Raw genomic sequence first — 113780 nt, forward strand, 5'->3', positions numbered from 1 at the left:
CCGCTGTAAGAGCGGAACCCTAAGTAGCCGTTACCTAAATAACGGATATACACTCAAAACAACAACCGCGAAAAATCACAACACTGCACCGCCAACTGCGCCACATTCTGGTTCAAGCCAAACTGCCGATCCCCGCGATGCAACGCCACATACCCAACCCTCGGTAGCGCCGGTTCCGTCACCAGCGCGCGCAGCTCCCCGCGCTCGATCAAATGCGACAAACACCCCTTGGGCAAATAACTCACCCCCACCCCCGACAGCGCCAGCCCGACCTGCACCAACAGGTTATGACTGGTCAACTTGCGCGGCATCTGCACAGCATGCGCTGCCAACCAGCGCTCATAAATCAGCCCCGTCCCCGAGTGCGAACCCTGGGTCAACACCGTATACCCGGCCAATGCCTCAAGCCCCACCGGATCAGCCTCGCTGACCAACCCCGGTGCGCACATCCAGGCGTTTTCCACACTGCCCAGCGGCGTACTCAGGAAGCGCGAATCACTGTAGGCATCAGGCACGATCACCAGGTCCAGCTCATCACTCTCCAGCTTGCGAAACAGCTCACTGCTCAACTCCACCGACGGCTCGATCTGCACCTTGGGATAGGCCTCGCGCAACGCCTCCACCAGCGCCGGCAACCAGGTGAAAGCCGTCAATTCCGTCACCCCCAGGCGAAACCTGCGCACCAGCACTTCACGGGTGCTGACCCGCTCCAGCATGTAGTCACGACGCTCCAGCAGGTCCTTGGCGTAGTCGAGCAACTCGGCGCCCTTTTCCGTCAACCGCGCATTGCGTTTGCTGCGGTCGAAAATCTCCACATCGAAGGTTTCTTCCAACTCCTGAATGCGCTTGGAAATCGCCGACTGCGACATGTTCAGCTTGTTCGCCGCCGCCTCGAAACTGCCCAGCTCGGCAATCCAGTACAACGCGTCGATTTGCTTGAACGTGATCATCGGCTATCTCCCATGAGAAAAAGCGATCCTATCAGATAATAAAATATCGCTAAAACTGTATGTTCATCACTTCTAAGATCTAGCCACAGACCCATAAGATCAATCGGAGTTACAGCCATGTCCTTGCCCGGTTCCCGCATCCTCCCCAACCCGCCGCTGGCTTCTGCCGAAGTGCTCGAAGCCTTCACTCACGTGGTCACCCCGCACATCAGCGACAACCTCGGCCGGCACATCGGCGCCCGTGGGCTGAACCGCTACAACCGCACCGGCAAGCTGGTGGGCACCGCGCTCACGGTGAAAACCCGCCCCGGCGACAACCTGCTGATCTACAAGGCCTTGAGCATGCTGGAGCCCGGCCACGTGCTGGTGGTGGACGCCCAGGGCGACACCAACAACGCGGTGATCGGCGAACTGGTCAAGCTCTACGCCCAGCAACGCGGCTGCGTGGGGTTTGTGATTGACGGGGCGATTCGCGATGTCGCGAGCTTCGAGGACACCCCTTGCTACGCCCGCAGCGTGGTGCATTGCGGCCCCTACAAGACCGGCCCGGGCGAGGTGAATGTGCCGGTGTCCATCGGCGGCATGCTGATCAACCCGGGGGATGTGCTGGTGGGTGACGAAGACGGCCTGGTCGCCTTCTCCCAGGCCGACGCCGCCGAAGTGCTGCGTAAGGCCGCGCAACACGCGGCCCACGAAGAGCAAGTCAAAGCCGAAATCGCCAGCGGTGCGGTGCGCCAGAGCTGGATCGACAAGGTGTTGCAACAGGCCGGCCTGGCAGGCTGAGGGGAGTCATCATGAGCACTGCCTTTCTGTCCGACCGGGTGCTGGGCATCGCGCCCTCCCCGAGCATCGCCGCCAACGCACTGGTCAGCGAACTGCGCGCCCAGGGCCGGGACATCGTCAACTTCACCGTGGGCGAGCCGGACTTCGATACACCCGCGCATATCCTCGAGGCGGCCAGCGCCGCGATGCACGGTGGCGACACCCACTACACCGCCACCAGCGGCACCCTCGCCCTGCGCCAGGCGATCTGCCTCAAGCTCAAGCGCGATAACCAGCTGGACTATGGGCTGGACGAAGTGATCGCCGGGTGCGGTGGCAAGCACATCATTTATCACGCCCTGGCGGCGACCCTGAATCGCGGCGACGAAGTCATCGTGCACACGCCGTATTGGGTGTCGTACCCGGACATCGCACGGCTGAATGACGCGACGCCGGTGATCATTCCCGGCGACGAGTCACTGGGGTTCAAGCTGTCGCCTCAGGCCCTGGAACAAGCGATCACCCCGCGCAGCAAATGGGTGATCCTCAACAGCCCGAACAACCCCAGCGGCGCGGTGTACAACGAGGCCGAACTGCTGGCCCTGGCCGCGGTGCTGCGGCGCCATCCCCATGTGCTGATCATGGCGGACGAGATCTACGAGCACTTCGTCTACGACGATGCCCGCCACGTTTCCCTGACCCGACTCGCACCGGACCTGAAGCCGCGCACGCTGATCGTCAACGGCGCCTCCAAGGGCTACGCCATGACCGGCTGGCGCCTGGGTTTCGGTGCCGGCCCGGCCTGGCTGATCGCGGCCATTGCCAAGCTGCTCTCGCAAACCACCACCTGCCCCAGTTCCCTCAGCCAGGCTGCCGCAGTTGCCGCCTTCGCCGGCGACCAGGCGCCCATCGCCGGGATGCGCGAGGTGTACCAGCAACGCCGCGAACGCATGCTGGGCCTGCTCGAAGACATTCCCGGCGTGAGCTTCACGCCACCGGATGGCGCGTTCTACGTGTTCGCCAACGTCGCCGGGCTGATGGGCAAGACCACCGCCCACGGCGAGCGGATCGACAGTGACACCCAACTGGCCGAGCACCTGCTGCGGGAACACGGCTTGGCCACCGTAAGCGGCGCGGCGTACGGCATGTCGCCGTATATCCGCCTGTCTTTCGCCAGCTCGCTTGACGTGATTGAAGAAGGTTGCCTTCGCCTGAATGAAGCGTGCCATCGATTGCGCTGACGGATTCCCGCCCCACCCGGCGGCCAGGGATGGCCGCTCATTGACTGCCTAGAACAACACTCATAATCATTGATATAAATGAGGCATTCCCATGCACAAGCCCCGCATCGCGCTGGTCTGGCAAATCCTGATCGGCTTGCTCGCCGGCATCGCCATCGGCGCCCTGCTGCACCGTTTTCCCGAATCCCGGCCGTGGCTGGTGGACAACCTGCTGCAACCGGCGGGCGATATCTTTATCAAGCTGATGAAGATGATCGTCGTGCCCATCGTGTTTGCCTGCATGGTGGTGGGCATTGCCGGGCACGGTGACGGTAAATCCCTGGGACGCATCGGGGCCAAGTCCCTGGGCTATTTCTTCTGCATCACCACCCTGGCGATCATCGTCGGGCTGGTGATGGGCAACCTGCTCAAGCCGGGTGCCGGTACCGAACTGGCCAGCCTGCAAGCGAGTGCCGTGACCTTGCCCACCAGCAGCGCCGGCGGCGGCCACAGCCTGGGGCAGATCATTGTCGGGATCATCCCGGACAACGTCATCAACGCCATGGCCCAGGGCAGCCTGCTGTCGGTGCTGTTCTTCGCGGTGATGTTTGGCCTCGGGGTTTCGCGCTTGCCGGCCGAGCGCAAGGACCCGGTGATTGCCCTGCTGCGCGGGGTGTCGGAGGCGATGTTCAAGGTCACGTCGATGATCATGGCCTACTCGCCCATCGGCGTGTTCGGGATGATCGCGGTGACCGTGGCCAACTTCGGTTTCAGCTCGCTGTTGCCGTTGGCCAAGCTGATCCTGGTCAGCTACGTGTCGATTGCATTCTTCGTGCTGGTGGTGCTCAACCTGGTGGCGCGGCTGTGCGGGATCAACCTGTTTGCGTTGATGCGACATATCAAGGACGAACTGATTCTGGCGTTCTCCACCGCCAGTTCGGCGGCGGTGATGCCGCAACTGATGAAGAAACTCGAAACCTACGGCGTGCCGCCTTCACTGGTGAGCTTTGTGGTGCCGGTGGGGTATTCGTTCAACCTGGACGGTGCGTCGCTGTTCCTGGGGATCGGCACGCTGTTTGTGGCGCAGCTGTATGGCATCGACCTGAGCCTTGGCGACCAGGCCCTGCTGGTGGTGACCATGGTGCTGACATCCAAGGGCGCGGCCGGGGTGCCGGGGTTCATGTTCGTGATTCTGTCGGCGACCCTGGCGAGTGCGGGCTTGCCGTTGGAGGGCATCGCCTTCATCGCCGGGGTGTATCGCCTGATGGAAATGCCGACCACCGCGTTGAACGTGCTGGGCAATGCCCTGGCACCGCTGGTGATTGCCAAGTGGGAACGCCGTGAAGACACCGCTGAAACCTGTGGCGAGGGAGCTTGCTCCCGCTGGGCCGCGAAGCGGCCCCAATAAGCAGCCCGCATTCTTTCAGGTAGAACGTGGGCGCAGGTTTTGGGGCTGCTGCGCAGCCCAGCGGGAGCAAGCTCCCTCGCCACAAGGGTGGGTGTGGTGGGTCAGTCGAGGTCCGACGCGTCATGCCGCTCGCGCAGTTGCTCTGACGGCTCGCCCGACACACGGTTGACCCGGCGCCCACGCTGCACCGCCGGCCGCGCTTCGATGGCATTGGCCCAGCGCACGACGTGCTTGTAATCCTGCACCGAGAGAAACTCCCCCGCCTCATACAAGCGGCCTTTCACCAGGCCGCCGTACCACGGCCAGATCGCCATGTCGGCGATGGTGTACTCATCCCCGGCAATGTATTCGTGCTCGGCCAATTGCTTGTCCAGTACGTCCAGTTGGCGCTTGGTTTCCATGGCGAAGCGGTCGATGGCGTATTCGATCTTGGTCGGCGCGTAGGCATAGAAATGCCCGAAGCCACCGCCCAGGTACGGCGCGCTGCCCATCTGCCAGAACAACCACGACAGGCATTCGGCACGGGCCGCCGGTTCGGTGGGCAGGAACGCGCCGAACTTCTCGGCCAGGTACTGCAGGATCGCACCCGACTCGAACACCCGAATCGGCTTGGGCCCGCTGCGGTCCAGCAGCGCGGGAATCTTCGAGTTCGGATTGACCCCGACGAAGCCACTGCCGAACTGGTCGCCGTCACCGATCTTGATCAACCACGCATCGTATTCCGCCCCCTTGTGACCCAGGGCCAACAGCTCTTCCAGCAGGATCGTGACCTTCTGGCCATTGGGCGTTGCCAACGAATACAGCTGCAACGGATGACGGCCTACCGGCAATTCCTTGTCGTGGGTCGCGCCGGCAATGGGCCGGTTGATGCTGGCGAAGGTGCCGCCGTTTTGGGTCTTCCAGGTCCAGACTTTTGGCGGTACGTAATCAGTCATGCCACTACTCCTTGGATTCAATGTTCACAACAACTAACGGCAGGAGCGAGCTTGCTCGCGAAAAACTCGAGGGCGCCGTGTTCTTTCAGGATGCTCGCGTTATCGTTGACGACCTTCGCGAGCAAGCTCGCTCCTACAGGTTCTTTTGGGCCAGTTGGGCCATATTCCAGCCGCCACCCAGTGCCTTGATCAGCCCTACGTTGGCGCTTAACTGTTGAGTCTGCAGATCCAGCACCGTGCGCTGTGCCTGCAACGACGCTACCTGCGCCGTCACCACGTCCAGGTACGCCGCGCCACCCTGGCGATAGCGGGCCAGGGACAAGTCCTCGGCGTACTGCGCGGCTGCCGCCGCATCGCGCTGGTCAACCAGGGCGGTGTCGAGCCCGGAGATGATCGACAGGTTGTTCTCCACCTGCTCGAACGCGGTCAACACTACACCACGATACTTGGCTGCGGCTTCATCGGTTGCCGCCTTGGCACTGTCCACCCCGGCCTGGCGCGCGCCGCCGTCAAAAATCGTCCCCACCAGCGACGGGCCAATTGCCCAGAAAATGTTGGGCGCGCTCAACAAGTGCGCGAACTCATCACTCTGGAAACCTCCCTGGGCACTCAGGGTAAGGGCCGGGAACCAGGCGGCTTTCGCCACCCCTATGCGCGCATTGGCCGAGGCAATCCGGCGCTCGGCAGCGGCGATGTCCGGCCGACGCTGCAACAGCGTAGACGGTACACCGGTGGGCACGCCGGGCAAGGCGATATCCGCGACGCTTGGGGCAATCGTGTAGGTCGATGCGGACTCACCCAGCATCGCCGCTATCGAGTGTTCAAGCACTGCACGCTGCACCCGGTTCTGGCTCAGCTGCGACTTGACCGTCGACAGTTGGGTACGCGCCCGCGCCACGTCCAGGCCGGAGACGATACCGCCGCCGTGCAAGCCTTCGGTCAGGCTCAAAGCCTTGGCATAGGCATCGCTGGTTTCCTGCAGCAACTGGTCTTGCCGGTCGATGCCCCGCAGGCGGATGTAGCTGTCGGCCAATTGCGCCTGCAAACTCAGACGCACTGAGGCCAGGTCGGCCTTGGCGGCCTGGGCGTCGCTGGTGCCGGCGGCAACGGTGTCGCGCACACGGCCCCAGAGGTCGACTTCATAGTCCAGCTCTACCCCCACTGTCCCGGAATCGTAAACATTCGGCGGGCTGGCCGAGCGCAGTGGGCGGGTGTCCGACTGGCGAATGCGCTGGGCATTGCTGGAACCGATCAGCTTTGGAAACAGCCCGGATTGCGCCTGGGCCAAAAACGCCTGGGCCTGGGAATAGTGAGCCAGTGCCGCGCTCAAGTCCGGGTTGCTTTGTAGCAACTGCTGCTCCATCGCGTCCAGTTGCGGGTCCTTGTAGATGTGCCACCAACCGTCGCGACTTGCTTGGTCGTTCGGCGTGCCGACGGTCCACGGTCCCTGGGTATGGAACTGCGCGGCAATGGGTACCTCCGGCACGTCCAGCGGCGGCGCAAGATGGCAGGCGCCCAGGCCCAGGGTCGCGACCAATACCAGGCAAGTGCGCTTAGCCATGGGGTTTGGCCTCCACGGGATTGGCGGCCAGTTGCACCGAATCGTCATCGGCCAGGCCGTCGGGCGGGGTGTCGATCACGCGGTCGGTGGCGACCAGGCCGCTGCCGATTTCCACGCTGTCACCGAAGTCCCGGGCGATGGTCACGGTCTTGAAGTGCACATGATTATTCGCGTCGAGGGTGGCCACGCGCATGCCCTTGTCATCGAACACCAGGGCGCTGGCAGGCAAGCGCAGCACGTCGGTCTGGACCGGCAAGGTGAACTGCACGCTGGTGTAGCCGCCCGGCAACAGGCGGCTGCCGGGGTTCTCCACCAACAGTTGCACCAAGGTGCTGCCGGACGCGGCGTTCACCGCATCGGCAGTGGCGATCACCTTGGCGTTGAAGGTTTCACCGCGATACTCCGGCACGCTCAGACGTGCCACGGTGCCCACCTGAATCTGCGGCGCCGACGACTGCGGCACCTGCACATACACCCGCAGGCGGCTGACGTCAGAGACCGCGAACAGCTCTTTGCCAGTGGCACCACCGGCACTGATCAACGCCCCCACATCGGTGGAACGTGCAGTGACCACGCCGGCGAACGGCGCAGTCAAACGCTGGAAGCCCTTGGTGGCAACCAACTGGTCGACGTTGGCCCTGGCCGCGACCACTTTGGCCTGCTTGGCAGTCAGGTCGCCGGTGCGCTCATCCACGTCCTGGCGCGACACCGAGTCCGACGAAAGCATTGCCTGCCAGCGCTTGGCGGTGGTCTGTGCCAGCGACTCGTCGGCCTGGGCCGAAGCCAGCACGGCCTTGGCTTGCAGCAGTTGCTGATCGAGCTCCGGCGTGTCGATTTCGGCCAGCAGTTGCCCGGCCTTCACGTGGTCGCCGATGTCGACGTTCCAGGTCTTGAGGTAGCCATTGACCCGGGCAAAGATCGACGCCCGCGAATACGCCTCAAGACGCCCCGGCAGGTTCAGGATCGGACCCTGGGGCTGCACGCTCGGGGTGATCAGGATCACGCTGGGCAACGCCTGGGCATCGGTCCAGGTTTTCAGGTCATGGGATTCGCTGGCGCGCACGCCGATGCCGAATACCACCACGGCAACCAGGACCACCAGCCCCAGCACCAGCCAGAGCAGACCACGGGATTTACGGCGGGGCGAACCCGGATTGGAAACGGAAGCAGACATGTCAAACCCCTTGAGTGGCGGTGGTCGCAAGCGTGGCGTGCTGACGCCGCCCGTGCACAAGACTGAAAATCAGCGGAACCAGGAACAACGTGGCAATGGTGGCGAAGGCCAGCCCGCCGATGACCGCGCGGCCCAGCGGGGCGTTCTGTTCGCCGCCCTCCCCCAGGCTCAGCGCCATCGGCGCCATGCCGATGATCATCGAAATCGCGGTCATCAATACCGGGCGCAGACGGGTAAAGCCGGCTTCAAGCGCCGCCTGCACCGCATCCCCGTGCACGGCCAGGCGTTCGCGGCAGAAGCTCACCACGAGGATGGCGTTGGCGGTGGCCACGCCCATGCACATGATCGCCCCGGTCAGCGCCGGTACCGACAGCGGCGTGTGGGTGATGAACAGCATCCACACGATGCCCGCGAGCGCCGCCGGCAAGGCGGTGATGATCACGAACGGGTCAGCCCAGGACTGGAAGTTGACCACGATCAGCAGGTAGATCAGCACCACCGCGCCAAGCAGGCCAAACAGCAAGCCACTGAAGGCCGCGTTCATGGTTTGCACCTGACCCTGCAACAGCACCTTGGAGCCGGTGGGCACTTCGCTGGCGTGGGCGGCGATGATCTTCTGGATGTCGGCGGCAACGGCACCGAGGTCGCGGCCCTGAATTGCGGTCAACACCTCGACCACCGGCTGGATGTCCGACTGGGTCACCACCGAGTTCGCGTGGCTGCGTTCGATGGACGCCAGGCCGCCGAGGGTCTGGTCTTGCGCCGAACCGGGGCTGCCGCTCAACGGCAGGTTATGCAGGGCGGCCAGGGTGTCGAGGCCGTACTGCGGGGTTTGCATCACAATCGGATAAGACACGCCGTTGGCCGGGTTGAGCCAGAACGTCGGCGCCACCTGGCTGGAACCCGCCAGGTTGACCACCAGGCTGTTGGTCACATCGCGCTCGTTCAGGCCCACCAGTTGGGCCTGGGTACGGTCCACATCGATCTTGAACGTGGGCAGTTGCCGCGACTGCTGGATACGCGCATCCACCACACCCGGCACCCGCCGGATTTCCCGCAGCAACGTGCTGGCGTAGGTGAAGTTGGCGGGCAGGTTATTGCCGCTGACTTGCACATCCACCGGCGCCGAAGAACCGAAGTTGAGAATCTGCCCGACGATGTCCGAAGCCGGGAACGAAAACACCGCATTCGGGAATTCACGGGGCAGCCGCTCCCGCAGTTCGCGCATGTATTCGGCGGTGGGACGATGGCCCTCTTTCAGGCTGATCTGGATGTCGCTGTCCTGTGAACCCACGGTGCCGGTGTTGTTGTAGGCCACGTTGATCCCGCTGATGGCCAGGCCGATATTGTCGACGATGGCCGCCAGCTCCCGGGGCTCGATCACGTTATGAATGGTGTTCTCGATCTGCGAGACCAGCCGCGCATTGCTCTCGACCCGCGTGCCGATCGGTGCACGCACATGCAACAGGATCTGCCCGGAGTCGACGTCGGGGAAGAAGTTGCGACCCAGGAATGGCACCAGCGCAAACGACACGGCGACGAACGCCAGCATCGCGATCACCGCGATACGGCGGTGGTGCAAGGCACTCTCCAGTGCCCCGTGGTAAACCCCGCGAAACGCCTCGAACTGGCGCTCGAACCCGCGCTGGAATTTCACCAGCGGGTTGCTCGACGGCGCCACCACCGGCGTACCGTCCGCATGATGTTCGTGAGGCTTGAGCAGGTAATTGGCGAGGGTCGGCACCAGGGTTCGCGAGAGGATGAACGAGGCGATCATCGCGAAGATCACCGCTTCGGCCATCGGCACAAACAGGAAGCGCGCCACGCCTTCCAGGAAAAACATCGGCACAAACACGATGCAGATACACAGCAGCGACACGAACGCCGGCGTGACGATCTGCGCCGCGCCGTCGAGGATCGCCGTCTCCACCGGCTTGCCCTGTTCCAGGTGCCAGTTGATGTTTTCGATGGTCACCGTAGCGTCATCCACCAGGATCCCCACGGCCAATGCCAGGCCGCCGAGGGTCATGATGTTGAGGGTTTCGCCGAGCGCCGACAGCGTGGCAATCGACGACAGGATGGCCAGCGGGATCGACGTGGCGATGATCACCGTGGAGCGCCAACTGCCGAGGAACAACAGGATCATCAGGCTGGTCAACGCGGCCGCTATGATCCCTTCCCGGGCGACGCCGCTGATGGCCGAGCGCACGAACAGCGACTGGTCGCCGATCAGGTCGATATTCAGGTTGGGCGGCAAGGCGCCTTTGTTGTCGGCCAGTTTGTCCTTGATCCCGGCGATCACCCCGAGGGTCGACGCCGAACCGGTCTTGAGCACCGGCAGCAGCACGGAGCGGTTGCCGTTGACGTGCACGATGTTGGTCTGCGGCGGGTTGCCGTCACGCACCGTGGCCACGTCACGAATCAACACGGTGGTGCCGTCGGCGGTCTTGATCGGCAGGTTTTCCAGGTCGTGGAAGTCCGTCGGCGAGTTGTTCAGTTGCAGGTTGAACTCGTAGCTGCCGATCTTTTGCGTGCCCACCGGGGTGATCAGGTTCTGCGTGGCCAGGGCAGTGGCCACGTCCTGCGCCGAGAGACCACGGGCCTGCATGCGTGCGGAGTCGAGGTCGATCTGCACCTGGCGAGTCTTGCCGCCGAACGGGTATGGCAGTGCGGCACCGGGCACCGTGGTCAGCATCAGGCGCACGGTGTTGAGGCCCAGGTCACCGAGTTTCTGTTCGCTGAGGCCTTTGCCGGACAACGCCAACTGCACGATCGGCACTGTCGAGGCGCTGTAGTTGAGGATCAGCGGCGGCGTGGTGCCCGGCGGCAGTTGACGCAGGATGGCCTGGGACACCGAAGTCATCTGCGCGTTGGCCGTACTGATGTTGACTCCCGGCTGGAAGAACACCTTGACGATTCCGTAGCCGTTCAGCGATTGCGCCTCGATATGGCGGATGTCGTTGACCGTGGTGGTCAGCACCCGCTCGAACGGCGAGGTGATGCGGCCGGCCATCTGGTCGGGCGGCAAGCCGGTGTACTGCCAGATCACGGCAATCACGGGGATGCGAATTTCGGGGAAGATGTCGGTCGGGGTACGCCAGGCCGCGAGCGGGCCCACAATCAGAATGAAAATAGCCAATACCAGGAAGGTATAGGGGCGCCGCAATGCGATGCGCACGAGGTTGAGCATAGATGTGATCCAGACAGGAAGTTGATGACTGAAGGAGGTACCGAACAGCGCTTCCCTCCTGCCCCGCCCGTCTGTGTTCCGGGCCAACTGCACTGACATCCGGTCAAAATAGAGGCATATGCCACGATATAGCGTTTAGTGGCATACGCAACTAATTTGTTGCAGCATGTGTCAATATTCATCTTGCCGGATTAACGTTCGGTTAACCCTTGATCTGTAGCGAGTGATCAGCCTGTGAAATGCGCACCGCCTGTCCTGAATAGCCCGAGCACCTGTTCCAACGGAGCCGTGCGGCGCGCGTCCCGTCGTATGGCGCAGATCTATGACGAGGCGTTTGCGCCGTTTGGTTTGAAGGCCACCCAGTATTCGCTGATGAACCACATCGCCAATGGGGACGCTCCGAAGATGCGCGACCTGGCGCAGTCGTTGGTGATGGATTTGTCGGCCCTGGGGCATACGCTCAAGCCGCTGGTGCGGGATGGGCTTGTGGTGTTGCGGGTGGATGAGTTGGACCGTCGCAGCCGGCGGGTGCTGTTGACCGACGCGGGGCAGCGTAAATACGAAGAGGCGCGGGTGGTGTCCAGGCAGATGGCGGTGCGGTTTGATGAGGTGTTTGGGGCTGAGGCGGCTTGCGAGTTGCGTAAGGCCATGGACTTTATTGCGTCTGATGAGTTTGCTCGGGCGTTGTTGGGTTAGGGGGTATATCGGTTATTTAGGTAATGGCTGATATTGGTTCCGCTCTTGCCGGCATTACTCCGCGGGCCGCCCAAGATCAAAATCAAGAGCGGGCACAGTCAAATGTGGGAGCGGGCTTGCTCGCGAAGGTCGTCAACGATGACGCTGGCATCCTGATTCAACGCGGCGTTCTCGGTTTTTTCGCGAGCAAGCCCGCTCCCACATAAAGCAGCTCTGCTGTTGACCTGCGGGCCCCGTTAACCATGATGGCCGCTGTAAAGATAGCCTGAACAGGTTCACAGGGTATCCCGACTAACGCGATACGCCAGACCGCCCCTGTGTTTTTCCCAACGTCGTGAAAGACACTTGCCTGAGACTCAGCATGAACGAAACACTCGAAGACATTCTGACCAAAGACCTGGCCGTGATTTTCTGCGGCATAAACCCGGGGCTGAAGGCCGCCACCACCGGGCATCACTTCATGGGCAGGAGCAATCGGTTCTGGCGCACGCTGCACCTGGCCGGGTTTACGCCCCATGAAGTGCAGCCGGAGAACGACCGCACGATCCTGCAATACCAATGCGGGCTGACCACGGTGGTGGAGCGGCCTACGGCCCGGGCGGATCAGTTGTCGGCGGATGAATTCAGGGCGGCGGCGGCGGGTTTTGAACGCAAGATCGCACGTTATGCGCCACGGTATGTGGCGTTTCTGGGAAAGGCCGCCTATAGCGCGTTGAGCGGGCAGAAGCAGATTGCCTGGGGACTTCAACCGCACACCCTGGGGTGTGCGGCGGTGTGGGTTCTGCCCAATCCCAGCGGCAGAAACCTTGGGTTTACGCTCGACCAATTGGTGCAGGTGTACCAGCAATTAAGGTTGGCAACACTCAGTCCCGATTAGAACTCAACTTCTCCCACAAAAAGCTGTAGACCAGCGCACTCATATGCGCAGCCTGTGCATTGTCCGCCGCCCCGCCGTGCCCACCTTCGATATTTTCGTAGTACGTCACGTCCTCGCCGGCCTCGATCATCTTCGCCGCCAGCTTGCGGGCGTGGGCTGGATGCACCCGGTCATCGCGGGTCGAGGTCAGGAAAAACACCGGTGGGTAGGCCTTCGCCGGATCGAACAGGTGGTATGGAGAAAACGTCTGGATGTACGCCCACTCTTCAGGTACGTCCGGGTTGCCGTATTCCCCCATCCACGACGCCCCGGCCAACAGGAGGTGATAGCGCTGCATGTCGAGCAAGGGCACCTGGGAGACGATTGCACCGAACAGTTCCGGGTATTGAGTAAGCATATTGCCGACCAACAGACCACCGTTGCTGCCACCCTCCGCGCCCAGATGTCGGGGCGAAGTGATCTCGCGGTCGATCAGGTCACGGGCCACTGCGGCAAAATCTTCGTAGGCACGCGGACGGTTCTGCTTGAGTGCGGCCTGGTGCCAGCGCGGGCCGTATTCACCGCCACCGCGAATGTTGGCAACCACGTACACCCCGCCCTTCGAAAGCCAGGCGCGGCCTGCCTTACCGGAGTAATACGGGGTCAGGGAGTATTCAAAGCCGCCGTAACCATAGAGCAAGGTCGGCGCCGTGCCGTTGCGCGGCAGGTCTTTGCCGAGCACCAGGAAATAGGGCACACGAGTGCCGTCCCTGGAGACCGCAAAGTGCTGCTCGATCACGTGCTGGCTGGAATCGAAAAAGGCCGGCAGGGTTTTCAGTACCTCGGGCGGATCACCGATCTCGGCCAGCGACAAGGTGGTCGGCGTCAGGTAGTCAGTGGTCACCAGCCAGACGGCATCACTGTCGTCGCTGTCCACTGCGCTGGCACCCACCGTCCCCATGCTCGGCGCCCCGGTGAACGGGCTGTGCTGCCAGCCGTTCGCGCCGGGAGTGAGGACGCTGAGGCGGTTCTTGACGTGATCCAGTACGTTCAGCACCAGGTGATTCAACGTCCAGAAAAACCCTGCCAGCGAGGTGCTGTCCGTAGGGGTGAACAGCACCTCGAAATCCCGCTGGCCTGCCATGAAGCGATCAAACCGGATCGCCAGCAACGAGCCGGCCACAAACACTTCATCAAGCGTCCAGTCCTCCCGCAGTTCCAGCAGCAGCCAGTCTTTGTACACCGACTTTTCCGCCGAGTTCGGCGCGTCGATTTTGCTTAACTGGTTGTCGCTGCACCGCAGGTACAGCTCGTTGTTGTAGAACGCCAGCGTGCGGCTGACGAAGTCACGCTCGTAGCCGGGCGTGTCGTCGTGCATCGCCGCGATGTACATATCATCCAGCGCGCCTTCATAGACAAGACTGGCGGCACTCAACGGCGTACCGCGCTGCCACTGCTTGACGATGCGCGGGTAACCGGAACGGGTCATCGACCCTTCACCAAAATCGGTATAGACATAGACGTTGTCACGGTCGATCCAGCCCAGGCCGCCCTTGGACTCGGGCAACTGGAAGCCGTCTTCGACCCAGGTCTTGCTGGCCAGATCAAACTCGCGGGTGACATTCGCATCGGCGCCGCCACGGGACAGCGCCAGCAGGCAGCGCTGGTAGTCCGGGCGCAAGAAATCAGCACCGTGCCACACCCAGTTTTCGCCTTCGGCGGCGTTCAGTGCGTCAAGGTCCAGCAACGTTTCCCAGGCAGGTTGAGGCTTGCGGTACTCCGCCAGCGTGGTGCGACGCCACAGGCCCCGCGGGTGGGCGGCGTCCATCCAGAAGTTGTAGTAATAGGCGCCGACCTTATCGACGTAGGGGATGTTGCTGTCCGAGTCCAGTATCTCCAGCACCTCGGCCTTGATCTGCTTGAAGCTGTCGGAGCGGGCGAGCCGGTCTTCGGTCTTGAGGTTCTGGGCGCGTACCCAGTCCAGTGAACGCGTGCCGTCGACGTCTTCAAGCCATTGGTAGGGATCGTTGGACGTTTCGGGAAGTTTTGACATGTTCGAATCCTGTCGAAAAGCAGAAATGGATAGCGTGCCCGACTTTGAGCCTTTTTGAGTGATAAAAAAAGCAAGAAACCGGGTGTGTTACCCGATCTGATCGGCGATACATGGCGGAGGTACCGCAGGCTGCTACGGCAGGAGGACAGGCGATGGCTGACAAAAACGTGTGGATGCTGATGGGCGCAGATGCAAAACCCTACCCAAGCCTCGAGCCGGGAACGCTGGGCGGCCACCGTCGCGGCAAGCGCTATGGAAAGCTCGACTGTCGTGCGGCGCTGCGAGCCATTGCGCGTGGCGGCTACGTGAAAAATCGCGTGTTTTTTCTCGATGAAGCGACGGCTGTCGCCGCGGGATTTCGTCCTTGTGCGGTGTGCATGCCTGCCGAATATCGTCTGTTTCGAGGGCACGCCTGAATCGAGTGTCCGGGACAAATTCCAGGCAAAAAAAAGCCTGCATCGCTGCAGGCTTTTTTACTATCTGGCTCCACGACCTGGACTCGAACCAGGGACCCAATGATTAACAGTCATTTGCTCTACCAACTGAGCTATCGCGGAATGCGCCGTATGTTACTGATTGAAAAGGAGAAGTCAAGCATTCAGTGAGATTTTTGCTTCACCCCAGGTGCGCCGCGCTGGAAAATCACCACGCCACTTCCTGTCACGACGCTGTCATACGTCAACGCCAACATCCGCAGATACCCCGCCCCTACCCTCTTCTTGAAGGACGACACATGCACACTCGCTCAGGCCCGCCAGCGGTAAAAACCCTGCTTGCCCGTTTTATCGTTATCGGATGCAGCCTGACGGTGAGCGCGTGTGACAGTGTGACCAGGAACGCGCCTGTCGCGCCTGCTTCGTTCAAAACCCTGGACGGCGCACCGCCGCTGGTTATCGGCCATCGCGGCCTGCCAGGACTGTACCCGGAAGAAACCCGGGCCTCCTACGAGCATGCAGCCGACGCTGGTGCGGATTCGCTGGAGCTGGACCTGCACATGACCAAGGACTGTGTATTGGTGGCCCGGCACAATCCCTGGTTGAGCGACAACACCAACATCAGCGACGTCGCGAAGACCAATCCCGAAGTTGCACGCCGCAAGCGCACGGTGCCGGGTGTACTGGTTAACGTCAGGTATCCGGCCACTGCAGAAAATGGCCCGGCCCAGTACCTGAGTGATCTGACTGACCCCAACGATCCAAAATCCGTGTTGAAGTCCTTGATCGTGGATGGCGAAGACCATACCAACGACTGGTCAATCAGCGATTTCACCCTGGCCGAACTCAAGCAATGGATCGGCGGCACGACGTATGATGCCCGCGACGAGCGCCCGACCGAACTCAACGGCAAGCTGCCGATCCTGAGTTTCCAGGAAGTGATCGACATCGCGAAAGCCAAAAGCGCCGCCACTGGCCGGGTGATTACCACCTACCCGGAAAGCAAGAACCCGATCTGGAACAATGCCCAGGCCATCGCCAACGGCTGCGGCGCGCCGGGCAGTCATCCGTTCGAAGCGGCGTTTCTCAAGACCCTTGAAGACAACAACCTCAATCGCAAAGACGCGCCGGTGTTCGTGCAGAGCTTCGACCCGAACAGCCTGAAATACCTGCGCTCCATCGGCCTGCAATCCAGGGCGGTTCAACTGGTGGATGGGAACGGGGTGAACTTCAAGACCGGCGAGACCATTTTCATCACCGACAAACCCAACACCTTCGTCAGCGGCCGCCCCTACAGCTGGACCGTCGCCGGCGACCCACGCGCCTTTGGTGCGATGCTGACCCCGGCCGGGCTGGCCGAGGTCAAGACCTATGCCGACGGCATCGGGCCGTGGAAGCCGCAAGCGATGTTGCTGACCACCGCTTCAGCGCAAAACCCCGGCTTGCCCGAGGTCGACACTGTCAAGCCCACCAGCCTGATCAGCGATGCGCACAAGGCCGGCCTGTTCGTGCATATTTTCACCTTCCGCAACGAAGCCAAATACCTGGCAGGTGCCTACAAGGGCAGCCCGGCGGCGGAATACATGGCCTTTTTCCGCGCCGGTGTTGACGGTGTGTTTACGGATTTCACGCCGACTGCCGTTGCGGCCCGAACTGCCTACCTTAAAGAAGTCGCGCGCTAAAAAGTCGTGCGCAAAGATGGCGGCCTTATGGGCCGCCATCCTTCAGTCAAGTTGCTCAATCACCCCTCCTGCCTTGAGCTGCCCCAACTGCTCTGCCGACAAGCCGAGGCGCTCGCCCAGTACCTCATCGGTATGCTGCCCCAACATCGGCGCCGGCCTTACATACTCTACCGGCGTGCCCGACATCTTGATCGGGCTGCCGACCATCTCGAACTGCGGATTCCTGGGATGCGGGATCTTCACCATCAACCCACGGGCAATCACCTGCGGCTCTTCCAGGGATTGCGCGATGTTGTTGATCGCCCCCACCGGTACTTTCGAGGCGTGAATACTCGCCACCCACTCGTCCGCCGTGCGCCCCAGGAAGTGCGCCGACAACAGTTCGACAATCTCCGCCCGATGCGCAACCCGATCGGCATTGCGCCGAAAGCGCGGGTCTTCCGGCAGGTGCGGCAAACCGATGCTGTGGCACAGCGCTACAAACTGGCTGTCGTTGCCGCAGGCAATAATGAAGTCGCGGTCGGCGGCGCGGAACACCTGGTACGGCACGATGTTGGCGTGGGCGTTGCCGAAACGCTGCGGCACCTTGCCCGAGGCCAGGTAGTTCATGCTCTGGTTGGCCAGGGTTGCCACTTGTACATCCAGCAGCGCCATGTCGATGTGTTGGCCAACGCCGGTGCGTTCGCGGCTGAGCAGTGCGGCCTGGATCGCGACGGTGGAATACAGGCCGGTCATCAGGTCGGAGAACGCCACGCCGACTTTTTGCGGGCCGCCGCCGGGCAGGTCGTCGCGTTCGCCGGTGATGCTCATCAGGCCGCCGATGCCCTGGATGATGAAGTCGTAGCCGGGTTCTTCGGCGCGCGGGCCGGTCTGGCCGAAGCCGGTGATGGAGCAGTACACCAACCGTGGATTGATCTCGGCCAGGGTCGCGTAATCCAGGCCATAACGCGCCAGGGAACCGGCCTTGTAGTTTTCGATCAGTACGTCGGAGCTGGCCGCCAGGGCCCGCACCAGTTCCTGGCCTTCGCTGGTGGCCAGGTCAATGGCCACGGATAGTTTGCCGCGGTTGGTGGACTGGTAATAAGACGCCTGCCCGGACGACTCGCCGGTGTCGGTCTTCATCCACGGCGGGCCCCAGCCGCGGGTATCGTCGCCACTCTGTGGCCGTTCGATCTTGATCACTTCCGCGCCCAGGTCGGCCAACACCTGGCCACACCAGGGCCCGGCCAATACCCGGCTTAAGTCCAGCACCCGCAAACCTGTCAATGCACCCATTATTCTTGTCCTGTGATGAATCGAAATCAGCCGACTGCCGGCTCTTCATGACGCAGGGAAATCCCCAGCGCCGCACGCCGCCGCAGCCAGGGGCTGGGGCGATAACGTGGGTCGTGGGTAAGTTCGCTCATGCGTTGCAAAATCGTGAGGATGCGCCGTGGCCCGAGGGCATCGCCCCAGGCGAGCGGGCCTTGTGGATAACCCAGGCCGAGTTGTACGGCCTGGTCAATATCGTCGACGCTGGCGATGCGTTGCTGGGCAATGTCGCAGGCCAGGTTGACCACCATCGCCAGGGTGCGCTGGGCAACGAAGCCGACGCTGTCGCTGATCACTGTCACACCTACACCGTCATTGGCGAGCAACGCGTGGGCGGCATCGCGGGTGGCGGTGGACGTCAGCGGGTTTTGCATCAGGGTGCGGTGGCGCGACAGGTCGGTCAGCAGGTCGATGCACAGGGTGCGTGCCGGGTCAGTGTGGAAGCGCTCGCTGGCCGAGGTGGCGTCGAGACCGTAGGGCGCCAGCAGGCACAACGCTTCAGGCGAAGGCTGCGCCGCGCTTTCAAGGTGTGCGCCCAACTCGATCACCAGGGCGCTGAGGCGCTCGTAGTCTTCGGCGTTTTCGGTGGCGATCCATACCGGCGGGAATTGCTTGATGGAAGGCACCGGCTGCGGCTGCGGGCCGTCCACCACCTGGCCATTTTCATAGCGGTAGAAGCCCTGCCCGCTCTTGCGCCCGAAGCGTCCGCCCACCAGCATCTGGCGGGTCAAGGGCGATGGTTTGTAGCGCGGGTCCTGATAGAACTGGTTGTAGATCGACTCCATCACCGGGTGGGAAACGTCGAGCCCGGTGAGGTCCAGCAGTTCCAGCGGCCCCATGCGAAAGCCTGCGCCTTCACGCAGGATACGGTCGATGTCGCCACGCTCGGCAATGCCTTCATCGAGCATCTTCAAGGCTTCGGTGCCGTACGCACGGCCGGCGTGGTTGACGATGAAACCCGGAGTGTCCTTGGCGCGCACGCCGCGATGGCCGGTACGGGCGACGAAGGCCAACAGGTCATCGCCGACCTTCGGTGCGGTGGCCAGGCCGTCGATTACTTCGACGACGCGCATCAACGGTACCGGGTTGAAAAAGTGCAGCCCGGCGACCCGCTCAGGGTGTTGGCAGCCGGTGGCGATGGCCGTGACCGACAGCGACGAGGTGTTGGTGGCGAGGATGCACGCCGCGCTGACCACACCTTCCAGCTGCTGCAACAGGCCGCGCTTGGCCTCGAGGTTTTCGACAATGGCTTCCACCACCAGGTCGCAGTCGTGCAGCGCCTCAATGGTGGCGGCAACTTGCAGGTTCGCAAGCGCAGCGTCCACCCCTGCCTGGGTGATCTTGCCCTTGGCGGCCAGCTTCGAGAGCGTGGCGCCGAGGTTATCCCGAGCGGTTTGCGCCGCACCGTCGCGGGCATCGAACAAGCGCACCAACACGCCCGCCTGAGCGGCAATCTGAGCAATCCCGGCGCCCATCACGCCGGTGCCTACCAGGCCCATGATCTTGATTGAATCAGCCATTGTCATTCCCCCAGGTAGTTCGCGGTGCGTTTTTCGAAGAACGCCGCGGCGCCCTCCTTCTGGTCTGCCGAATCGAACAGCAGTTGAAAGGCCTTGCGCTCCAACACCAGCGCGCTTTCCAGCGGCAGGTCGGCGCCGGCCAGCATCACTTCCTTGATCTGTTCCACCGCCAGTGGCGGCAAGGCGGCGATCTGCGCGGCCAGTTCCAGGGCGCGGGGGATGGTCTGGTCATCCGCCACCACTTCGCTGAGCATGCCCATGGCCAGGGCTTCCGGGGCCTTGACCATGCAGCCGGTCAACGCGATGCGCATGGCCTGGAACTTGCCCACGGCGCGCACCAGGCGCTGGGTGCCACCGGCGCCCGGCATCAGGCCCAGCTTGACCTCGGGCTGGGCGAAGCGCGCCGATTCCCCGGCGACGATCAGGTCGCAATGCATGGCCAGCTCACAACCGCCGCCCAGGGCAAACCCGTTCACCGCGGCGATCACCGGCTTGGGGCAGCGGCTGATGGCTTCCCACAGGTATTCGGTGTGGCGGCGATACATCTCGATCGGGCTGGCGCTGGCGAATTCCTTGATGTCGGCACCGGCCACGAAGAACTGGTCGCCGCCGGTAAGCACGATGGCGCGCACATCACGGCGCTTGGCCAGGGCACGAAAGTGCTCGGCCAGCTCTTCGCGAACCTGGGCGTTCAAGGCGTTTTTCACTTCGGGACGGTGGATGCGTACCACGGCGACGCCATTGTCCTGGACGTCGAGGTGCACTACGGGTTGGTCGAGGCTGGCCACAAATTCTCCTGCTGCAATGTTCTTGTTAGTTCGGATATCGCCAGTTTCGCTATGCGAAACAACATTCCGTATTTAGCGATAATCATAAGGACCGAGTTGCCGTGATGTAAACGTAAAAACCTGAACCTCCGATAAATCGGGCTATAACTCTTTGTTTAGACGAGTTTTATTAAACAAAAAGACAACACCACGCAAAGTTGATTGGTTTCGCTGTGCGGAATACAATTTTGTTTTGTTGATTTTCTAAAAAAAGGGGGACTAACATGCGCCGTCGAAACCTGGACCCGAACACACCCGAAACACCTGCCGGCAACCACGCCTTCGAGCACTTGCTGATCGATCCGATGAATGCCGACGAGGAAGAAGACAAGGACCGCCAGTTCGTCACCGCCCTGGCCCGTGGCCTGGAATTGCTGCGCTGCTTCACCCCCAGCGAAAGCGTGCTGGGTAACCAGGAGCTGGCGCGCAAGACCGGGCTGCCAAAGCCGACGATTACGCGGATGACCCATACGCTGACCCGCTTGGGCTATCTCAAGCACCTGCCGCAGTCAGGCCGGTATCAGCTGGATGTGGGCGTGATGGCATTCGGTTACGCAATGCTGTCGAACCTGTCGGTGCGGGCCGTGGCCCATCCGCTGATGGAGACGATGGCCAAGTACGCCCAGGCCGCGGTGGCGATGGCCACGCGGGACCGCCTGGACATGGTTTACCTGGACGTGGTCCAGGGTGAAGCCAACATGACCATGCGCCGCCAGGTCGGCACACGGTTGCCGTTGCACTTGAGTTCCGCAGGCCGCGCCTGCCTGGCAGCGATGCCGGAAAACGAGCGGGAATTTATCCTCGACCATATCCGCCAACGTCATCTGGAGGACTGGCCGGGCATCAGGAAGGGTCTGGAACGTGCCTTCCGGGATTACACCGATTTCGGCTACTGCATGTCGATCGGTGAGTGGCACCGCGATGTAAACGCCATCGCCGTACCGCTGCTGCATGCACAACATGGGCTGCTGACGTTCAACTGTGGCGGGCCGAGTTTTCACCTTTCCCGGGAGAAACTCGAGGACGACATCGGGCCCCGTCTCAAGCACATGGTGAACAACATCGAGGCCGCCACCCGCTAGACAGATCGGTGCAAGGCCTCGGCAGATTGACGACAACAGGCCCGCCGAACGGGCCGCTGAGGAATGCACATGATCCGAGACCCCGAAACGCTTCATCTGTTGCTGGAAACCCTGCAGCAGTTCGTCAACGAGGCGCTGATCCCCCGGGAAAACGAACTGGCCGAGACCGATGACGTCCCGGCGGATATCGTCAGCCAGTTCCGCGAGCTGGGCCTGTTTGGCCTGACCCTGCCCGAAGCCTACGGCGGCCTCGGGCTGACCATGGAAGAAGAGGTCAATGTGGCCTTTGAACTGGGCCGCACCTCGCCGGCATTCCGCTCCTACTTCGGCACCAACAACGGCATCGGCTCCATCGGCATCCTGCTGGACGGCACCGAGGCGCAGAAGCAGCACTACCTGCCGAAACTCGCCAGCGGTGAACTGCTCAGTTCGTTCTGCCTGACCGAGCCGGACTCCGGCTCCGACGCCGCCTCGCTGAAAACCACGGCGGTGCGCGACGGTGACCACTATGTCATCAACGGCACCAAGCGCTTTATCACCAACGCCCCCCACGCCGGGATCTACACGGTGATGGCCCGTACCAACCCGGACATCAAGGGCGCGGGCGGCATCAGTGCATTCATTGTCGAGCGCAACACCCCCGGCCTGTCCCTGGGCAAGCGCGACCACAAGATGGGCCAGAAAGGCGCCCACACGTGCGACGTGATATTCGACAACGTGCGCGTACCGGCCGACCAACTGATCGGTGGCGTCGAAGGCGTGGGGTTCAAGACCGCAATGAAGGTGCTCGACAAGGGCCGCCTGCACATTGCCGCCGTCAGCGTCGGGGCCGCCGAGCGCATGCTCAACGATGCCCTGAACTACGCCCTGGAGCGCAAGCAGTTCGGCCAGCCGATCGCCGAGTTCCAGCTGATCCAGGCGATGCTCGCCGACAGCAAGGCCGAGATCTACGCCGCCCGCTGCATGGTGGTGGACGCCGCGCGCAAGCGTGACGAAGGCCTGAACATCGGCACCGAAGCGTCCTGCTCGAAAATGTTCGCCACGGAGATGTGCGGCCGCGTGGCCGACCGTTGTGTGCAGATTCACGGCGGTGCCGGGTATGTGAGCGAGTACGCCATCGAGCGGTTCTATCGCGATGTGCGCTTGTTCCGCCTGTATGAAGGCACTACGCAGATCCAGCAATTGGTGATCGCCCGCAACATGATTCGCGAGGCCAAGCACTGAACCCCGGGAACAACACAAAACCCATGTGGGAGCGGGCTTGCTCGCGAATGCGGTACATCAGCCACCGGATGCATTAACTGACACACCGTTTTCGCGAACAAGCCCGCTCCCACATTTTGACCGTGTTCCAACCGCATTACCGCAACACCCATAACTTGTGCCCTAACAACTACAACAAGGTATCGCTATGGAAGTCGCCGCTTCGGCGGGTGCGTTGTCGCCCGCGCAAAACAAACTGTGGATCATCGTATTCATCTTCTGCTTCCTCGGCCTGCTGATCGACGGTGCCGACTTGATGCTGCTGTCCTACAGCCTCAGCAGCCTCAAGGCCGAGTTCGGCCTGACCAGCGTCGAAGCCGGCAGCCTGGGCAGCTTCACCCTGGCCGGGATGGCCATCGGCGGGATTTACGGCGGTTGGGCCTGTGACCGTTTTGGCCGGGTGAAAACCGTGGTCTGGAGCATCGTGCTGTTCTCCGCCGGCACGGCGATCCTGGGCATGACCCACAGCTATTGGCAGTTCGCGAGCACCCGTTTCTTCGCGTCCCTGGGACTCGGCGCGCTGTATGTCGCGTGCAACACCCTGATGGCCGAATACGTGCCGACCCGCTATCGCACCACCGTGCTCGGCACCTTGCAGGCCGGTTGGTCGGTGGGCTATATCGTCGCCACCCTGCTCGCCGGCTGGATCCTGCCGAACCACGGCTGGCGCTGGTTGTTCTACGTGGCGATCATCCCGGTGATCCTCGCCGTACTGATGCAACGCCTGGTGCCGGAGCCGCAAGCCTGGATCAAGGCCCAGGCCGAACGTGCCCGGGAAAAGGCCGAAGGCATCAAGCGCGTGTCGGCGAAGAAACCCGACGGCATGTTCAAGCTGATCTTCAGCGACCCGAAAGCCAGCCGCATGTTTATCCTCTGGGCACTGACCGCAGGCTTCCTGCAGTTCGGCTACTACGGCGTGAACAACTGGATGCCGTCGTACCTGGAAGGCGAGCTGGGGATGAACTTCAAGTCGATGACCAGCTACATGGTCGGCACCTACGCGGCGATGATTTTCGGCAAGATCCTCGCCGGGCTCGCGGCAGACCGCCTGGGCCGGCGCCTGGTGTTCGCCGTCGGCGCGCTGGGCACGGCGATTTTCCTGCCGGTGATCGTGCTGTTCCAGAGCCCGGACAACATCCTGTGGATGCTGATTGTGTTCGGCTTCCTGTACGGCATCCCCTACGGCGTGAATGCGACCTACATGACCGAAAGCTTCGAAGCGAAATTTCGCGGCTCGGCAGTGGGCGGCGCCTACAACATTGGCCGAATCGGCGCGGCGGTGGCACCGGCAGCCATTGGTTTCCTGGCGTCCCATGGCTCGATTGGCGTGGGATTCCTGGTCATGGGCGGCGCGTACTTTATCTGCGGCGTGATCCCAGCGCTGTTTATCCGCGACAAGCAGTTCGACCCGCAAAAACAATAAGCCCTAACCCGGGGCCCGCGGCGACGCGGCCCCGGCTATAAGACGTGCGGCAGTTATACCCTTAGGCAAACCGGGCTAGACTGTACGTCAGTCCTACGGAACTGAAGGAACAGTACGACGCTCTCACCCAGCCTGTAAGACAGTTTTGTGCTTAGAGGCTCATTCGCTTATGAAAACACCGACCCAGACCAACGCAATTGACTTCGACAGCGCCAAATTGCAACGCCTGGGCTTTGGTCAGCCTTCCCTTCTTACACGACGCCCCGCGACGGTTGAGCAACTTCGCCAGCAACTGGGCATGCAATTGCAAACCAGCCTGGAGCCGGAGCATATCCTTGCGTTGTTCTTCCGCGAGATCCAACGCCTGGTGCCGCTGGACGCCCTGCAATACCGCCACGAAGCCAGCGACCTGCGCCTGGAGTACGGTCACCGCGGCCATCATTCGGTGAGCTATGCCCTCAGCCATGAAGGCGAGCACCTTGGCGAACTGGTGTTTCGGCGCAACCAACGCTTTCTCGAAGACGAACTGGCCAACCTGGAATCGCTGCTGGCCACCTTGCTCTACCCGATGCGCAATGCCCTGCTCTACCGTGCGGCGACTCGCAGTGCCCTGCGCGACCCACTGACCGAAACCGGTAACCGCATCGCCATGGACCAGACCCTGCAACGGGAAATCGACATGGCTCGCCGGCACCTGCAACCCCTGTCCTTGCTGATGCTGGACATCGACCACTTCAAGCACATCAACGACAGCCACGGCCATGCCACGGGCGACAAGGTGCTCAAGGCGGTCGCCGCCTCGATCAAGAGCCAGCTGCGCAACGTGGACATGGTGTTCCGGTTTGGCGGGGAAGAGTTTCTGATTCTGCTGTCCAACACCGGCCGGGACGCGGCGTCGATGGTCGGCGAGCGCCTGCGCCAGGCGGCACAGGCCCAGGATTATTGGGCGGATGACGAGCGGATCGAATTGACGGTGAGCCTGGGCTGCTCGACCTTGCTGGCGGGAGAGTCCGCCGAGAGCCTGTTGCGCCGGGCGGACAGTGCCTTGTATGTGGCCAAGCGTGAAGGCCGCAATCGGCTGGCAATGGCGGGGTAATTTACCCCGCCATCACCCCGTTTACGCCTCGCTGGCAACCAGGGCGGGTTGTTTGCGGGGGGCGGCCACCGACTTTTCCAGCTGCATGCAACGTTCCAGGAACAGGTACATGTAGTCGTAGCTCTTGCAGACCGCCTGGCGCAGCTCTACCTGCAGTTCCTTGGTCGGGTTCATGCCGGCCAGGGTGCAGATGATTTCCAGGGCTTCCCAGGGATGTGCGTCATCGTACTGGGCATGCATCTTCAGCCACTTCATCGCGCGCTTGCGGTCTTCCTCAGGGAAAGCCGCGGCATAGACGCCGGTGGAACACACCACGGCGGACCACTCCCCAGTGGCCCCCTCGATGGCGTAGTTGGTGGCGGCAATCGCGACAATCAGCGAATCGGCCGAGCTGGTGTGCCAGCACCAGTGGCTCAGTGCATGCAGCTCCGGCGGCACTTCCTGTGCCTGCAATTCTTCCAGGCTGACACCATGGGCGCGGGCCCAATGCACCCAATAATCGGCGTGGTTGAGTTCCACGCGAATATTGCGCATCAGCCAGCGGCGCGCCATGTCCTCCCCAGGATGGCGGGCAAATTTGGTCTTGGTGAGGTTCTGTGCCATGTACAACGCAAACTGTTCAACCACCGGCCAGCCACCAATCAGGTAGTGGCGCATGGTCTTGGCGCTGAGCTTGTTATCGCGCATGCGCTGGTACAGTTCGTGTTCGACAACGCGACGCTTGCTCTCGCTACAGTCCTGGATCAGCTGTTGCGCCCAGGCGGGGTAACTTGAGGCTTCCATAAGCGGGCCGGTTCTGTTGAATGTGTCGATCACTGTCGGGCTCCTTTTGATTTGTGATATGTACAGACCAGCAAATGTTTCATCGGAACGTGCCAGGCGCCTTGAATAACAGAGGCTGCGGTCGCACAGGTCGACACTGCAAACTATCAAAGGTAAACAACTGCGGTCGCTCGATCAGGTATCCCTGAGCGTAGTCGACCCCGATCTCAAGCAAGGCTTGTTCGATCTGGGGTGTCTCGACAAATTCGGCAATTGTGCGCTTACCCATGACGTGACCGATGTGATTGATCACTTCGACCATAGCGCGGTTAATCGGGTCGTCCAGCATATCCTTTACGAAACTTCCATCGATCTTCAAGAAGTCTACAGGTAAATGTTTAAGATATGCGAACGAGGACATCCCGGCGCAGAAGTCATCCAGGGAGAAATGGCACCCTAACTCTTTGAGCTCGTTGATAAAACGAATCGCACTACCCAAATTCGCTATAGCGCTGGTTTCTGTAATTTCAAAACAAATCATTTCCGGTGGAATGCCATAGGCAATGAATTGCTCACGCAGGAACCCAAGAAAGTCCTCATCGCCGATGGTAGTGCCTGACAGATTGATCGCACACATGGCCATGGGCCGGCCCGGGCGCTCACGCATGCAGCCCGCGATGATCTTGAACACGTTTTCCACCACCCAACGGTCCAGGGAGGTCATCAAGCCGTAACGCTCGGCGGCCGGGATAAAACTGTCCGGCAGGATGATCCGCCCCGCCTCGTCATGCAGGCGCAGCAGGATTTCGATATGCCCATCCCCCTGTTCGGTGTGCCCAAGGGGCGCGATTTCCTGGGCGTATAGGCAAAAACGGTTCTCTTCCAGCGCCATGTGCAGGCGCTGCACCCAGGCCATCTCGCCAAAGCGCAGGGACAATTCCGAGTCATCGGCGTGATACACCTGCACCCGGTTGCGGCCCTTTTCCTTGGCCATGTAGCACGCCATGTCGGCGGCTCGCAGGGAAGTCTCCAGGGTGGTCGGGGCGTGCGTGATGTGCACCAGGCCAATGCTCACGGTGGTGACAAACGGCCTGCCCTTCCACACAAAGTGCAGGCTCTGCACGGTGTGGCGCAGGCTTTCGGCGATTTTTTCCGCCACCGGCGCCGGGCAGTTCTCCAGCAGGATGCCGAACTCGTCGCCGCCCAGCCGGGCCAGGGTGTCACCTTCACGCAGGTCGGACTGCAAGAGCGCGCAGATATGCCGCAACAGTTCATCCCCCGCGGCATGCCCGCAGGTGTCGTTGACCAGCTTGAACTGGTCCAGGTCGAGGAACATCAAGGCATGGCGCCCGGTTTGCTGGCGCCCGACGCTGTGCAGCACCTGCTCCAGGCGGAACTCGAACTCGCGGCGGTTGGCCAGGCCGGTCAAGGCGTCGTGGGTGGCCTGCCAGGACAAGTTGGCGATGTACTGGCGCTCCTGTGTCATGTCGTGCAACACCAGCACCGCGCCGACGACTTTGCCGGCACTGCGGATCGGCGCGCCCACCAGGGTGACGGACACGGTGGTGCCGTCCAGGCGCTGGATCAGCTTGGAATGCTCGCTGCCCCCACCGAGCTGGCCGCCCAATATGTGTTCGATCAGGGTAAAGCCGTCGGCCTGGGCATTTTCGTCCAGCAGGTTGAACAGCGCCGCCAGCGGCAGCCCCTGGGCCTGGGCGGCTTTCCAATGGGTCAGGGCTTCGGCGGCCGGGTTCATATACGCAATGGCGCCGTCGACATCGGTGGTGATCACTCCGTCGCCAATCGACTCCAGGGTGATCTGCGCCCGCTCCTTCTCCAACTGGAGCGCGTCGGCAAACGCATGCCGCTGGGCCAGCAGCTTGTGGGTGCGCAACAGCGCCAGCACGATCAAGCCCAGTGCCGTGGCCAGGTTGGTCACCAGCAGCAGGCGCAGAATCATCCGCGAGCCTTCACCCAGGGCATCGCTGAAGGCTTTCGCGGCCGGCGTCACCCCGTCGTTGATCGCGAAGATCCGCTGCTTCCAGCGGTGTACGTCGCTGCTGCTGACCTGATTGGCCATGATCGCTCGGTGCATCTCCTGGGCCAGGTCGTCCAGTTGCACCAGGTAGCCATCGCCCACCGTCCACAGTTCGATGGCTTTTTCCAGGTAACTGAAATGGCGGAAGTTGAGGTACAGCCAGATCAGGCTGGAAACGTCGTCAGGGTGGTTACCGCCCTTGAGGATGCCCTGGCGCGCGGCAGGCAGGTCCGGCGTCGGGCGGTCCAGGGCCAGCCGCAGCTCATGCCCGCCCTGGGGTACGGCAATCGCGTTCTGGTATTTGAGGTAGGTGGCTTCGTCGCGACTGTCGGCGTAGAGCGTCAGGTAAAAGATCGCGTCTTTCTGGCCCTTGGACCACAGGCTTTCGCCCGCCACATAACCGCGCACCGCCGAGAGTACGTAGAGACTGACGCAGCCTAACAATGCCTGGAACAGCACGACGGCGATAAAAGGCCACACAATGCCCAATAACCGAGGGGTTCCGAGAGTCTGCTTTTGCTTCATGAGGTCCCTTGCACATGCACAACTAAAATACGCACGCGAGTGAAAACCGCTCCTGATAGCTCAGCGTAGGCTAAATCACCGCACTTGTTGCAAGTGTCCGTAAAGTTTGGCGTACAAGCCACCATCAGCAATCAACTGCTGATGGTCGCCATCTTCGGCAATATGGCCGCCATCGAACACCAATACCCGATCCGCCTGTTTCACCGCCGACAGCCTGTGGGCGATGATCAAGGTGGTACGGCCACTGAGAAACCGCGCCAGCGCCTGGTGCAGGTTGTATTCGGTTGCCGCATCCAGGGCCGAGGTGGCCTCGTCGAGTATTACCACTTTCGGCTCCGCCAGCACCATCCGGGCAATGGCCAGGCGTTGACGCTGCCCACCGGAAAAGCGCACGCCGGAGCGTCCGACCACGCTGTCCAGGCCCAGCGGCAGCGCCTTGACGGTCGCATCCAGCTGGGCAATTTCCAGCGCCTGCCAACAGGCCTGGTCGCTGCGCTCGCGGCCCATGGTCAGGTTGGCGCGCACCGTATCATTGAACAGTGCCGGGTGCTGCAGCACCACGGAGACATTCTCGCGAATCGTCTCCAGGCCGATTTCCTGCTGGGTCGAACCACCGAAGCGAATGCTGCCGGCCTGCGGCGTATACAGCCCCAGCAACAGTTGCACCAGGGTACTTTTGCCGCCGCCGCTGGCGCCGACAATCGCGACTTTTTCACCCGGGGCGATGTTCAGGTTCAACTGGTCCAGCACCAGTTCCTCGCCGTAGCCGAAATTCAGGCCGCGCACTTCGATGCCGACGGTCTCGCGTCCGGTAAACGGATCGGCACCGCCCGCGTATTGCGGTTCATCGGCGCGGGCCAGCAGTTCGTTGATCCGCGTCAGCGCCCCGCCCGCCGCGTAGTAGGCGTATTGCAGGTTGAGCAACTGTTCCACCGGGCTGATCATGAACCACAGGTAACTGAACACCGCGAGCATCTGGCCGATGGACAGGTCGGAAAACAGCACCGTCAGCATCGCCGCCGCACGGAAGATGTCGATACCGAACTGGAACAGCAAGCCACTGGCGCGGCTGGAGGCGTCGCTTTTCCACTGGGAATTGACCGCAAAATCCCGCACTTCCTGGGCCCGCTGGCCCAGGCGCCCGAGGAAAAAGCCCTGGCGATTGCCGGCACGCACTTCCTGGATCGCATCGAGGGTTTCGGTCAGCGCCTGGGTGAAACGCGATGTGCTGTCGTTTTCCAGCTTCTTCAGGTGCTTGACCCGCTTGCCCAACTGCACCGTGGCGTAGATCACCAGCGGGTTGAACAGCAGGATCAACAGTGCCAGCTTCCAGTGCATCCACATCAGGATCCCGGAGGTGCCTACCAGGGTGAGCATCGCCACCAGGAACCGGCTGAGGGTTTCACCGACGAATTTGTCCACCGTGTCCAGGTCGGTGACCAGGTGCGTGGTCACCGTGCCGCTGCCCAGGCTTTCGTATTCGCTGAGGGAAATGCGCTTGAGGCGCTCGATCAGCCGCACGCGAATGCGATAGACGATGTCCTTGGCCAGTCGAGCAAACAACCGCGCCTGCAGCACGTTGAACACCAGGGCGCCGCAACGCAGCAGCAAGGTCACCAGCAGCATCAGGCCGATATAGCCGGCGGCCTTCTGCCAACCCAGGGGCAATGCGTGGTTCATCACCTTCAGTGCCGCATCGCCATGGCCCAGCAGCACTTCGTCCACCAGCAACGGCAGCAGCAATGGAATCGGCACGCTGCACAAGGTCGCCAGCACGGCGACGCCATTGGCGATCCACAGGGATTTCTTGTGATGCAGCGCCAGGCGGCGGACTTCCGCCCAGGTCAGCCGGTCGACACGCTTGGGTTGCTCAACGGGATCGGGCTGATCATGCACAGGCAGCTCGCTCCAGCCAGCGGCTCAGCAGCGGCGCCAATTCGGACAGCGGCTGATAGCCGTTGGTCAGCAGCGCCAGTTGCCCATTACGCTCCGCCAGCAAGGTCGGGAAACCGGCGATGCCCAGGTCCTGGACCCAGGTGAAATCCGCCGCGGTGGCCGCGTGCTGGTCGGCGCGGTCAAAAGCTTCGGCGAACTCGATACGCGGCACACCAGCGGTCTCGGCCAGTTCCACCAATACGTCGGCGCGAGTCACATCGCGCCCTTCGACGTAGAACGCCTGCTGGATCAGGCCCAGCAGTTTCCACGCGCAATCCGGCGCCAGGCTGCGGGCAGTGACCACAGCGCGGCAAGCAGGCTCGGTGTCGTAGACAAAACCATCAGGCAGTGCACCTTCACGCTTGAACGGCTGGCCGGTGGCGTCGGTCACGGCCTGCCAATGCTCAAGAATATAGCGCCGGGTCGTCGGCTCCAGCGCCGCGCCACTGCCGGTGCGCAAGCCGCCCACCACCAGGTGCAGCTCCACGCCTGCGGCCTGGGCCTGCTCAACCAGCGCCTTGGCCACCGGGGCGAAACCCCAGCACCAGGAGCACATCGGATCCATTACATAGAGCAGGCGTGCGGACATGGCTCAGGCCTCGGAGGATGGGGATTGCTTGTAGTTGTAGCCAATCGGGTGCGGCATATTGCGGGCCTTGGCCAGTTCAATCTGCTTTTGCCGGTCGATCGCGCTGCGACGGGTCTTCTCTGAAAGCTTATCCCAGCAATGCGGGCAACTGATGCCAGCTACATAGTGTTCGGATGCACGGTCCTCGACGCTGACCGGTGTGCGGCAGGCATGACATTGATCGTAGTCGCCTTCGCTCAAGTCGTGGCGCACGGTCACGCGATTGTCGAACACAAAGCAGTCGCCCTGCCACTTGGTTTCTTCCTGCGGCACCTCTTCGAGGTACTTCAGGATGCCGCCCTTGAGGTGATACACCTCGTCGAAACCCTCGCTGAGCATATAGCTCGAGGCCTTTTCGCAACGAATGCCGCCGGTGCAGAACATGGCGACTTTCTTGTGTTTGGCCGGGTCGAAGTTGGCTTTGATGTAGTCGGGAAATTCGCGGAAGCTGGTGGTCTTCGGGTCGATCGCGCCTTCAAAGGTGCCGATGGACACTTCGTAGTCGTTGCGGGTATCGATCAGCAGCACTTCAGGGTCGCTGATCAGCGCATTCCAGTCCTGCGGCTCGACGTAGGTGCCGACTTTCTTGTTCGGGTCGACGCCTTCGACGCCCAGGGTCACGATTTCTTTCTTGAGCTTGACCTTGGTGCGGTAGAACGGCTGCTCGTCGCAGTACGACTCTTTATGGTCGATGTCGTCCATGCGCGGGTCGTTCTTGAGCCAGGCCATCAAGCCATCAATGCCTTCGCGGCTGCCGGAAACGGTGCCGTTGATGCCTTCTTCGGCAATCAGCAAGGTGCCTTTGATGCCGTTGTCGACCATCGCCTGCAGCAGTGGCTCGCGCAGGGCGACGTAATCTTCGAGGGTGACGAACTTATACAGTGCCGCCACGACAATCGGTTGAGTCATGGGTGTTCTCTCCAGGTGGCTACCCTCGTAAAGGGTGAACCGGATGCAAAAAAAACGCGCCGACTGAGCGGCGCGTTGCGGATTCTAACAAAAATGGCGACGATTATGGACCGCCTCTTACTGTGGCGAGGGAGCTTGCTCCCGCTGGGCTGCGGAGCGGCCCCAACCAGGCAGTTGCAACCTTTCAGAAAGATCGCGGTGATTGGCAGAAGGGCTGCTGCGCAGCCCAGCGGGAGCAAGCTCCCTCGCCACATCAAGCTGATGTGCCACAGTGTCAGTGACCGCCGGCGCAGGTCGGCGAGGCCGGGGCTGCGTCGATTTTCGCCCATTCTTCAGGCGTGTAGGTATGCAGCGCCAACGCATGGAATTCGCTCATCAGGTCACCCAACGTGGCATAGACCTTCTGGTGGCGCTTGACGCGGTTGAGGCCCTCGAACTGCTGGCTGACCAGCACGGCCTTGAAGTGGGTCTGCAACCCACGGCTGTGCATATGGCTTTCATCCAGCACGCTCAAGTGTTCCGGGCTCAGGGCGACGAGTGCCGATTCGATACGCTGTTGCATGGTCATTCCTGTTTACTTCTTCTTGGCCGGGGCCGGGGCTTTTGGCGTCAGCTCGTTGGTCATGTCTTCCAGCAGCTTGTTCACCACAGGTACCGCGCTTTCCAGCTTGGCCTGGGTCATCTGGGCCGATTGCTGGGTCAGCTGGGGCATTTTCTCCAGGACTTTCTTGCCCAGTGGCGACTGGTAGAACGCAACCAGGTCCTTGAGCTCGGATTCGCTGAAGTTGTCGGTGTAGAGCTTGATCATGTCCGGCTTGAGCTTGTTCCAGCCGATGGCCTGGTCCAGGGCGGTGTTGGCCTTGGCCTGGTAGGTGTCCAGGACGGTTTGCTTGGAAGCAGGCGCCTTGGTCTGCTCGAAACGCTGGGCGAACATTTGTTGCACTTGCATGTACACCGGGGTACCCAGCTTGTCGGCATGGGCCAGGGTAAGGAAGGCTTCGGCACTGGCGTTGTGGCTGGCGGTATCGGCAAAAACCTGGCCGCTGGCACATACCAGAGCAACCGCGGTACAGATGGCACGAAGACGAGTCATCGAGTTTCCTTTTCTAGCAGGCGAGGTAAGACCCCAAGGGCGCCCATTCTGCGCCTAAAAAACGCCGCGGCTCAACCCCACGCCTTGTGGGGCCTGGTTTTGCGGGGCTTAATCCGATGAAAAGTCTTTTAAGGGAACCCCACCGGGCGATCAGGGCCTAAACTGCGCAAACGAACCTGAAGGAGTGTGCCCGATGAGCCGTATCGAAACCGACAGCCTGGGAGAAGTGCAAGTTCCGGATGACGCTTACTGGGGCGCGCAGACCCAACGCTCGCTGGTGAACTTCGCCATCGGCGACCAGCGCATGCCCCTGGCTGTGTTGCACGCCCTGGCCCTGATCAAGAAGGCTGCGGCCCGAGTCAACGACCGCAATGGCGACCTGCCCGCCGACATCGCCCGGCTGATCGAACAGGCCGCTGACGAGGTGCTCGCCGGCGAACACGACGACCAGTTTCCCCTGGTGGTGTGGCAGACCGGCAGCGGCACCCAGAGCAACATGAACGCCAACGAAGTGATCGCCGGCCGTGCCAACGAGCTGGCGGGCAAGCCCCGTGGCGGCAAGAGCCCGGTGCATCCCAACGACCACGTCAACCGTTCCCAGAGCTCCAACGACTGCTTCCCCACCGCCATGAGCATCGCCGCCGTGCAGGCCGTCACCGAGAAGCTGTTGCCGGCGATCCGTGAACTGTCTGGTGGTTTGGCAGAGTTGTCGGCGCGCCACATGAAGCTGGTGAAAACCGGCCGCACCCACATGATGGATGCGACGCCCATCACCTTCGGCCAGGAAGTCTCGGCCTTTATAGCGCAACTCGACTACGCCGAACGCGCGATCCGCAGCGCCCTGCCCGCCGTGTGTGAACTGGCCCAGGGTGGTACTGCCGTCGGCACCGGGCTCAATTCACCCCACGGTTTTGGCGAGGCGATTGCCTCGGAATTGGCCGCGCTGTCGGGCCTGCCGTTTGTCACCGCCCCGAACAAATTCGCCGCGCTGTCGGGCCATGAGCCGTTGACCACCCTGCACGGCGCCTTGAAGACCCTGGCCGTGGCCCTGATGAAAATCGCCAACGACCTGCGCCTGCTGGGCTCCGGCCCGCGTGCCGGGCTGGCGGAAGTCAAGTTGCCGGCGAATGAACCGGGCAGCTCGATCATGCCCGGCAAGGTCAACCCGACCCAGTGCGAAGCGCTGTCGATGCTGGCTTGCCAGGTGCTGGGCAATGACGTGACCATTGGCTTCGCCGCCAGCCAGGGCCACTTGCAGTTGAACGTGTACAAGCCGGTGATCATCCACAACCTGCTGGAATCGATCCGCCTGCTGGCCGACGGTTGCAGCAACTTCCAGGAGCACTGCATCGCCGGCCTGGAACCCGACGCCGAGCAAATGGCCGCGCACCTTGAGCGTGGCCTGATGCTGGTGACTGCGCTGAACCCGCACATCGGCTACGACAAGTCCGCCGAGATTGCCAAGAAGGCCTATGCCGAAGGGCTGACCCTACGGGAAGCAGCGCTGAAGCTGGGCTATCTCACGGACGAAGAGTTCGACCAGTGGGTGCGTCCGGAAAACATGTTGGAAGCTGGTCATTAAGACGCCAATCGTGCACGCCGGGCCCTGAGCCCGGCGAACAGCGACGGCGCCAACGCCACGGTCGCAGACCCCAGCACCACCAACACGGCACCGCCGTAGCCGAGGGCATTGATGTCTTCGGCGTGCACATACTCGGGCCACATCCAGGCGGCCAGCGCTACCGCGACGAAAGTCACCAATGGCGTCAGCGCCAGGGTGGCGCTGACCCGCGAGGCTTCCCAGTGGGCCAGGGCTTCGGCGAATGCGCCGTAGGCAATCAGCGTATTGAAACAGCAGGCCAGCAGCAGCCAGCCTTGCAGCGGGCTCAGTTGCAGCGCTTCCATCGGGTGCGCCCATGGCGTCAGCAAGAGCGCGCAGGACAGGTAGATCACCATCATCACCTGCAACGAATTCCATACCGTCAGCAACTGCTTCTGGCCCAGGGCGTAGAAGGTCCAGATGGTGGTGGCCAAGAGAATCGTCAGCACCCCGGCGGTGTAGCTGCCCAGGGAGGTCAACAACTCGGTCAGGCGCTGGTTGAAGAACAGGCCGAAGCCGATGATCAGCACCAGCAGGCCCATGCCCTGGCCGAGGCTGAAGCGTTCCTTGAACACGAAGACGCTGGCGATCATCAGGAAGATCGGGCCCACCTGTACCACCAGTTGCGCGGTGCCGGGGCTCAGCAGTTTGAGGCCGACCAGGTAGAGCACGTAGTTGCCCATCAGGCCGCACACGGCGATTGCTACCAGCCAGCCACCTTTTGGTCCGAGGGAACGCCAGCTGGGCAGGCGCCTTACGGCGGCGAGATAGATAAACAGACAACTGCCGGAGACGACCAGGCGAAACCAGGTGACGGTGACGGGGTCCATCACCTGCAAGACCTGTTTGAGTTTGATCGGCAGAATGCCCCAGAGCAGCGCGGTCAGCAGGGCCAGGGATAAACCGTAGACCCAACGGCCCGATGAGATGTGCATGAGTGCCCCGAATGCCTGAGGTGGAGGAGGTGCATTCTAGGGGGATGTGAACGGATTGGGATACGGTGCTGATCAAATGTGGGAGCGGGCTTGCTCGCGAAGGCGGTCTATCAGCCAACATTTTCATCGACTGCCCCGCCGCATTCGCGAGCAAGTCGAATCGTCGCACCGCCACTCCCACACTGAGTCAGCGTACGGCTTCGAACAAGCCGGTGGCCCCCATGCCGCCGCCCACACACATAGTGACAATGCCGTAACGCAACTTGCGCCGCTGCAACTCATGCACCAGATGCCCCACCTGCCGCGACCCCGTCATCCCAAACGGATGCCCGATGGAAATCGACCCACCGTTGACGTTGTACTTGGCGTTATCAATTTCCAGCCGATTACGCGCATAAAGGCACTGCGAGGCAAACGCCTCATTCAACTCCCACAAATCAATATCCGCCACCGCCAGCCCACGGGCCTTGAGCAACTTGGGCACCGAAAACACCGGCCCGATCCCCATCTCATCCGGCTCACACCCCGCCACCGTAAACCCGCGAAAAAACGCCTTGGGCTTAAGCCCCAGTTCCAGCGCTTTTTCCAGGCTCATCACCAGTGTCATGGAAGCCCCATCAGACAACTGCGACGAATTCCCCGCCGTCACCGACCCATCCTCCGCAAACACCGGCTTCAATCCCGCAAGACTGGCCAACGTCGTATCCGGACGATTGCAATCATCCCGATCCACCACCCCCTCCAACACCTGCACCGCGCCAGTGTTCTTGTCTTCAACCTTGTACTTCACCGCCATCGGCACGATTTCATCATCGAACAACCCGTCAGCCTGGGCCTGAGCCGTACGCTGCTGGCTTTGCAGCGCATACAGATCCTGCTCTTCACGACTGACGTGATACCGCCGCGCAACGATTTCCGCCGTCTGCCCCATGGGAAAGTAAATGCCCGGCACCTGCTCCTTGAGCAACGGATTGATCAGGTTATCGGTGTTGACGCTCTTCATGGTCAGGCTGATGGACTCGACCCCTCCGGCCACGATGATCTCGCTGCAACCGGAAGCAATCTGGTTCGCGGCGATCGCAATCGCTTGCAACCCCGAGGAACAGAAACGGTTGAGGGTCATGCCCGCCGTACCGGTACCCAGTTGCGACAACACCGCCACATTGCGGCCGATGTTGTAGCCCTGGGCACCTTCGTTGGAACCGGCGCCGACGATGCAGTCCTCGACCGTGGCCGGGTCGATGCCGTTGCGGGTCAGCAACGCGTTCACGCAATGGGCAGCCATGTCATCGGGACGGGTCTGGTTGAACTTGCCGCGAAAGGACTTGGCCAGGCCGGTTCGCACGCTGTCGACGATCACTACTTCACGCATGGGCTACCTCAATTGTTGTGGTTGTTGAGAGATGGATCGAGCATAGATCCCGCCCTCTTCAACCGCGACAATCATTCACCCCGCGTATGCAAAAGCATGGCGTTACTTCTTCTTGTCATGCTTGTCGGTCTTGTCGAACGCTTCCTCCAGCGCCCGGTTGATGGTGCGCAGTACCTTCACCCGCGCCCAGCGCTTGTCGTTGGCTTCAACCAGCGTCCACGGCGCAATCTCGGTGCTGGTGCGGTCTACCATGTCGCCCACCGCCGCCCGGTAGTCGTCCCACTTCTCGCGGTTACGCCAGTCGTCCTCGGTGATCTTGAAGCGTTTGAACGGAATTTCCTCGCGGGCCTGGAACCGCTCCAGCTGCGTCTGCTTGTCGATCGCCAGCCAGAACTTGACCACGATCACCCCGGCGTCGCGCAGTTGCTCTTCGAAGTCGTTGATCTCGCCGTAGGCGCGCATCCAGTCCGTCGGCGTGCAGAAGCCTTCGATGCGTTCCACCAGCACCCGGCCATACCAGGAGCGGTCGAACACGGTGAACATGCCCCGCGCCGGAATCTTCTGCCAGAAACGCCACAGGTAAGGCTGGGCGCGCTCGTCTTCACTGGGCGCGGCGATCGGCACGATGTGGTACTGCCGGGGATCGAGGGCAGCCGCCACACGCCGGATGGCCCCACCCTTGCCCGCCGCGTCGTTGCCTTCAAACACTGTCACCAACGCGTGCTTGCGCATGCGTTTGTCGCGCATCAGCCCGGAGAACCGCGCCTGCTCGGTAATCAGTTGTTCTTCGTAATCGTCCTTTTCAAGGCTCAGGGTCATGTCCAGGCTGTTCAGCAGGCTCATCTGGTCAACCGCCGATGGCAGCGGCGCCGGGTTCATGCCGCTGGCTTTACCCTTGGGCACTTTCAAGGCGTTTTGCAGGCCTTCGAGCAGGATCTTGCCGACGGTCAGCCCGCGGTAGTGCGCATCGACACCCTCGATCACATACCAAGGCGCATAGTCACGACTGGTGCGGCGCAGGATGCGCTCACCAAAATGCACAAACTTGTCGTAGGTCTTGGACTGCTGCCAGTCCAGCGGGCTGATGCGCCAGCTGTGCAGTGGGTCGTCCTGCAAGGCCTTGAGCCGGGATTTCATTTGCTTCTTGGAGAGGTGAAACCAGAACTTGAAGATCAGCGCACCTTCATCACACAGCATCTTTTCCAGGCGCTCGGCCCCGGCGATGGCCTGGTCCAGCCGCGCGTCCTTGATCTCGCCATGGACGCGACTCTGCAGCATCTGGCTGTACCAGTTACCAAAAAAGATCCCCATGCGGCCTTTCGCCGGAAGCTGGCGCCAGTAGCGCCAGGCCGGTGGGCGGGCCAGTTCTTCGTCGGTCTGCTGGTCGAAGGTGCGCACCTCGATCAGGCGCGGGTCCATCCATTCATTCAGCAATTTGACGGTTTCACCCTTGCCCGCGCCTTCGATGCCATTGATCAGGATGATCACCGGGAAGCGCTTCTGCTGTTGCAGTTCGTACTGCACTTCCAGCAAGGCTTCACGCAGGGCCGGCACTTCGGCGTCGTAGGTGTCTTTGTCGATGGCGTGACCGATTTCGGCAGATTCGAACATGGGCGGCTCCGTTCCAGAAGTGATCAAGACTAGCGGATTGGGCAACAACACGTGGCAGGAAATTCCGCAGCGGCTTGCCATGGATCAATGACAACCCTGTTGATCAGCTAGAATGGCCGCCTTGCCTTTGCCGAGCCGCTCATGAACCCCGTATCCCACGCCCAGCTTGACTGGGATGACCAAGGTCGCCCGCACTCGCGGGTCTTCGATGACGTGTACTTCTCCGACAAGTCGGGCCTTGACGAAACCCGCTACGTGTTCCTCGAACAGAACCGTCTGCAGGAACGTTTTGCGGCGCTGCCGGTGGGCGGGCGCTTGGTGATTGGTGAGACGGGCTTCGGCACCGGCCTGAATTTTTTGTGCGCCTGGCAGTTGTTTGATCAACACGCGGAGGCGGGTGCGCGCCTGCATTTTGTCAGCGTGGAAAAGTACCCGCTGAGCCACGCCGACCTGCAGCGCGCCCTCGCCCTCTGGCCGGAACTGGCACCGTTCGCCGAGCAACTGTTGGCGCAATACATCGCGATTCACCAAGGCTTCCAGCGGCTGGTACTGGATAACGGTCGAGTCACCCTGACGTTGCTGATCGGCGACGCCCTGGAGCAATTGCCGCAACTGGACGCGCAAGTCGACGCCTGGTTCCTCGACGGTTTCGCCCCGGCCAAGAACCCCGACATGTGGACTGCCGAGCTGTTCGCCGAACTGGCGCGGCTGGCGGCGCCGGGCTCGACCATCAGCACCTTTACCAGCACCGGCTGGGTACGGCGGTTGATCAACGCCGCCGGGTTCAAGATGAAGCGCACCCCCGGCATCGGCCACAAGTGGGAAATCCTGCGGGGTGAGTTTCTCGGCTGGCCCGCTGAAACGCCTGCGCCTGCCGCGGCAAAACCCTGGTTTGCGCGCCCACCTGCGGTTTCCGGTGAACGCCATGCACTGGTCATCGGTGGTGGCCTGGCCGGTTGCGCCACGGCGGCCAGCCTGGCGGCACGCGGCTGGCGCGTCAGTTTGCTGGAACGCCACGCAGCGCTCGCGCAGGAAGCCTCCGGCAACCCGCAAGGGGTGTTGTACCTCAAGCTTTCCGCCCATGGCACGGCACTTTCGCAGTTGATTCTCAGCGGTTTCGGCCACACCCGGCGCCTGCTGGAACACCTGCAACGTGGCGTGGACTGGGATGGCTGCGGCGTGCTGCAACTGGCCTTCAACGCCAAGGAAGCCGAGCGCCAGGCACAACTGGCCGGCGCTTTTGCCCCGGACCTGTTGCACCTGCTGGATAAAGAGCAGGCACAGGCGCGCGCCGGGATAACGCTGGAGCACGGCGGCTTGTTCTTCCCCGAAGGCGGCTGGGTTCACCCGCCGGCGCTGTGCGAATGGCAAGCCAGGCACCCGCTGATCGAAGTGCTCCAGCACCACGACGCCCTTGAGCTCAAGCAGGTCGACAGTCAGTGGCAGGCGTTGCAGGGCGATACGGTTCTGGCTCAAGCCAGTGTGGTCGTGCTGGCCGGCGCCGCCGAGATCAAGCGGTTTTCCTTCAGCGCTGACTTGCCCCTCAAGCGCATCCGCGGGCAAATCACTCGCCTGCCGCAAACGGCGCAAAGCCAGGCGTTGGCCACAGTGGTGTGCGCCGAGGGCTACGTCGCCCCGCCACGCCTGGGCGAGCACACCCTCGGTGCCAGTTTCGACTTCAAGAGCGATGACCTTACGCCCACGGTGGCCGAGCACGCGGGCAATCTGCAGATGCTGCGGGAAATCTCCCTCGATTTGCTGCAACGCCTGGGCGCCGACAGCCTGGCACCCGAACAGCTCGAAGGCCGCGCCGCCTTCCGTTGCACCAGCCCGGACTACCTGCCGATCGTCGGGCCGCTGGCGCAGCGAGAGGCGTTTGATCACACCTACGCCGCCCTCGGCAAAGACGCCCGGCAGGTCCCTGATGCGCCGTGCCCGTGGTTGCACGGCGTGTATATCAACAGTGGCCATGGCTCACGGGGGCTGGTCACCGCGCCACTCTGCGCAGAGCTGCTGGCCGCCTGGCTCGACAATGAGCCCCTGCCGCTGCCGCGCAATGTCAGCGAAGCCTGTCACCCCAATCGGTTCGCGCTGCGTGCCCTGATCCGCGGTAACCCAGGCAAATCCTGAGGGCCATGACGGGCTCGCAACCCGTCAAGGCTCTTTGCCTTATAACGTATTGTTCTAAAACTCCCACAATTTACCCGGGTCAGTCTCTGGGTACCCGCCGTTTTGGCGGGCTGCATTTCTATCCCTCCCCAACGGAAAAACCGGTAAGGAATTTATGTGCGGATTAGCTGGAGAGTTACGTTTCGATCACCAACCTGCCGACCTGGCAGCGGTGGAACGAATCACCCATCACTTGGCGCCACGCGGTCCTGATGCGTGGGGCTTTCATGCCCAGGGGCCGATTGCCCTGGGCCATCGACGCCTGAAAATCATGGACCTGTCGGATGGCTCCGCCCAACCGATGGTCGACGCCCAGCTGGGCCTGTCCCTGGCGTTCAACGGCGCGATCTATAACTTCCCGGAATTGCGTGAAGAGCTGGAAGCCCTGGGCTACGCCTTCTATTCCGGTGGCGACACCGAAGTGCTGCTCAAGGGCTACCACGCCTGGGGCGAAGCCCTGCTGCCCAAGCTCAACGGGATGTTCGCCTTCGCCATCTGGGAGCGCGATGCCCAGCGCCTGTTCATCGCCCGCGACCGCCTCGGCGTGAAGCCGCTGTACCTGTCGCGCACCGGCCAGCGCCTGCGTTTTGCCTCGGCCTTGCCGGCGCTGCTCAAGGGTGGCGATATCAACCCGATCCTCGATCCGGTGGCGCTCAATCACTACCTGAACTTCCACGCCGTGGTGCCGGCGCCGCGCACCTTGCTGGCGGGCATTGAAAAACTGCCGCCCGCGTCGTGGATGCGCATCGACGCCGACGGCAAGACTGAACAGAAAACCTGGTGGACCCTGCCCTACGGCCCCCACGCCGACGAAGCCAACCTGACCCTGGAAGACTGGACCGACCGCGTGCTCGACAGCACCCGCGAAGCCGTGGCGATTCGTCAGCGGGCGGCGGTGGATGTGGGCGTGCTGCTTTCCGGCGGTGTCGATTCCAGCATGTTGGTGGGCCTGTTGCGGGAAGTCGGCGTGCAGGACCTGTCGACCTTCTCCATCGGTTTTGAAGACGCTGGAGGCGAGCGCGGCGACGAGTTCCAGTATTCGGACTTGATCGCCAAGCATTACGGCACCCGTCACCACCAACTGCGTATCGCCGAAAGCGAAATCATCGAGCAGTTGCCGGCGGCGTTCCGCGCCATGAGCGAGCCGATGGTCAGTCATGACTGCATTGCCTTCTACCTGCTGTCCCGGGAAGTGGCCAAGCATTGCAAGGTGGTGCAAAGCGGCCAGGGCGCCGATGAACTGTTCGCCGGTTACCACTGGTACCCGCAGGTGGATGGCGCAAGCGACCCGTACGCGGCCTACCGCGACGCATTTTTCGACCGCAGCTACGACGACTATGCCGCTACCGTCGCGCCGAAATGGTTGACCGCGAATGACGCCGCCGGTGACTTCGTGCGCGAGCATTTCGCCCAGCCCGGCGCCGATGCGGCGGTGGACAAAGCCCTGCGCCTGGACAGCACCGTGATGCTGGTGGATGACCCGGTCAAGCGCGTCGACAACATGACCATGGCCTGGGGCCTGGAAGCGCGCACACCGTTTCTCGACTATCGCCTGGTAGAACTGTCGGCCCGCGTGCCGGGCAAATTCAAACTGCCGGACGGCGGCAAACAAGTGCTCAAGGAAGCGGCGCGCCGGGTGATCCCGAGCGAGGTCATCGACCGCAAGAAAGGCTACTTCCCGGTGCCCGGCCTCAAGCATTTGCAGGGTGACACCTTGAACTGGGTGCGTGAGCTGCTGCTGGACCCAAGCCAGGACCGCGGCCTGTTCAACCCGGCCATGCTCGACCGCCTGCTCACCGATCCCCAAGGCCAACTGACCCCGTTGCGCGGCTCCAAGCTGTGGCAACTGGCGGCGCTGAACCTGTGGCTCAGCGAACAAGGAATCTGATTCATGAAACCTCATGCCACGGCTTACAGCCAACGCTTGCTGCGAGGCCAGGCGCCCTCCTACGAGCGCCTGCAAGCCCGCTTCGCCGAAGACGGCAGCGAACTGGACCCCACGCCGATTGCCGTGCATTGCGGTTGGGGCCGGCTGTTGATCGGCCACACCTTCCCGGACCCGGCGAGCCTGGCCCTGGAGTTACTCAACGAGCAGCCCGGCGAGCGGGATATCGCGCTGTATGTGGCGGCGCCGCAGCAGATCCTCGGGATTGATCCCCAGCAGTTGTTTCTCGACCCGTCCGATACCCTGCGCCTGTGGTTCACCGACTATCGTCCGGCGACCCGAGTGTTTCGCGGGTTCCGGATTCGCCGGGTACAAACCGAGGCGGACTGGCAGGCGGTGAACCAGCTGTACCAGGGGCGCGGCATGTTGCCGGTGGACCCGGCACTGCTGACGCCACGTCATCAAGGCGGCCCGGTGTATTGGCTGGCCGAGGATGAAGACAGCGGCGCGGTGATCGGCAGCGTGATGGGCCTGAACCACCAGAAGGCCTTTCACGATCCGGAGAACGGCTGCAGCCTCTGGTGCCTGGCGGTCGACCCGCAATGTACCCGCCCCGGGGTGGGTGAAGTGCTGGTGCGCCACTTGATCGAACACTTCATGAGCCGTGGCCTGAGCTACCTCGACCTGTCGGTGCTGCACGACAACCGCCAGGCGAAAAGTCTCTACGCCAAGCTTGGCTTTCGCGCGCTGACCACCTTCGCCATCAAGCGCAAGAACGGGATCAACCAGCCGCTGTTCCTCGGCCCTGGCCCGCAGGCGGAGTTCAATCCCTATGCGCGGATCATTGTCGAGGAAGCCCATCGGCGCGGGATTGACGTGCAGGTGGACGATGCCGATGCCGGCTTGTTTACCCTGAGCCACGGTGGCCGCCGGGTGCGCTGCCGCGAATCCCTCAGCGACCTGACCAGCGCCATCAGCATGACTTTGTGCCAGGACAAGAGCCTGACCCACAAGGTGTTCAAGGCCGCAGGCCTGAACCTTCCGGCCCAGCAATTGGCCGGCAGTGCCGATGACAACCTGGAGTTTCTCGACGAGCACCAGCGTATTGTGGTCAAGCCGCTGGATGGCGAACAAGGCCAGGGTGTGGCGGTGGATTTGCAGACCATTGAAGACGTGCAAAAAGCCATTGAGGCGGCCCGCCAATTCGACACCCGTGTACTGCTGGAAAGCTTCCACGAAGGCCTCGACCTGCGCATTCTGGTGATCGGCTTTGAAGTGGTCGCCGCCGCCATTCGCCGCCCGGCGGAAGTCACCGGCGATGGTCAGCATTCCATTGGCGCGTTGATCGAAGCCCAGAGCCGCCGACGCCAGGCCGCCACCGATGGCGAAAGCAAAATCCCCCTGGACCATGAAACCCAACGCACCCTGCAGGCGGCCGGCTACGACTACAACAGCATCCTGCCCCGTGGCGAACGCCTGGCGGTGCGACGTACCGCCAACCTGCACACCGGCGGTTGCCTGGAAGACGTCACCGCCATCCTCCACCCGACCCTGGTGGACGCCGCCGTGCGCGCCGCCCGTGCCCTCGACATTCCCATGGTGGGCCTGGACCTGATGGTGCCGGCCGCCGACCAACCGGACTACGTGTTTATCGAAGCCAACGAACGGGCCGGGCTGGCCAACCATGAACCGCAGCCGACGGCTGAAAAGTTCGTGGACCTGTTGTTCCCGCATAGCCAACCGACGGCGTGAATGATCGTTCCCACGCTCTGCGTGGGAACGCAGCCCGTGACGCTCCGCGTCACAAGAGAGGACGCAGAGCGTCCCATGAGGCATTCCCACGCAGAGCGTGGGAACGATCATCCTCAACTCATCAGGAGTCTTTATGACCCGAACCATCCCCGAACCGGATCTCGCTTACCTGCAAAAAGTGCTGCTGGAAATGCTCGCCATTCCCAGCCCCACCGGGTTTACCGACACCATCGTGCGCTACGTCGCCGAGCGCCTTGAAGAACTGGGCATTCCCTTTGAAATGACCCGGCGCGGCACCATCCGCGCCACCCTCAAGGGCCAGAAAAACAGCCCCGACCGCGCCGTTTCCGCGCACCTGGACACCATCGGCGCCGCCGTGCGGGCGATCAAGGACAATGGCCGCCTGACCCTCGCGCCGGTCGGCTGCTGGTCCAGCCGTTTTGCCGAAGGCAGCCGCGTCAGCCTGTTCACCGATAACGGCGTGATCCGTGGCAGCGTGTTGCCGTTGATGGCCTCCGGTCACGCGTTCAATACGGCCGTGGATGAAATGCCCATCAGTTGGGACCACATCGAACTGCGCCTGGATGCCTACTGCGCCACCCGCGCCGACTGTGACTCCCTGGGTATCAGCGTCGGCGATTTCGTCGCCTTCGACCCGCTGCCGGAATTCACCGAGAGCGGGCATATCAGCGCCCGTCACCTGGACGATAAAGCCGGGGTTGCCGCGCTGCTGGCGGCGCTCAAGGCGATTGTCGACAGCGGCCAGCCGCTGCTGATCGACTGCCACCCGCTGTTCACCATCACCGAAGAAACCGGCAGTGGTGCGGCGGCGGCATTGCCGTGGGATGTGAGTGAGTTCGTCGGCATCGACATTGCGCCGGTGGCCCACGAACAGCACTCCAGCGAGCACGCGGTGAGTGTGGCGATGCAGGATTCCGGCGGGCCGTATGACTATCACCTGTCCCGCCACCTGCTGCGCCTGGCGGCGGAAAATGAGCTACCGGTGCGTCGCGACCTGTTTCGCTACTACTTCAGCGACGCGCATTCGGCGGTGACCGCCGGCCACGACATTCGTACCGCACTGCTGGCATTCGGTTGCGATGCCACCCATGGTTATGAGCGCACGCACATCGACAGCCTCGCCGCGCTGAGTCGCCTGCTGGGCGCGTACATCCTCAGCCCGCCGGTGTTCGCCAGCGATGCACAGCCGGCCAAGGGCTCCCTCGACCGGTTCAGTCACCAGATCGAACACGACACACAAATGGAGAGTGATACCCGCGTGCCGTCGGTGGACAGCCTGGTGGGCCAAAAAACCTGAGACTGGCAACTCGGATCCCGGCGCAGTAGCATCGCCGGGATTCCCTAGCCGAGGCTTGTATGCTGATTCCCTACGATGCACTTGAAGTCGACACCCTGACACGCCTCATCGAAGACTTCGTGACCCGCGACGGCACCGACAATGGTGACGACACACCTCTGGAAACCCGGGTGCTGCGGGTACGCCAGGCGCTGACCAAGGGCCAGGCGCTGATTGTTTTCGACCCCGAGAGCGAGCAGTGCCAGTTGATGCTCAAGCACGATGTGCCCAAGCACCTGTTCGACTGAGACTCAAGGATTGGGCACAGGCACTGGATGGGTGTTGGCCTGCTGCCCGTGGCGACTGAGGATCTTCTGATAGACCTCCGCCCGGTGCACATTGACCCCCACCGGCGCTTCCACACCCAGCTTCACTTGGGTGCCGTTCACTTCCAGAATGCGCAAGGTGATCTGGTCACCCACCGAAATTATTTCACCTACCGCGCGGCTTAATACCAGCATGGGGTTCGTCCTTTTTAAGTTACCGAACCCCGACCATGCGCTCCCTGCCTGGCACCATCAATGGCCTTCAGGTTAAACAGGCATGCCTTACACATCAGGGTAAATTACCCTACAGACAGGCAGTGAATAATCTCGAATTACACCCAAGAACCAAACGATATGTTCAAATTTGCAGGCGCTCTCTGTGGCTAGAGAGCTTGTTGTGGCGAGGGAGCTTGCTGTGGCGAGGGAGCTTGCTCCCTCGCCACAGCAAGCTCCCTCGCCACATCAGGTGCTCACCTGAAATTCAACCTTTTACCGCCTGCGACTGGGTTTTCGCCCGCATCTTGTCTGCCATCACGGTCATCTCGTCATACAGCAGTTGCGGGTTCTTCTGTTTCAGTGCCCAGGCCATGCGCCCCTGCTCGTGGGGCAGGATCATGAATTGCCCTTGCGCCACTTGCTGGTAGATGTAGTCGGCGATTTCTGCGGCGGTGATCGGCGAGCTTTCCAGCAGCTTGCCCACCTGGGCTTTCATCGCGGGCGTCGGCCCGCGGAACGAGTCCAGCAGGTTGGTCTGGAAGAAGGATGGGCACACCACATGCACGCCGACTTCCTGTTGCTTGAGTTCCACCAGCAGGCTCTCCGAGAGCGCCACCACGCCGGCCTTGGCCACGTTGTAGTTGCTCATGGCCGGGCCCTGCATCAGGGCGGCCATGGACGCGATGTTGATGATGCGGCCCTTGCTCTTTTCCAGCAGCGGCAGGAAGGCTTTGCAGCCCTTGACCACGCCCATCAGGTTGATCGCGATCTGCCAGTCCCAGTCTTCCAGGGACAGTTCGCTGAAGAACCCGCCCGATGCGACACCGGCGTTGTTGACGATCACGTCGATGCCACCGAACTTTTCCTCACAGGCCTGTGCGAACGCGGTGAGCTGGCTGTAGTCGCGCACGTCGCAGCGCTGGGTGAAACCGTCACCGCCGGCCTGGCGTACAAGCTTGAGGGTTTCTTGCAGGCCCGCTTCGCTGACGTCCGACAAGGCCAGCTGCCAACCCTCGCGGGCCCAGCGCAGAGCGATTTCGCGACCCAGGCCAGAACCGGCGCCGGTGATCATCATGCGATTTTGCATAGGAAAGTAGCCTTGTGGTTCACGGAAGAAGTGAGCCGAAGTGTAGCGAAGGTTTTTCCCGCACCCACGCACCATCAGACTGCTGAATGCCCCAGGCAAACCGTGGGCCGGGTCGGATAGCGGGAAACCCGCCAAGTTCCATTTATTTGAACTAAGGACAGTTATTTGCAACGGGGTTAAAGGAAATAAGCAAGTTAGCGAAAAGCTTTAAAAAAACACGGAATTTTCTGCCAAACACATAGGTCGGAGTTATTAAGGCGTCCGTATCAGTTGTCGGGCCTATCCGTTAAATACCAGGTCTTTTCAGAAGACAATAAGGAAAACAAAACATGAGCCTCATTCTTATCATTATTCTGATCCTCCTGCTGGTCGGCGGTCTTCCAGTGTTCCCTCACTCACGCAATTGGGGTTACGGGCCATCGGGTATTCTCGGTACTGTGTTGGTAGTGCTGTTGATTCTGTTGTTGCTCGGCAAGATATAACGCGTTCCAGCGTGCAAAAAAAAGAGGCCTTGAAAGGCCTCTTTTTTTATGCGCGGGTATTTAGTCCGGCTTGCCGTCCACTACACCGGCGGTGTTGTCCAGCAGGCTCTTGGTAGCGGTCTGCAGGAACGATTCGAGCTTCTGCTTCAACGCAGCCTCGTCCGGCGACTCTGGAATCACTTTCCCGGTCGGGTTGGCGCCCAGTTCGTATTCCCACAACTTCGGCGGCATTTCCTTGGGCAGTACCAGCACCCGGTCACCGGTGAGCAAGGCGACGGTCTGGTCGCTGCCCGACGGCTTGATCACGCCAAAGCCCTTGTCGCCTTCCGGCAGGTTGAGCAGGTCGCGGCCCCAGCACTGGTGCAGGGTGTCACCGCCCAGGCGGCCCATGATGGTCGGCACGATGTCGATCTGGGTGCCCACGGTGTGGTCACGCTCGCCGAACTTCTCCTGCATGCCCGGTGCGATCATCAGCATCGGCACGTTGAAGCGGCCCAGGTCCATTTCGGTGATCTGCTGCTCGTTGCCGAAGCCGTGGTCGCCCACGATCACGAACAGGGTTTCCTTGAAGTACGGCTCCTTGCGGGCCTTTTCAAAGAACTGGCCCAAGGCCCAGTCGGAGTAGCGCATGGCCGTCAAATGCTCGTTGAGGCTGCCACGGTCGGTGACCTTCTCGACCGGCAATGGCGTCGGCAACGCGTACGGCGTGTGGTTGGACAGGGTTTGCAGCAGCGCATAGAACGGCTTGCCGCCTTCACGGGCCTTCAACTCTTCCAGGCCACGGTTGAACATGTCCTGGTCGGACACGCCCCAGGTCGGGTCCGAGAACACCGGGTTGACGAAGTCATTACGCCCGATGAAGTTGGTCATGCCCTGGTTGCTGAAGAAGCCCGACTGGTTATCCCAGGCGAAGTCGCCGTTGTAGACGTACACGTCATCGAAATCGCGATGGCTGAGCAACTGCGGCAGGCCCGACAGCTTGTGGCTGCCTTCCGGAGTCTGCATCAGGTATTCGAAACCCGGCAGGTTCGGGAAGCAGGCCATGGTGGCGAACATACCCTGGTGGGTGTGGGTGCCGTTGGAGAAGAAGCGGTCGAACAGCAGGCCTTCCTTGGACAGTTTGTCGAAGTACGGCGTGATGTTGCCCGGGCGGCCCAGGGCGCCCACCGAGTGACCGGCGAAGCTTTCCATCAGGATAACCACGACGTTCTTGATCGGCAGGGTCTTCTCGGCCGGCGGCGTGAAGTCACGGCGTACCGCGGCGGTGTCGGTGTCGACCAGTTTCTCGCTCGGCAATACCAGCATGTCGCGCACGGTCTGGGTGGCCAGCGGCTGCTCCAGGGTGGCTTTCCAGATGTTCGAACGCTCCTCGGAGAAGCGCGATTTCGCCGCCGCAATCAGCGACAAGGTACCGTTGAGGCCCAACTGGTTGGCGAAGTTCGAGTCGGTGGTGTACACGTCGCCCCAACGCAGTGGCGGGCCCTGGCGCAGGGTGCCACGGATGGCGACCACGGCGACCAGCAGGCAGACCACGAACACCGCGATGCGCGTGTACCACGGCGCTACCTGGCGAGTGCCGATGCTGCCACCGCTGAACGGGCCGCGTGGGCGCGTTGCACGGTCGGCGCCTTTGAAGGCGATGCTCAGGATCAGCGTACCCACGGCCCAGGCCAGCAGGTAGCGCACCACCGGGAAACCGTACCAGAGCATGCTCATCACGGTTTTCGGGTCTTCCTTCACGTACTGGAAGACCAGGCCGTTGAGGCGCTGGTGGAACTCGCGGTAGAAGTCCATCTCCATCAGACCCAGGAACAGCGCGATGCTGGACGCGACCGTCAGCCACAAGCGGAAGAACCCGCGCGCCGCCATGGCCCGTACGCTGAACAACGCCAGCAGCAACGGCACCAGCACGTACATCACCAGGCGGATATCCAGGCGCAGGCCGTTGGCGAACGCTTCAAGGAAAGTCGAGGCCGGTGTGTCGAGGATCATCTCGCGGTTGTAGACCAGCAGCGCCAGGCGCAGCAGGGAGAACATCACCATCATGATCAAGGCACAAAGCAGCGTGTACGCCAGATGGGATTTGACGGTCGGTTGCAGCAAGCGATTAGAAGCTCGCTGCTGATTCAGGGCGTCCGGGTTTGCCATGTCGTTTTAGGACCCATTGGAAGTTTAAGTTGCGAATGAATACAGCGGCGCCCCGCCCTCGCCCAGGCAGGCTGGGGTAGACGGTGAACGCAATGGCGCAAATGGTGCCCGATCAACGCCGGCAACGCCATTGATTACTCACTCCTGCAGTAGGTGGGCACTCGTTTTAGAGCACTCGACAGGGGAAATAGCCGGCGAATTGTCTTGGATGGAATGTGAAAATTTTGTACAGCGAATATCTCGAAACACAATAACGGGCGTACGGAAACAGATGTGGGAGCGGGCTTGCTCGCGAATACGGTAAATCAGTCGATACATCAGGTGACTGTTACACCGTATTCGCGAGCAAGCCCGCTCCCACACTTACTGTGCCCGCTCTGGATAGCGTTGTTTGGATCAGATCCGCACGTTACCGCGCGGCCCGGCGATCGCCCAGATGATCAAGCCCAGTACCGGCAGCAGCAGGATCAACAGGATCCACAACACTTTGGCGCCGGTACTCGCGCCGCTTTTGAACACGTTGATGATCGCCCAGATATCCAGCGCGAGGATGATCAACCCGATCAGACCATTAAAAGTGGAACCCATGGTGTCGCTCCTAAGTGAGGGCTTGCCTGCTTAGGATAGTCAGCCGTGGCCGGGGGTTCCGTTTTATTTCAGACGTGTACCGCAACCCGCAGGGCTTCCAGCGATGGTTCGCCCTTTATGCCGGTTTCGGCACACAACTCCAGCACCCGTGGCACGTCGTTGCCGTAGACCAGCACAGCCTGGATCTCGTCGTCCAGCAACTGGCTGAAGTTCATCAGCACGTAGCCGCCGTTCTCCGGGTTGAGGGCGCTCATCTGGACCTGGATGCGGTTCAGCGCGGTCAGGGCTTCGGTCTTGGCCAGTTGCTTGGGCTTGAGGTTGAACGCCACGCCGGGGCCAAAGGAGGCGACGATCTGGGCGAACAGGTCCAGGTAGGTGTCGGCCTGGAACAGCACGGTGTCGGGCAGGCTGCCGACAACGATCCACTCGCCCAGGGGAATCGGGAAAGTGTCGTCGTAGTTGATGTCGGGGTTGGCGGCCAGGAAGGCTTCAGGATCGGCGTAGGCCTGGGCCGCCTCGTCCGCCACCTTGGCGATCTCGGGTTCGCTCATGCAGCCGGAGCTGATTTTGCTGATGAGTTCGACGAGTGCGGTTTTCATGGGGTGGTCCTGTGGCGGGGCTGATTTTGAGGGCGCAAAGCCTACACCAGTTTTTGCAACTGCGCCGCCGTATCCACCGCCCCCATGGTCTGCGCGGCTGCCAGCGCGGTCACGCCCTGGGCATCGGTGGCCTTGGGATTGGCGCCCTGGCTGATCAGGTAGTCCACCATTTCGGTACGGTTGAACATCGCCGCCATCATCAAGGCGGTGCGACCATCAGAGGATGCGCCTTCGACCAACGCTCCGCCTTCGATCAACGCCTTGACCACCGGCAGGTTGCCCTTGAACGCCGCGCCGGCAATCGGCAGTTGGTTCTTGTCGTTGGCAATCTGGGGGTCGGCCTTGAATTCCAGCAGCACTTTCACCGCGTCCACATGACCATGGTAGGCCGACAGCATCAACAGCGTATCGCCATTGTGGTTGCGCAGGTTCGGCGGCAAGCCCTTGGCCAGCAACGCAGCCAGCATCGCGGCATCGCCCTTGCGCGCCACGTCGAACACCTGCTCGGCAAATTCGGCGGCTTCATCTTCGGTCATTTGTTTGGCTTGGTCTGACATGTGGGGCTCCTTGTCTGGTGTTTCATAAGGCGCCCAGTCTCGCGATGGAGTTCCCCACTGTCATGCCTTTTTTCCCAAAAGCGGCGATAGGCAGAATCAATAACGGAACTTGCCCGCCTGGATATCCGCCAACAGTTGCCCGGTGACCGGCACATAACTGTCCGACCCAGGCAGCCAGGCAAAGATCGGATCATCACCGGCCTTGCCCGGGTCGAACGCTTCCTCCTTGAGTTTCACCTTCTGGTATTTGAAGGTGCCCGTGGTTTCCATCTTCACCTTGATCCGCAGGAACAACGGCACCGCATACGCGGGCAATTGCCCGTGGGCGAAGGTCAGCAACTCGCGCATGTCCAGGGAAGCCAGGGATTCGGCAGGCGTAATGGCCGCCATGCCCGCGCGGCCGTTGGTGTTTTCAATCTCCACGCCGTAGGCCACCACTTCGGAGATCTGCGGGTGCTGCAGGAAGATGTTCTCGACTTCGGTGGTGGAGACGTTTTCACCTTTCCAGCGGTAGGTGTCCCCCAGCCGGTCAACGAATTGGGCGTGGCCGAAGCCGATATTGCGCAACAGGTCGCCGGTGTTGAAATAACGGTCGCCCTTCTCGAACACGTCGCTGAGCACCACCTTGCGGTTCTTCTCGGGGTCGGTGTAGCCGTCGAACGGTGCCTTGTCATCGATCCTGGCCAGCAGCAGCCCCTGGCCCCCCTTGGGCACTTCGCGCATGAAACCGTCGGCGCCGCGAATCGGCTCACAGCTGTCATGGGCGTAGTCCACCAGTGCCCAGTGCATCAGGGAAAAGCCGATGGTGTTGTCGAAGTTCAGCACATTGGTGAAGCCGATGTTGCCGTCACTGGCGGCGTACAGCTCGCAGATATGATCAACGCCAAAGCGCTGCTTGAACTCAGCCCAAACCCCAGGGCGCAGGCCGTTGCCGATCATCTTCGTCACCCGGTTGTCCAGGTCGCGCCCATGGGCAGGCTGGTCGATCAGGTAGCGGCACAGCTCGCCGACATAACCCAGGGTGGTCGCATTGAATTTGCGCACATCGTCCCAGAACTGGCTGGCGCTGAACTTGCGGCGAATCGCGAACCCCGACGCCCCGGCAATCGCCGAACCCCAGCACACGCACAGGCCAGTGGCGTGATACAGCGGCAAGGTGCAATAGACGACATCCTCGGGCCCCATATCCAGGGCGATGGTGCCGAAACTGGCCGAGGACTTCATCCAGCGGCCGTGTTTGAAAATGCCGGCCTTGGGCAAGCCGGTGGTGCCGGAGGTGTAGATATAGAAGCAAGGGTCGTTGAAAAAAATCTGCTGGGTGCTGGCGGGGTTTTCCACCGGGCCGTCGGCGCTGACAGCCATCAGGTCGACGTAATCCGGCGGCACATGGCTGTGCTGCTGATCGGCAATAAACCAGGTTTTATCCGCCTCGATGGCCACCTGGCTGCGCACGGCCTCGTAGGCCCCTACCAACTCGGCTCCCACCACGATGGCCGCCGGTGCCACCAGGTTGAGGCTATGTACCAGCGCCGACTGGGTTTGCGAGGTATTGAGCATCGCGCAAATGCCGCCCACCTTGGCCACGGCCAGTACGCTGAGCAACAACTCGGGGCGGTTCTCGATAAACAACGCCACCACGTCGCCCTTGCCGATCCCCTGCTGCTGCAGGTAGTGAGCCATGCGGTTGGCCTGCTGGTTGGCCTGGCGGTAGCTCAGCACCGTGTCGCCATACAGCAGCGCGGCGCCGTCGGGGTTGCGTTGGGTGGCTTGTTCAAAGGTCCAGCCCAGGCCGCACGGCTGGTCGGGATCGGTGATGTTGGCAACGCGGATTCCGCGCACCAGGCGCGGCAGTGCACGGACAATGGTGGGCACCTTACGCAGCATCATGCCCCAGGTGATCATGTCACTTGGCGGGTGGTTCATGGCGGGAACGTCCTTTTTCTTATTGTTCGTATGACCCTCAAGGCACCCATCGCACTGTAAGACCCGCGCCGAATGCCTTGCAGGAAAATACGCCAGCCGTTCTTCGGCTGTACACGCAGGATTTGAAAAGTTTTGTATCCCGAAAGGAAAAGGAATTTTGCGCACCGCCAGGTGGTCACTATGGAAGACCTGCCTTGCGTGCCAGCTGTGAAACACTTGGCAAAACCCCGCAAAATGCAGGATGCACGATGGCCATTCATGCAAATTGCACGAAACTGGAAATCTTAAAATTTTATAACTGATTGATTTATAAAGATTTTTTAAGATATTCAGTACTGGCACAATCACTGCACCTATCACTCCACGCTGCAAAACATGAGCTAACGGAGCTGATAGACATGAGCCTGATCCAAGATAAATTTTCTTCTGTGTTCTCCAATTTCGACGTCACCACCCAGGCGCGTCCTGATGGCGGCATCCTGCTGACCTTGCGTAACAGCGAAGGCAAGCAGATCAAACGTTCGATCTCTTATCAGCAACTGCACACGGCCGACCAACTGACGTGGGTCATCAGCGCCATTCGCCGCGACCTGGCTGAACAAGCCAGCGACCTGCCACAGATTTCGATGCTGCAAAGCCAGAACCGCTTTGCCCTGCCGACCTACCATTCGGCTTGACCGTCATGCAGGACCCGAACAGGTCGTGGTGCCGTTGCGCACCACGGCCTTTTTTTATTTGCACAATCCCTGTTTCACCGCCTCGTTCACGGCCTGGACCCGGTTAGTCACCTGCAACTTGCCGTAGATGTTGCGCAGGTGAAACTTCACCGTGGCCTGGGAGATGGAGCGAATCCTGCTGATTTCCCACACCGTCTTGCCCTCGACCGCCCAATGCAGGATTTCCCGTTCCTTTGGGGTCAAGGGTTTACCCGACAACATCGCACGCGCCTTGCGGTTGGCAACCGGCGCGCTGTCCGTTTGCGTGGACGGTTGTTCCTGTGGCTCCGAACCGCTCATGCAGGCCTCTCTCTTCATATAGGTCTTGTAACGCCCGAAGTCGGATTACTCCTATTGACAGGCGAATAAATATTGAGACCAGAGAGAGTTACACAAAGAGTGGAAGTAACAAGTAAGGTCAACGATAAACAGCTGTTACCCACAAACTTTCAAGTTTATTCCTACAGCGATTTCCAACCTGAAGGAATTGAAGTTAAAAAAATGCCCCCTGTTCAGGAGGCATTGCCGGACGAACTTAGTCATCAAGCCGAGGAAAACCCTCGGCGATCGCGTCGCCGGTCAGCATGACCGCCAGCCCTTCAGGGTCACTGAACAGGCGGATCGCCACAAAGTGCGGGTTCTCCCCCATATCAAACCAGTGCGGGATGCCGCTCGGCACCAAGATCAGGTCGTTTTTCTCGCAGAACACCGCGTACACATAATCTTCGATGTGCAAGGTAAACAGCCCACGACCCGCTACGAAAAAACGCACGTGGTCTTGAGCCATGCGGTGTTCGTCGAGTCGCTCGGCGCGCAATTGGGCTTTCTGCGGGTGATCGTTGCTGACGCGGAGCACATCAACGGTGGTGTAGCCGCGCTCGGTCATCAGCTTGTCGATGGGCGCCTGGTAGGCCGCGATAATCTCAACCTCGCTGGCCCCGGGCTCAAGTCGGGTAGCCGCCTGCCAGCGATCGAACCCCACACCCAGCTCGGCCAGGGTCGAGGCGATATCGTCCTGGTGAGTCAGGACCTTGTTCGGGGTGTCGGGGGTGCAGACGTGGTAAACCGCGAGATAGCTCATCAAACTCTTCCTCTGTCACGGGAGCCGCTCATGGCCGCTCCTCTTGCAATCGAATGCCAATGATTAGGGCGGCGGCCAGGGCCGCGATGCTGGCAATGCTGAAGGTCAGGGTCGGCCCCAGCAGGTTCCAGCTGTAACCTGAATAGAGTGCACCCAGCGCACCGCCGGTACCGGCCAGTGCCGCATACAGTGCCTGGCCCTGCCCTTGCTGGCGAGCACCAAAGCTGCGTTGCACGAACTGGATGGCCGCCGCGTGGAAGCTGCCGAAGGTCGCCGCGTGCATCACCTGCGCCAGCAACAGCACCCAGAAGAATTCGGCAAACGAGCCCAGCAGCAACCAGCGCAGTGCGGCCAGCAGGAAACTCGCCATCAATACCCGGCGTACCGAAAAGCGCGTGAGAATCCGGCTCATGGCCAGGAACATCAAGACTTCCGCCACCACGCCCAGCGCCCACAACATGCCGATCACGCCACGGCTGTAACCGAGGTGTTCAAGGTGCAGGGTGAGGAAGGTGTAGTACGGGCCGTGGCTCATTTGCATCAGCGCCACGCAGGCATAAAACGCGAGGACGCCGGGGCTGCGCAGTTGCCGCAAAAAGCCGTCACCGGCCAGGCGGTTGCCCTGGGCCGGCGGCTGCGCATTCGGCACCCAGAGGCTCGCGCCGATGATGCCGGCCATGATCACCACGACCACCACCGGGTAGATATCCAGGCTCAGCCAGTCGAACAAGCGGCCCATGATCACCACGGTGAGGATAAACCCGATGGAGCCCCACAACCGCACCTGGCTGTAGCGCGAGGTCTGGCCTTGCAGGTGCGCGAGGGTGATGACTTCAAACTGCGGCAGGACCGCGTGCCAGAAGAACGCGTGCAAGGCCATCACCAGCGCCAGCCAGGCGTAAGTCTTGCTGACAAAGATCAACGAGAAACTCACCAGGGTGCACACCGCGCCAAAGCGCACGATGGCCAGGCGCCGGCCGGTGTAGTCCCCCAGCCAGCCCCACAGGTTGGGTGCCACGCAGCGCATCAGCATGGGGATGGCCACCAGCTCGCCGATGCGCGCGCTGGAGAACCCAAGGTGATCGAAGTACAGCGCCAGAAACGGCGCCGTCGCCCCCAGCAGGGCGAAATAGAACAGGTAGAAGCTGGAGAGTCGCCAGTATGGAAGGGCTTGCGTCAGCATAAGTGACTTGTGGCGAGCGAGCCTGCTCGCGCTGGGTCGTGAAGCGGCCCCCATGGAAGCGCCGCAGTTCTCCAGGTACTACCGGATTGCAGGCTTTGGGGCCGCTGCGCAGCCCAGCGCGAGCAAGCTCGCTCGCCACACACGGTCACAGCTGGCCCAATACCGGAGTACTGACTTTTACGTCGGCGTTTTGCCCACGATGGCGCAGCAGGTGGTCCATCAATACGATGGCCATCATCGCTTCGGCAATCGGCGTGGCGCGGATGCCGACGCAAGGGTCGTGACGGCCCTTGGTGATCACGTCCACCGGGTTGCCGTGCACATCGATCGAACGGCCTGGCGTGGTGATGCTGGACGTCGGCTTGAGGGCCAGGTGCGCAACGATCGGCTGGCCGGAGGAAATGCCGCCGAGAATGCCGCCGGCGTTGTTGCTGAGGAAACCTTCCGGGGTCAGCTCGTCACGGTGCTCGGTGCCACGCTGGGCCACACAATCGAACCCGGCGCCGATTTCCACGCCCTTGACCGCGTTGATGCTCATCAGCGCGTGGGCCAGTTCGGCATCGAGGCGGTCGAAGATCGGCTCGCCCAGGCCCGGCATCACGCCTTCGGCAACCACGGTGATCTTGGCGCCGACGGAATCCTGGTCGCGGCGCAACTGGTCCATATAGGCTTCCAGCTCCGGCACTTTATCCGGGTCTGGGCAGAAGAAAGCGTTGTCTTCGACGCTGTCCCAGGTCTTGAACGGGATTTCGATCGGGCCCAGCTGGCTCATGTAGCCGCGGATCACGATGCCCTGGGTCGCCAGGAACTTCTTCGCAATCGCACCGGCCGCCACACGCATCGCGGTTTCCCGCGCCGAGCTGCGGCCACCGCCACGGTAGTCGCGCTCGCCGTATTTGTGGTGGTAGGTGTAGTCGGCGTGGGCCGGGCGGAACAGGTCCTTGATCGCCGAGTAGTCCTTGGACTTCTGGTCGGTGTTGCGAATCAGCAGGCCGATGGCGCAGCCGGTGGTGCGGCCTTCGAACACGCCGGAGAGGATTTCGACTTCGTCGGCTTCCTGGCGCTGGGTGGTGTGGCGGCTGGTGCCGGGCTTGCGGCGGTCGAGGTCACGCTGCAGGTCTTCCAGGGACAACTCGAGGCCCGGCGGGCAGCCGTCGACAATGGCGACCAACGCCGGGCCATGGCTTTCGCCCGCGGTGGTAACAGTGAACAGCTTGCCGTAGGTATTGCCGGACATGCAGGGCGCTCCGTGAAATCAGTTGAATCAAGTCAACCGTAATAACTTAAGGCGGCCAGTATACGCAGGCTAACCGACTAGTTCATCCTCGAAACCTTACCGGTAGACGTTGGTCCAACCGGCACCTTCCTCATGATGGCGCGATGATGCTGCGAGTTCTGCTTTTGACCCTCACTCTGTTTTCCAGCCTTGGCTTCGCCGCCTCCCCTGTCGTGCTGCAACGGCCCATCAGCCTGGACACCGGCAGTGGCGAGCTGTTTGGTTCGCTGTTGTTGCCCAAATCCGACAAGCCGGTGCCGGTGGTGCTGATCATCGCCGGCTCCGGGCCCACCGACCGCAACGGCAACAGCGCCGACGGCGCACGCAACGACAGCCTCAAGCGCCTGGCCTGGGTGCTGGCCAGGCACAACATCGCCAGCGTGCGCTACGACAAGCGCGGCGTGGCCGCCAGCCTTGCCGCCACCCCCGATGAACGCAACCTGACCCTGGATGCCTACGTGTCCGACGCCGTGGCCTGGGGCAAGTTGCTCAAGGCCGACCCACGTATGGGCCCGCTGATTGTGCTGGGCCACAGCGAAGGTGCACTGGTGGCCGCCCTCGCCGCCCCGCAGCTCAACCCGGCCGGGGTGATCTCCCTGTCGGGCAGTGCGCGCCCGGTGGACCAGGTGATCCGCCAGCAACTGGCCGACCATATGCCTCCAGCGCTGTTACTGCGCAGCAACCAGATTCTCGATCACCTCAAGGCCGGCCAGGTGGACGCCGATGTGCCCACCCCCCTTGAGGGCATTTTCCGCCCCAGCGTGCAGCCCTATCTGATCAGCCTGTTCCGCGCCGACCCTTCGGCGGCCTTTGCCAAATTGACCATGCCGGCGCTGATCGTCCAGGGCACCAATGACCTGCAGGTCGGCGTGGCCGATGCGCAACAATTGCAGAAGGCCAAGCCCGACGCCGAGCTGACGGTGATCGAAGGCATGAACCACGTGATGCGCATCGTGCCCAACAACGTGAAGCAGCAACTGGAGTCCTATAACGACCCGCAGTTGCCGCTGGCGGCTGAACTGGGCACCCGCCTGGTTCGCTTTATCGACGGACTTCGCGCCAGTTAAGCGAGTATTGCCCTCCAGTCCTGAGCAAAACGGCCGATAAGCCATGGGTCGACAGCAAAAAGCCTGTCGGCCCGCAGAGCTTGGACAGGATCGCGCCGAATGACGAACACCGAAGCAACACCCGAACCTACCGCCGACACCACGGCTGACACCGAGGCCGCCGCATCGGCCGCGTTACCGTGGGCGGAGGTGCAGGCCGAACACTTCAAGATGCTGCGCCTGGCCCCTTTGGCCACCGACCGTGCCACGGGCGTGCGGCCCCTGCGCTTTGTGCAGTTTGGCTGGGCCGAACGCAACAACAAGGACCACAGCCTGCTGCGCATGGTCATTCAGTTGCCGGGCCAGCGGGTGCGCCGGGAACAGAACCATTTGGATATCTGGGTCGATCACGCGACCCATCGGGTGCACTTTGGCCCGGGCAACAGCCTGGAGATCGAGCCGGCTAACCGCGGCATCGGCCGTTTCCTGGTAGCCCAGGGCGCCGCCTGGGCGAAAAAGAAGTGGTCGCACTACCGCGTCGACGGCGTCGACCTGGCCAACAAGGACGCCCTCAACGAAGCCACGCGCCTGCGCCGGGATCACTTCCTGCGTATCCAGGGCTTTGATGTGGCGTACGCCGATGTCCAGCATTTGAAGGGCAACGTGCAGCCGGGCAAGGTCAGCGATGTGCTGGACAGCTGGAACACCGAAAAGCTGCAGTTCGTGGAGATTCTGGAAGCGGCGCAGATGCTGCAACAGGCCGAGCAGAACCTGGCGGAACAGGAAGTGAAACTGCGCAAGGAAGAGGAAAAAGTCACCAAGTTCAAGCGCGAAGACAGCGGGTTGCGCTTCACGATTACGTGCCTGGTGGCGTTTACCGTGTTTCAGGCGGGGTTGTTGATCTGGATTGCGACACATCGGTAATCCGGTTTATCAATTGAAACCGGATCAAAATGTGGGAGCGGGCTTGCTCGCGAATGCGGTGTGTCAGTCACCGGATATCTTGACTGAGCCACCGCATTCGCGAGCAAGCCCGCTCCCACACTGACCGCGTTACCCACTTGGAAGCGGTTAAACCCTGGCGGCAAACACCGCCTGATGCGCCCGGCACTGCTCGGCCGTCAACATGAACACGCCATGCCCGCCGCGCTGGAACTCCAGCCAGGCGAAGTCCACTTCGGGGTACAACGCCTCGACGTGAACCTGGCTGTTGCCCACTTCGACAATCAGCAAGCCCTTCTCGGTCAAGTGATCTGCCGCCTCGGCCAGCATCCGCCGAACCAGGTTCAAGCCGTCGTCACCGCAGGCCAGGCCCAACTCCGGCTCGTGCTGGTATTCATCCGGCATGTCGGCAAAGTCTTCGGCGTCGACATACGGCGGGTTGGACACGATCAGGTCAAAACGCTGGCCCGGCAAACCATCAAAGCCGTCGCCCTGAACGGTATACACGCGCTCATCGACGCCATGGCGCTCGATGTTCTGGTTGGCCACCTCCAGCGCTTCGAAGGACAGGTCGCCCAGTACCACTTCGGCGTCCTGGAACTCGTAGGCGCAGGCAATACCGATGCAACCGGAACCGGTGCACAGGTCCAGGATGCGCGCCGGCGGCGTGCCCAGCCACGGTTCGAAGCGGTTTTCGATCAGTTCGCCAATCGGTGAGCGGGGAATCAATACACGCTCATCGACGATAAACGACATGCCGCAGAACCAGGCTTCCTTCAACAGGTAAGCGGTCGGCACACGCTCGTGGATACGGCGGTGCAGCAACCGTTGCACGTGGGAGATTTCCTCTTCTTCCAGGTTGCAATCCAGGTAACTGTCGGCAATTTCCCATGGCAGGTGCAAGGCGCCGAGCACCAGTTGCCGGGCTTCGTCCCAGGCGTTGTCGGTGCCATGGCCAAAAAACAGGTCTTCCCCATGGAAACGGCTGACGGCCCATCGGATGTGGTCGCGCAAGGTGCGCAGGCGGGAAGTGATCACGGGGGCAAGCTCCTGGAAAAAACGACCGGCGATTCTAACAGTCTTAAGCTGTACCGACGATGTACGAAAAAACCCTTTGCCGCACGTCGGATTTCATCTTAAACGTGGTTTTTGCCTAAACGTAGTGCCCTATTGACATCGCTGCACGCCAACAACGGCGTACCTTACGATGGTAGCGATTCACAGAAGCGCTCAGCCAGAGGACAATGTCACAAAAGCCCCACTCACAGGAGCCCCAGAATGTCCGTTCCAAAGACGATGTTTCAACTCAGCGGTCGTGGTTACGCAGCGGCGAACCTGAACCATGCGACCCTCGTGATCATCGACGCCCAGAAGGAATACCTCAGTGGTCCCCTCGCCCTCTCGGGCATGGACGCTGCTGTCGAAAATATCAAGCAACTGGCGGCTGCCGCGCGCAACGCCGGGCGCCCGATCGTGCATGTGCGCCACCTGGGCACTGTCGGCGGGTTGTTTGACCCTCAGGGCGAGCGCGGGGAGTTCATTCCTGGCCTTGAGCCACAGGCCGACGAAACCATCATCGGCAAGCTGCTGCCCAGCGCCTTCCACGGCACCGGCCTGGAGAAACACCTGCAAGACCTCGGTTCCCTGGACCTGATCGTCTGCGGCTTCATGAGCCACTCCAGCGTCAGCACCACGGTGCGTGCGGCAAAAAACCTGGGCTTTCGCTGCACCCTGGTGGAAGACGCCTGCGCCACCCGCGACCTGCCTTACAAGGGCGGCATTCTCAGCGCCGACCACGTGCAGCAGACTGAAATGGCCATCATGGCTGACAACTTCGCCACCCTCGCCTTGACCAAAGATCTGATCTGATCGACCTTCGATGAGCGGGTAGCCGCCCGCTCATCCGCAAATACCTGTCATTTGCTGCAATTGCCTCTGTACCCGGAACAACCTGTGTATCTTCCGGTCGAAGGGCCGATACCCTGGAGGAAAGGTCGGAATGAAGATATCCGATGGTTTTGATGCTCGTCGCTTGCGCCCCAAGGGCCCGAGCAACTGGCGTCTGCGCATCGGCGCCGGCTTTGCCGCGCTGTTGGCGATAGGTGGCGTACTACTGGCAATTGCTGGCGGCGCTGGTTTGGTTGGACACTCACCGGCCCTGGGCGAGCTGAATGCCAGCCCTGGCGGTTCTGCAATACTCTTGGTCATCGGCCTGCTGGTGCTGTGGTTCGGCGTATGGCTGTGGCGCCGTTGCCGTCGGCGCATGCGCCAACCGCTGTCACTGAACATCGCTTCGCACCTGATGAAAAAGCACGACTGATGGCGTACAGATAGCGTTTGTTGCGCATCAAGCCGCCGCGATTAGGTAAACTGCCCGCCCTTCGCGGAGGCTGACATGCAAGACGACGATTTTTCCCTATTCAAGAACGAGCTGCGCGGCGTCAAGCCGATCAAGCATGATCGCGCCGACACCGGCAAACCCAAGACCGATCGCGCCCAGATCGCCAAGCTGCGCCAGGCCGCGACCGTGCGCACGGACGCCACCACCGTGGACGGCCTGTCGGATCAATTCGTTATCGATGTAGGTCCCGAAGACGAGTTGATGTGGGCCCGCGACGGCGTGCAGGAAAGCCAGATGCGCAAGCTCAAGGTCGGCCAGATCCCGTTCGAGGGCAGTCTCGACCTGCACGGCATGACCGTCGAAAAAGCCCGCGAAACCCTCTGGGCGTTCCTCGCCGAAGCCACCAAATTCGAAATCCGCTGCGTGCGCGTCACCCACGGCAAGGCCGTGCGCCTGGATGGCAAGCGGCCGATGATCAAAAGCCACGTCAACACCTGGTTGCGCCAGCACTCCCAGGTGCTGGGTTTTACCTCATGCCAGCCACGTCACGGCGGCGCTGGCGCGGTGTATGTGATGCTCAAGCGCACCATGATGGAAGGCCGCGACGAGTAACAAGTGCCATCGTCAGGCTTGCAGCGATGTGTTGGCCGCCGTACCCTTGCCCTTTGCGAAAATCCCACTAGGTAGTTTCATGTCCCTGGAACAGAATTACACCGCGATTCTCGGCCAACTCGGCGAGGACGTTTCCCGCGAGGGCCTGCTCGACACGCCAAAACGTGCCGCCAAGGCCATGCAGTATCTCTGCCGCGGTTATGAACAGACCCTCGAAGAAGTCACCAACGGTGCCTTGTTCAGCTCTGACAACAGCGAAATGGTGCTGGTCAAGGACATCGAGTTGTACTCGCTGTGCGAACACCACCTGCTGCCGTTTATCGGCAAGGCTCACGTCGCGTATATCCCGAGCGGCAAAGTGCTGGGCCTGTCGAAGGTCGCGCGTATCGTCGATATGTATGCCCGCCGCCTGCAGATCCAGGAAAACCTCAGCCGCCAGATCGCCGATGCGGTCCAGCAGGTCACCGGCGCCCTGGGCGTTGCAGTGGTGATCGAGGCCAAGCACATGTGCATGATGATGCGCGGTGTGGAGAAGCAGAATTCGTCGATGATCACGTCGGTGATGCTGGGTGAGTTCCGCGAAAATGCGGCGACCCGCAGCGAGTTTCTCAGCCTGATCAAGTAATACGCGGCACCTGGAAAAACCGGCGTTCATCGCCGGTTTTTTTTCGCCTGTGAAAAATCAGGTAAGCTGCGCCCCCTTAAGTCTAGGGCAAGAGGTTTCAGCCATGTTCGTCAAAGCACTTCGAGTGGGCCTCGGCCACGTCATCATCGCCGGCGACTTCCTGACCCGTCCGCGCAAAAAGCAGCGCCCTGCCGAACAACAGGCGCAGGTGAACGCAGCGGCCAAGGACCTGACCCTGTATCAATTCCACGCCTGCCCGTTCTGCGTGAAGACCCGCCGCACCCTGCACCGCCTGAACGTGCCGGTGGCCTTGAAGGATGCGAAGAACAACGAGCAGGACCGCCAGACCCTGCTGGAGCAAGGCGGCAAGATCAAGGTGCCATGCCTGCGCATCGAAGAGAACGGCCAGACCACCTGGATGTACGACTCCAAGGTGATCATCGATTACCTCGACAAGCGGTTTGCGGCGGTCTGACAAACAGCGAGGATCCAGTGTTGGAGCGGGCTTGCTCGCGAAGGCGGAGTATCAGCCACAGACGTAGTGGCTGATACTCCGCCTTCGCGAGCAAGCCCGCTCCCACATTAGTTTGGTATTGCCAATTCAAGATCCAGCAATGCTGAGCCCAGGCACTTGCCATGGGCGTCCAGCGCCAGCGACCGCGTCACCCCGCCCCGCAGGATCCCCGGCAACACGAAGTTCAGTGCCTGCACATTGGGCAGTTCATAACGCCGCACCGGTGCAGCTCCCGCCTCCAGTAACGGCGCAAAAAACGCCGCTACCACCTCAGCCGTGAGTTGCTCGCAGAGCAGCGGATAGTCCTCGGACCGATACGCGATGATCGAGATGTTCGAGGTGTCGCCCTTGTCTCCCGTTCGGGAGTGGGCCAGGGTGTGCAGCTTCATGCTTCGATCCTCGGGTTGACCGCGTGACGAGGCAGCAGCAACGAGGCCACCGCCACCACCTGGCGCAGGCTCTTGCTGGCGCCACCGCCGCCGGACGGGCCGTTGGTGTAGAGAGTTTCCACTTCATTGCCGACACGCACCGCCTCGCTGCGTTCTGCGCAGCGGGCGGCTATGCGCAAGCGCACTTCCCACGGTTCAACCGTGCTGCGCGGGCCGTGCAGGGAGTCGACGCCGATCAATTCGGCACGCACGTCCTGCATGCGCACACCGGTCAACTCCAAGCGTTTCAGGACCACATCGCGAGCCAGTTGCGCACGAGCGACCGCGCCCGGGCCACCGTAGGAAATCTGCCCCTCACCGATCCAGCCGTCCAGATAACCGACGCTGACTTTCAACGCTTCGGGACGTGGCCGTCCGCTCGCGCCGTGGGCACGCACCCGGTCCACGGCTTCTTCGGTAAACGCCACCAGGGAAAAATCCGCGCACACGTCCGGTGTGAGGTAGGCCGCCGGGTCGTGCACTTCGTAGATCAATTGTTCGGTGCACGTGGCACGGCTGACCCGCCCACCGGAACCTGCGACCTTGGTAATCAAGGCCTCGCCGTCTGCGTCAATCTCGGCCAGTGGAAAGCCCAGGCGTGCCAGGTCGTCCACATCCTTGAAACCCGGATCGGCAAAGTAGCCACCGCTGACCTGCCCCGCACATTCCAGTAAATGCCCCACCAGCGTGCCGCGCCCCAGCCGTTGCCAATCATCCGCAGCCCAGCCGAATTCGAACATCTGCGGCGCCAGGAACAACGAAGGGTCTGCCACCCGGCCGGTGATCACCACGTCGGCCTCGGCGCGCAAGGCGTCGATAATGCCGTCGGCGCCCAAATAGGCGTTCGCGGAAATCAATCGCTCGCCCAACGAGCCAAGGGTCTGACCGTTGTCGAGCAACTGCTCCGGCTGGGCACGCAAGGTCTCAAGCACGTCGTCGCCAACCACCGCCAGCACCTTGAGGTTAAGCCCCAGTTCACTGGCAATCCGCCGCACTTCAACCGCCGCCGCCACCGGATTGGCCGCGCCCATATTGGTGATTACCCGCAGGCGTCGGCGCCCGTCGGGCTGGCCGACAAAGGGCAGCACGCGGCGCATGCGCTCACTCAACAGCGGGTCGTAACCGCCTTGTGGATCGCTGATCCGCGCCTGTTGCGCCAGGGCGATGGTGCGTTCGGCCAGGCATTCGAAGACCAGGTAATCCAGGTCGCCCTGTTCGGCCAATTCCACCGCAGGTTCGATACGGTCGCCGGAGTAGCCGGCGCCGGAACCGATGCGCAAGGTTTTCATTTCAAATCACTCCCAGGAGCAAAGCCGTCAGGGTCATCAACACCGACGCGGCAAACAGAAAGGGGATGGTGAAGCGCTGGTGATCGGCCAATTCGATCTTGCACAGGCCCACCAACAGGAAGGTCGCCGGCGTCAACGGGCTGACCGGAAAGCCGGTGGTGTGCACGCCCAGCAACGAGGCCTGGGCCACTTGCAGCGGGTCGACGCCCAAGGCCTTGCCGACTTCGGCGATCACCGGCATCACGCCGAAGTAGTAGGAATCCGGGTCAAACAGCATGCTCAGCGGCATCGACAGGAAGCCCACCACCGCCGGGATCAACTTGCCGTGGCCCGCCGGAATCTGCGCCACCGCCACTTCGGCGATGGCCTTGAGCATGCCGGTGCCTTGCATGATGCCGGTGAACACACCGGCAGCGAGCAGGATGCTGGCCATGGTCAGGGCGGTTTTTGCGTGGGCGTCGATCCGCGCGCGCTGGGCGTCGACGTTCGGGTAGTTGATGCACAGCGCCACCACCGTGCCGAGCATGAACATCACCACCGGGTCGACCCAACCGGCGATCATCACCACCATCACCAGTACCGTCAGGACCAGGTTGACCCAGAACAGCCGCGGGCGACGCAGGGCAATGTCATCGTCGCTGAGCACCCGTTGCGGCACGGCGTCCACGCTGGAACCAGCGCCCAGGCCCAGGCGTTTTTCTTCCCGGTGGCCCAGCCACCAGGCGCAGGCGAATACAAAGACCAGGCCGACGATCTGCACCGGGATCAGCGGCTGGAACAAGTCCGCCACCGGCACGTGCAGCGCCGCCGAGGAACGCAGTACCGGGCCGGTCCACGGCAGGAAGTTGACCCCGGCCGCCATCGCCGCCACACACGCGAGGATGCGTTTATCAATTCCCAGCCGCGTGTACAGCGGCAGCATCGCCGGCACCGTCACCAGGAAGGTCACCGCGCCGGAGCCGTCGAGGTGCACCAGCAGGGCCAGGGTCGCGGTACCGACGACAATCCTTGTAGGACGCGTCCCTACCGTGCGCAGGATGCGATCAATGATTGGATCCAGCATGCCGGCATCGGTCATGATCCCGAAGAACAGGATCGCGAACACAAACATCCCCACCACGGGGGCGACGTTCTTGATGCCGGTGATGATGAAGGCGCTGGTTTGCAGGCCGAAACCGCCCAGCAGCGCGGCGATGATCGGCAAGGCGATCAGGGCCACCAGTGGCGACAGGCGTTTGCTCATGACGGCAGTGAGCAGGCACAGGATGGTGATGACACCCAGGGTAGCGAGCATGGGGTAGCTCCAGAACGGCGTTTTCGGCCGGTTATTGTTTTCCCTGGAGTATTGGAATCGCGTTAGGCTTTGTAAATTGGAATATTCGGCACTCCACATTCGAAAAAACAAAACGCTCGAGCAAAATAAAAATGAAAAATTCGATCCAGCATATCCAGGCGTTTCTCGCCGTTGCCCGCACGGGCAGCTTTACCAAGGCCGCCAACGAACTGCATTTGTCGCCCTCGGCGCTGACCGTGCAGGTGCAGCAACTTGAAGAGTGGCTGGGCGTCGCGCTGCTCGACCGCAGCCCGCGCCACGTCAGCATCACCGCCGCCGGCCTGGATGCACGCGGGCCGATGGAGAAATTGCTGCTGGACCTGGACAACATCGTCACCGGCTCCCGTGACCTGGCAGCGCTACGACGAGGCGTGGTGACCATCGCCGCCCTGCCCTCCGTGTGCGCCGGCGCGTTGCCTCCCGCCCTGCGCCTGTTTCGCGAGCGTTTTGCCGGGATCGAGGTGCGCTTGCATGACCTGGTTGCTCACCGCATTCATGCGCAAGTGCGTTCGGGCGAGGTGGATTTCGGTATTGGTGTGCGGGCGCGGCTGAGTCATGGACTGGCGTTTGTGCCGGTGCTGAATGATCGGTTATGTGCGTTCGTGCCGCTGGATCATCCGCTGACTCGTTTTGCAAAGTTGAGCCTGGAGCAACTGGCCGACCAGCCGATCATCCTCACCGGCCGCGACAGCAGCGTGCGGGAACAGGTGGACGCGTTGTTCGATGAAACACGCCTGACGATGCTCGCGGGGATGGAGGCCAACTACATGTCGACCGTGTTGGCGTTGGTGCGGCAGGGCTTGGGGATCAGTGTGTTGCCGGAATCGGCGGCGGACAGTCTGGAGGGGTTGAAGCGGATTACCATTGATCATCCGGGGGTGAACCGGGAGATCGGGTTGATCAGTCGCAGTGGACAGCCGTTGAGCCCAGCGGCGCAGCGCTGTTTTGAGTTGCTCAGTGAAGAATTACCTGGCGCACCGCAAAACTAAATGTGGGAGCGGGCTTGCTCGCGAAGGCGGTGGGTCAGCCAATACATGTGCTGACTGGTACACCGCCTTCGCGAGCAAGCCCGCTCCCACATTACCGCATTTCAGCCCAGCATCGGCACATGCTTGGGATGGCTGGCCACGCGCTTCAACCACGCCTGCACGCCTGGATAGGCGCTAAGGTCAAAGCCACCTTCATCCGCCACATGGGTGTAGGCATACAGCGCCACGTCGGCAATCGAGAATTGGTCGCCCACCAGATACGGCGTCAACTGCAACTGGCGCTCCATCACCTTCAGGGCCTTGTATCCGCCCTTGTGCAGCTTCTTGTATTCCTCCAGGCGATCTTCCGGCAGCCCCAGGTAAAACTGGATAAACCGCGCCACCGCGATGTACGGCTCGTGGCTGTACTGCTCGAAAAACTGCCACTGCAGAACCTGGGTGCGCAGGCGCGGTTCGCTGGGCAGGAACTCGCTGCCATCGGCCAGGAAGTTGAGAATCGCATTGGACTCCCACAGGCAGGTGCCGTCTTCCAGCTCCAGCACCGGGATCTTGCCGTTGGGGTTCTTGGCCAGGAACTCCGCGGTCTGGGTGTCGCCCTTCAGGATGTCGACATCGATCCACTCATAGTCGATGCCCAACAGGCTGAGCATGAGTTTGACTTTGTAGCAGTTGCCCGATTTGTAATCGCCGTAGACCTTGTACATGGAGGCTCCCCTATGCCGCTTGCGCGTGCTGTGCTTGACGGACCACCGCAGCGAGACGCTTGAGACCTTCGTCCAAGCGCGCCGGGTCGATATGGCTGAAATTGAGCCGCAGGTGACCGTGATGATTGTCCGGCTCGGAAAAGAACGGTTCACCGGGCATGAACGCGATGTCCTGGTCGAGCGCAGGTGCCAACAAGGTGCGGGTATCGAGCGGCTGTTTCAAGGTCAGCCAGAAGAATAATCCGCCCTGGGGTATTTGCCAGTCGGCCAGGTCGCTGAAATGCCGCGCCAGTGCAGTCTGGAAAGCGTCGCGCCGGCCTCGGTAAAAGCTGCGCAACTCTACCAGGTGATGCTGGTATTTCTCGGTGCCGATCCATTGCATCGCCTGCCACTGGCCAACGCGGTTGGTGTGCAGGTCGGCTGACTGCTTGAGTTTGAGCAAGTGCGGGAACAGGTCCGGACTGGCGATCAGGTAGCCGACCCGCAGGCCGGGCAACAAGGTCTTGGATACGGTGCCGGTGTAGATCCAGCTGGCCTTTTTCAGCCGACTGACGATGGGTTGTGCGCTGCCGCCGTCGAAGGTCAGTTCGCGGTAGGGTTCGTCTTCGATCAGGGTTACGCCAAACTCGTCCAGCAACGCGGCGACGGCCTCGCGCTTGGCATCGCTGTAGCGCACCGCCGAAGGGTTCTGGAACGTCGGGATCAGGTAGACGAAGGACGGGCGATGCTGCTCAAGGCTGCTGCGCAAGGCTCTGAGGTCCGGACCGTCCGCCTCAAGCTGTACGGTCAGGCAATCGGCGCCGAACAGTTGGAAAATCTGCAATGCCGCAAGGTAAGTCGGGCCTTCCAGGAGGATTTTGGTGCCCTTGTCGATGTACAGCTTGGCCGCCAGGTCCAGGGTTTGCTGGGAGCCGCTGACCACCATGACCTGGCGCGCATCGCAGGCAATACCCAGCACCCGCGCCTCGGCCGCCAGAAATTCACGCAACTGTGGCTCGCCTTCGCTCATGCCGTATTGGCCGATATTCAGCGGCATGCCTTCCCAATCCAGCGTGGGCAGCATCACTTCGGCCGGCAGGCCACCGGCGAAGGACATCACCTGCGGCTTTTGCGCCGCCGCGAGGATTTCACGGATCAGGGAGCTTTTAAGACGCGAAACACGTTCTGAGAAGGCCATAAGGGTCACCGGTAGCAAAGCCTGGGGAAAATACGTCAAACTGCTTGACCGAAATTACGACGACTTGGGCAGATACGTCAATATGCTTGACCTTAAAAACCAGACCAGCCAGCAAACCGCCATGGAAGCCTTCTTCTTCGGCTACCAGGCGTTCACCGCCAAGGCTGACGAAATGCTGGAGCGCCGCGGCTTGAGCCGGGTGCATCAACGCATCGTGTTTTTTATCGCGCGCTACCCGGCCTTGAGCGTCAAGGAGCTGCTGGAACTGCTCGGCGTGAGCAAACAGGCGCTGAACATGCCGTTGCGCCAACTGCAGGAAATGCACCTGGTGGACAGCGTGGCGTCCGAGACCGACAAGCGTAAGCGCCTGCTGGAGTTGACCGAGGAAGGCCGGCGTTTCGAACAATCGCTGCGGCGCGAACAGGTAAAGCTGCTGCAACGGGCGTTTGCCGAGGCAGGCGAGACGGCGGTAGAAGGCTGGCTGGCGGTAAACAAGGCTCTCAGTGGCCAATCCTGAATTGCCTTTCATCCCCTTTCGCACACAAAATAGAAAACATTATTTGCTTTATTTGTATACAAAAGCATAATTCGCTTCGTGCGAGTTCCTGACCTATTGGTCAACAAAACCCGCTGGTACCTCAAAGCGCTGCTGCCCACTCATGTGTCCGGCGCTGGAAATAACAATAAAACTCTTGAGGAGTACTTGCTGTGGAAAGCCGCAAATCCGAAGCCCCTACGCTCGACCTCTCGCCAACCCACAACGGTTGGCTGGAACGCCTGTTCAAACTCCGCTTGCATGGCACCACAGTGAAGACCGAGCTGATCGCTGGCCTCACGACCTTTATCACCATGGCCTACATCATCTTCGTCAACCCCAACATCATGGCCGACGCCGGCATCGATCACGGCGCGGCGTTTGTCGCCACCTGCATCGCCGCCGCGCTGGGTTGCCTGCTGATGGGCCTGTACGCCAACTGGCCAGTAGGCCTGGCGCCGGGCATGGGCCTGAACGCGTTTTTCACCTACACCGTGGTCGGGACCATGGGCTACAACTGGGAGACGGCACTGGGTGCGGTGTTTATCTCCGGTGTGTTGTTCATGATCCTGACGCTCTCACGCATTCGCGAGTGGCTGCTCAACAGCATTCCGGTGAGCCTGCGCCATGCCATGGGCGCCGGCGTCGGATTGTTTCTCGGGGTGATCGGCCTGAAAACCGCCGGCATCATCGTGCAAAGCCCGGCCACCCTGATCAAGCTCGGCTCCCTGCATGAACCCGCCCCATTGCTGGCGGCCATCTGCTTCCTGTTGATTGCGATCCTCAGCTACCACCGGGTATTCGGCGCGATCCTGATCAGCATCATCGCCGTGACCCTCGCCGGTTGGGGCCTGGGCCTGGTGGAGTACCACGGAATCATGGCCACTCCGCCAAGCCTGGCACCGACCTGGATGGCCATGGACGTGATGGGCGTGTTCAACGTCAGCATGATCAGCGTGGTGTTCGCCTTCCTGTTTGTGCACATGTTCGACACCGCCGGCACCCTGATGGGCGTGGCCCAGCGCGCAGGCCTGGTGAATGCCGACGGCAAGATCGAAAACCTCTCCCGCGCCCTGAAAGCCGACAGCGCCTCCAGCGTGTTCGGCGCCATGGTCGGCGTGCCGCCAGTCACCAGTTACGTGGAAAGCGCCGCCGGGGTTGCCGCCGGTGGCCGCACCGGGCTGACGGCGGTTACGGTTGGCGTGTTGTTTATCGCAGCGATGTTTTTTGCCCCGCTGGCTGGCATGATTCCGGCCTATGCCACCGCCGGCGCGTTGATTTATGTGGCGATGCTGATGATGAGCGGCATGGCCCATATCAATTGGGACGACGCCACCGACAGCATTCCGGCGATCGTCACGGCCATCATGATGCCCCTGACCTTCTCGGTGGCCGACGGCATCGCCCTGGGTTTCATCACCTACGTGGCGCTGAAGGCCGGCACGGGTAAACACAAGGAAATTTCCATCAGCCTGTGGGTGCTTTGCGCGATCTTCATCGCCAAGTTCGCGTTCCTGTAGGCCAACCCGCTTGACCCTGCCTCACCCCGTCGGGTGGGGCTTTTGTACGAATGGAGGAATGCAATGAGTCTGGAAACCTGGCTGCTGTTCAGCGGCGCTGCGCTGGTGGTGATCCTGATCCCCGGCCCCCTGTCCTTGCTGATGATCAGCAACAGCCTGAACTACGGCCTGCGCCGTTCGTACCCGGCCTTTCTCGGCGGGGTGATTGCTTCCATCTGCCTGCTGAGCGCCTCGGCGCTGGGTTTGGGTGCGTTGTTGCTGGCCTCGGAACAGCTGTTCAGCGCCCTGAAGATCGTCGGCGCGCTGTACCTGTTCTACCTCGCCTGGCAGAGCTGGCAGCAATCCCGGCAACCGGCCCACGTCGCCGACGTACCGCAAGTGGCCGCCACCCCGCGATTTCGTGCGCTGTTTGGCCGGGCCTTTGTGCTGGGCGCCAGCAACCCGAAGGACATCCTGTTTTTCGCCGCCTTCCTGCCGCAATTCCTCAGTGCCCAGCAGGCCTTTTTGCCGCAGTTGCTGATCATGATCGCCACCTGGACCGTGCTCGACCTGCTGTGCAAACTGGCCTACGGCCTCGGCGCCCATGGTGCCGCGCGCTACCTGCGCAGCGGCAGGGGCCAGAGCTGGTTCAACCGGATCAGTGCGGGCTTGTTCACAGGCGCCGGCGCTGCGTCGCTATTGAGCCGCTGAAGATCCAGCCCCGATCGCACTGACGATCGGGGCCGCCTTTATGGTGCAATCAGCAGGCGAAAAAAAGCCCGCAGTGTGAGCGGGCGAAAAACCAACGAAGAGCTTTGGGGGTGTGAAGCGCGGTGACGACTCAGCTACCGCGATAGGTGGAGTAGCTGTAAGGCGAAATCAGCAAAGGCACGTGGTAGTGATCCTGTTCGGCGCTGATGCCGAAGCGCAGCACCACCACATCGAGAAATGCAGGTTCGGGCAGTTGCACACCGCGGGCGCGGTAGTAATCACCGGCGCTGAACTGCAACTGATAGACACCGCTGCGGTAGTCATCGCCTTGCAGCAGGGGTGCATCGCAGCGGCCGTCGCTGTTGGTCAGGGTGCTGGCGACCAGCTCAAGCTGTGCGCCCTCGACACGGTACAACTCAACCTTGATTGCGCTGCCAGGGCAGCCATGCGCGGCGTCCAATACGTGTGTGGTCAAACGTCCCATAGCGTCTGCGCGCCTCCCGAAGTCAGTAAAAAGTGAAAGACCGCACCTTTTCAGGTCACTGAAAAAGTCGGCGATGGCTGATTAAGACACTTTTCAAAAAAATTGTACACAATAAATTCAACAAGCCTGCGTTCCGTTGCTGACGCCGATACTGTAGGAGCGAGCTTGCTCGCGAAGATCGTTAACGATAACGCAGCGCTTCAGGGTTAACGAGGCGCTCTCAGGTTTTTCGCGAGCAAGCTCGCTCCTACAGTGAATGAGGTTTTTTTCAATTTAGCTGACCAGTCAGGCAGGTTTCTTGCAGTGCTATTCTGCAAAGACCCTGCGGAAAAAATGCAGAAATACAGGCTTACAAAGTGCACACTAAGTTGTATACAATCAGTCATCATTGTGACGCCACCCAGTCTTTCCGCTGCCCGGCCGCCACACACACCGCTACCACGAACAAGAAGGAAGACTGCAGTGAGCGCTGACTACCCACGCGACCTGATCGGTTACGGCAGTAACCCTCCTCACCCACACTGGCCGGGCAAGGCCCGTATCGCCCTGTCGTTCGTACTCAACTACGAAGAAGGTGGTGAGCGCAACATCCTGCACGGCGACAAAGAGTCGGAAGCCTTCCTGTCCGAGATGGTCTCGGCGCAACCGCTGCAAGGCGAGCGCAACATGAGCATGGAGTCGCTGTACGAATACGGCAGCCGTGCCGGCGTGTGGCGCATCCTCAAGTTGTTCAAGGAATTCGATATCCCGCTGACCATCTTCGCCGTGGCCATGGCCGCCCAGCGCCACCCGGATGTGATCCGCGCGATGGTCGCCGCCGGCCACGAGATCTGCAGCCACGGCTACCGCTGGATCGACTACCAATACATGGATGAGGCCCAGGAACGCGAGCACATGCTCGAAGCGATCCGCATCCTCACCGAACTCACCGGCGAGCGCCCACTGGGCTGGTACACCGGGCGCACCGGCCCCAACACCCGGCGGCTGGTGATGGAGGAAGGCGGCTTCCTCTATGACTGCGACACCTATGACGACGACCTGCCCTACTGGGAACCCAACAACCCGACCGGCAAGCCGCACCTGGTGATCCCCTACACCCTGGACACCAATGACATGCGCTTCACCCAGGTCCAGGGTTTCAACAAGGGCGACGACTTTTTCGAATACCTGAAAGACGCCTTCGACGTGCTGTATGCCGAAGGCGCGGACGCACCGAAAATGCTCTCCATCGGCTTGCACTGCCGCCTGATCGGCCGCCCGGCGCGCCTGGCCGCCCTCAAGCGGTTTATCGAATACGCCAAGGGCCATGATCAGGTGTGGTTCACCCGCCGCGTCGACATCGCCCGTCACTGGCATGACGTACACCCTTTCAAGGGAGCCGCCAAATGACCGCGTTCCAAACCCTGAAACCGTCGAGCCTGAGCCGCGACGAATTCGTCGCAGCCTTCGCCGACATCTACGAACATTCGCCATGGGTGGCCGAAAAGGCCTTCGACCTGGGCCAGGACGCTTCGATCGACGAGATCGAAACCCTGCACCAGCGCATGAGCGACATCCTGTTGAGCGCCGATCACACCAGTCAACTGGCCCTGATCAACGCTCACCCGGACCTGGCGGGCAAAGCGGCCGTCCAGGGCCAGTTGACCGAAGCCAGCACTAATGAACAGGCTGGCGCCGGTATTCACCAATGCTCGAGCGACGAGTTTTCGCGCTTCACCGAGCTGAACGATGGCTACAAGGCCAAGTTCAAGTTTCCCTTCATCATGGCGGTAAAAGGCAGCAACCGGCACCAGATCCTTGCCGCGTTTGAAACGCGCATTCACAACTCGGTGGAAGCCGAGTTCAAATGTGCGCTGGCCGAGATCAATAAAATCGCGTTGTTCCGATTACTGACCCTTTAGCAGACCTGGCCCGAGCGGTTCATGAACGCCCAGGGCCTGGCGAGCATCCCAAGCCACTTACTTTAAGGCAGACAAGAAGAATGAAAGCGCAACCCGTACCTTTCGAAAAGTTCGTCAACCTGGCCGACGCCCGCCTGGGCACCAAGATCATCTCTGTCACCGATGACTGGTTCGCCGACGCCAACCGCCTGTTCCAGCCGACCCCGGCCGTGTGGAAGGAGGGCGTTTTCGATGACAACGGCAAGTGGATGGACGGCTGGGAGTCGCGCCGCAAGCGCTTCGAAGGCTACGACAGCGCAGTTATCCGCCTGGGCGTACCGGGTTCGATCAAAGGCGTGGACATCGACACTTCATTCTTCACCGGCAACTTCCCGCCATCGGCGTCCCTGGAAGCCTGCTTCCTCGCGAGCGGCGAGCCGGATGACAACACCCAATGGGTTGAAGTGCTGTCGGCGGTGGAGCTGCAAGGCAACAGCCATCACTTCCACGAGATCAACAACGACCAGGCCTTCAGCCACCTGCGTTTCAACATCTACCCGGATGGTGGCGTGGCCCGTCTGCGTGTGTACGGCATTCCGTTCCGCGACTGGTCGGCGGTGGGCGACAACGAACAGGTGGACCTGGCTGCTGCATTGAACGGCGGCCGCGCACTGGCCTGCTCCGATGAACACTTCGGGCGCATGAGCAACATCCTCAACCCGGGCCGTGGCATCAACATGGGCGACGGCTGGGAAACCGCACGTCGTCGTACGCCGGGCAATGACTGGGTGATCGTCGCACTGGGCCACCCGGGCGAGATCGAGAAGATCGTGGTCGACACCCTGCACTTCAAGGGCAACTACCCGGACACTTGCTCGATCCAGGGCGCATTCGTGAAGGGCGGCACCGACAGCCAGATCGAAACCCAATCGCTGTTCTGGCGCGAACTGCTGCCGGCGCAGAAACTGGAAATGCACGCTGAACACACGTTTTCCGAGCAGATCAAGGCGCTGGGCCCGATCACCCACATTCGTCTGAATGTGTTCCCGGATGGTGGTGTGAGCCGCCTGCGGGTTCTCGGTAAGGTCTCGAAGTAAGCGGTGAACCTGTGGCGAGGGAGCTTGCTCCCGTTGGGTCGCGAAGCGGCCCCAGGAAATGGGACTGCTACGCAGTCCAGCGGGAGCAAGCTCCCTCGCCACAAAAGCAAACAACACAGAATCCGGATAAGAAGACAGCCATGCGCACACTGATGATCGAACCCCTGACCAAAGAAGCCTTCGCCCCTTTCGGAGACGTTATCGAAACCGATGGCAGCGATCACTTCATGATCAACAACGGGTCGACCATGCGCTTTCATAAACTGGCGACGGTTGAAACCGCCACGCCAGAAGATAACGCGATCATCAGCATCTTCCGCGCCGACGCGCAGGACATGCCGCTGACCGTGTGCATGCTGGAACGACACCCGCTGGGCAGCCAGGCTTTCATCCCGCTGCTCGGCAACCCCTTTCTGATCGTGGTCGCGCCACTTGGCGATGAACCTGTATCGGGCTTGGTCCGCGCCTTCGTTACCAACGGCAGGCAGGGCATTAATTACCATCGCGGCGTCTGGCACCACCCGGTGCTGACGATCGAAAAGCGGGATGACTTCCTGGTGGTTGATCGCAGTGGCACAGGCAATAACTGCGATGAGCATTTTTTTAAAGAGGATGAGCGGTTGATCCTCGCCCCCCACCAATAAGAGAAGGTCTGATCACTCGACGACAGAGTGACAGGCGAGAGGTAAAGACTGTGGAAGCACATTTGATGGAATGGCTGAACCTGAGCGTGCGCTGGGTTCACATGATCACTGGCGTCGCCTGGATCGGCGCTTCGTTCTACTTCGTCTGGCTGGAAAACAACCTCAACCGCGTGAACCCCAAGGACGGCCTCGCCGGTGACTTGTGGGCGATCCACGGTGGCGGTATCTACCACCTGGAAAAATACAAACTGGCCCCACCGACCATGCCGGACAACCTGCACTGGTTCAAATGGGAAGCCTACTTCACCTGGATGTCCGGCATCGCGCTGCTGTGCGTGGTGTTCTACGCCAACCCGACCTTGTACCTGCTGGCCCCGGGCAGCAGCCTCAGCGGTCCGGAAGGTGTGTTGCTGGGCCTCGGCTCGCTGCTGGCCGGCTGGTTCATCTACTCCTTTCTCTGCGACTCGGCACTGGGCAAGCGCCCCGCCCTGCTCGGCCTGATCCTGTTCGTGCTGTTGATTGCCGCCGCGTACGGCTTCAGCAAGGTGTTCAGCGGTCGTGGTGCGTACCTGCATGTGGGCGCCGTGATCGGCACCATCATGGTGGGCAACGTGTTCCGCATCATCATGCCGGCCCAGCGTGCGCTGGTGGCGGCCATCGCCGAAAACCGCACGCCCGACCCGGCACTGCCGGCCAAGGGTTTGCTGCGTTCGCGTCATAACAACTACTTCACCTTGCCGGTGCTGTTCATCATGATCAGCAACCACTTCCCGAGCACCTACGGCAGCCAATACAACTGGCTGATCCTGGCGGGCATCGCGGTAGCGGCCGTGTTGGTGCGTCACTACTTCAACACCCGTCACAACAGCCAGAAATACGCCTGGACCTTGCCGGTGGGCGCACTGGCGATGATTTGCCTGGCCTACGTGACCGGCCCAAAACCGGTGGCGACTGCACCGGATGTGGCCAAGGCTCCTGCGGCCATCGAATACCAGCCACTGCCGGAAACGGCGTTGGGTGGCGGGCTTAAACCGGCTGCTCCAGCGGCACCTGCACCGGCACCTGCCGAAGCAGCACCGGCCCAGGCCTCGATTGATTTTGACAAGGTCCACGGGGTGATCCAGGAGCGCTGCGCGGTGTGCCATTCGGCCAAGCCGACAAGCCCGCTGTTCAGCACCGCACCGGCCGGGGTGATGTTTGATACGCCGCAGCAGATCCAGCAAATGGCCCCGCGCATCCAGGCACAGGCCGTGGCCAGCCAGATCATGCCGCTGGGCAATATCACCCAGATGACCCAGCAGGAACGGGACTTGATTGGCACCTGGATCACTCAGGGGGCGCGTACCAACTGACTGATTAACGCAGCACTAGTGTGGGAGCGGGCTTGCTCGCGAATGCGGTGTGTCATTCAACACTTCAGGTGACTGAACCACCGCGTTCGCGAGCAAGCCCGCTCCCACATGGGATCTGCGGTGTGCTTTGACGAATGAGTTCCACCCGGCAATTGAATGCCGAACAACACAACAATAAAAAGATCCGAGGTGTTGCATGTCCCAGCTAGAAACGCAGACTCCTGCCGCGCCCGCCATGGTGCGGCTGCCCCTCTTGCAACTGATTCTGGTAGGCCTGCAACACGTCTTGCTGATGTACGGTGGCGCCGTCGCCGTGCCTTTGATCATCGGCCAGGCTGCGGGCCTGAGCCGTGAAGAAATCGCCTTCCTGATCAACGCCGACCTGCTGGTGGCGGGCATCGCAACCATGGTCCAGTCCTTCGGTATCGGCCCGGTAGGCATTCGTATGCCGGTGATGATGGGCGCCAGTTTCGCCGCTGTCGGCAGCATGGTGGCCATGGCCGGCATGCCCGGCATCGGTCTGCAGGGGATCTTCGGTGCGACCATCGCCGCCGGTTTTTTCGGCATGGTGATCGCGCCGTTCATGTCCAAGGTCGTGCGCTTCTTTCCACCGCTGGTGACCGGTACCGTGATCACCGCCATTGGTCTTTCGCTGTTTCCCGTCGCGGTCAATTGGGCCGGCGGTGGCGCAGCGGCGTCCACGTTTGGCTCACCGATTTACCTGGCGATTGCCGCGCTGGTGCTGGCCACCATCCTGCTGATCAACCGTTTCATGCGCGGCTTCTGGGTGAATATCTCGGTGCTGATCGGCATGGCCCTCGGCTACGGGCTGTGCGGGATGATCGGCATGGTCGACCTCAGCGGCCTGGCGCGCGCCCCGTGGGTGCAAGTGGTGACGCCACTGCATTTCGGCATGCCCAAGTTCGAGTTGGCGCCGATCCTGTCGATGTGCCTGGTGGTGGTGATCATCTTCGTCGAGTCCACCGGGATGTTCCTCGCCCTGGGCAAGATCACCGGCCAGGAAGTCACGCCGAAAATGCTCCGCCGTGGCCTGTTGTGTGACGCCGGCGCATCGTTTTTTGCCGGGTTCTTCAACACCTTCACCCACTCCTCGTTCGCGCAGAACATCGGCCTGGTGCAGATGACCGGCGTGCGCTGCCGTTCGGTGACGATCGTGGCCGGCGCGTTCCTGATTGTGCTGAGCCTGCTGCCCAAGGCCGCCTTTTTGGTAGCGTCGATTCCACCCGCAGTGCTGGGCGGCGCGGCGATTGCCATGTTCGGCATGGTGGCAGCCACCGGGATCAAGATCCTCCAGGAAGCCGACATTGCCGACCGTCGTAACCAGTTGCTGGTGGCGGTGAGTATCGGCATGGGATTGATCCCGGTGGTACGTCCCGAATTCTTTGCACAGCTGCCGCTATGGATGAGCCCGATCACTCACAGCGGCATCGCCATGGCCACGATCAGCGCGCTGTCGCTGAACCTGTTATTCAACATCCTGGGTGGCGCCGAACGCGCTGCCCCAAGCGCTCACGCACACCCACATTGATTCCTGCGTCACAACAAAAACAATAACGATCAGGGAACACACCATGTACGCCATTCACCCGGGGCCGGCCACGCGCCGTGCCCCATTCTCGCCCCGCGCGCTCTTTAACGGCGCACTTGAGCACAGGCCTGGGAGTCAGTATTCTCGGCGCCCGCTCAAATCGACTCAAAAAAAAACAGCGAATGTAAAAGCTGACTGCAAGGCCAACTTATCCGGGCCCCACGTCCGCAGCCAACGTGTGCAAAAACTCTCCGAATTCGACTGTGTTCATCACAGCCGACGGGGATTTTTTGGCTTTTTAAACACCTTGGCGCAGCTCTTGCTAAAAGCATCAAAGCTGACCGAACAGACGATTTTTGCGGCAAGCCAAAAGACGCCACACCAGAGCGTCCGCATAGAAAAAAAACCAGAAACCTTTACCTCGGGAGCAACCGAATGAAACGTACCGTGAACAGCCTGATGCTGGCAGGATCCCTGCTGGCCGGGGGCCAGGCCATGGCCGGTGATCTGCTGCAGTGGCAGAACAACAGCCTGACTTATCTGTGGGGCAAGAACTTCACTGTTAACCCGCAGATCCAGCAAACCGTGACCTTCGAACACGCCGATGCGTGGAAGTACGGCGACAACTTCTTCTTCCTCGACCGCATCTTTTACAACGGCAAGGAAGACGGCAATGTCGGCCCGAGTACTTACTACGGCGAGTTCAGCCCACGCTTGTCGTTCGGCAAGATCTTCGACAAAGACTTGTCGTTCGGCCCGATCAAGGACGTGTTGCTGGCGTTCACTTACGAGTTCGGCGAAGGCGACAACGAGTCGTACTTGCTCGGCCCGGGCTTCGACCTGGCAATCCCTGGTTTCGACTACTTCCAGCTGAACTTCTACCAGCGCCAGACCGAAGGCAATCGCCCGGGTGACGGCGTATGGCAGATCACACCGGTGTGGTCGTACACGATCCCGGTGGGCAACTCCAATGTGCTGATCGACGGCTTCATGGACTGGGTGGTGGATAACGACAAGAACGCCCGCGGCACTTACCACGCCAACCTGCACTTCAACCCGCAGATCAAATATGACCTGGGCAAGGCGTTGCATTGGGGCGAGAAGCAGTTGTATGTCGGTATCGAATACGACTACTGGAAGAACAAGTACGGGATCCAGGACAGCGGCGCGTTCGAGACCAACCAGGACACTGCGAGTTTGTTGGTGAAGTACCACTTCTAACCACACCGCCTATCCCCTGTGGAATCGGGTTTATGTGGGAGCGGGCTTGCTCGCGAATGCGGTGGGTCAGTCAATACATCTGGCGACTGACACACCGCATTCGCGAGCAAGCCCGCTCCCACACAAGCCCGCTCCCACATTCAGTCCGGTGTCAGGCCTAGAAACCGCTGCAACTCTTCGCGCTTGGCCAGCGCATCCCGCCTTCCCAATTCGATCAATTCGCTGCAATACCCCGCCTCGAACAGCAGGTAGCTGAGCACACCCGCGCCACTGGTTTTGGTCGCCCCCGGCCCGCGCAGAAACAGGCGCAACGCCGCCGGCAATTCCTGGCGGTGACGTGCCGCGATTTCGTCGATTGGCTGACTGGGAGCGATCACCAATACTTCCACTGGTGCCAAACCTTGTATCGCCGCGTTGGCCGGCAACACGTGGCTGAACTGGTTCAGGCGCTCGAGCAATTCGATATCGCTTTCCAGGCTGTCGATGAACGTGCTGTTGAGCATGTGCCCGCCGATCTGCGCCAACGTCGGCTCCTGGCCGGTGAAGGTGCGCGCCGGGTTCGATGGATCGTTGCCGCGCGGGTTGCCACTGACCCCCACCACCAGCACGCGGCTGGCGCCCAGGTGCAACGCAGGACTGATCGGTGCCGACTGGCGCACCGCCCCGTCACCAAAATATTCCTGGTCGAGTTTGACCGGCGCAAACAGCAACGGAATCGCCGAGCTGGCCAGCAAGTGTTCAACGGTCAATTGGGTGGGAATGCCGATGCGCCGATGCCGCAACCAGGCATCGATGGTGCCGCCGCCCTGATAGAAGGTCACGGCTTGCCCGGACTCGTATCCGAACGCGGTCACCGCCACGGCGTGAAGGTGCTTCTCGCGGATCGACTGCTCGATGCCTTCCAGGTGCAGTTTGTCGCGCAACAAGTCCCGCAGCGGCGAACTGTTGAGCAGCGCCACTGGCACCTGCGCCCCCATCCCCAGCAGGCTGTGGATAAGGAATCGACTCGCCTGGCTGATCACCCCGGGCCAGTCGCTGCGCAGCACCAGGTGGCTGCGAAAGCCCTGCCAGAAGGCGGTCAGGCGCTGGATGGCGGCGGTAAAGTCCATGGCGCCACTGGCCAGGCTCACCGCATTGATCGCCCCGGCCGAGGTGCCGACAATCACCGGAAACGGATTGGCCGCGCCCGGCGGCAACAGCTCGGCTATCGCCGCCAGTACCCCCACCTGATAGGCGGCCCGCGCCCCGCCGCCGGAAAGAATCAAGCCTGTGACCGGTTCAGCTGGGCGCATTGCATCACTCCATGGTGCTTGGGGACTTCAGATCAACGGCGACGTTTTTCATACAGTTTAGGTTCACCTGGCGGCCGGCTCTTGAAGCGGCGGTGCGTCCACAGGTATTGCTCGGGGCATTCGCGCACGGAGGCTTCGACCCACTGGTTGATGCGCAGGCAATCGATCTCGTCGGTTTCACCGGGGAAGTCGGTCAGCGGCGGATGGATCACCAGGCGATAACCGCTGCCGTCGGCCAGGCGTTCCTGGGTGAACGGCACCACCAGAGCCTTGCCCAGGCGGGCGAACTTGCTGGTGGCGGTCACGGTGGCGGCCTGAATGCCGAACAATGGCACGAAGATACTTTGCTTGGCGCCGTAGTCCTGGTCCGGTGCGTACCAAATCGCACGACCGGCCCGCAGCAGCTTGAGCATGCCGCGCACGTCTTCGCGCTCTACGGCCAGGGAGTCGAGGTTGTGCCGCTCGCGGCCACGGCGCTGGACGAAATCGAACAAGGGGTTGCCGTGCTCGCGGTACATGCCGTCGATGGTGTGCTTCTGCCCGAGCAAGGCGGCGCCGATTTCCAGGGTGGTGAAATGCAGGGCCATGAGGATCACGCCCTTGCCTTCCAGTTGCGCCTGCTTGAGGTGCTCCAGCCCTTCGACATGGGCCAGGCGCGCCAGGCGCGGCTTGGACCACCACCAGCTCATGGCCATCTCGAAGAACGCGATGCCGGTGGAGGCAAAGTTTTCCTTGAGCAAATGTTTACGCTCTTTAGCGGACTTTTCCGGGAAGCACAGTTCCAGGTTTCGTGCGGCGATACGTCGACGTTCACCGGCCACCCGGTACATTCCCGCCCCCAAGGCACGGCCAATCCCCAGTAAAGCCCGGTACGGCAACTGCACAATCAGCCACAGCAAACCCAGCCCCAGCCATAACAGCCAGAAGCGCGGATGAAAAAATACAGCTCGAAAACGCGGGCGATCCATTCAAGATTCCGGTAAAGACAACGGCCGCGCATTCTACAACGGTTCGACCCGGCTTGCGGCTAGCGGATGTTCTCGTTATAAGTCTCGACACTTTTCGTGACAAGCCGCTTTGCCGACCATGAGCCAAACCGAACCGCTAGACCAAGATCCCGTGTTCCAGTTGAAAGGCAGCATGCTCGCCATTACCGTGCTGGAACTGGCCCGCAACGACCTTGATGCCCTGGACCGCCAGCTCGCCGCCAAGGTCGCCCTGGCGCCGAACTTCTTCAACAATGCACCGCTGGTGCTGGCCCTGGACAAGCTCCCGGCCGGCCAGGGCGCGGTCGACCTGCCCGGGCTGATGCGCGTGTGCCGCCAGCATGGCCTGCGCACCCTGGCGATCCGTGCCAGCCGTATCGAAGACATCGCCGCGGCAATCGCCATTGAACTGCCAGTACTGCCGCCGTCGGGTGCCCGCGAGCGTCCGCTCGACCCGTTGGTCGGCGAAGAGAAGAAAAAACCGGAGAAACCGCCGGAGCCGACGATCAAGCCGACAAAGATCATCACCTCTCCCGTACGGGGCGGGCAGCAGATTTACGCCCAGGGTGGCGACCTTGTCGTCATCGCCCCGGTCAGCCCGGGGGCGGAACTTCTCGCCGATGGAAACATCCATGTATACGGCCCCATGCGTGGTCGTGCCCTGGCCGGCATAAAAGGTGACACCAAGGCCCGTATTTTTTGCCAGCAGTTGACCGCTGAGCTAGTGTCCATCGCAGGCCAGTACAAGGTTTCGGAAGATTTGCGCCGCGATCCGCTGTGGGGGGCCGGGGTACAAGTCAGCCTGTCGGGCGATGTGTTGAACATCGTTCGTCTTTAACGGATACTGCCGCATTTTCCAAGCATCTCTGGACTCTGATAGCACAGCGAAAACGGCAAAACTTGTGTAGGAATATTTTTAAGGTGGGGTTTGCCCAGGCAAACCGTGCTTTCTCCTACAAGAGCTGCCCGCCTGCAGCGAGTGACAAGAGATGTTTTTCAGGGACTAAAAAGTCCTTTTTCCTTAGGGGTGAAACACCTTGGCCAAGATTCTCGTGGTTACATCCGGCAAGGGTGGTGTGGGTAAGACCACCACCAGCGCCGCTATCGGTACCGGCCTCGCTCTGCGCGGCCACAAGACAGTTATCGTCGACTTCGACGTCGGCTTGCGTAACCTCGACCTGATCATGGGCTGTGAACGCCGCGTGGTTTACGACTTCGTCAACGTCGTCAATGGCGAAGCCAACCTGCAACAGGCCCTGATCAAGGACAAGCGCCTTGAGAACTTGTATGTACTGGCCGCCAGCCAGACCCGCGACAAAGACGCGCTGACCAAGGAAGGCGTGGGCAAGGTCCTCGCCGAACTGAAGGAAACCTTCGAATACGTGGTGTGCGATTCCCCGGCGGGTATCGAGACCGGTGCTCACCTGGCGATGTACTTCGCCGACGAAGCCATCGTCGTGACCAACCCTGAAGTCTCCTCGGTACGTGACTCGGACCGCATGCTCGGCCTGCTGGCCAGCAAGTCCCAGCGCGCCGAGAAAGGTGAAGATCCGATCAAGGAACACCTGCTGCTGACCCGCTACAACCCTGAGCGCGTCAGCAATGGCGAAATGCTTGGCGTTGAAGACGTGAAGGAAATCCTCGCCGTGACCCTGCTGGGTGTGATCCCGGAATCCCAGGCCGTCCTGAAGGCATCCAACCAAGGTGTGCCGGTGATTCTTGACGACCAGAGCGACGCCGGCCAGGCGTACAGCGATGCGGTAGATCGCTTGCTGGGCAAGACCGTGGAACATCGCTTCCTCGATGTTAAGAAGAAGGGATTCTTCGAGCGTATCTTTGGAGGCAACTAAACAATGAAATTTCTCGACTTCTTTCGCGCCAACAAAAAGCCAAGTACCGCGTCGGTAGCGAAAGAGCGTCTACAGATCATCGTGGCGCACGAACGCGGCCAACGCAGCACCCCGGATTACCTCCCAGCCCTGCAGAAGGAACTGGTGGAAGTGATCCGCAAGTACGTCAACATCGGTAACGATGACGTGCATGTCGCCCTGGAAAATGACGGCAGCTGCTCGATTCTGGAACTCAATATCACCCTGCCTGATCGTTGATCGAAAAGGCGGTCGCCACGGCGGCTCGGTTACCTGGCTCCCCTCACGGGGCCGGGTGAGCGAGCCGCCGTTGGCGTTTGTTACGAGGCTGTTTTAATGCCGTTGTCCAATGTCCATATCCTTCATCAGGACGCTGCTGTCCTGGTGGTGAACAAGCCTACCCTGCTGCTCTCGGTGCCCGGTCGCGCCGACGACAACAAGGACTGCCTGATCACCCGCCTGCAGGAAAACGGCTACCCCGAAGCCCGTATCGTCCATCGCCTGGACTGGGAAACGTCCGGGATCATCCTGCTGGCCCGAGACGCGGATACCCACCGTGAACTGTCCCGCCAGTTTCATGACCGGGAAACCGAAAAGGCCTACACCGCACTGTGCTGGGGCCAACCGGAACTGGACAGCGGCAGCATCGACTTGCCCTTGCGCTACGACCCACCGACCAAGCCACGGCACGTGGTGGACCACGAGTTCGGCAAGAACGCGCTGACCTTCTGGAAAGTCCTGGAGCGTTGCGGCGACTGGTGCCGGGTTGAGCTGACACCGATCACCGGCCGCTCACATCAACTGCGCGTGCATATGCTGTCCATCGGGCATCCGTTGCTGGGCGATGGCTTGTATGCCCACGAACAGGCCTTGGCTGCCTGGCCACGCCTGTGCCTGCACGCCAGCATGTTGAGCTTCACCCATCCCCAGAGCGGCGAGCGTCTGCGCTTCGAGTGCCCCGCGCCGTTTTAAGCTGTAAACGCAATTAAAATGTGGGAGCGGGCTTGCTCGCGAATGCGGTGGATCAGTTAGCTCATTCGGCGACTGACACACCGCATTCGCGAGCAAGCCCGCTCCCACATTTGTTCTGTGCACTTATCCCGTCGGACGGTAAACTCGCGCCATTGCTGTCTGGAGCTACTTATGCGCGAAGAGTTGAACCAAGGCCTGATCGACTTCCTCAAGGCCTCCCCTACCCCGTTCCATGCCACCGCCGCCCTTGCACAGCGCCTGGAAGCGGCCGGTTTCCAGCGTCTTGACGAGCGCGAGACCTGGACCACCGAGGCCAACGGGCGCTATTACGTGACCCGCAACGACTCCTCGATCATCGCCTTCAAGCTCGGCCGCCACTCGCCCCTGCAAGGCGGCATCCGCCTGGTCGGCGCCCACACCGACAGCCCGTGCCTGCGGGTCAAGCCACAGCCTGAACTGCAACGCCAGGGCTTCTGGCAACTGGGTGTGGAAGTGTACGGCGGCGCGCTGCTGGCGCCGTGGTTCGACCGCGATCTGTCCCTGGCCGGCCGCGTCACTTTCCGCCGCGACGGCAAGGTCGAAAGCCAGCTGATCGACTTCAAGCTGCCCATCGCGATCATCCCCAACCTGGCCATTCACCTGAACCGTGAAGCCAACCAGGGTTGGGCGATCAATGCCCAGACCGAACTGCCGCCGATCCTTGCGCAGTTCGCCGGTGACGAGCGCGTAGACTTCCGCGCAGTGCTGACCGAGCAACTGGCTCGTGAACACGGGTTGAACGCCGATGTGGTGCTCGACTATGAGCTGAGCTTCTACGACACCCAGAGCGCGGCCGTGATCGGCCTCAATGGCGACTTTATCGCCGGTGCCCGCCTCGATAACCTGCTGTCGTGCTACGCCGGCCTGCAAGCCCTGCTCACCGCCGAAACCGATGAAACCTGCGTGCTGGTCTGCAACGACCACGAAGAAGTCGGCTCGTGCTCCGCCTGCGGTGCCGACGGCCCGATGCTGGAGCAGACCCTGCGTCGCCTGCTGCCCGAGGGTGATGAGTTCGTACGCACTATCCAGAAGTCGCTGCTGGTGTCTGCCGACAACGCCCACGGCGTGCACCCCAACTACGCCGAGAAGCACGACGCCAACCACGGCCCGAAACTCAATGCCGGCCCGGTGATCAAGGTCAACAGCAACCAGCGCTACGCCACCAACAGCGAAACCGCCGGGTTCTTCCGCCACCTGTGCATGGCCGAAGAAGTGCCGGTGCAAAGCTTTGTGGTACGCAGCGACATGGGTTGCGGCTCGACCATCGGCCCGATCACCGCCAGCCACCTGGGCGTGCGCACCGTGGATATCGGCTTGCCGACGTTTGCCATGCACTCGATTCGCGAGCTGTGCGGCAGCCACGACCTGGCGCACCTGGTGAAGGTGTTGAGTGCGTTTTACGCGAGTCGTGATTTGCCGTAACCGCAGGATGAACACAAATCAAATGTGGGAGCGGGCTTGCTCGCGAATGCAGAGGGTCAGTCAATACATCTGGTGACTGATCCACCGCTTTCGCGAGCAAGCCCGCTCCCACATTTTGATCTTCATTGTTTGATAGATCGGGCTCAGTTCAACACTTCACTCAGCGGAATGAAGTTGACCCGGTCACCAATCTCCAGCGTCGTCCCCTCCAGCACTTCTACCAAACCTTCGGCCCACGCCGCGCTACGCAGCACACCCGAGCTCTGGTTGCGGTAGATGATCGCCTTGCCCTGCTCCAGCCGCCCGCGCAAATACTCGCGGCGATTCCCCGGCTTGGGCCAGACAAACCCCACGGGCACTTCAATGCGCAGCGGCTGCACGTCTTCCACGCCCTGGCGGCGCAACAGGTAAGGCCGCGCCAGCAAGGCAAAGGTCACCAGCGTCGACGCCGGATTGCCCGGCAAACCGATCACCGGTACACCACGGAAATGCCCGAACGTCAGCGGCTTGCCCGGCTTGATTGCCAGCTTCCACAGCGCCAGTTCGCCCTCTTCCCGCAGTGCAATCCCGAGAAAATCCGCCTCCCCCACCGACACACCGCCGGTGGACAGAATCAGGTCTACCGAGCCCAATGCGCCCAGGCGTTCGCGGGTTTGTTCCAGGTCGTCCGGCAGGATCCCGGCATCCACCACTTCGCAGCCCAGGCGCTCCAGCCAGCTGCACAGCACCCGGCGATTGCTGTTGTAGATCTGCCCGGGGCCCAGCGGCAGGCCCGGCTCGATCAACTCGTCGCCGGTGGACAGCACAGCCACGCGGGCGCGTCGTACCACCTCCAGCCGATCACGACCCAGTGAAGCCGCCAGGCCCAACTCGATCGGGCCCAGGCGTGTACCTGCTGGCAACACCCACTCGCCCACCGTGGTTTCCTGGCCTTGGGGACGGATGTTTTGATCCACCTGCAACGCTTCGGTGAAGCTCACCCGCTGATCGGCATGGACCACGGCGTTTTCCTGCATCTCGACGCAGTCCGCGCCCTCCGGTACCGGGGCTCCGGTGAAGATCCGCGCGCAGGTACCGGCAGCCAAGGGCTCGGGTGCCGTGCCCGCAAAAATGCGCTGGCTGACTACCAGTGGCTCACCGGTCCAGTCCGCCAGGCGCAGGGCGTATCCGTCCATGGCGCTGTTGGGCCAGGGCGGCAAGTCCAGCGTGGAGATCAACGCCTGGGCCAGCACCCGACCATCACACTCGGCCAGCGCCAACGTTTCCGGCTCGCGAATCGGCGCTGCCTCGGCCATCGCCAGCAATTGTTCGAGGGCGTCTTCCACCGGCATCAACGCGCCGGTCTTGCCCGGCTTACCCACGGGATTCACAGGGCTCGGCCTGTTTCAAATGCGGGACGAAGTTGCACGGGCGGTGACGGTTATCCAGTTGCTCGGCGAGAATCCCGTCCCAACCGGTGCGCACCGCGTTGGTGGAGCCCGGCAGGCAGCACACCAGTGTGCCGTTGGCCAGGCCGGCCAGGGCACGGGATTGCACGGTGGAGGTGCCGATATCGGCCACGGAGATTTGCCGGAACAGTTCGCCGAAACCATCCACCTGTTTATCCAGCAGGCAGCTCACCGCTTCCGGAGTGCTGTCGCGGCCGGTGAAGCCGGTGCCGCCGGTGATCAACACCACCTGCACCACGTCTTCGGCAATCCAGTGCGCCACTTGCGCACGGATTTTGTACAGATCATCTTTAAGCAAAACTCGCTCGGCCAGCAGGTGACCGGCGGCGGTCAGGCGGTCGACGAAGACCTGGCCCGAGGTGTCGGTTTCCAGGGTGCGGGTGTCGCTGACCGTCAATACAGCGATATTCAGGGGTACAAAGGGCGCATCAGCCTTGGCTTTCATGGCTCGGTCCGGTTGTCGAAGGAACAGCCCGATGTTATATCACAGCCCCCCATTTCACTGCCCGCAGGAGCCGTCATGCCAAGCCATTCTTCCCCACTGCCCTGCTCGATCCTTTTGCTGGCCGGCGGTCGTGGCCAGCGCATGGGCGGCCTCGACAAGGGCCTGCTGGACTGGCACGGGCAGCCACTGATTGCGCACCTGCATCGCCTGGTGCGGCCGTTGACCGACGACCTGATCATCTCCTGCAATCGCAACCAGGCGCAGTACGCGGCCTACGCCGACCGATTGGTAGGCGATGACAGCCCCGACTTTCCAGGGCCACTGGCCGGCATTCGCGCAGGACTGGCGGTGGCGCAGCATGGGCATCTGCTGGTATTGCCGTGCGATGTGCCGCAGATCGATGCACGATTGCTCGCCGACCTGCGCAGTACGGCGCAGCAAAACCCGTTGCTGCCGGTGATGGTGCGCCACGGCGATTTCTGGGAACCGCTGCTCTGCGTGATCCCCACTTCGCTGCGCGAGCCCTTCGAGCGGGCCTGGGCAGCCGGCGAGCGCAGCCCGCGCCAGATCATGCAGGCGCTGGGGGCCAAGGCCCTGGATTGCCCCGCCGACGATCCGCGCCTGGCCAACCTCAATACACCGGAGTTGTTGCACCGCCCGCCCAGCGTGTCAGAATGAGCGTCGAACAAGGAACTTTGCCGACGTTACACACGTCACAAGGTCAGTACTCAACAAAGCATTCTCTCGGAGACAAACTCATGACTCAACGGACCATCGCCGCTCTCATGCTTGCACTGGGCCTCGCTACCCTTGCCGGTTGCGCCTCGCCGACAGTGATCACCCTGAATGACGGTCGCGAAATCCAGGCCGTCGACACTCCTAAATTCGACAAGTCCACCGGCTTCTACGAATTCGAACAGCTGGATGGCAAGCGCACCCAGATCAACAAGGATCAGGTTCGCACCGTTAAAGACCTGTAAGTCTTAACGCCAGATACAAAAAAGCCCGCGTAATGCGGGCTTTTTCGTTGCTGGGGTTTACCAGTCCAGGCTGATCTCGCTGCGAAAGTCGCGCTCAAGGCCGGTGACCGGGTCGATGAAACGCACCCCCTGGGCCAGCAGCTTGAGCGGGTTGGCGTAGTCGTCCTCGGCATCCTTGATAACGTCGGGGTAGAACGGATCGTTGCAGATACTCGCGCCCAGGGCCGTCATGTGCACCCGCAACTGATGCTTCTTGCCGGTCACCGGAAACAGGCCATAGCGCCACAGGTCGCCATTCTTTTCCCGCACCTCGACCGCCGTCTCGGTGTTGCTCGCCCCCGCGCCTTCCTGCATGCGAAAGAACGGCTCGCCATCCACCAGCCGGCTTTTGTGCACCAGCGGAAAGGTCAGCCCAGGCAATGCAGGGGCAATGGCTTCGTAGAACTTGTCGATCTTGCGCGTGGGAAACAGCTGTTGATACGCCGAGCGCGTCTGGGGGTTGGCCGAAAACAACACCAGCCCTGCGGTATGCCGATCAATGCGATGCAGCGGCACCAGCGCCGGGTTGTCCAGGCGACGGATCAAACGCCGCAACAGGGTCTGCTCGACGTACTCACCGGCAGGCGTGACTGGCAGGAAATGCGGCTTGTCGGCTACCACCAGGTGTTCATCGGCGTACAGGATCGTCTCCTGCACCGGGATTACTTTCTCGTTCGGTACTTCGCGAAAGTAGTAGATGCACAGGCCTTCGCGGTAGGCGAGGTCCTGATTGATGGGAGTGCCATTGATGTCCAGCACCCTGCCCCGGGCGATGCGATCCAGCCATTGCTCACGGCTGATGGCCTGGAAGTGCTCACACAGGCAATCCAGCACGGTGGCCCAGGCGCCTGGCGGCAGGTACAAGGTGCTGGCTTGGTGCTGGGCAGCGGAAAAAACGGACATGGCAGGCTCAAGACGTGGACATACAGGCGCACATTATCCCGCATGCTGCCGGATCAGGCCCAGCACAGATTCAGGCCTTGGCCAATTCCGCGCGCAACACCGGTGACGCACTGGCCGCCTCGGTGAATTCCTTGAGCCAGCGCAGCACATCCACCGCTTCCCAGCGGCCCGGGTCATAAAGCGCATACAGCAAGCCCTGGTAACCCACCACATCCAGCTGCTTGTGATAACCCGCGCGCTGGAACAGCGCCTCGATCTCGGCAAAGCAGGTGTTGAAATGCACTTTGTTAAACGGCGTCTTGCCTTCCGTGACCAGGCCATCGAGGCGCAGCTCGTTCACCGCGTCGCGCACGACGTCGGCGGACATGCGATTGACGCTGCTTTTCAGTTGTTCAACATTCACCACGGGCGTTCCCTCTCATTCAATCGCTGTACAAACATACAGTAACCGAATAATCGGGAACTCGCCATCGCCGAGTGCTAGCTAAGAAAGTTCACTACCTGCGCTTCGTCGAACGGCCACTCCAGCTCCGCGCCCGTGTCCACCCGGCGCAGCACCGGAATCCGCAGGCCGTAGGCTTCATACAGGGCCTCGGAATCGGCGATATCCACCAACTCCACCAGCAGGCCGTGTTCGACCAACGGCATGATTTCGGCTTCGGCAAACTCACACAGATGGCAGCCCAGGGTGCCGAACAACTGACATTCAGGAAGCATGGCAACGGGTCCAAGAAGAATCAGGCACCTATTCTAACAGCGTCGGGACACTGCAAAAGCCTGACCCAGATCAGCATGGCGTATAACTGATTCAGCGACTCTCGCGACTTTTTTCCCGTAATACCTGCAATGGAGCTGCATGTGTTTGCCAACCTGCTGATTATCCTGGCCTCCTCCCTGGTGGTGATTGCGCTGTTTCGTCGCCTGCAACTGCCGCCGGTGCTGGGCTATCTGTGTGTTGGCCTGGCCGTGGGCCCCACCGCCCTCGACTGGGTCAATGACAGCGAAGAGTTGCCAGACCTTGCCGAACTGGGTGTGGTGTTCCTGCTGTTTTCCCTGGGCCTGGAGTTTTCTCTCAACAAAATGCTCAGCCTGCGCCGGGTGGTGTTTGGCTTGGGCAGCCTGCAGGTACTGTGCTGCGGGTTGCTGCTGGGCGGTTTGCTGGCACTGTTCGGCCTGTCGCCGACCACCGCGCTGTTGCTCGGTGCGGGACTGGCACTGTCGTCCACCGCCATCGTCAGCAAGGAGCTGACCAGCCTCGGCGAAATCTTCAGCAGCCATGGCCAGAATGCGATTGGGGTATTGCTGTTCCAGGATGTAGTGGCCGTATTGCTGCTGACCCTCGTGCCAGTGTTCGCCGGTAACAGCGAGCAAGCCTGGTACTGGGCATTGCCACTGACCCTGGGCAAAACCGTGGTGCTGTTCCTCGGCCTGCTGCTGGCCAGCCGCTGGTTGCTGCCGCGTTTGTTCCGTGAGGTGGCGGCGTCCCATTCGGCCGAATTGTTCGTGCTGCTGGCACTGGTGATCGTACTGCTCACCGCCTGGCTGACCCACTTGCTGGGCCTGTCCCCGGCACTCGGTGCGTTTCTCGCCGGCATGCTGCTGGGGGAAAGCCATTACCGCCATCAGATCGAAGCCGATATCCGTCCGTTTCGCGACATCCTGCTAGGACTGTTTTTTGTCAGCATCGGCATGCTGATCGACCTGCAACTGTTCGTCAGTCATAGCCTGTTGATTCTCGGCCTGACCCTCACGCTGATGTTGATCAAAGGCTGTGTGGTCGCGCTATTGGTGCAACTGCGCGGCAGCGACGGTGAAACCGCCTGGCGCAGCGGCCTGGCGCTGGCCCAGGGCGGCGAGTTCTGTTTCGCCTTGATGGCGCAAATGCAGCAAAGCCGCCTGCTGCCCGCCGACATCAGCGGCCTGCTGCTGGCTGCCACCTTCTGCTCGATGCTATTGACTCCGCTGTTGCTCAGGGCTGCACCCGCGATTGCCCTGCGCCTGCACCGCAAGCCCAACCAGCAAGTACAGCTTGAAGAGATTACGGCCCTGAATGCCGAGCTGCGCGACCACGCGGTGATCTGCGGCTACGGCCGGGTTGGCCAGTCCATCGGGCGCTTCCTGCACCGTGAACAACAGGCGTTCATTGCCCTTGATGACGACCCGGAGCGAGTCCAGGAAGCTTCTACCGAAGACAGCGCCGTGCATTACGGCGACTGCCGCCGTGGCGCCCTGCTCAGCGCGGTCGGCCTGGAACGTGCGCGCCTGGTGGTGATCGCGGTGGACAACAGCGACGTCGCCCTGGCCGTGCTCAACGAAGCGCGGCGGATCAACCTGACCGTGCCGATCCTGGTACGCACCCGCGACGACAGTCAGCTGGCCGAACTGAAAGCCGCCGGCGCCACTGAAGTGGTGCCCGAGTTGCTGGAGTCGAGCCTGATGCTCGCCTCCCATGCGTTGATCCTGCTGGGGTTGTCGGAGCAGCAGGTGCAAGGCCGTGTCGATGAAGTGCGCCAGAGCCGGTACCGGCTGTTACATGGCTGCAACCAGAACGAAGGGGACGCGCCCCTCAATCCTGACTGACCGCGCCAATCTTGTGGATCGACAAATCCGCGCCGTAATACTCCTCTTCCTGGCTCAAGCGCAGCCCGTAAACGCGCTTGATCACCCCATACACCAGGAAGCCGCCGGCCAGGGCTACCACTACCCCCAGCGCGGTGCCGATCAACTGGCTGATCAGACTGACGCCGCCCAGGCCGCCCAGGGCGGTCTGGCCGAAGATCCCGCAGGCAATCCCGCCCCACACGCCGCACAGCCCGTGCAACGGCCATACACCCAGCACATCGTCGATCTTCCAGCGATCCTGGGCGGCAATGAAGAACCAGACGAACAAGCCGCCCGCCACCACGCCGGTCACCAACGCGCCCACCGGGTGCATCAGGTCGGAACCGGCACAGATCGCCACCAACCCGGCCAATGGACCGTTGTGCAAGAAGCCTGGGTCGTTACGCCCGATCACCAATGCCGCTACCGTGCCACCGACCATCGCCATCAACGAATTGACCGCCACCAGCCCACTGACCCCGGACAGGGTTTGCGCACTCATGACGTTGAAGCCGAACCAGCCGACAATCAAGATCCACGAGCCCAACGCGAGGAATGGAATACTCGACGGCGCGAACGCCACCAGGCGCCCTTCCCGATAACGCCCCTGCCTTGGCCCCAGCAACAGCACCGCCGCCAGCGCCAGCCAGCCGCCCATGGCGTGCACCACGACGCTGCCGGCAAAGTCATGGAAGCTGGCGCCGAAGGTGGCCAGCAACCAGGCTTGCAGTCCGTAGTTGCCGTTCCACACCATGCCTTCGAAAAACGGATAGATGAAGGCTACGATCAACGCAGTGGCACACAGTTGCGGAACAAAACGTGCACGCTCGGCGATTCCCCCGGAAATGATCGCCGGGATCGCCGCCGCGAAGGTCAGCAGGAAGAAGAACTTCACCAGGCCGTAGCCGTGGTCGGCGCTGATCACCGCCGCCGGTTGCATGAAGGTCACGCCGTAGGAGATCCAATAGCCTATAAAGAAATAGGCCAGTGTGGAAATCGCGAAGTCGCTGAGGATTTTCGACAGGGCATTGACTTGGTTCTTCTGGCGTACCGTGCCGACTTCCAGGAAGGCAAAGCCGGCGTGCATGGCCAGGACCATGACCGCACCAATCAGAATGAACAACGTGTTGGAGCTGTGGACGAGGGTGTCCACCGCGCTTTGCAAATTTTCCATGGAGGATGGCAGGCCTGCACATGCAGGAAAAAGCACCAAAGCAGTTCATGACCTTCATGATGCGCACTAAATTGGCACCAACGATCCGACCCTCGTTTGAGGCCGTGAACCGCTTTGGCGCAGCGATCATTGAAAAAGGCAGAATCCGACAGGGTTTTTCCGCGAGTTTTAGTTATTTAGGGTAAGGTTTTTCAGGGTTTGAGCCCCAACCGCCCGGATTCAGCGCAAGGCCCCGGGCCTGCGCACCAAGGCAAAGCAAAAGCTGTACCAGACAATTGCAGTGAACCTTCACCGACACCGGTGACTCGAAACCAGAAGTAAACAGACCAGCCACTCACGGAGATAACCATGGCCAGAAAAACGGCAAAGACTGCTCAAGAAATACTGATGGCGGATTTTCAAACCCTGGTCAGCGATACCGAGAAGCTGCTGGACGACACGGCGATCCTCGCCGGTGACCAGGCTGACGAGCTGCGCAGCAAGATTCACGAAAGCCTGCTCAAGGCCCGTGAAACCCTGCAACTGACCGAAGACTCCCTGCGCGAACGCGGCCAGGCGGCGGTCACGGCCACTGAAGACTATGTGCAGGCCAACCCCTGGCAGTCCGTCGGCATTGCGGCCGGCGTGGGCTTTTTGATCGGCCTGCTGGCTACAAGGCGCTAATCATGTCTATCGGCGAATCCGGCTCGTCCACGGGCCCAAGTTCTACTTCACGGCGCCTGGGCGCGGCTGTCCTGGGTTTGCTGCACAGCCATGTCGAGCTGTTCGGCATCGAGTTGCAGGAGCAGAAAGCCCGCACCGTCAGCCTGTTGCTGTTCGCCGGCCTGGCGCTGGTGTTTGCCTTGCTGTTGCTGGTGGGTTTGTCGGCGCTGGTGATGATCCTGGTGTGGGATACCTACCGCCTGACCGGGATTATCAGCCTGTGTGTGTTCTACATACTGGCCGCAGCATTCTGCGGGTTGCGCCTGAAGGCGGCGGTGTTCGATGAGTCCACGCCGTTCCACGCCACCCTCGAAGAGCTGGCCAACGACCGGGAGCGCCTGCTGCCATGAGCATGACTGAATTGCCGCAAAACACTTCCCGGCGAGAAATGCGCAAGGCGTTGATCCGCCTGCGCATGGAAATGCACCGCCAGGAAATCCGTCACGAGTCCCAGCAACTGATGCTGCCGCTGCAAAAGGTCCGCAACATGGGCCAGAGCTGGCAGGACGGTTTTGGCATCAAGCACGCGCCGCTGTGGGGCGTGGGCGTGGTGACGCTGCTGGGGTTTCTCACCGGCAAAGGCGCCAAGGGCGGCGGAATCGGCACCATGACCCGCCTGGTGCGGCTGGGTGCCGGCTTGATCCCGCTGATCAAACTGGCCATGCAAGGTGCTTCGCGCAAAAGTTGAGCGTGCTGGCTGCATTCTTGCAAACAGATCAGGCCCGGCCCTCTCCATTGAGGGCCGGGCCTTTTTTATTTCCGGTCTTTTAAGGAGGCCCCGTGATCGACGGGCAACCGCTCGCCTGCTTCCAGCCATTCATCGACACCGCCACCGGCCGCATCGCCGGCGTAGAAGCCCTGGGCCGCCTACGCCAGGCGAATGGCCAACTGCGCTCGGTGGGTCCGCTGTTCGCCGACCCGCGCACGCCCTCGGTGGCCTTGCGCCGCCTGGACCGGCAGATCCGTGACAATGCCCTGAGCCGCCTGCATGAGGCCCCGCAGGAGTGGTTCCTCAGCCTGAATATCTCGCCACGCTGGATCACCCGCCTGCGCCCGGGCCAGGCGCTGCCGAGCCTGAAGCAATTGCAACTGCATAACGTCGACCCGCGCCGCATCGTGTTCGAGATCACTGAACTGGGCGGCGATATCCTGCGCCTGGCCGAAGTCGTCGAGCGCTACCGCGAGGCCGGCGCGCGGATTGCCATTGATGACTTCGGCGCCGGCTATTCGCAGCTGGACCGGGTGCTGGCCTTGCAGCCGGACATTCTCAAGCTGGACATGCGCCTGTTCCAGGCCGCGGCCCGCGGTGGCCCGAGCGGTGAGGTGGTACGGGCACTGGCGCAAATGGCGGAAAAAACCGGCTGCTGGATCATCGCCGAAGGGGTGGAAACCGAGGCCCAACTGAATTTCGCCCTGGAATGCGGTTCGCGTTATGTCCAGGGCTACCTGTTCGCCCAGGCCCAACTGGACTGGTTCGACACCGACGCATTCGTGCCGCGCTTCGCCCAGTTGCGCACCGGCTATGTCCAACAGAAGCTCGCCGAACGTGGCCGGATCATGCAACTGCGCCAGCAACTGGCGGAGCTGATGCAGATCCTGCAAACCTGGGCCCACACCCGCGCACCACTGAGCCATCTGCCGCAATTGCCGGGGTTTCCCTGGCTGCTGCGTTTTTACCAGTGCGACCGGCATGGCACGCAACTGACGCCCAACTTCGAATGGCACCAGGGCGCCTGGCAAGCCGACAGCCGCTACCTGGGCCACAACTGGTCATGGCGTCCGTATTTTTATCATTTGCTGGCCGAAGGTTGGGAGGAGCGGCGGCTGACCCTGTCCTCAACCTATCGCGATGCCACGACCAACCAGTACTGCCTGACTGCCGGACAATTCTTTGATAATGGTCAGCGCCTGCTGTTAATCGATATCGACGCCGCCGGCCTGTAGTTTTTCGCTTGCGAAGGCCTGGCTGAACCGGGAAGCTGGGAGCCGTCATTCACCGCACGGAGAGTACCCGCCTTGGATTGGCCCACCCTGCTTACCCGCGAACGCCTTGGAAAACCCCTGCACAGCCCGGAAGAACTGGGGCGCAGTCCGTTTCACAAAGACCATGACCGCATCATCTTTTCCGGTGCGTTTCGCCGCCTGGGCCGCAAGACGCAAGTGCACCCGGTGACCAGCAACGATCACATCCACACCCGGCTGACCCACTCCCTGGAAGTCAGTTGCGTGGGACGATCCCTGGGCATGCGCGTAGGCGAGACCATCCGCAGTGCCCTGCCCGACTGGTGCGACCCGAGCGACCTGGGCATGGTGGTGCAGTCGGCCTGCCTGGCCCATGACATCGGCAACCCACCCTTCGGCCATTCCGGCGAGGACGCGATCCGGCACTGGTTCCAGCAAGCTTCAGGCCGTGGCTGGCTGGATGACATGAGCAGCGCCGAACGCAATGACTTCCTCAATTTCGAAGGCAATGCCCAGGGCTTCCGGGTACTCACGCAACTGGAATACCACCAATTTGATGGTGGCACCCGCCTGACCTACGCCACCTTGGGCACCTACCTGAAATACCCCTGGACCGCCCGCCACGCCGACTCCCTGGGCTACAAGAAACACAAGTTCGGCTGCTACCAGAGCGAACTGCCGATCCTGGAGCAGATCGCCCAGAAGCTCGGCTTGCCGCAGTTGGAAGAACAACGCTGGGCCCGGCACCCGCTGGTGTACCTGATGGAGGCGGCCGACGATATCTGCTACGCATTGATCGACCTCGAAGACGGCCTGGAAATGGAGCTGCTGGAATACGCCGAGGTCGAGTCACTGCTGCTGGACCTGGTGGGCGACGACTTGCCGCAAACCTATCGGCAACTCGGCCCGCTGGATTCCCGGCGACGCAAGCTGGCGATCCTGCGAGGCAAGGCCATCGAACACCTGACCAACGCCGCGGCCCGGGCGTTCGTCGAACAACAGGACGCGCTGCTGGCCGGCACCCTGCCGGGGGACCTGGTGGAACATATGCACGGCCCGGCCAAGCGCTGCGTGCTGGATGCCAAGGACATGGCCCGCAAGAAGATTTTCCAGGACAAGCGCAAGACCCTGCATGAGATCGGCGCCTACACCACCCTGGAAATCCTCTTGAATGCCTTCTGCGGCGCGGCCCTGGAACAACATGGCGGTCGCACCCCGTCGTTCAAGAACCGACGCATCCTCGACCTGTTGGGCAATAGCGCCCCGGATCCCTCCTGGTCATTGCACGCGTCCTTCCTGCGCATGATCGACTTTATCGCCGGCATGACTGACAGCTACGCCAGCGAGATGGCCCGCGAGATGACCGGCCGCTCCAGCCCGCAATAAATCGGAGCCCTGGCTGATGGCCAGGGCGACTTTTCAAAGAATCGCCCTACGCACGGAACAGAGCGGCCTGATCGAAGTTCTTCCCCGCCGCGATGAATAATCGCGCGCCCTGACCGCAGTCTTTCGACCTGCTCCTGCGCCCGATAGCTGGCGGGCCCATTAACTTCTTACTACACGCCCTGGTGGAGCGTCTTCAGGGCTCTTGTCCATTCCATGGAAAAAACCATGCTCGAACAACTTCGCATCCTGTTGGTGGAGGATCACCCCTTTCAATTGCTGGCCACCCAATGCCTGCTACGAAACTATGGCTACCACGACCTGGCACTGGCCGAGAATGCAGAACAGGCAATGCGGCTGATGACACAAACCGACGTGCCATTCGATATTCTGCTCTGTGATCAATGTTTGCCCGACTTGCCTGGGCTGGAGTTGATTGAAATTGCCAACCGCAGAGGCTTTATAAGGTCCGCGATATTGCTCAGCGGCCTGCCCGTCAATGAACTGGAACACCTGATGGCCCAGGCATCCCGACGCAACTTTCCATTACTTGGCTATTTGTCGAAGCCGTTAAGCCACCTTGAGCTGAATGAACTCATACGCCAATCACGCCTTACTCGCTCAACAGAAAAGTAGGAAGTTAAACACCCGGGCAATCCGAAAACGCCTCTTTATAACGCTGCCCTCTCACGACCAGTTACTTTTAAATTCCACCCACGCAAAACTCTTACACCCAAACAACAAACACCTTACAGAGCGTAATCCCTTGCTTTTTTTGATGTAGGATTATTCTTGTTTTACGTTTGTTCCACATCAAGTTCATCCTCCTTCATTGCCATGTGAGCTAATGTGCCGACTTTATTTGCGCCTGTATGGAATTTGATCATGAACTCAGTTTTTATTATTGACGACCACCCCGTCATCCGACTTGCCATTCGGATGTTGTTAGAACACGAAGGCTATAAAGTAGTGGGAGAAGCCGATAACGGTTGTGATGCGATACAAATGGTCAAGGAGTGTCAGCCTGACCTGATTATCCTTGATATCGGCATTCCGAAACTCGATGGCCTGGAAGTGCTGTGCCGGTTCAACGCAATGAGTACGCCGACCAAGACGTTAATACTCACTGCCCAGACCCCCAAGCTCTTTGCTACCCGGTGCATGCGCTCCGGCGCGGATGGCTATGTGTGCAAGGAAGGTGACTTGAGCGAACTGCTCAGTGCCATCAGGGCGGTCTTGTCAGGTTACAACTACTTCCCGAGCCAGGCCCTTAACGGCAGCACTAACGAAACGGATAACAATGAAGAGCTTGAACTGTTCAAAGTCGTCAACGATCGTGAACTCATGGTATTACAACTTTTTGCCCAAGGCCGGACAAACAAGGAAATCGCCAAGGGCATGTTTCTCAGCAACAAGACCGTCAGCACTTACAAAAAAAGGCTCATGCAAAAACTGAAAGCCAAATCCTTGGTAGAACTTATCGAGATGGCAAAACGTAACGCGCTAGTGTGAGAAATCGGATGCCCAGGCGATTAAAGGACTATCTAATCATATTGAGTATCGGGGTGTGCCTCAGCACTTCCGTGCCTGCCGAACAAACTGTTCCCGAGCAATATGCCCTGCTGGGGCGTGCCGGTGCCGTTCAACTGGACACCCCCCTGAACAAGACACAGCGCCAGTGGCTGCAGAACAAACGGGAACTGATACTGGGCACCTCTGCACCCGACTATCCGCCCTTCGACATCACCTCCAGCGGGCGTGATTATGAAGGGCTGACTGCCGATTACGCCGGGCTGCTGGCCAGGACACTGGCGATACCGCTCACCGTGTTGCGCTACTCCTCCCGTGAAGCCGCGATCCAGGCGCTGGCAAACGGCGAAATCGATTTTCTGGGGTCTGCCAACGGTTTTGAAGCGGCGAATCCCGACATCGTCCTGTCACTGCCCTACGCAGTGGATCAGCCGGTACTGGTGACCCGTGAAGCTGAGAACCGCGACCTTGGCGACGGCCTGGCCGGCCTGCGCCTGAGTCTTGTCTACCATTACCTGCCCATGGACGAAGTGCAGGCGCTGTACCCCAAGGCGACCATCCACGCCTACCCGTCCTATCAAAATGCCTTGAATGCCGTGGCATTCGACCAGGCTGACGTATTCCTGGGCGACACCATTTCCACTCACTACATGATCAACAAGGGCTACCTGAAAAATATCCGCATGGCCAACTTCGGCAAGCACGAGGCCCACGGGTTCAGCTTCGCCTTGCGCAAGGATCAACCCATTCTCCTGAGTATCATCGACTCAGTGCTCGATGGCGTATCAACCTATGAGCGTGACAGCATCGCCAAGCGCTGGAGTGCGGGCAGCGACATTCTGCTGACCGACCGCAAGCTGCAACTGAGCCTGCGCGAAGAGCGCTGGCTCAAGGACAACCCCGTGGTGAAGGTGGTGGTCAATGAAACCCTCGCCCCCCTGACGTTCTTTGATACCGACGGCAAGTTCCGGGGCGTCACCGCCGACGTGCTGGAGCTGATCCGCCTGCGAACCGGCCTGCGCTTCGAGATTCAACACGTGCGTGACGTCGCCAACATGATGGAACTGGTGCAGACCGGCGCAGCCGACATCATCGGCGCAATTACCCCCAGTACCGGGCGCGAGTCCCAGTTGAACTTCAGCCGCCCCTACCTGGAAAACTCCTACGTATTATTGACCCGTAAAGAGCCGGGCGCGCCCACAAGCCTTCAAGAACTGGCCGGCAAGCGCCTGGCGATTACCCAGGGCAATCAGCTGGAAAAATTCCTGCAGCAGGCATTTGCGCAGATAAATCTGGTGGAAACCGGGGATACCTTCAAGGCATCGGAATTGCTGGCACAGGGGCAAGTCGACGGCGCAGTGAACCCTTTGGTGATCGCCAACTACCTGCTTTCTTCTCCGGCATTCCAGGACAAACTGCAGATCAGTTCCAGCATCGGCACGTTGCCTGCGACGTTTGCCCTGGCGACGTCCCGACACGCCACGGAGCTGAGTTCGATCCTGGACAAGGCACTGCTGAGTATCGCCCCGGATGAGATGGCGGCGATCAACAGCCGCTGGCGAGGCTACAACGCAGCGTCCGATGGCTACTGGCGCAATTACCATCGCCTGATTGCCCAGATCATCATCGGCACCGGGCTGCTGCTGTTGATTTCCCTGGCCTGGAACGGCTACCTGCAGCGCCAGATCAAGCACCGAAAACTGGCCGAGCGCGCCCTTAACGACCAGTTCGAGTTCATGCGGGCGCTGGTCAATGAAACGCCCCATCCGATCTACGTACGCGACCACAACGGCTATCTGCAGACCTGCAACGACAGCTACCTGCAGACGTTCGACATCAAGCGTGAAGACGTCATCGGCAAAAGCATCACGCAGATGAGCATGGCCCTTGAGACGGAGGCGGCGCAGTACCATGCCGACTACCAGCGGGTAGTGGCCGAGGGTAAACCGTTGATCCTTGATCGCACCCTGCACGTGCACGGGAAAAAACTCACGATCTACCACTGGATCCTCCCCTACCGCGACTCCGTGGGCGAGGTCCAGGGCATCATTGGCGGCTGGATCGATATCAGCGAACGGCGCCAGTTGTTCGACGAGCTGCGCGCCGCCAAGGAACGCGCCGACGAGGCCAATCGCGCGAAAAGTACGTTCCTGGCCACCATGAGCCACGAAATCCGCACGCCGATGAACGCCGTCATTGGCATGCTGGAATTGACACTCAAGCGCGCCGATCAGGGTCATCTTGATCGCCCTGCGATCGAGGTCGCCTACAACTCGGCCAAGGACCTGCTGGAGTTGATCGGCGACATTCTGGACATTGCACGTATCGAGTCCGGTCGGTTGAGCCTGGCCCCGGAGCGGGTCAACCTGCGCGAAGTCATCGAGTCGGTGGTCCGCGTGTTCGATGGCCTGGCGCGCCAGAAAACCCTGAGCCTGGTGCTGGAGTTCACCCCCGATGTCGAGGATACCGACGTACTGATCGACCCTCTGCGGTTCAAGCAGGTGCTCTCGAACCTGGTGAGCAATGCGATCAAGTTCACTGAACGCGGGCAGGTGAAGATCAAGGTGCAGCTGAAGGCGACCGGGCAACCTCAACAGATCGAGATGAAACTGGTAGTGGAGGACACCGGCATCGGGATCAATCGCGAAGACCAGCTACGCCTGTTCGAGCCGTTCGCCCAGGCCGACAACTCCGGGCACCTGGCCAGGAGCGGCGCCGGCCTTGGCCTGGTGATCTGTCGCAGCCTGTGCGCCATGATGGGCGGGCAATTGAGCCTGAGCAGCGTGCCCATGGTAGGCACCCAGGTCCACGTCAGCCTGAAGATGACCAGCCTGCCGCCGGTCAAGGCCGTAGACAAGCTTGAACCGGCCGCGGCCACGCCGGCGCCAGTACTCAACGTGCTGGTGGTGGATGACCATCCGGCCAACCGCTTGCTGATGTGCCAGCAACTGGGTTTCCTGGGGCATCAGTTCACCGCGGCCCATCATGGTGCTGCGGGGTTCCAGGCCTGGCGCCAGGAACACTTCGACCTGGTCATTGCCGACTGCAATATGCCGATCATGAACGGCTACGAATTGAGTCACTCCATTCGCGAGTATGAGGAGCGCGAGCAGAAAACCCCGTGCGTGATACTCGGCTTCACCGCCAACGCGCAGCCCGAGGAGAAACAACGCTGCTTTGACGCCGGCATGAATGACTGCCTGTTCAAACCCATCAGTCTTACTGCGCTGGAACAGCACCTGGCGCAGGTCGATCCGCTGCCCACCCGCAACGTGTTTACCCTGCAAAGCCTGGACGCGATGACGGGCGGTGACCCACAGTTGAGCCGGCGTTTGCTCGAGGAGTTGCTCAGCAGCAGCCGGAATGATCGGGTCGAGCTGATGGCCATGCTGGCACGGCAAGCCGCGCCCGGCGACCTGATCGACCAGGCCCACAAGATCAAGGGCGCCGCCCGGATCATCCAGGCCGATACCTTGTCCGGACAATGCGAAGCGTTGGAGCAGGCGTGTGGCGAACGCGAGACACCACACGTTATCGAGGCGGGCATCAAGGCAATAGAGAAATCCATGCTTGAGCTGGAAAGGATGCTGCAGATGCAACTGGACGTGCTGGACTGTCGATAGTCTGCAGGAGCGAGCTTGCTCGCTCCTGCAGGAGACTCACCCCATCAACAATCGGTCAACCGCAGGAAAATCGCCGCCAACTGCTCGATGCCGGCCTGATCCTGCGGGGTAAACCGCGACAGCGATGGGCTGTCCAGGTCGAGCACACCAATCAAGCGCCCGTCCTTGACCAACGGGACGACCAACTCGCTGTTGGACGCACTGTCACAGGCGATATGCCCCGGGAATGCATGCACGTCTTCCACCCGCTGGGTTTGCCGCGAGGCCGCTGCCGCGCCGCACACACCGCGACCAAACGGAATGCGCACACAGGCGATCTGCCCCTGGAACGGCCCGAGCACCAGCTCTTCATTGCGGTTGAGGTAGAAGCCTGCCCAGTTCAGATCATCCAGCTGGTTGAACAGGAACGCAGAAAACTGCGCGGCATTGGCAATGAAATCCCGCTCATCCGCCAACAGCGATTCCAGCTGCGCATGCAGCATGGCGTAGCCATCGAGGCCGGTTCCAGCCTGTTGCAAATCAATCATGGTTGACGCTCCAACAACTTGAGGCCCACCCAGTAGCGGGCGAACTGATAGGCACAACGGCCGTTGCGATTACCGCGCCCGGTGGCCCAGCGCACCGCGAGGATGTCCAACTCTTCATCGCGTTGCCACTGCAGACCGGCCTTGCTCGCCAACTCGCCGATCCAGTGCTCGACCACATCCAGGAAGTGCTCCTGATTGAACGGGTAAAACGACAGCCACAAACCGAAACGGTCAGACAGGGCAATCTTGTCCTCCACCGCTTCGTTGGGATGCAGCTCGCCGTCTATGGTCTTCCAGTTCTCGTTATCGCTCTGGTTCTCGGGCACCAGGTGACGACGGTTGGAGGTGGCATACAACAGGACGTTTTCCGGCGCCTGCTCCAGGGAGCCGTCGAGTACGCTCTTGAGCACACGATAATCGCTCTCGCCGGCTTCGAAAGACAGGTCATCGCAGAACAACACAAAGCGTTGTGGCAATTTGATCAGTTGCTCGACCACCCGCGGCAAGTCCGCCAGGTGATCGCGCTCGATTTCGATCAGGCGCAGCCCGGCCTTGGCGTGCTGGGCCAGCAAGGCGCGCACCATGGACGATTTACCGGTGCCGCGCGAGCCCCAGAGCAGCGCATGGTTGGCCGGCAGGCCGTCGAGAAACTGTTGGGTGTTACGGGCCAATTGTTCGCGCTGTTTATCCACGCCGATCAGGTCGGACAGGCGCATATCCAGGCTGACTTCCAGTGGCAATAAAAAGCCGCTGCGACCTTCGCGCTGCCAACGGGCAGCCAGGCAATGGTTCCAGTCAACGGCTTCGCGCGGGGCAGGCAACAAGGGCTCCAGGCGAGCCAGTACCGCGTCGGCACGCTCAAGAAAGGCATTCAATCGAGAATCCACGACTATTCCTCTGGCAAGTTCTTGTAAAAGATGGCGTATTGGCAACCCTGAGGCAGACCGTGCAGGGCTGCACCGAATAAAATCGATTCGTGCCGGGCAAGTTTGAGCCTGTGGATGTTCAGCTATGCTTGCCGGGCGAAAGGAAACGTAAAGTGGTACAGCACCCGATGGATATCAAGTTCGCCCACCGCTTGTCTTATAAACAAGCCAGACTGACAGTGCTGGTCGGATTCGTCTTGGGAACCTTGCTCAGCCTGATACAGATTGGGATTGATTATGCCAGCGAAGACGCTTCCATCAACCGGGAAATACGTGCGCTGATTGAAATCAGCCATAACCCGGCTTCGCGCATCGCCTACAACATCGACGCCGAGCTGGCCCAGGAACTGACGCTGGGCCTGCTGCACTCCCCCGCCATCACCCATGCACAACTGATCGACAACAACGGTTTGGTGCTGGCCGATGTCCATCGCCCGCGCAAGGAAAGCACCTACCGGCCCATCAGCGACTTCCTGTTTGGCGCCAACCGCCAATTCGAAGATCGGCTCTACCTCGCCCACATGCCCAACGATTCCCTCGGTGTACTGCGTCTTGACGTAGACACCTACGCGTTCGGCAGCCGCTTCCTGCACCGCGCCGAGATCACCCTGCTCAACGGCTTCGCCCGCAGCCTGATCCTCACCGGCATTCTGTTGGCGCTTTTCTACGTGATGCTGACCAAGCCGCTGGTGCGCATTATCCGCGAGCTGAGCTCACGCAAGCACGAGCGCCTGGACTGCCCGCCGGGGCACGAGCACGACGAGATCGGTGTACTGGTCAACGTCGCCAACCAACAGTTTGAAAACATGGAGACTGAAATCCAGCAACGCCGGCATGCTGAAAATCGCCTGACCGAATACCTCGGCCAACTGGAAGACATCGTCTCCGCACGCACCACCGAGCTCAAGGCGATCAATCATCGGCTGACGCTCTCGAACGACGAGCTGGAAGCGGCGAAGATGACGGCCCTGGGCATGGCCCAGGCACGGGCGGCGTTCCTGGCCAACATGAGCCATGAAATCCGTACACCGCTGAACGGCCTGCTGGGGATGATCGCCCTCTCCCTCGACAGCCCGCTGAACGCCGAGCAACGCCAGCAACTGTCGATCGCCCATGACTCCGGCAAAGTACTGGTGGAGCTACTCAACGATATCCTCGACCTGTCGAAGTTCGACGCCGGCCAACTGGAACTGGAAAGCATCCCGTTCGACCTCGGTTCACTGGTGGAAGACACCGCCAACCTGCTCTCGCAAAACGCCGCGCCCAGCGTGGAGCTGACGTGCCTGATCGACCCGCAGTTTCCCGCCCAGGTGCTGGGCGACCCGACGCGGGTACGGCAGATTGTCAGCAATTTGCTGTCCAACGCCCTGAAGTTCACGCGTTTCGGCCGGGTGGATGTACGCCTCAGTGCCCAGGCCGGCCGGGTCAGGATCGAGGTGTGCGACACCGGTATCGGGATCGCCCAGGATGCCCAGGTCAAGATTTTCCAGCCGTTCACCCAAGCCGGTGCGGGCATCACCCGCCAGTTCGGCGGGACAGGCCTGGGCCTGGCGCTGACCCACAACCTGTGCGAAGCCATGAAAGGCCGCCTGAGCATCAGCTCGGAAGCTGGCTTTGGCAGCCAGTTCTGTGCCGACCTGCCCTTGCCGACCCACTTGCCGGCGGTGCGCCTGGCGCCTTTGGCTGGAGATGTAATCGCCATCACCAGCACCAGCAGCGGGCTGGCAGAACTCCTCACCAGCCTGCTGCCGAGTTGGGGCCTGGCTCCGCGCTGTTATTCCATCGACGATGACTTGAGCGGGCAGAATCCCGACCTGCTGATCACCGACTGCCCCGAATGCCTGTTCCGCCTGCGCCCGATGATCACCGCCCCGATCCTGGTGGTAACCGCCTACGGCAACTTCATGCCCAGCGAAGAAGTCGCGGCCCTGGCCCCCTTGCAGCAACAGGCCCGCCCCCTGAGCCGCACCGCGCTGTACCAGGTCCTGCAACGCAACTTGCGCACCGATCCGGACCTGGTCCTGGACCTGATCCAGCTGGAAACCGGCCCCCTCGCCCACCGGGCGCGCATCCTGCTGGTGGAGGACAACCCGGTCAATCAACTGGTGGCCAAGGGCATGCTCGGCAAGCTCGGGTGCGAGGTGATCGTCGCCGCCCACGGTGGTGAAGCCCTCAAGCTGCTGGAAGAGCAAGGCTTCGACATGGTGTTGATGGACTGCAATATGCCGGTGATGGATGGCTATGAGGCCAGTCGGCAGATCCGCCGCAGCGGGCGCTGGCCGGACTTGCCGATCGTCGCCTTGACGGCCAACGCCATGTCCGAGGAACGCGAGCGCTGCCGGGCGGCAGGCATGAACGATTACCTGGCCAAGCCGTTTCGCCGGGAAGAACTCAAGGCCTTGCTCGATCTGTGGGTGCCGACTACGACAAGTCTTTGACCTGGCGCAACAGCTGATCCAGACCGTCACGCAAGGCATCGGCCTGGTTCAGATCAACGCCGCTGTCACACAACAGGCGGGCCTTCAGCGGCTGCACCCGGTCGCGCAGGTGCCGGCCTTCATCGGTCAGGCTCAGGTGCACTTCACGCTCATCCAGCGCACTGCGCTGACGCCGCACCAGGGCAAGCTGCTCCAGGCGCTTGAGCAGTGGCGTCAGCGTGCCGGAATCCAGCAGCAGGCGCTCGCCCAGGGCCTTGACCGTAGGCTGCGACACCGCTGCGGCCTGCCATTCCCACAGCACCAGCATCACCAGGTATTGCGGATAGGTCAGGCCCAACTGATCGAGCATCGGCTTGTAGGCCCGGGTGACCGCGCGGGAGGCGGCGTAGAGCTTGAAGCACAGTTGGTCGTCGAGGGCCAGGGACAGGTCGGTCATTTGAGCAGGGCTTCGATCTCTTGGGTCAGGTCCTGGGGCTTGGTGGTCGGGGCGAAGCGCTTGACCACCTGGCCGTCGCGACCGATCAGGAACTTGGTGAAGTTCCACTTGATGCCCTTGGAGCCCAGCAATCCCGGGGCCTGCTTTTTGAGCTGTACGAACAATGGGTGGGCATCGCTGCCGTTGACGTCAATCTTCTTGAACAGCGGGAAACTGACACCAAAGTTCAGCTCGCAAAACTCCGAAATGGCGCCTTCGTTGCCCGGCTCCTGCTTGCCGAACTGGTTGCAGGGAAAGCCCAATACCACCAGGCCCTGGTCCTTGTAATGCTGCCAGAGCTCCTCAAGCCCCTTGTATTGCGGGGTGAAGCCGCACTTGCTGGCAGTGTTGACCACCAGAATCGCCTTGCCGGCGAAATCGGCCAAGGTCTTTTGCTCACCCTTGATGGTGGTGCAAGGGATGCTCAGCAGGTTGTCGCTCATGGCAGTGCCTCTACAGAGATAAGAAGGACTGAACGATAGTAGGCAATTCAATTGTGTGCAATTTAATTGGCGGGACTTATGCCTTGATATAACGGCCCCTGCGGGCACGAAGCCCGCAGGAGCTTGACGGCTCAGCGCGGTACCAGGTCCAGGCACACCGAGTTGATGCAGTAACGCAAACCGGTCGGCGGCGGTCCGTCCGGGAACACGTGGCCCAGGTGCGCATCGCATTTGGCGCAGGTGACTTCGGTACGGATCATGCCGTGGCTGATATCCCGAATCTCGACCATGGCCTGCTCGGCGATCGGCTCGTAGAAGCTGGGCCAGCCGCAGCCGGAGTCAAACTTGGCCCTGGAATCGAACAGCGGCTCATTGCAGCAGATGCAGTGGTAGACGCCGTCGGTCTTGGTGCCGTTGTACTTGCCGCTGAACGGTCGCTCGGTGCCTTTGAGGCGGCACACGTTGTACTGCTCCGGGTCGAGCATGGCTTTCCATTCTTCAACGGTTTTCTGCAACTTTTCCATCGGTACACCTCGGCAACTGAAAAAGCCTGATCTGTGTCTTTTCCATGGATCAGGCGGCACGTATGATTGCGCCTCTTCAAAGCGCCAGTCTGGCACCCGCGTTACCGGCATTCAAACGTATTTATGGGTCAGGCCAACGCAGGATTCTCAGCACGGTAGTCTTCACACCGTCTGGATCGTTCATTTTCAGGATCACATCGCCATGCAGGTCAGCAAATCGAACAAGCTCGCCAACGTCTGCTACGACATTCGCGGCCCGGTGCTCAAGCACGCCAAACGCCTGGAAGAGGAAGGCCATCGCATCCTCAAGCTGAACATTGGCAACCCGGCACCCTTTGGTTTCGAAGCGCCGGACGAAATCCTCCAGGACGTGATCCGCAACCTGCCTACCGCCCAGGGCTACAGCGACTCCAAAGGCCTGTTCAGCGCGCGCAAGGCCGTCATGCAGTACTACCAGCAGAAGCAGGTTGAAGGTGTCGGCATCGAAGACATCTACCTGGGCAACGGCGTGTCCGAGCTGATCGTCATGTCCATGCAGGCCCTGCTCAACAACGGCGACGAAGTGCTGGTTCCGGCTCCCGACTACCCGCTGTGGACCGCCGCCGTAACCCTGGCCGGTGGCCATCCGGTGCATTACCTGTGTGACGAAGGCGCCGACTGGTTCCCGGACCTGGCCGACATCAAGGCCAAGATCACCCCGAACACCAAGGCCCTGGTGATCATCAACCCGAACAACCCCACCGGCGCCGTCTACTCCAGGGAAGTTTTGCTGGGCATGCTCGAACTCGCGCGCCAGCACAACCTGGTGGTGTTTTCCGATGAGATCTACGACAAGATCCTCTACGACGACGCCGTGCACATCTGCACCGCCTCCCTGGCGCCGGACCTGTTGTGCCTGACCTTCAACGGGCTGTCTAAATCCTACCGGGTGGCGGGCTTCCGTTCCGGCTGGATCGCCATTTCCGGCCCCAAGCACAATGCCCAGAGCTACATCGAGGGCATCGACATGCTGGCCAACATGCGCCTGTGTGCCAACGTGCCGAGCCAGCACGCCATCCAGACCGCACTGGGCGGCTACCAGAGCATCAACGACCTGGTGCTGCCACAAGGCCGCCTGCTGGAGCAGCGCAACCGCACCTGGGAACTGCTGAACGCGATTCCCGGCGTCAGTTGCGTCAAGCCGATGGGGGCGCTGTATGCGTTCCCGCGGATCGACCCGAAAGTGTGCCCGATCCTCAACGACGAGAAGTTCGTGCTCGACCTGCTGCTGTCGGAAAAGCTGCTGGTGGTCCAGGGTACGGCGTTCAACTGGCCGTGGCCGGATCACTTCCGGGTGGTCACCCTGCCGCGGGTGGATGACCTGGAGATGGCCATCGGTCGCATCGGCAACTTCCTGAAGTCCTATCGCCAGTAATGGGCATTGCGCTGTGCGGCCCACCCGTGGTCGTACAGCGATTATCTGGCAACACTTCTCTGCCCTGCGCGGGCGGTATCGCCTTTTACACCTGCCGGCTCCACCCTTGCTCGGGCATCACCCTATAATTACAGGGCTGCAAGGTAATGGGGCGAGGCTGCCGAGCCACACCAGGCATCGGAAATTCCCTTCAAGGCTCTACATTCAGGCTGTAGGACACAGTTTGAAATAGTCCCCCGGTTGAATAGCCCCATGCCGCACCTTATATACCCCGCAGTACGCGACATATTAAGCATGAGGAGAATTCTACAACCATGATGCGCATTCTGCTGTTCTTGGCCACTAACCTGGCGGTCGTGCTGATTGCCAGCATCACGCTGAGCCTTTTCGGCTTCAATGGGATCATGGCGGCCAACGGGGTTGATCTGAACCTCAATCAGCTGCTGATCTTCTGTGCGGTCTTTGGTTTTGCCGGGTCGATTTTCTCGCTGTTCATCTCCAAGTGGATGGCGAAGATGAGCACCAGCACCCAGATCATTACCCAGCCACGCACCCGTCATGAGCAATGGCTGCTGCAGACCGTCGAGCAACTGTCCCGCGAAGCCGGGATCAAGATGCCTGAAGTCGGGATCTTCCCGGCCTATGAAGCGAACGCCTTTGCTACCGGCTGGAACAAGAACGACGCCCTTGTGGCCGTCAGCCAGGGCTTGCTGGAGCGGTTCTCGCCCGACGAAATCAAGGCGGTGCTGGCCCACGAGATCGGCCACGTGGCCAACGGTGACATGGTCACCCTGGCGCTGGTCCAGGGCGTGGTGAACACCTTCGTGATGTTCTTCGCGCGGATCATCGGCAACTTCGTCGACAAGGTGATCTTCAAGAACGAACAGGGCCAGGGCATGGCCTACTACGTGGCGACCATCTTCGCCGAACTGGTACTGGGCTTCCTCGCCAGCTCGATCGTGATGTGGTTCTCGCGCAAACGGGAATTCCGCGCAGACGAAGCCGGCGCACGCCTGGCCGGTACCGGCGCGATGATCAGCGCCTTGCAGCACCTGCGCTCCGAACAGGGCTTGCCGGTGCACATGCCGAACACCCTGACCGCCTTTGGCATCAACGGTGGCATCAAGCAGGGCATGGCTCGCCTGTTCATGAGCCACCCGCCACTGGAAGAGCGAATTGACGCACTGCGTCGTCGCGGCTGACAGCGACAAGAAGAAGGGGCGATTCAATCGCCCCTTTTTTGTGGGCGCTCTTCAGCGCCTGGCCAACCGGTACACCCGCTCGTCCAGGCGCGTGACGCCGTCCTGAACAAACTTCCAGCTGTCCCCCAGGATGTCCTGCTCCTGCAGCACATCCAGGCTCCACCGGCCGCCCAGGAGCAATTGCACTTCCTCATCGCTCACCGCGAACGGCGGGCCGGCCTTCTGCGACTGCTCATAGTCGAGGGTGATCAACAGGCCACGACTGCCTCCCGCCAGAATCCCATTCAAGTGCGCCGCATACTGCTCGCGCATCAACGGTGGCAGGGCAATCAGCGCCGCCCGGTCGTAAAGCGCTGTGCAACCAACCACGGCACCGGCATCCAGGGCGAAGAAATCCCCGCACCACAGCTCGATGGAACCCGCCTGGAAAACTTTGAAAGCGCCGCGCTGGCTGACCTGCGGCATCAGCTCCTGCTCGCTGAAAAACTCTTCAACGGCCTTTTCCGACAACTCGACCCCGATCACCCGATGCCCGATGCTCGCCAGCCACACCAGATCCAGGCTCTTGCCGCACAACGGCACCAGCACCTGCGCCCCGTTCGCCACGCCCAGGCCGGGCCAGTGACGCAGCAGGTAAGGATTCACTTCGGGCAAGTGGAAACCCGTCTGATTGCGCGCCCAACGCTCATGCCAAAATCCAGGTTCCATGATTCACCCTAAAACTTGATCAAATAGCGCTAAAACTTATATTAGATTTAGATCAATGATCTGATTGAAGATGGTCCCATCTTAACCCTCAGGACCCTACTCATGCTGCCCAGCCTGTTTATCTCCCACGGTTCGCCCATGCTTGCCCTGCAACCCGGTGCCAGTGGCCCGGCACTCAAGCGCCTGGCAGCCGAGCTGCCACGCCCCAAGGCCATTGTGGTGGTCTCGGCGCACTGGGAAAGCCAGGGGCTGCTCGTGACTGGCAGCGCCGCACCAGAGACCTGGCACGACTTTGGCGGCTTCCCACGGGAACTGTTCGCGGTGCAGTACCCGGCCCCCGGTGACCCGCAGTTGGCCGCCCAAATCGTGCAGTTGCTCAAGGCTGACGGCCTGGAAGCGCGCATTGATGATCAGCGCCCCTTCGACCACGGCACCTGGGTGCCCCTGTCGCTGATGTACTCGGCGGCCGATATCCCGGTGGTGCAGGTATCGCTGCCAAGCCGCATGGGCCCTGCCCTGCAAACCCGTGTCGGCCACGCACTGGCGAGCCTGCGGGAACAGGGCGTGCTGCTGATCGGCTCCGGCAGCATTACCCACAACCTCGGCGAACTGGACTGGCATGCCGGGCCGGAGAGCATCGAGCCCT

Annotated in this window: 109 protein-coding genes and 1 tRNA gene (1 of these 110 running past the window's edge); 58 read left to right on the forward strand and 52 right to left on the reverse strand. The window is 61.4% G+C overall.

Going from position 1 to position 113780, the window contains the following annotated elements; all coding sequences use genetic code 11:
* Positions 1–53: 53 nt before the first annotated feature.
* The gene (locus HYE77_RS15940; protein WP_008433274.1) at positions 54–950 is read right to left on the reverse strand and encodes a LysR family transcriptional regulator; all 897 of its coding nucleotides are present in this window, start codon (positions 948–950) and stop codon (positions 54–56) included.
* Positions 951–1067: 117 nt separating this feature from the next.
* Between HYE77_RS15940 and HYE77_RS15945 the strand changes: the two genes are divergently transcribed.
* The 3 genes from HYE77_RS15945 to HYE77_RS15955 all read left to right on the forward strand — a co-directional run bounded on the left by HYE77_RS15945 (position 1068) and on the right by HYE77_RS15955 (position 4340).
* Entirely contained in the window at positions 1068–1733 is a 666-nt protein-coding gene (locus HYE77_RS15945) for an RraA family protein (RefSeq protein ID WP_134326042.1), read from the forward strand.
* An 11-nt stretch (positions 1734–1744) separates the two neighbouring features.
* Entirely contained in the window at positions 1745–2953 is a 1209-nt protein-coding gene (locus HYE77_RS15950) for a pyridoxal phosphate-dependent aminotransferase (protein WP_177068984.1), read from the forward strand.
* Positions 2954–3044: 91 nt separating this feature from the next.
* A complete protein-coding gene (locus HYE77_RS15955; RefSeq protein WP_177068985.1) occupies positions 3045–4340 on the forward strand; it encodes a cation:dicarboxylate symporter family transporter in 1296 nt (431 codons plus the stop codon).
* 101 nt (positions 4341–4441) lie between these two features.
* On the opposite strand, the gene yghU is transcribed toward HYE77_RS15955, so the two are convergent.
* The 4 genes from yghU to HYE77_RS15975 all read right to left on the reverse strand — a co-directional run bounded on the left by yghU (position 4442) and on the right by HYE77_RS15975 (position 11200).
* Positions 4442–5275, reverse strand: coding sequence for a glutathione-dependent disulfide-bond oxidoreductase (yghU, locus tag HYE77_RS15960; RefSeq protein ID WP_177040513.1), 834 nt, complete (start codon positions 5273–5275; stop codon positions 4442–4444).
* Positions 5276–5408: 133 nt separating this feature from the next.
* The gene (locus HYE77_RS15965) at positions 5409–6836 is read right to left on the reverse strand and encodes an efflux transporter outer membrane subunit (protein WP_134326037.1); all 1428 of its coding nucleotides are present in this window, start codon (positions 6834–6836) and stop codon (positions 5409–5411) included.
* Positions 6829–8010: an efflux RND transporter periplasmic adaptor subunit gene (locus HYE77_RS15970; RefSeq protein ID WP_003207891.1), complete on the reverse strand. Its 1182-nt coding sequence runs from the start codon at positions 8008–8010 to the stop codon at positions 6829–6831. The genes HYE77_RS15965 and HYE77_RS15970 overlap by 8 nt, the downstream gene beginning before the upstream one ends.
* Before the next feature lies 1 nt (position 8011).
* Entirely contained in the window at positions 8012–11200 is a 3189-nt protein-coding gene (locus tag HYE77_RS15975; protein ID WP_008433261.1) for an efflux RND transporter permease subunit, read from the reverse strand.
* Positions 11201–11509: 309 nt separating this feature from the next.
* Between HYE77_RS15975 and HYE77_RS15980 the strand changes: the two genes are divergently transcribed.
* Both HYE77_RS15980 and mug read left to right on the forward strand, forming a co-directional pair.
* Entirely contained in the window at positions 11510–11896 is a 387-nt protein-coding gene (locus tag HYE77_RS15980) for a MarR family winged helix-turn-helix transcriptional regulator (RefSeq protein WP_003207888.1), read from the forward strand.
* A gap of 361 nt (positions 11897–12257) precedes the next feature.
* A complete protein-coding gene (mug, locus tag HYE77_RS15985) occupies positions 12258–12773 on the forward strand; it encodes a G/U mismatch-specific DNA glycosylase (RefSeq protein ID WP_177068986.1) in 516 nt (171 codons plus the stop codon).
* Here mug and HYE77_RS15990 read toward each other — a convergent pair.
* Entirely contained in the window at positions 12760–14805 is a 2046-nt protein-coding gene (locus HYE77_RS15990) for a prolyl oligopeptidase family protein (RefSeq protein WP_177068987.1), read from the reverse strand. The genes mug and HYE77_RS15990 overlap by 14 nt on opposite strands.
* Positions 14806–14957: 152 nt before the next feature.
* Between HYE77_RS15990 and HYE77_RS15995 the strand changes: the two genes are divergently transcribed.
* Positions 14958–15221, forward strand: a complete 264-nt coding sequence (locus HYE77_RS15995; protein WP_177028900.1) for an Ada metal-binding domain-containing protein — start codon at positions 14958–14960, stop codon at positions 15219–15221.
* 65 nt (positions 15222–15286) lie between these two features.
* Here HYE77_RS15995 and HYE77_RS16000 read toward each other — a convergent pair.
* A tRNA-Asn gene (locus tag HYE77_RS16000) sits at positions 15287–15362 on the reverse strand.
* A 176-nt stretch (positions 15363–15538) separates the two neighbouring features.
* Between HYE77_RS16000 and HYE77_RS16005 the strand changes: the two genes are divergently transcribed.
* Positions 15539–16921 carry a glycerophosphodiester phosphodiesterase family protein gene (locus tag HYE77_RS16005; RefSeq protein ID WP_177068988.1) on the forward strand — a complete coding sequence of 461 codons (1383 nt, stop codon included), beginning with the start codon at positions 15539–15541 and terminating at the stop codon, positions 16919–16921.
* A gap of 42 nt (positions 16922–16963) precedes the next feature.
* Here the strand turns inward: HYE77_RS16005 and HYE77_RS16010 are convergent, their stop codons facing one another.
* From HYE77_RS16010 to HYE77_RS16020, 3 genes are read right to left on the reverse strand one after another with little or no spacing between them, the layout of a single operon-like run.
* On the reverse strand, positions 16964–18196 hold the full coding sequence (locus HYE77_RS16010) for a CaiB/BaiF CoA-transferase family protein (protein WP_003216714.1): 1233 nt from the start codon (positions 18194–18196) through the stop codon (positions 16964–16966).
* Positions 18197–18222: 26 nt separating this feature from the next.
* The gene (locus HYE77_RS16015) at positions 18223–19752 is read right to left on the reverse strand and encodes a 3-hydroxyacyl-CoA dehydrogenase (RefSeq protein ID WP_177068989.1); all 1530 of its coding nucleotides are present in this window, start codon (positions 19750–19752) and stop codon (positions 18223–18225) included.
* Between the two features lie 2 nt (positions 19753–19754).
* Complete coding sequence (locus HYE77_RS16020) at positions 19755–20540, reverse strand: enoyl-CoA hydratase (protein ID WP_010175990.1); 786 nt, start codon at positions 20538–20540, stop codon at positions 19755–19757.
* A gap of 263 nt (positions 20541–20803) precedes the next feature.
* Between HYE77_RS16020 and HYE77_RS16025 the strand changes: the two genes are divergently transcribed.
* The 4 genes from HYE77_RS16025 (at position 20804) to HYE77_RS16040 (ending at position 25443) form a co-directional block, all read left to right on the forward strand.
* On the forward strand, positions 20804–21661 hold the full coding sequence (locus tag HYE77_RS16025; protein WP_087692954.1) for an IclR family transcriptional regulator: 858 nt from the start codon (positions 20804–20806) through the stop codon (positions 21659–21661).
* A gap of 69 nt (positions 21662–21730) precedes the next feature.
* The gene (locus tag HYE77_RS16030; protein ID WP_003216725.1) at positions 21731–22885 is read left to right on the forward strand and encodes an acyl-CoA dehydrogenase family protein; all 1155 of its coding nucleotides are present in this window, start codon (positions 21731–21733) and stop codon (positions 22883–22885) included.
* 187 nt (positions 22886–23072) lie between these two features.
* Positions 23073–24347, forward strand: a complete 1275-nt coding sequence (locus HYE77_RS16035; RefSeq protein WP_003216727.1) for an MFS transporter — start codon at positions 23073–23075, stop codon at positions 24345–24347.
* A gap of 169 nt (positions 24348–24516) precedes the next feature.
* A complete protein-coding gene (locus tag HYE77_RS16040; protein ID WP_003216729.1) occupies positions 24517–25443 on the forward strand; it encodes a GGDEF domain-containing protein in 927 nt (308 codons plus the stop codon).
* 21 nt (positions 25444–25464) lie between these two features.
* Here HYE77_RS16040 and HYE77_RS16045 read toward each other — a convergent pair whose 3' ends face one another.
* From HYE77_RS16045 to HYE77_RS16075, 7 genes are all read right to left on the reverse strand, one after another.
* A complete protein-coding gene (locus HYE77_RS16045; RefSeq protein ID WP_218166164.1) occupies positions 25465–26226 on the reverse strand; it encodes a TenA family transcriptional regulator in 762 nt (253 codons plus the stop codon).
* 79 nt (positions 26227–26305) lie between these two features.
* Positions 26306–28768: an EAL domain-containing protein gene (locus HYE77_RS16050; protein WP_177068990.1), complete on the reverse strand. Its 2463-nt coding sequence runs from the start codon at positions 28766–28768 to the stop codon at positions 26306–26308.
* Positions 28769–28843: 75 nt separating this feature from the next.
* Positions 28844–30664, reverse strand: coding sequence for an ABC transporter ATP-binding protein (locus HYE77_RS16055; protein WP_003216734.1), 1821 nt, complete (start codon positions 30662–30664; stop codon positions 28844–28846).
* Entirely contained in the window at positions 30657–31292 is a 636-nt protein-coding gene (locus HYE77_RS16060; protein WP_008433236.1) for a DsbA family protein, read from the reverse strand. Before HYE77_RS16060 ends, HYE77_RS16055 begins: the two co-directional genes overlap by 8 nt.
* A 3-nt stretch (positions 31293–31295) precedes the next feature.
* Entirely contained in the window at positions 31296–32240 is a 945-nt protein-coding gene (locus HYE77_RS16065; protein ID WP_003216738.1) for a rhodanese-related sulfurtransferase, read from the reverse strand.
* 274 nt (positions 32241–32514) lie between these two features.
* Complete coding sequence (locus tag HYE77_RS16070; RefSeq protein ID WP_003216739.1) at positions 32515–32808, reverse strand: BolA family transcriptional regulator; 294 nt, start codon at positions 32806–32808, stop codon at positions 32515–32517.
* A gap of 6 nt (positions 32809–32814) precedes the next feature.
* Positions 32815–33333, reverse strand: a complete 519-nt coding sequence (locus HYE77_RS16075) for a DUF2059 domain-containing protein (RefSeq protein ID WP_003216742.1) — start codon at positions 33331–33333, stop codon at positions 32815–32817.
* Between the two features lie 193 nt (positions 33334–33526).
* Here HYE77_RS16075 and HYE77_RS16080 point away from each other — a divergent pair, with 193 nt between their 5' ends.
* The gene (locus HYE77_RS16080) at positions 33527–34915 is read left to right on the forward strand and encodes a class II fumarate hydratase (protein WP_003216744.1); all 1389 of its coding nucleotides are present in this window, start codon (positions 33527–33529) and stop codon (positions 34913–34915) included.
* Here the strand turns inward: HYE77_RS16080 and HYE77_RS16085 are convergent.
* From HYE77_RS16085 to pap, 3 genes are all read right to left on the reverse strand, one after another.
* Entirely contained in the window at positions 34912–35868 is a 957-nt protein-coding gene (locus tag HYE77_RS16085) for a DMT family transporter (RefSeq protein WP_003216745.1), read from the reverse strand. The genes HYE77_RS16080 and HYE77_RS16085 overlap by 4 nt on opposite strands.
* Positions 35869–36055: 187 nt before the next feature.
* The gene (locus HYE77_RS16090) at positions 36056–37240 is read right to left on the reverse strand and encodes a thiolase family protein (protein ID WP_177068991.1); all 1185 of its coding nucleotides are present in this window, start codon (positions 37238–37240) and stop codon (positions 36056–36058) included.
* A gap of 102 nt (positions 37241–37342) precedes the next feature.
* Positions 37343–38851 (reverse strand): polyphosphate:AMP phosphotransferase, encoded by a 1509-nt coding sequence (gene pap / locus HYE77_RS16095; RefSeq protein WP_177068992.1) that lies wholly within the window; start codon positions 38849–38851, stop codon positions 37343–37345.
* Between the two features lie 141 nt (positions 38852–38992).
* Here pap and mnmC point away from each other — a divergent pair, with 141 nt between their 5' ends.
* The 5 genes from mnmC (at position 38993) to HYE77_RS16120 (ending at position 46262) form a co-directional block, all read left to right on the forward strand.
* Positions 38993–40981 (forward strand): bifunctional tRNA (5-methylaminomethyl-2-thiouridine)(34)-methyltransferase MnmD/FAD-dependent 5-carboxymethylaminomethyl-2-thiouridine(34) oxidoreductase MnmC, encoded by a 1989-nt coding sequence (mnmC, locus tag HYE77_RS16100; protein ID WP_177068993.1) that lies wholly within the window; start codon positions 38993–38995, stop codon positions 40979–40981.
* Positions 40982–41135: 154 nt separating this feature from the next.
* Positions 41136–42908: an N-acetylglutaminylglutamine amidotransferase gene (locus HYE77_RS16105; protein ID WP_003216754.1), complete on the forward strand. Its 1773-nt coding sequence runs from the start codon at positions 41136–41138 to the stop codon at positions 42906–42908.
* 3 nt (positions 42909–42911) lie between these two features.
* Positions 42912–44657: an N-acetylglutaminylglutamine synthetase gene (gene ngg, locus HYE77_RS16110; protein ID WP_134326020.1), complete on the forward strand. Its 1746-nt coding sequence runs from the start codon at positions 42912–42914 to the stop codon at positions 44655–44657.
* Positions 44658–44790: 133 nt separating this feature from the next.
* A complete protein-coding gene (locus HYE77_RS16115) occupies positions 44791–45975 on the forward strand; it encodes an osmoprotectant NAGGN system M42 family peptidase (RefSeq protein ID WP_003216760.1) in 1185 nt (394 codons plus the stop codon).
* A 59-nt stretch (positions 45976–46034) separates the two neighbouring features.
* Positions 46035–46262 carry a YheU family protein gene (locus tag HYE77_RS16120; RefSeq protein ID WP_003192759.1) on the forward strand — a complete coding sequence of 76 codons (228 nt, stop codon included), beginning with the start codon at positions 46035–46037 and terminating at the stop codon, positions 46260–46262.
* Positions 46263–46265: 3 nt separating this feature from the next.
* Here HYE77_RS16120 and csrA read toward each other — a convergent pair whose 3' ends face one another.
* Both csrA and HYE77_RS16130 read right to left on the reverse strand, forming a co-directional pair.
* The gene (csrA, locus tag HYE77_RS16125; protein WP_008433220.1) at positions 46266–46475 is read right to left on the reverse strand and encodes a carbon storage regulator CsrA; all 210 of its coding nucleotides are present in this window, start codon (positions 46473–46475) and stop codon (positions 46266–46268) included.
* 286 nt (positions 46476–46761) lie between these two features.
* Positions 46762–47583, reverse strand: coding sequence for an SDR family oxidoreductase (locus tag HYE77_RS16130; RefSeq protein ID WP_177068994.1), 822 nt, complete (start codon positions 47581–47583; stop codon positions 46762–46764).
* A 329-nt stretch (positions 47584–47912) separates the two neighbouring features.
* Here HYE77_RS16130 and HYE77_RS16135 point away from each other — a divergent pair, with 329 nt between their 5' ends.
* Positions 47913–48065 (forward strand): DUF3309 family protein, encoded by a 153-nt coding sequence (locus HYE77_RS16135; protein WP_003216767.1) that lies wholly within the window; start codon positions 47913–47915, stop codon positions 48063–48065.
* A 60-nt stretch (positions 48066–48125) separates the two neighbouring features.
* Here HYE77_RS16135 and HYE77_RS16140 read toward each other — a convergent pair whose 3' ends face one another.
* The 5 genes from HYE77_RS16140 to HYE77_RS16160 form a co-directional block, all read right to left on the reverse strand.
* Complete coding sequence (locus HYE77_RS16140; protein ID WP_003216769.1) at positions 48126–50213, reverse strand: LTA synthase family protein; 2088 nt, start codon at positions 50211–50213, stop codon at positions 48126–48128.
* Between the two features lie 396 nt (positions 50214–50609).
* The gene (locus tag HYE77_RS16145; RefSeq protein ID WP_003172956.1) at positions 50610–50801 is read right to left on the reverse strand and encodes a PLDc N-terminal domain-containing protein; all 192 of its coding nucleotides are present in this window, start codon (positions 50799–50801) and stop codon (positions 50610–50612) included.
* A gap of 68 nt (positions 50802–50869) precedes the next feature.
* Complete coding sequence (locus HYE77_RS16150) at positions 50870–51400, reverse strand: hypothetical protein (RefSeq protein ID WP_087692960.1); 531 nt, start codon at positions 51398–51400, stop codon at positions 50870–50872.
* Between the two features lie 41 nt (positions 51401–51441).
* A complete protein-coding gene (locus HYE77_RS16155; RefSeq protein WP_010176046.1) occupies positions 51442–51957 on the reverse strand; it encodes an ankyrin repeat domain-containing protein in 516 nt (171 codons plus the stop codon).
* A 96-nt stretch (positions 51958–52053) separates the two neighbouring features.
* Complete coding sequence (locus HYE77_RS16160; RefSeq protein WP_177068995.1) at positions 52054–53880, reverse strand: long-chain-acyl-CoA synthetase; 1827 nt, start codon at positions 53878–53880, stop codon at positions 52054–52056.
* Positions 53881–54278: 398 nt separating this feature from the next.
* Here HYE77_RS16160 and HYE77_RS16165 point away from each other — a divergent pair, with 398 nt between their 5' ends.
* On the forward strand, positions 54279–54557 hold the full coding sequence (locus HYE77_RS16165; RefSeq protein ID WP_003216777.1) for a DUF3509 domain-containing protein: 279 nt from the start codon (positions 54279–54281) through the stop codon (positions 54555–54557).
* A gap of 54 nt (positions 54558–54611) precedes the next feature.
* Here HYE77_RS16165 and HYE77_RS16170 read toward each other — a convergent pair whose 3' ends face one another.
* The 4 genes from HYE77_RS16170 to aroC all read right to left on the reverse strand — a co-directional run bounded on the left by HYE77_RS16170 (position 54612) and on the right by aroC (position 58097).
* Complete coding sequence (locus tag HYE77_RS16170) at positions 54612–54896, reverse strand: response regulator transcription factor (RefSeq protein ID WP_003216779.1); 285 nt, start codon at positions 54894–54896, stop codon at positions 54612–54614.
* A 235-nt stretch (positions 54897–55131) separates the two neighbouring features.
* Positions 55132–55677 carry an acireductone dioxygenase gene (locus tag HYE77_RS16175; protein WP_003216782.1) on the reverse strand — a complete coding sequence of 182 codons (546 nt, stop codon included), beginning with the start codon at positions 55675–55677 and terminating at the stop codon, positions 55132–55134.
* Positions 55678–55705: 28 nt separating this feature from the next.
* On the reverse strand, positions 55706–56857 hold the full coding sequence (locus tag HYE77_RS16180; protein WP_177009504.1) for an MFS transporter: 1152 nt from the start codon (positions 56855–56857) through the stop codon (positions 55706–55708).
* Positions 56858–57005: 148 nt separating this feature from the next.
* Positions 57006–58097: a chorismate synthase gene (gene aroC / locus HYE77_RS16185; protein ID WP_003213122.1), complete on the reverse strand. Its 1092-nt coding sequence runs from the start codon at positions 58095–58097 to the stop codon at positions 57006–57008.
* A gap of 143 nt (positions 58098–58240) precedes the next feature.
* On the opposite strand from aroC, the gene HYE77_RS16190 reads away from it, so the two are divergent.
* Positions 58241–59203, forward strand: coding sequence for an alpha/beta hydrolase (locus HYE77_RS16190; protein WP_003213124.1), 963 nt, complete (start codon positions 58241–58243; stop codon positions 59201–59203).
* 99 nt (positions 59204–59302) lie between these two features.
* Entirely contained in the window at positions 59303–60106 is an 804-nt protein-coding gene (locus HYE77_RS16195; RefSeq protein WP_003213127.1) for a hypothetical protein, read from the forward strand.
* 147 nt (positions 60107–60253) lie between these two features.
* Here HYE77_RS16195 and prmB read toward each other — a convergent pair whose 3' ends face one another.
* Positions 60254–61162, reverse strand: a complete 909-nt coding sequence (gene prmB / locus HYE77_RS16200; protein ID WP_003213129.1) for a 50S ribosomal protein L3 N(5)-glutamine methyltransferase — start codon at positions 61160–61162, stop codon at positions 60254–60256.
* Between the two features lie 240 nt (positions 61163–61402).
* Between prmB and HYE77_RS16205 the strand changes: the two genes are divergently transcribed.
* The 5 genes from HYE77_RS16205 to HYE77_RS16225 all read left to right on the forward strand — a co-directional run bounded on the left by HYE77_RS16205 (position 61403) and on the right by HYE77_RS16225 (position 64177).
* On the forward strand, positions 61403–61993 hold the full coding sequence (locus HYE77_RS16205; RefSeq protein WP_008433198.1) for a cysteine hydrolase family protein: 591 nt from the start codon (positions 61403–61405) through the stop codon (positions 61991–61993).
* Positions 61994–62123: 130 nt separating this feature from the next.
* A complete protein-coding gene (locus tag HYE77_RS16210) occupies positions 62124–62444 on the forward strand; it encodes a hypothetical protein (protein WP_003213133.1) in 321 nt (106 codons plus the stop codon).
* A 75-nt stretch (positions 62445–62519) separates the two neighbouring features.
* Positions 62520–63077, forward strand: a complete 558-nt coding sequence (locus tag HYE77_RS16215) for a Smr/MutS family protein (RefSeq protein ID WP_003213135.1) — start codon at positions 62520–62522, stop codon at positions 63075–63077.
* 79 nt (positions 63078–63156) lie between these two features.
* The gene (gene folE / locus HYE77_RS16220) at positions 63157–63702 is read left to right on the forward strand and encodes a GTP cyclohydrolase I FolE (protein WP_003204506.1); all 546 of its coding nucleotides are present in this window, start codon (positions 63157–63159) and stop codon (positions 63700–63702) included.
* 103 nt (positions 63703–63805) lie between these two features.
* Positions 63806–64177, forward strand: coding sequence for a glutathione S-transferase N-terminal domain-containing protein (locus tag HYE77_RS16225; protein ID WP_063031984.1), 372 nt, complete (start codon positions 63806–63808; stop codon positions 64175–64177).
* A gap of 107 nt (positions 64178–64284) precedes the next feature.
* On the opposite strand, the gene HYE77_RS16230 is transcribed toward HYE77_RS16225, so the two are convergent.
* The 3 genes from HYE77_RS16230 to HYE77_RS16240 are packed head-to-tail and all read right to left on the reverse strand — an operon-like array spanning position 64285 to position 67227.
* The gene (locus HYE77_RS16230; RefSeq protein ID WP_102605283.1) at positions 64285–64605 is read right to left on the reverse strand and encodes a hypothetical protein; all 321 of its coding nucleotides are present in this window, start codon (positions 64603–64605) and stop codon (positions 64285–64287) included.
* Positions 64602–65933 (reverse strand): acyclic terpene utilization AtuA family protein, encoded by a 1332-nt coding sequence (locus HYE77_RS16235; protein ID WP_177068996.1) that lies wholly within the window; start codon positions 65931–65933, stop codon positions 64602–64604. The genes HYE77_RS16230 and HYE77_RS16235 overlap by 4 nt, the downstream gene beginning before the upstream one ends.
* Before the next feature lies 1 nt (position 65934).
* Positions 65935–67227 carry a CitMHS family transporter gene (locus HYE77_RS16240; protein WP_003213142.1) on the reverse strand — a complete coding sequence of 431 codons (1293 nt, stop codon included), beginning with the start codon at positions 67225–67227 and terminating at the stop codon, positions 65935–65937.
* 131 nt (positions 67228–67358) lie between these two features.
* On the opposite strand from HYE77_RS16240, the gene HYE77_RS16245 reads away from it, so the two are divergent.
* Entirely contained in the window at positions 67359–68255 is an 897-nt protein-coding gene (locus tag HYE77_RS16245; protein ID WP_003213144.1) for a LysR family transcriptional regulator, read from the forward strand.
* Between the two features lie 101 nt (positions 68256–68356).
* Here HYE77_RS16245 and HYE77_RS16250 read toward each other — a convergent pair whose 3' ends face one another.
* The gene (locus HYE77_RS16250; RefSeq protein ID WP_008432197.1) at positions 68357–68959 is read right to left on the reverse strand and encodes a glutathione S-transferase family protein; all 603 of its coding nucleotides are present in this window, start codon (positions 68957–68959) and stop codon (positions 68357–68359) included.
* A 10-nt stretch (positions 68960–68969) separates the two neighbouring features.
* Positions 68970–70136: a PLP-dependent aminotransferase family protein gene (locus tag HYE77_RS16255; RefSeq protein ID WP_177068997.1), complete on the reverse strand. Its 1167-nt coding sequence runs from the start codon at positions 70134–70136 to the stop codon at positions 68970–68972.
* 82 nt (positions 70137–70218) lie between these two features.
* Between HYE77_RS16255 and HYE77_RS16260 the strand changes: the two genes are divergently transcribed.
* From HYE77_RS16260 to HYE77_RS16270, 3 genes are all read left to right on the forward strand, one after another.
* A complete protein-coding gene (locus HYE77_RS16260; protein ID WP_003212841.1) occupies positions 70219–70653 on the forward strand; it encodes a MarR family winged helix-turn-helix transcriptional regulator in 435 nt (144 codons plus the stop codon).
* A gap of 191 nt (positions 70654–70844) precedes the next feature.
* Positions 70845–72191 carry an NCS2 family permease gene (locus HYE77_RS16265; protein WP_063031998.1) on the forward strand — a complete coding sequence of 449 codons (1347 nt, stop codon included), beginning with the start codon at positions 70845–70847 and terminating at the stop codon, positions 72189–72191.
* 63 nt (positions 72192–72254) lie between these two features.
* Entirely contained in the window at positions 72255–72881 is a 627-nt protein-coding gene (locus HYE77_RS16270) for a LysE family translocator (protein ID WP_008432192.1), read from the forward strand.
* Positions 72882–73011: 130 nt separating this feature from the next.
* Here HYE77_RS16270 and uraH read toward each other — a convergent pair whose 3' ends face one another.
* On the reverse strand, positions 73012–73365 hold the full coding sequence (uraH, locus tag HYE77_RS16275) for a hydroxyisourate hydrolase (protein ID WP_003209117.1): 354 nt from the start codon (positions 73363–73365) through the stop codon (positions 73012–73014).
* A 462-nt stretch (positions 73366–73827) separates the two neighbouring features.
* Between uraH and puuE the strand changes: the two genes are divergently transcribed.
* The 8 genes from puuE (at position 73828) to HYE77_RS16315 (ending at position 81108) form a co-directional block, all read left to right on the forward strand.
* Entirely contained in the window at positions 73828–74754 is a 927-nt protein-coding gene (puuE, locus tag HYE77_RS16280) for an allantoinase PuuE (protein ID WP_177068998.1), read from the forward strand.
* A complete protein-coding gene (gene uraD, locus HYE77_RS16285) occupies positions 74751–75266 on the forward strand; it encodes a 2-oxo-4-hydroxy-4-carboxy-5-ureidoimidazoline decarboxylase (RefSeq protein ID WP_008432188.1) in 516 nt (171 codons plus the stop codon). Before puuE ends, uraD begins: the two co-directional genes overlap by 4 nt.
* Before the next feature lie 80 nt (positions 75267–75346).
* Positions 75347–76342, forward strand: coding sequence for an allantoicase (alc, locus tag HYE77_RS16290; RefSeq protein WP_177068999.1), 996 nt, complete (start codon positions 75347–75349; stop codon positions 76340–76342).
* A gap of 140 nt (positions 76343–76482) precedes the next feature.
* Positions 76483–76986: an ureidoglycolate lyase gene (locus HYE77_RS16295; protein WP_003209110.1), complete on the forward strand. Its 504-nt coding sequence runs from the start codon at positions 76483–76485 to the stop codon at positions 76984–76986.
* Positions 76987–77036: 50 nt separating this feature from the next.
* Positions 77037–78338 (forward strand): urate hydroxylase PuuD, encoded by a 1302-nt coding sequence (locus HYE77_RS16300; protein ID WP_087694785.1) that lies wholly within the window; start codon positions 77037–77039, stop codon positions 78336–78338.
* Between the two features lie 196 nt (positions 78339–78534).
* A complete protein-coding gene (locus HYE77_RS16305) occupies positions 78535–79887 on the forward strand; it encodes a nucleobase:cation symporter-2 family protein (RefSeq protein WP_087694784.1) in 1353 nt (450 codons plus the stop codon).
* Positions 79888–79930: 43 nt separating this feature from the next.
* Positions 79931–80326 carry a hypothetical protein gene (locus HYE77_RS16310; protein ID WP_177069000.1) on the forward strand — a complete coding sequence of 132 codons (396 nt, stop codon included), beginning with the start codon at positions 79931–79933 and terminating at the stop codon, positions 80324–80326.
* A complete protein-coding gene (locus tag HYE77_RS16315; protein WP_003209104.1) occupies positions 80323–81108 on the forward strand; it encodes an outer membrane protein OmpK in 786 nt (261 codons plus the stop codon). Before HYE77_RS16310 ends, HYE77_RS16315 begins: the two co-directional genes overlap by 4 nt.
* 140 nt (positions 81109–81248) lie before the next feature.
* Here the strand turns inward: HYE77_RS16315 and HYE77_RS16320 are convergent, their stop codons facing one another.
* Positions 81249–82400 (reverse strand): patatin-like phospholipase family protein, encoded by a 1152-nt coding sequence (locus tag HYE77_RS16320; RefSeq protein ID WP_177069001.1) that lies wholly within the window; start codon positions 82398–82400, stop codon positions 81249–81251.
* A 32-nt stretch (positions 82401–82432) separates the two neighbouring features.
* On the reverse strand, positions 82433–83368 hold the full coding sequence (locus HYE77_RS16325; RefSeq protein WP_003209101.1) for a lipid A biosynthesis lauroyl acyltransferase: 936 nt from the start codon (positions 83366–83368) through the stop codon (positions 82433–82435).
* A 118-nt stretch (positions 83369–83486) separates the two neighbouring features.
* Between HYE77_RS16325 and minC the strand changes: the two genes are divergently transcribed.
* From minC to HYE77_RS16350, 5 genes are all read left to right on the forward strand, one after another.
* Positions 83487–84224: a septum site-determining protein MinC gene (gene minC, locus HYE77_RS16330; protein ID WP_003209099.1), complete on the forward strand. Its 738-nt coding sequence runs from the start codon at positions 83487–83489 to the stop codon at positions 84222–84224.
* A 199-nt stretch (positions 84225–84423) separates the two neighbouring features.
* Positions 84424–85236: a septum site-determining protein MinD gene (gene minD / locus HYE77_RS16335; protein WP_003209098.1), complete on the forward strand. Its 813-nt coding sequence runs from the start codon at positions 84424–84426 to the stop codon at positions 85234–85236.
* A gap of 3 nt (positions 85237–85239) precedes the next feature.
* On the forward strand, positions 85240–85494 hold the full coding sequence (gene minE, locus HYE77_RS16340) for a cell division topological specificity factor MinE (protein ID WP_003175252.1): 255 nt from the start codon (positions 85240–85242) through the stop codon (positions 85492–85494).
* A 96-nt stretch (positions 85495–85590) separates the two neighbouring features.
* Positions 85591–86226: an RluA family pseudouridine synthase gene (locus HYE77_RS16345; protein WP_008432172.1), complete on the forward strand. Its 636-nt coding sequence runs from the start codon at positions 85591–85593 to the stop codon at positions 86224–86226.
* 171 nt (positions 86227–86397) lie between these two features.
* Positions 86398–87687: a M18 family aminopeptidase gene (locus tag HYE77_RS16350; RefSeq protein ID WP_003209095.1), complete on the forward strand. Its 1290-nt coding sequence runs from the start codon at positions 86398–86400 to the stop codon at positions 87685–87687.
* A gap of 143 nt (positions 87688–87830) precedes the next feature.
* On the opposite strand, the gene glp is transcribed toward HYE77_RS16350, so the two are convergent.
* Positions 87831–89057, reverse strand: coding sequence for a gephyrin-like molybdotransferase Glp (glp, locus tag HYE77_RS16355; RefSeq protein WP_177051903.1), 1227 nt, complete (start codon positions 89055–89057; stop codon positions 87831–87833).
* Positions 89041–89580 carry a molybdenum cofactor biosynthesis protein B gene (moaB, locus tag HYE77_RS16360; protein ID WP_003209092.1) on the reverse strand — a complete coding sequence of 180 codons (540 nt, stop codon included), beginning with the start codon at positions 89578–89580 and terminating at the stop codon, positions 89041–89043. Before moaB ends, glp begins: the two co-directional genes overlap by 17 nt.
* Positions 89581–89655: 75 nt before the next feature.
* Between moaB and mobA the strand changes: the two genes are divergently transcribed.
* On the forward strand, positions 89656–90258 hold the full coding sequence (mobA, locus tag HYE77_RS16365) for a molybdenum cofactor guanylyltransferase MobA (protein WP_003209091.1): 603 nt from the start codon (positions 89656–89658) through the stop codon (positions 90256–90258).
* Positions 90259–90338: 80 nt separating this feature from the next.
* Positions 90339–90560 carry a YgdI/YgdR family lipoprotein gene (locus tag HYE77_RS16370; protein ID WP_003209090.1) on the forward strand — a complete coding sequence of 74 codons (222 nt, stop codon included), beginning with the start codon at positions 90339–90341 and terminating at the stop codon, positions 90558–90560.
* Between the two features lie 57 nt (positions 90561–90617).
* Here HYE77_RS16370 and HYE77_RS16375 read toward each other — a convergent pair whose 3' ends face one another.
* The 3 genes from HYE77_RS16375 to HYE77_RS16385 form a co-directional block, all read right to left on the reverse strand.
* On the reverse strand, positions 90618–91502 hold the full coding sequence (locus tag HYE77_RS16375; RefSeq protein ID WP_003209088.1) for a pseudouridine synthase: 885 nt from the start codon (positions 91500–91502) through the stop codon (positions 90618–90620).
* 70 nt (positions 91503–91572) lie between these two features.
* A complete protein-coding gene (locus tag HYE77_RS16380) occupies positions 91573–91908 on the reverse strand; it encodes a hypothetical protein (RefSeq protein WP_003209087.1) in 336 nt (111 codons plus the stop codon).
* A gap of 74 nt (positions 91909–91982) precedes the next feature.
* The gene (locus tag HYE77_RS16385) at positions 91983–92219 is read right to left on the reverse strand and encodes a glutaredoxin family protein (protein ID WP_087694778.1); all 237 of its coding nucleotides are present in this window, start codon (positions 92217–92219) and stop codon (positions 91983–91985) included.
* A 141-nt stretch (positions 92220–92360) separates the two neighbouring features.
* Here HYE77_RS16385 and HYE77_RS16390 point away from each other — a divergent pair, with 141 nt between their 5' ends.
* Positions 92361–94082, forward strand: a complete 1722-nt coding sequence (locus HYE77_RS16390) for a monovalent cation:proton antiporter-2 (CPA2) family protein (protein ID WP_102368451.1) — start codon at positions 92361–92363, stop codon at positions 94080–94082.
* Here the strand turns inward: HYE77_RS16390 and HYE77_RS16395 are convergent.
* Positions 94069–95277: an ammonium transporter gene (locus tag HYE77_RS16395; RefSeq protein ID WP_177047129.1), complete on the reverse strand. Its 1209-nt coding sequence runs from the start codon at positions 95275–95277 to the stop codon at positions 94069–94071. The genes HYE77_RS16390 and HYE77_RS16395 overlap by 14 nt on opposite strands.
* 348 nt (positions 95278–95625) lie before the next feature.
* Between HYE77_RS16395 and HYE77_RS16400 the strand changes: the two genes are divergently transcribed.
* The 8 genes from HYE77_RS16400 (at position 95626) to HYE77_RS16435 (ending at position 104477) form a co-directional block, all read left to right on the forward strand.
* Positions 95626–95940, forward strand: coding sequence for a YqjD family protein (locus HYE77_RS16400; protein WP_003209080.1), 315 nt, complete (start codon positions 95626–95628; stop codon positions 95938–95940).
* A gap of 2 nt (positions 95941–95942) precedes the next feature.
* Positions 95943–96329 carry a phage holin family protein gene (locus HYE77_RS16405; RefSeq protein ID WP_003209078.1) on the forward strand — a complete coding sequence of 129 codons (387 nt, stop codon included), beginning with the start codon at positions 95943–95945 and terminating at the stop codon, positions 96327–96329.
* Positions 96326–96667, forward strand: a complete 342-nt coding sequence (locus tag HYE77_RS16410; RefSeq protein WP_008432159.1) for a hypothetical protein — start codon at positions 96326–96328, stop codon at positions 96665–96667. The genes HYE77_RS16405 and HYE77_RS16410 overlap by 4 nt, the downstream gene beginning before the upstream one ends.
* Positions 96668–96759: 92 nt before the next feature.
* The gene (locus HYE77_RS16415) at positions 96760–97923 is read left to right on the forward strand and encodes an EAL domain-containing protein (RefSeq protein WP_177047131.1); all 1164 of its coding nucleotides are present in this window, start codon (positions 96760–96762) and stop codon (positions 97921–97923) included.
* Between the two features lie 72 nt (positions 97924–97995).
* The gene (locus HYE77_RS16420; RefSeq protein ID WP_003209075.1) at positions 97996–99327 is read left to right on the forward strand and encodes a deoxyguanosinetriphosphate triphosphohydrolase; all 1332 of its coding nucleotides are present in this window, start codon (positions 97996–97998) and stop codon (positions 99325–99327) included.
* Between the two features lie 225 nt (positions 99328–99552).
* A complete protein-coding gene (locus tag HYE77_RS16425; protein WP_003209073.1) occupies positions 99553–99960 on the forward strand; it encodes a response regulator in 408 nt (135 codons plus the stop codon).
* Positions 99961–100209: 249 nt separating this feature from the next.
* Positions 100210–100836: a response regulator transcription factor gene (locus tag HYE77_RS16430; RefSeq protein ID WP_003209072.1), complete on the forward strand. Its 627-nt coding sequence runs from the start codon at positions 100210–100212 to the stop codon at positions 100834–100836.
* 8 nt (positions 100837–100844) lie between these two features.
* Positions 100845–104477 carry a transporter substrate-binding domain-containing protein gene (locus HYE77_RS16435; protein WP_177069002.1) on the forward strand — a complete coding sequence of 1211 codons (3633 nt, stop codon included), beginning with the start codon at positions 100845–100847 and terminating at the stop codon, positions 104475–104477.
* Between the two features lie 44 nt (positions 104478–104521).
* Here HYE77_RS16435 and HYE77_RS16440 read toward each other — a convergent pair whose 3' ends face one another.
* On the reverse strand, positions 104522–105004 hold the full coding sequence (locus tag HYE77_RS16440; RefSeq protein WP_003209067.1) for a GAF domain-containing protein: 483 nt from the start codon (positions 105002–105004) through the stop codon (positions 104522–104524).
* Entirely contained in the window at positions 105001–105891 is an 891-nt protein-coding gene (locus HYE77_RS16445; RefSeq protein ID WP_003209065.1) for an ATP-binding protein, read from the reverse strand. The genes HYE77_RS16440 and HYE77_RS16445 overlap by 4 nt, the downstream gene beginning before the upstream one ends.
* A 167-nt stretch (positions 105892–106058) precedes the next feature.
* Here HYE77_RS16445 and HYE77_RS16450 point away from each other — a divergent pair, with 167 nt between their 5' ends.
* Entirely contained in the window at positions 106059–108368 is a 2310-nt protein-coding gene (locus HYE77_RS16450; protein WP_003209064.1) for a response regulator, read from the forward strand.
* Here HYE77_RS16450 and HYE77_RS16455 read toward each other — a convergent pair.
* The 3 genes from HYE77_RS16455 to msrB all read right to left on the reverse strand — a co-directional run bounded on the left by HYE77_RS16455 (position 108352) and on the right by msrB (position 109810).
* A complete protein-coding gene (locus HYE77_RS16455) occupies positions 108352–108804 on the reverse strand; it encodes a MarR family winged helix-turn-helix transcriptional regulator (RefSeq protein WP_008432153.1) in 453 nt (150 codons plus the stop codon). The two genes, HYE77_RS16450 and HYE77_RS16455, sit on opposite strands and share 17 nt — an antisense overlap.
* Positions 108801–109286 carry a glutathione peroxidase gene (locus HYE77_RS16460; protein ID WP_003209061.1) on the reverse strand — a complete coding sequence of 162 codons (486 nt, stop codon included), beginning with the start codon at positions 109284–109286 and terminating at the stop codon, positions 108801–108803. The genes HYE77_RS16455 and HYE77_RS16460 overlap by 4 nt, the downstream gene beginning before the upstream one ends.
* A gap of 131 nt (positions 109287–109417) precedes the next feature.
* Positions 109418–109810, reverse strand: coding sequence for a peptide-methionine (R)-S-oxide reductase MsrB (gene msrB / locus HYE77_RS16465; RefSeq protein WP_087694771.1), 393 nt, complete (start codon positions 109808–109810; stop codon positions 109418–109420).
* 202 nt (positions 109811–110012) lie between these two features.
* Here msrB and HYE77_RS16470 point away from each other — a divergent pair, with 202 nt between their 5' ends.
* Together HYE77_RS16470 and htpX are read left to right on the forward strand one after the other, a co-directional pair.
* Entirely contained in the window at positions 110013–111224 is a 1212-nt protein-coding gene (locus tag HYE77_RS16470; protein ID WP_003209058.1) for a pyridoxal phosphate-dependent aminotransferase, read from the forward strand.
* Positions 111225–111538: 314 nt separating this feature from the next.
* Positions 111539–112426 (forward strand): protease HtpX, encoded by an 888-nt coding sequence (htpX, locus tag HYE77_RS16475; RefSeq protein WP_003209055.1) that lies wholly within the window; start codon positions 111539–111541, stop codon positions 112424–112426.
* A 51-nt stretch (positions 112427–112477) separates the two neighbouring features.
* On the opposite strand, the gene HYE77_RS16480 is transcribed toward htpX, so the two are convergent.
* Positions 112478–113134, reverse strand: coding sequence for a thiopurine S-methyltransferase (locus HYE77_RS16480; RefSeq protein WP_177069003.1), 657 nt, complete (start codon positions 113132–113134; stop codon positions 112478–112480).
* 102 nt (positions 113135–113236) lie between these two features.
* Here HYE77_RS16480 and HYE77_RS16485 point away from each other — a divergent pair, with 102 nt between their 5' ends.
* Positions 113237–113780, forward strand: the 5' portion of a protein-coding gene (locus HYE77_RS16485) for a class III extradiol ring-cleavage dioxygenase (RefSeq protein WP_177069004.1). The gene runs 224 nt beyond the window's last position; 544 of the gene's 768 nt are visible here — the first part of the coding sequence; it begins with the start codon at positions 113237–113239; its stop codon lies beyond the right edge, outside the window.

The organism is Pseudomonas sp. IPO3774 (assembly GCF_013386835.1).
GTDB lineage: Bacteria > Pseudomonadota > Gammaproteobacteria > Pseudomonadales > Pseudomonadaceae > Aquipseudomonas.

Excerpts from the sequence above, each read along its gene's own strand:
- HYE77_RS15940 (WP_008433274.1), bottom strand. The coding sequence starts at position 950 with ATGATCACGTTCAAGCAAATCGACGCGTTGTACTGGATTGCCGAGCTG.
- HYE77_RS15945 (WP_134326042.1), top strand. The coding sequence starts at position 1,068 with ATGTCCTTGCCCGGTTCCCGCATCCTCCCCAACCCGCCGCTGGCTTCT.
- HYE77_RS15950 (WP_177068984.1), top strand. The coding sequence starts at position 1,745 with ATGAGCACTGCCTTTCTGTCCGACCGGGTGCTGGGCATCGCGCCCTCC.
- HYE77_RS15955 (WP_177068985.1), top strand. The coding sequence starts at position 3,045 with ATGCACAAGCCCCGCATCGCGCTGGTCTGGCAAATCCTGATCGGCTTG.
- yghU (WP_177040513.1), bottom strand. The coding sequence starts at position 5,275 with ATGACTGATTACGTACCGCCAAAAGTCTGGACCTGGAAGACCCAAAAC.
- HYE77_RS15965 (WP_134326037.1), bottom strand. The coding sequence starts at position 6,836 with ATGGCTAAGCGCACTTGCCTGGTATTGGTCGCGACCCTGGGCCTGGGC.
- HYE77_RS15970 (WP_003207891.1), bottom strand. The coding sequence starts at position 8,010 with ATGTCTGCTTCCGTTTCCAATCCGGGTTCGCCCCGCCGTAAATCCCGT.
- HYE77_RS15975 (WP_008433261.1), bottom strand. The coding sequence starts at position 11,200 with ATGCTCAACCTCGTGCGCATCGCATTGCGGCGCCCCTATACCTTCCTG.
- HYE77_RS15980 (WP_003207888.1), top strand. The coding sequence starts at position 11,510 with ATGGCGCAGATCTATGACGAGGCGTTTGCGCCGTTTGGTTTGAAGGCC.
- mug (WP_177068986.1), top strand. The coding sequence starts at position 12,258 with ATGAACGAAACACTCGAAGACATTCTGACCAAAGACCTGGCCGTGATT.
- HYE77_RS15990 (WP_177068987.1), bottom strand. The coding sequence starts at position 14,805 with ATGTCAAAACTTCCCGAAACGTCCAACGATCCCTACCAATGGCTTGAA.
- HYE77_RS15995 (WP_177028900.1), top strand. The coding sequence starts at position 14,958 with ATGGCTGACAAAAACGTGTGGATGCTGATGGGCGCAGATGCAAAACCC.
- HYE77_RS16005 (WP_177068988.1), top strand. The coding sequence starts at position 15,539 with ATGCACACTCGCTCAGGCCCGCCAGCGGTAAAAACCCTGCTTGCCCGT.
- HYE77_RS16010 (WP_003216714.1), bottom strand. The coding sequence starts at position 18,196 with ATGGGTGCATTGACAGGTTTGCGGGTGCTGGACTTAAGCCGGGTATTG.
- HYE77_RS16015 (WP_177068989.1), bottom strand. The coding sequence starts at position 19,752 with ATGGCTGATTCAATCAAGATCATGGGCCTGGTAGGCACCGGCGTGATG.
- HYE77_RS16025 (WP_087692954.1), top strand. The coding sequence starts at position 20,804 with ATGCGCCGTCGAAACCTGGACCCGAACACACCCGAAACACCTGCCGGC.
- HYE77_RS16030 (WP_003216725.1), top strand. The coding sequence starts at position 21,731 with ATGATCCGAGACCCCGAAACGCTTCATCTGTTGCTGGAAACCCTGCAG.
- HYE77_RS16035 (WP_003216727.1), top strand. The coding sequence starts at position 23,073 with ATGGAAGTCGCCGCTTCGGCGGGTGCGTTGTCGCCCGCGCAAAACAAA.
- HYE77_RS16040 (WP_003216729.1), top strand. The coding sequence starts at position 24,517 with ATGAAAACACCGACCCAGACCAACGCAATTGACTTCGACAGCGCCAAA.
- HYE77_RS16045 (WP_218166164.1), bottom strand. The coding sequence starts at position 26,226 with ATGGAAGCCTCAAGTTACCCCGCCTGGGCGCAACAGCTGATCCAGGAC.
- HYE77_RS16050 (WP_177068990.1), bottom strand. The coding sequence starts at position 28,768 with ATGAAGCAAAAGCAGACTCTCGGAACCCCTCGGTTATTGGGCATTGTG.
- HYE77_RS16060 (WP_008433236.1), bottom strand. The coding sequence starts at position 31,292 with ATGTCCGCACGCCTGCTCTATGTAATGGATCCGATGTGCTCCTGGTGC.
- HYE77_RS16065 (WP_003216738.1), bottom strand. The coding sequence starts at position 32,240 with ATGACTCAACCGATTGTCGTGGCGGCACTGTATAAGTTCGTCACCCTC.
- HYE77_RS16070 (WP_003216739.1), bottom strand. The coding sequence starts at position 32,808 with ATGACCATGCAACAGCGTATCGAATCGGCACTCGTCGCCCTGAGCCCG.
- HYE77_RS16075 (WP_003216742.1), bottom strand. The coding sequence starts at position 33,333 with ATGACTCGTCTTCGTGCCATCTGTACCGCGGTTGCTCTGGTATGTGCC.
- HYE77_RS16080 (WP_003216744.1), top strand. The coding sequence starts at position 33,527 with ATGAGCCGTATCGAAACCGACAGCCTGGGAGAAGTGCAAGTTCCGGAT.
- HYE77_RS16085 (WP_003216745.1), bottom strand. The coding sequence starts at position 35,868 with ATGCACATCTCATCGGGCCGTTGGGTCTACGGTTTATCCCTGGCCCTG.
- HYE77_RS16090 (WP_177068991.1), bottom strand. The coding sequence starts at position 37,240 with ATGCGTGAAGTAGTGATCGTCGACAGCGTGCGAACCGGCCTGGCCAAG.
- pap (WP_177068992.1), bottom strand. The coding sequence starts at position 38,851 with ATGTTCGAATCTGCCGAAATCGGTCACGCCATCGACAAAGACACCTAC.
- mnmC (WP_177068993.1), top strand. The coding sequence starts at position 38,993 with ATGAACCCCGTATCCCACGCCCAGCTTGACTGGGATGACCAAGGTCGC.
- HYE77_RS16105 (WP_003216754.1), top strand. The coding sequence starts at position 41,136 with ATGTGCGGATTAGCTGGAGAGTTACGTTTCGATCACCAACCTGCCGAC.
- ngg (WP_134326020.1), top strand. The coding sequence starts at position 42,912 with ATGAAACCTCATGCCACGGCTTACAGCCAACGCTTGCTGCGAGGCCAG.
- HYE77_RS16115 (WP_003216760.1), top strand. The coding sequence starts at position 44,791 with ATGACCCGAACCATCCCCGAACCGGATCTCGCTTACCTGCAAAAAGTG.
- HYE77_RS16120 (WP_003192759.1), top strand. The coding sequence starts at position 46,035 with ATGCTGATTCCCTACGATGCACTTGAAGTCGACACCCTGACACGCCTC.
- csrA (WP_008433220.1), bottom strand. The coding sequence starts at position 46,475 with ATGCTGGTATTAAGCCGCGCGGTAGGTGAAATAATTTCGGTGGGTGAC.
- HYE77_RS16130 (WP_177068994.1), bottom strand. The coding sequence starts at position 47,583 with ATGCAAAATCGCATGATGATCACCGGCGCCGGTTCTGGCCTGGGTCGC.
- HYE77_RS16135 (WP_003216767.1), top strand. The coding sequence starts at position 47,913 with ATGAGCCTCATTCTTATCATTATTCTGATCCTCCTGCTGGTCGGCGGT.
- HYE77_RS16140 (WP_003216769.1), bottom strand. The coding sequence starts at position 50,213 with ATGGCAAACCCGGACGCCCTGAATCAGCAGCGAGCTTCTAATCGCTTG.
- HYE77_RS16145 (WP_003172956.1), bottom strand. The coding sequence starts at position 50,801 with ATGGGTTCCACTTTTAATGGTCTGATCGGGTTGATCATCCTCGCGCTG.
- HYE77_RS16150 (WP_087692960.1), bottom strand. The coding sequence starts at position 51,400 with ATGAAAACCGCACTCGTCGAACTCATCAGCAAAATCAGCTCCGGCTGC.
- HYE77_RS16155 (WP_010176046.1), bottom strand. The coding sequence starts at position 51,957 with ATGTCAGACCAAGCCAAACAAATGACCGAAGATGAAGCCGCCGAATTT.
- HYE77_RS16160 (WP_177068995.1), bottom strand. The coding sequence starts at position 53,880 with ATGAACCACCCGCCAAGTGACATGATCACCTGGGGCATGATGCTGCGT.
- HYE77_RS16165 (WP_003216777.1), top strand. The coding sequence starts at position 54,279 with ATGAGCCTGATCCAAGATAAATTTTCTTCTGTGTTCTCCAATTTCGAC.
- HYE77_RS16170 (WP_003216779.1), bottom strand. The coding sequence starts at position 54,896 with ATGAGCGGTTCGGAGCCACAGGAACAACCGTCCACGCAAACGGACAGC.
- HYE77_RS16175 (WP_003216782.1), bottom strand. The coding sequence starts at position 55,677 with ATGAGCTATCTCGCGGTTTACCACGTCTGCACCCCCGACACCCCGAAC.
- aroC (WP_003213122.1), bottom strand. The coding sequence starts at position 58,097 with ATGTCCGGCAATACCTACGGCAAGCTGTTCACTGTTACCACCGCGGGC.
- HYE77_RS16190 (WP_003213124.1), top strand. The coding sequence starts at position 58,241 with ATGATGCTGCGAGTTCTGCTTTTGACCCTCACTCTGTTTTCCAGCCTT.
- HYE77_RS16195 (WP_003213127.1), top strand. The coding sequence starts at position 59,303 with ATGACGAACACCGAAGCAACACCCGAACCTACCGCCGACACCACGGCT.
- HYE77_RS16205 (WP_008433198.1), top strand. The coding sequence starts at position 61,403 with ATGTCCGTTCCAAAGACGATGTTTCAACTCAGCGGTCGTGGTTACGCA.
- HYE77_RS16210 (WP_003213133.1), top strand. The coding sequence starts at position 62,124 with ATGAAGATATCCGATGGTTTTGATGCTCGTCGCTTGCGCCCCAAGGGC.
- HYE77_RS16215 (WP_003213135.1), top strand. The coding sequence starts at position 62,520 with ATGCAAGACGACGATTTTTCCCTATTCAAGAACGAGCTGCGCGGCGTC.
- folE (WP_003204506.1), top strand. The coding sequence starts at position 63,157 with ATGTCCCTGGAACAGAATTACACCGCGATTCTCGGCCAACTCGGCGAG.
- HYE77_RS16225 (WP_063031984.1), top strand. The coding sequence starts at position 63,806 with ATGTTCGTCAAAGCACTTCGAGTGGGCCTCGGCCACGTCATCATCGCC.
- HYE77_RS16230 (WP_102605283.1), bottom strand. The coding sequence starts at position 64,605 with ATGAAGCTGCACACCCTGGCCCACTCCCGAACGGGAGACAAGGGCGAC.
- HYE77_RS16235 (WP_177068996.1), bottom strand. The coding sequence starts at position 65,933 with ATGAAAACCTTGCGCATCGGTTCCGGCGCCGGCTACTCCGGCGACCGT.
- HYE77_RS16240 (WP_003213142.1), bottom strand. The coding sequence starts at position 67,227 with ATGCTCGCTACCCTGGGTGTCATCACCATCCTGTGCCTGCTCACTGCC.
- HYE77_RS16245 (WP_003213144.1), top strand. The coding sequence starts at position 67,359 with ATGAAAAATTCGATCCAGCATATCCAGGCGTTTCTCGCCGTTGCCCGC.
- HYE77_RS16250 (WP_008432197.1), bottom strand. The coding sequence starts at position 68,959 with ATGTACAAGGTCTACGGCGATTACAAATCGGGCAACTGCTACAAAGTC.
- HYE77_RS16255 (WP_177068997.1), bottom strand. The coding sequence starts at position 70,136 with ATGGCCTTCTCAGAACGTGTTTCGCGTCTTAAAAGCTCCCTGATCCGT.
- HYE77_RS16260 (WP_003212841.1), top strand. The coding sequence starts at position 70,219 with ATGCTTGACCTTAAAAACCAGACCAGCCAGCAAACCGCCATGGAAGCC.
- HYE77_RS16270 (WP_008432192.1), top strand. The coding sequence starts at position 72,255 with ATGAGTCTGGAAACCTGGCTGCTGTTCAGCGGCGCTGCGCTGGTGGTG.
- uraH (WP_003209117.1), bottom strand. The coding sequence starts at position 73,365 with ATGGGACGTTTGACCACACACGTATTGGACGCCGCGCATGGCTGCCCT.
- uraD (WP_008432188.1), top strand. The coding sequence starts at position 74,751 with ATGACCGCGTTCCAAACCCTGAAACCGTCGAGCCTGAGCCGCGACGAA.
- alc (WP_177068999.1), top strand. The coding sequence starts at position 75,347 with ATGAAAGCGCAACCCGTACCTTTCGAAAAGTTCGTCAACCTGGCCGAC.
- HYE77_RS16295 (WP_003209110.1), top strand. The coding sequence starts at position 76,483 with ATGCGCACACTGATGATCGAACCCCTGACCAAAGAAGCCTTCGCCCCT.
- HYE77_RS16305 (WP_087694784.1), top strand. The coding sequence starts at position 78,535 with ATGTCCCAGCTAGAAACGCAGACTCCTGCCGCGCCCGCCATGGTGCGG.
- HYE77_RS16310 (WP_177069000.1), top strand. The coding sequence starts at position 79,931 with ATGTACGCCATTCACCCGGGGCCGGCCACGCGCCGTGCCCCATTCTCG.
- HYE77_RS16315 (WP_003209104.1), top strand. The coding sequence starts at position 80,323 with ATGAAACGTACCGTGAACAGCCTGATGCTGGCAGGATCCCTGCTGGCC.
- HYE77_RS16320 (WP_177069001.1), bottom strand. The coding sequence starts at position 82,400 with ATGCGCCCAGCTGAACCGGTCACAGGCTTGATTCTTTCCGGCGGCGGG.
- HYE77_RS16325 (WP_003209101.1), bottom strand. The coding sequence starts at position 83,368 with ATGGATCGCCCGCGTTTTCGAGCTGTATTTTTTCATCCGCGCTTCTGG.
- minC (WP_003209099.1), top strand. The coding sequence starts at position 83,487 with ATGAGCCAAACCGAACCGCTAGACCAAGATCCCGTGTTCCAGTTGAAA.
- minE (WP_003175252.1), top strand. The coding sequence starts at position 85,240 with ATGAAATTTCTCGACTTCTTTCGCGCCAACAAAAAGCCAAGTACCGCG.
- HYE77_RS16345 (WP_008432172.1), top strand. The coding sequence starts at position 85,591 with ATGCCGTTGTCCAATGTCCATATCCTTCATCAGGACGCTGCTGTCCTG.
- HYE77_RS16350 (WP_003209095.1), top strand. The coding sequence starts at position 86,398 with ATGCGCGAAGAGTTGAACCAAGGCCTGATCGACTTCCTCAAGGCCTCC.
- moaB (WP_003209092.1), bottom strand. The coding sequence starts at position 89,580 with ATGAAAGCCAAGGCTGATGCGCCCTTTGTACCCCTGAATATCGCTGTA.
- mobA (WP_003209091.1), top strand. The coding sequence starts at position 89,656 with ATGCCAAGCCATTCTTCCCCACTGCCCTGCTCGATCCTTTTGCTGGCC.
- HYE77_RS16370 (WP_003209090.1), top strand. The coding sequence starts at position 90,339 with ATGACTCAACGGACCATCGCCGCTCTCATGCTTGCACTGGGCCTCGCT.
- HYE77_RS16375 (WP_003209088.1), bottom strand. The coding sequence starts at position 91,502 with ATGTCCGTTTTTTCCGCTGCCCAGCACCAAGCCAGCACCTTGTACCTG.
- HYE77_RS16385 (WP_087694778.1), bottom strand. The coding sequence starts at position 92,219 with ATGCTTCCTGAATGTCAGTTGTTCGGCACCCTGGGCTGCCATCTGTGT.
- HYE77_RS16395 (WP_177047129.1), bottom strand. The coding sequence starts at position 95,277 with ATGGAAAATTTGCAAAGCGCGGTGGACACCCTCGTCCACAGCTCCAAC.
- HYE77_RS16400 (WP_003209080.1), top strand. The coding sequence starts at position 95,626 with ATGGCCAGAAAAACGGCAAAGACTGCTCAAGAAATACTGATGGCGGAT.
- HYE77_RS16405 (WP_003209078.1), top strand. The coding sequence starts at position 95,943 with ATGTCTATCGGCGAATCCGGCTCGTCCACGGGCCCAAGTTCTACTTCA.
- HYE77_RS16410 (WP_008432159.1), top strand. The coding sequence starts at position 96,326 with ATGAGCATGACTGAATTGCCGCAAAACACTTCCCGGCGAGAAATGCGC.
- HYE77_RS16425 (WP_003209073.1), top strand. The coding sequence starts at position 99,553 with ATGCTCGAACAACTTCGCATCCTGTTGGTGGAGGATCACCCCTTTCAA.
- HYE77_RS16430 (WP_003209072.1), top strand. The coding sequence starts at position 100,210 with ATGAACTCAGTTTTTATTATTGACGACCACCCCGTCATCCGACTTGCC.
- HYE77_RS16435 (WP_177069002.1), top strand. The coding sequence starts at position 100,845 with ATGCCCAGGCGATTAAAGGACTATCTAATCATATTGAGTATCGGGGTG.
- HYE77_RS16440 (WP_003209067.1), bottom strand. The coding sequence starts at position 105,004 with ATGATTGATTTGCAACAGGCTGGAACCGGCCTCGATGGCTACGCCATG.
- HYE77_RS16450 (WP_003209064.1), top strand. The coding sequence starts at position 106,059 with ATGGATATCAAGTTCGCCCACCGCTTGTCTTATAAACAAGCCAGACTG.
- HYE77_RS16455 (WP_008432153.1), bottom strand. The coding sequence starts at position 108,804 with ATGACCGACCTGTCCCTGGCCCTCGACGACCAACTGTGCTTCAAGCTC.
- HYE77_RS16460 (WP_003209061.1), bottom strand. The coding sequence starts at position 109,286 with ATGAGCGACAACCTGCTGAGCATCCCTTGCACCACCATCAAGGGTGAG.
- msrB (WP_087694771.1), bottom strand. The coding sequence starts at position 109,810 with ATGGAAAAGTTGCAGAAAACCGTTGAAGAATGGAAAGCCATGCTCGAC.
- HYE77_RS16470 (WP_003209058.1), top strand. The coding sequence starts at position 110,013 with ATGCAGGTCAGCAAATCGAACAAGCTCGCCAACGTCTGCTACGACATT.
- htpX (WP_003209055.1), top strand. The coding sequence starts at position 111,539 with ATGATGCGCATTCTGCTGTTCTTGGCCACTAACCTGGCGGTCGTGCTG.
- HYE77_RS16480 (WP_177069003.1), bottom strand. The coding sequence starts at position 113,134 with ATGGAACCTGGATTTTGGCATGAGCGTTGGGCGCGCAATCAGACGGGT.